Source organism: Ekhidna sp. (assembly GCF_039940915.1).
Lineage (GTDB): Bacteria > Bacteroidota > Bacteroidia > Cytophagales > Cyclobacteriaceae > Ekhidna.
Genome location: NZ_JBDVFO010000003.1, coordinates 227,164 through 342,506 on the forward strand (window position 1 = coordinate 227,164; position 115,343 = coordinate 342,506).

Consider the following 115,343-nt stretch of genomic DNA (forward strand, 5'->3'; position numbering starts at 1 on the left):
ACGTACTGGAGTTGTGCTTGAAAGCATGGATGAGCATAAAAAGAAGATGATTGCCACTATGCATAATAAAGTGAGCATATTATCAGAAATTTCTATCTATACGACAGATTCAGAAGGTGCCTTGCCATTGGAGGATGTGATGAGAAATATTCATGCGGAATTTGATGGAGATACTGATTTGGATAAGAACAGTAGCCCTGAAGAACTAAAATCTTTCTTGAAATTTATATTGCCAGATTACGACGAATCGCGCGTCTACGTGTCGGACATCAAGAAATTAGTGAGTTGGTACGATCAAATTGTAAAACAAGCGCCAGAGGTACTAGCAGAAAAAAAAGAAGAAAAGGAAAAGACCACCAAAAAACCTGCTGCAAAAAAAGAGGAAACGAAAGGTGAGTGAGATAAAATTCAAATTTCGTGTTCGATGGGCTGACTTAGATCCGAACGGGCATATGAGGCATACCGCCTACAACGACTATTGCGCTCAAGCACGTCTCATGTATTTCGAAGAGATAAGCATGCCTTTTCAAAAGCTTTTGGCAATGAATGTGGGCCCCATACTTTTTAGGGAGGACACCCGATTTTTCAAAGAGATTCGGATGAATGAAGAATTCGAAGTAGGATTTACAATCTCTAAACTGAGAAAGGATGGTTCAAAATGGTCGTTCAGACATAATATCTATACAAAAGATGGAGATTTATCCGCAAAAATAGATGTAGATGGCGCTTGGCTGGACACAGTTAAGCGCAGAACCACCATTCCCCCAAAGGAGCTAAGTGATATCCTTGTTGATTCGCTCAAATCGGAAGATTTTGAATGGATTCCAGATAAGGTTAAGGCTTGATATCATCTGGTATCACGCAATCAGACCTCCTTCGAGTATCTACTAAATGAAAGATTTTCCAGGCTCCTTCCTGCAGGATTAAGTGGAAGGCGTCGACTCCACAATGTGAAAATTGATCGTCCAGATAAAATGCGTAATCAACCCATACGGAAGCCAGGTTTCCATCGATGTTCACTTTCTCATTCCAGATGGGCTCATTCCATACGCGCTCTTTTGGTTGACCCACAGCATCAATGAAGCGTTGAAAATCATCAGTGGATAAAATGGATTTGCCCTCTTTATTTATATAAGCTGTAAATGTGTAAGGATTCTCTATGAAACATTGCTTAAGCAGGGTACTATCGTTTGTGCGCATTGCTTCAAATACTTGATTGACAACTTTCATTATTTCTTCTTTTTCATCTTGCGCATTCCCAGCAAACGAAATTCCTAGAAGGCAGACCAATAATATCTTTTTCATATTCCTATTTTTGATGATTAGCAGTGTTAAATCAGTAGTTGAGATGGATGAAGTTACATTAGTCAAACAGAGTTATCAACTGATTCGAAAGGATTTCGGACTAGAGGTGGAAATGGAATTTGGGGATGAAAAAAATGAATTTGATCGGTTAGAACAGTTCCTAATCAAACAAGTAAACTATCTGCTGGATCATGATTTAAATAGACTTTTAACGGCACTTTACCGAATTGATATCTCAGAAGAAAAGACCAAAGACTTGCTTCAAAGTTCTAAACAAGGAGAAATCGCTACAAATCTTGCACGCGCCATTATCGAACGCGAAAAGCAAAAAGTTATGACACGTCAGAAATATCAGCCTTGACGAAAGTCATCGCATAGTCGACCATCTTGGAAGATCCCAAATAAAGAGGTGAGCGTTGATGAAATGCGGTGGGCTGGATATCCATGATTCGCTCTTTGCCATTGGTAGCTACACCACCGGACTGCTCAGCGATGAATGCTAATGCATTGCATTCATAAAGCAACCTCAGTTTTCCATTCGGCGCTTTTTCAGTGTTTGGATATAGGTAAATTCCACCTTTCATCATATTTCTATGGAAATCCGCCACCAACGATCCAATGTACCTTGCTGTCATGCCTTTTTTCTTGCAATCATCGATGTACTCGCGCACCCATTCATCAAATGAAAAATAGTTGCCCTCATTGATTGAATAAATATTCCCATCAGTTGGGCAGGTCATGTGATCATGAGAAAGAACAAACTCTCCTATGCTGGGTTCAAGTGTAAAACCGTGAACTCCTCGTCCTGTGGTATAAACAAGCATGGTAGATGATCCATACAGGATGTATCCTGCCGCTACTTGCTCTGTTCCTTTTTGCAAAACATCTTCTTCCTGAACAGGGCCTCCTACCGGAGAAATTCGCTTGTAAATAGAAAAAATGGTTCCTATAGACACGTTTACATCTATGTTGGAGCTTCCATCAAGTGGGTCAATAGCCACCACATATCTGCAGTTTGGATTCAAATGAATAATTTCCTGTTCTTCTTCAGAAACAACAGCACAAGTCATACCTCCGTTTTTCAAGGCTCTGGTAAATCGAATATCAGCTACCACATCAAGCTTTTGTTGATCCTCGCCTTGCACATTTTTCTCCCCAAAACCACCAGTAATATCCAGAAGACCTGATTTATTAACCTCCTTATTAACAATCTTTCCTGCTAGAGCTATATCTCTCAAAAGCTGAGATAGCTCACCTGTTGCAGAAGAAAATTCATCCTCTTTCTGTTTAATAAAGCGGTCTAAGGTTGTTCCTATTGGCAGGCCAAGCTTACTTTTGTTCATGTGGAGGTTAGTTCAAAATTGAATGTTGGATTTACGAACCACGAAATTAATTCATTCACTAGTTATAACGTTTGCATAATGCAGATTTTCAAGTTTGGAGGTGCGTCGGTGAAAGATGCTGCCGGTGTTAAAAATTTAGCGGAAATCATATCCTCGTGTGATAATGAGCAGATGGTTGTTGTGGTTTCTGCAATGGGAAAGTCCACAAATAAACTTGAAGATTTAGTCAAGCAAGCTCTTGCAGGAGAGAATTATGAACAGACACTCAATGAATTGAAGTCATATCATCGCGAGGTAATTGATGAATTGTTGGGTAGTACACCAGATCGATACCTGCTTTTCGAAGAGTCTTTGGAAAATGAGTTGATGAATCTGAGTCAAGTGGACCCAATGCTTGCCTATGATAAAATAGTGCCTCATGGTGAATTGATGTCTACTTCAATCATTGAAGCATACCTCAGCCAGCAGGTGAAATGTGAATGGTTTGATGTTCGATCCGTTATTCGAACGGATCAATACTTTACCGAGGCTAATGTAGACTGGGTAGTCACTGAAAGGCAAATGCTTCAGGATCTCAAACCTGTGGTAGAAAGAGCGATTGTGATTACTCAAGGTTTCATAGGCTCAGATGTAGAAGGGAATTCTACGACTTTGGGTCGTGAAGGATCTGACTACACTGGAGCAATACTCGCCTGCTGTCTCAACGCTGATGGATTTACCGTATGGAAAGATGTGCCAGGTATTTTGAATGCTGATCCTCGCATTTTGGAAGACACCGAGCAATACGAAAAATTGAGCTACAGGGAGGTTACAGAAATGACTTATTATGGTGCGCAGGTTATTCATCCTAAAACGCTCAAGCCCATTGCTCAGAAAAGTATCCCGTTGATTGTTCGGTCATTCCTTGATAGGGATAAATCAGGAACAGTGATAGCGTCCGAGAATACAACCAAGACGATACCCTGCTTTGTATTTAAAGGCAATCAACTACTCGTAACTGCTCAAGTGAAAGATCACAGCTTCATGAATGAAAAAAAACTCGGAATGATTCTTCAGGTACTGGATTTATTGAATATTAAGATCAATCTGATGCAGAATTCAGCATTGACATTTTCATTTTGCATTGACAATAAAGAATTCAAATCAAGACGGATCAAAGAACTATTGAATCGAGATTTTATATTGACCTTCGACGGTGCGCTAAATCTAGCAACGATCAAAAACTATACGCCAGATTCCTTTAATAAGCTTCCATGGAACAGATCGATCATTATGGAACAAAAGACGACTAATAATTATCAGGTTTTATATCGTTAACTGAATCGTTTGAGCGTTTGTAAGACTCCTGATAAATAGGAGGCTCCGAATAAGTTTACATGAACAAGTAGCGGGTAGAGGTTGTGGATTTCAATACGCTCATCAAAGCCAGACTCCACAGGGAAAGATTCCTGATAGGCGTGATAGAATGAAGGAGAAAATCCTCCGAATAACTGTGTGAAAGCTAACTCTGTTTCCCTATGTCCATAGTAGACGGCAGGATCAAATATTGCTGCTTCACCTGATTGGTCAACAGTAAAGTTGCCACTCCATAAATCTCCATGCAACAATGAGGGTCGTTCTTTGGGTATTAAATGCTCCAGTTTTAAGAATAATAAATCGAATTGTGAACGAAGATCATTCGAGATGATATTTTTAGAGATTCCTAGATTTAGCTGCGGAATCAACCGTTCATAAATAAAGAAACTGTGCCAGTTTGTATGTGGTGAATTGGATTGTGGCAAGCTGCCAATGAAATTGGCATGGTCTAGTCCAAATTCGTTGTGAGTTTCTCGGTGCTGAATGGCTAGATTGCTTCCAAAACTTTCCCAAAATTTCCCTGATTGAGCACCCTTTTCAATCCATTCGGTAAGCAAATAGGATTTCTCGTTTGCAACACCTATTCCAAGTGGGCGAGGGGTTCTGATGGGAGAATGCTTGAAAAGCATAGCCAAGCAACGCTCTTCAGTGGAGAACATTTTAATAAGTGATGATTGGTTGCACTTTATGAAAAATGTACCCTGATCACTGAAAACCTTGAATGCGTTGTTAATACATCCTCCGGAAAGTGGCTGCACAGAGTCCAATTGAATGGAAGGGGAGAGGTGTTTTTTTAAAATTGAATCTATGAAAGCATTCATAGATCATGGGCTTTTTTTATAAACGTCAGAAATTCGTCCAACGATCGATCCAGAATTTGATAGACTTCTTCAAAACCATTCATTCCACCATACCATGGGTCAGGTACATCTTGGCCTTTTCCTTGAGGATCAAAGTCACGCATCAATAGCAACTTGTCTGAATCAGTCCCCATCTCGATCTCCATGTTCCTGTAGTTGGAGTGATCCATCGCTAATAAATAATCAAATTCGTTTAAATGATGCTTTTTAAACTGTTGACCTCTATGGTTTACGGGGATCCCATGCTTTGAGGCAATTTCGATCGTACGTGGATCAGGCGTTTCACCTACATGATAGTTTGCTGTTCCGGCGGAATCAGCAAAAATTTCATCATCTAAGCCATGAATTTCTAGCTTTTTCTTAAAAACAGCCTCGGCTAACGGGGATCTACAAATGTTACCTAAACAAACAAATAAAATTTTTATCATCTCAGGGGTTACTTTATTTGACTGACCTGTATATACCTAATGCATAACACAAATTATTCATACACCTGTTTGACAAGTAAAAAAGAAAGTCCCGTTTTTGACGGGACTTTTCTTTGTTTATACGCTTTTTGAATTCTTTTGAATTTTCTTATCGAATGCTGATGCCAACGCCTGCAGTGAAGGTGTTATACTTTTGTATCGCATACTCGGCATGGATTGTAAGAATCAACAGCTTAAGTCTTAAACCAGCGTTGATTCTCGGAGAGCTTCCACCAGAAAAACTCAGAGCTACAGGATCAGTCACTACGCCTTCTGCACCACTGTTTGTATCTCTGTAAGTGAAAGTTCCTTTTACATCGAGCGAACTACTTGCAATATTGTAGCCTATTCCAACGTATGGGGTTAATATGGCGATTTTCTTCGAGATAATACCTTGAATAGTTACAGAGGAAGCTTTTAGTTCAGCCACACCATCAGCCTGAAATTCAGGATCATTTACAAGGATGTCATAATCCGCACTAAGTCTGTTAAAGGAAGCAAATCCAGAAAAGTCAAACGGTACCAATTTTAAGCCAGGAATCCATTGTTTCAGGTCATGCTTAATACCTAGACCAAAAATATTGAAACTACCGTCATCGCCAGCCGCACCAAAGTCACTGGCATACCTGATAATTAATTCAGTGTTTTTAGGTAGTCCGATACCAAGCTGAATAGCAGGTACTGGAAAACCCACAACAGGTAAATCTTCAACGTCAAAACCCTCTGGAGCGTCAAAAACTACATCGTTCTCATAAAGAATTCCTGATCCGGGAATCGCTTCCGTGCCAGCAGGTATGAACAGTCTAGATTCAGTAGGGCCACCTACCGCAGTTGGCAATGTTGAAGATGATCCTGGTTGTAATTGCAGGTTTTGCCATGTACGACTATTAAAATCAAATTGTCTTTCATCGTTGGGTATATTGGCAATATTAACGGTTGCAGTGAGATCAAAGCCAAGAAGTTTGTGAGTGGCAGCCGTATTGTACCAACCGCTCCCCAGTCCATTGTTGAAAGAGAGCATCATGGATTTTGTATATGCTTCTAGGTACCTATTAGCATCTGCCGTACCTCCTTTGAAGATTTCGTCAAATTCTTGTGACTTAGCGGAGTGACTGATGGTAAATAGCCCCACTAACAATAGTGTTAAAATTTTAGTAGTAGTTTTTTTCATAATCATCGTGTTTGATTCTGATTGATTTAGTAGGTAATTGTCTGATTATACTGCAATTAACCAAGATTTTACCAGATTTCGACTTGACGCGTATGGTATTTTGATTCATTAGTCGAAAATTTTGGGTGTTTGGTTTGGGTGATTTAATTTCGCATTTGAGAATTATTCCTAAATGGAAATTATTAATCAAATAAAGCACCGACTTGACGAGGCGGGATTAAAGGCGACACATCCACGGATAGTTGTTTTAAAAGAACTAACGGCATCTAACGAGCATCCTTCAGCTGAAAGCATCTATGAAGGGTTAAAAGAAGATAATCCTTCCATCTCTTTGGGGAGTGTATATCGCGTATTAGATGTGCTCGTAGATGCAGGCTTGATTCAACGCGTTTTGGTTAGATCTGGCTCCAAACGTTACGATGCAAACATGAGTCCGCATGGTCATCTTTACTGCTTGAAGACCGATAAAATTCAAGATTTTTATGACGAAGAACTCTATGAACTAATCAATGAATTCTTCAAAAAGAAACGCATAAAGAATTTTAAAATTAGCGAAATCAAACTTCGGGTAAATGGTGAACTCATCGATCCTGAGGAAGGTATATCTTTTATTTAATTATTTACAAACACTTTAAAAACAAACAAATAGAAATGTCATTAGTAGGAAAAAAAGCACCAATCGTAAATGCACCAGCTGTAATCAACGGTGAGGAGATTGTAGAAAATTTTTCACTTGATCAATACATTGGAAACAAAGAAGTGATTTTCTTCTTTTATCCTAAAGATTTCACATTTGTCTGCCCAACAGAAATTCATGCGTTTCAAGAAAAACTTGAAGAGTTTGAAAAAAGAGGAGTAGCAGTAGTTGGAGTTTCGTGCGATACAGAAGAAACTCATCTAGCATGGTTGATGACAGATAAGAATAAGGGTGGAATCTCTGGAGTAACTTATCCACTAGTAGCTGATTCTTCAAAAACGATAGCTTCAAACTTCGGAGTATTGGCAGGAGATTGGTCATATGATGAAGAAGGAAATCTAGGCTTCGAAGGAGCTCCTGTTGCTTTCAGAGGTACTTTCTATATTGATAAAGACGGAATTGTAAGGCATGAAAGCATCAATGACCTTCCATTGGGGAGAAATATTGATGAGATGCTTCGAATTGTAGATGCATGGCAACACGTACAAGCGCATGGTGAAGTTTGTCCTGCAAACTGGGAAGAAGGTAAAACAGCTATGAACGCGACCAGAGACGGTGTAGCTGAATACTTGTCTAACAACTAGGATAACAAAGGCTAAATAAAAAGGCTGATCGCTTAGCGATCGGCCTTTTTTATTGATTTATGTGCATTTTAGTACTTGCAACAACAGAAGGATAATTAGTGAAAGCGCTTGTAATTAAGTCAACGGGATTATGGTATGAAGTAAAGGCTGGTGAAGAAAAACTAGTTGCAAGGTTGAGGGGGAAATTCAAACTCGAGGAAAAGAAGCTGACCAATCCTATAGCTGTAGGTGATTGGGTTGAAGTAAATCCCAATGAGCAGGTAGATGGAGAGTGGGTGATTACCAAAATCTACGATAGAGAAAACTACGTGATTCGCGAAAGCCCCAGAAAGAAAGGACATGATCATATTATTGCCAGCAACATCGACCAAGGCATTTTAATTGTTACTTTGAAAAGACCCAGGACTTCACTGGGATTTATCGATAGATTTTTAATCTCACTGGAGAGCTTTCGAATTCCAGGTGTCATTCTTTTCAATAAGAAGGACCTTTATTCGGAGAAGGATCTTTTGAAATATGAAGAGCTCAAGTCCATATATGAAAGCGTTGGTTATGCGGTGAAATTATGTCAGTTTGACAATGACGTTGAAGAGGAGGTAAAAGAGCTATTTCGAAATAAGACCAGCCTATTGGCCGGACACAGCGGGGCGGGTAAATCTACATTGATTAATCGACTAATCCCGAAAGCTCAGCAAGAGGTAAGTGAAATATCAAACTTCGCAAACAAAGGCGTTCACACCACTACGTTTGCGGAACTATTTTTTCTGGAAAGTGGATCTTCAGTCATTGATACTCCAGGAATAAAAGAACTTGGTCTCTCTGACATTGAAGATGAGGAATTATCTCATTATTTCCCCGAGATGAGAAAGTTTTTGGGTCAGTGCAAGTTTCACAATTGTCTACACGAAAATGAGCCAGGTTGTGAAGTAAAAAAAGCGGTAGGAGGTGCAGTTTCTGAACTCAGATACGAAAGCTACCTTGCTATTCTGAGGACTGAGGACAATCGAAAATAAAAAGGGCCGTCCAGTACGAACGGCCCCATCACACAACCAACCTAACTCACTATTGCGAGTGAGATTATATAACACATGCCCCCCACTAAGGGTTCGTTTTTCAATCTAATTATTAATATCAATACTACATTTAGGAGATTTATGAAACTTTTTGTTTTTATTTACGAATACTACATTTAGGAAATTGACCTTATGAAAAAATATCAACTTGGAGAATTCGAAGAAATAGTACTGCTCACAGTGGGGGTATTGTTTGATGAAGCTTATGGCGTAGCTATTAAGGAAGAGATCGAAAAAAGACTCACGCGAAAGGTAAGCGTAGGGGCTCTGCAGTCGGCACTAAGAAGAATGGAAAAGAAAGGATATCTGGATAGTCGTCAAGGAGAATCTAACCAAAAAAGGGGTGGCAAACCAAAGCGGTTTTTTAAAATTACTGCATACGGCAAAGAAGCTTTGAAATACTCACAGGATGTAAGAATCCAACTTTGGAATGCTATCCCGGATGTAGCATTAGATCTTAAAATTAGTTAAACAAAAAAGGACCAAAATGAAAAATATCTTAAAATCAACCGCAGTGTCAATTGTATTTATGCTGCTTTCTCAAGTAGCATTTTCTCAAAAAAATGATGTCCCAAACTTCAAGGATATTGACCTTAAAAAGATGAGGAAAACGATTATTGAAGAGTTGCTCAAAGATGATTTGATCAAAAATAAAAAGGAAGAAATCCAACTTGCTCTGCGGACAAGCGAAACACTCTTAAACGGAAAAGTACTCGATGATGAACTGCATGTGAGGTACGGAAACATTGTTGCTCAGTTTGAAGTAGGAAGAGGCTCTTATAGAATTATCATCATTAATCGCCAGTGTACCGCTGTTGGAGATTTCCACGAAGACTCTTTTAATGGAAAAGCACAAGGGAAGTTAAGCCTTAAAGATGTAGCACCTTCGGCTATATAAGATGCTTAAGAAATTAGCCGATACAATTTTTAAATGGTATTGTCATCCAGATTTCTATCCAGATATAAAGGGCGACCTGGAAGAGCTGTACAATGACCATGTTGAAGAGGGAAGTCACTTTACTCAACTGAGATATCTATTGGATATCATGCTGCTCTTTCGACTTTCCTTACTCAGACCAATATTCAAAAACTCAATTATAAAGGACACAGGCATGTTTAGAAATTATTTTAAAGTTAGCGTACGAAACCTTGCTCGACACAAGATGTTCACGGCGATCAATGTCATAGGACTGGCCATTGGACTAGCTAGTTTCTTATTGATGTACGAATACATCAAGTTTGAAAAAAGCTATGATGCTTTTCACCCAGATTCTGACAAAATATACAGGGTTTCCAATGTAAGAGTGCAGAATGGAATAGATACAGATAAGGATGCAATGGCCGCCTATCCAATCGGGAAAATATTGCAAGAGACTATGCCTGAAATTATTCAGCATACCGTATCCAAGAAATTTGATTTCCTGCTTGTCAGAAATGCTGACAAATCCTTCAAAGAAAGATTTGCTATTTCAGCTGATCCTAACTTTCTTAAAATGTTTAATTACCCTGTGCTTGAAGGTGATGTAGAAAGTATGCTTTCAGAACCATTATCAGTTGTTTTGACTGAAAGTAGAGCCCGAGCGTATTTTGGAGACACTGATGCAATGGGGAAAACGCTGGAAATTGTTTCGCCATACAAAGCTTCTTTAAAAGTAACGGGCATTCTGAGGGATATTCCAGACAATACGCACTATTCATTTAATATGCTGCTTTCCGACAAGACGCTGGCAGATGGACATGATTATAACAATTGGGATTGGAACAATTACTACGTCTACATCAAGTCCAACAAAGTAGTTGATTTACGTGTGCTAGAAGCCAAAGCTAATGACGTAGTAAATGAGCACATCAATGACCTGGATAGAGATCAGGATTGGAAAACCAATGGTACCCGAATAGATGTGCATCCAGTACAAGACATTCACTTAAAATCGGATTTCACGTACGAACCCCAAATTCATGGTAGCGAAAAGGCAGTAGATTTTTTAATAATTATTTCTGTATTTATACTGGTAATAGCATGGGTAAACTACATCAATTTATCTACCGCCAGAGCAGTGGAGCGTGCAAAAGAAGTAGGGTTGAGAAAAGTAATTGGAGCCATTAGGAAGCAACTCATTGTACAGTTTTTGTGTGAAGCATTTTTGGTGAATCTTATAAGTGCATTAATAGCCATAGGTTTGGCTGAGCTCACTTTGCCATACTTTAATCAGCTTGTAGGCAAAGAAGTACTTGATAGCATTTGGGATCAAACACCATTCTTGCTGGCCATTCTTGCTTTTGTTTTCATTGGCACTTTCGCTTCTGGATTTTATCCAGCCCTCGTATTGTCTGATTTTAAGCCTATAAGTGTGCTTAAAGGAAAGTTTCAAAATTCAAAAAAAGGCATTGTCCTAAGGAAAGGCCTGGTGATTGCGCAGTTTGCTGCTTCCTTGATTTTGATTGCGTCAACATTTACAATCTACCAGCAGGTAAATTATATGCAGGGAAAAGATATCGGGATTTCAGTAGATCAGGTAGTCAATGTTACAGTTCCCGAATTTGATGCAGAGACTGAAGATGAACAGCAAGCCGCTGATAGCAAGCTGAAAGCTTTTAAGAAAGTATTGGCCAACCATTCGGCCGTTGAGTCAGTAGGAGGTGCTTCTAACCTTCCCGGTGGAGATGTCGCTGATATTAACTCTACGACTACAGTTGTGCGAATAGTTGGAGATACAGAACCTACAGAAGGTACTACATACATTCAGTATAATGACGAAGGATTCTTGAATGCTGTGGACATGCAACTTGTAGCGGGAAGAAACTTTAGCGAGCAGATGAAGTCAGACTCGGTAGCTGTGATGGCAAATGAAGCTTTTTTAAGGAGACTAGACGTTCCGGATTTTAATGCAGTTATTGGAAAAAAACTTCAATTTGGTACCAAGGAGACAAATACTAAGTATACTTTGGTTGGTGTTGTCAAGGATTATAATCGGACCACATTGAAAGAGCAGGTAGAGCCTAGTTTGTACTTTCCATGGTTTAGTGCTGATGATCTGGTGATTGAACTTAAATCGGACAACTACAAGGCAGGTTTGGATCATATCAAATCCACATGGGAAGAATTTTATGGTGATTCTCCACTGAACTATTCATTCCTTGATGAGCGATTTGAAGCACTTTATGACCAAGACCGGAGTTTCGGTGATACATTTATGGTTTTTGCAATTCTGGCTGTTTTTATAGCAATTCTTGGACTTTACGGGTTGGCTTCATTCATGTCAATACAAAAATCGAAAGAAATAGGCGTTAGAAAGGTTCTCGGCGCCTCAGAAAGCCAAATCATCTTCCTTTTCTACAAAGATTTTTTCTCGCTTGTAGGACTTTCGTCGCTTGTAGGATTCCCATTGATTTATTTTCTAATGAATGGATGGTTAGACAACTACGCGTATCGAATCAGCTTTCCATGGGGTTTGCTTGGAATGTCACTGCTCATTGTTTTGGTATTTTCTCTGTTCACCGTGGGGTATCAGACCTTGAAAGTGGCAAAATTGGATCCAGCCAAAACACTTAAATATGAGTGATTGAAGTCTTTTTTGATGAGTGATTGAAGTCATTGATTCAAGGAAAGATGGTTCACTTTTATTGGTGACTGGGGAAGTTCTGCATAATTAATTGGACTTAGTTATCAAGCGAAAGAAGCCAAGAATCAATTTCCAATTTCCTTGCTTAAAGCACTGCTTGATTTCATACAAGCATCTCATGCGAAGAGCTGAATTTTCCTCATTGGATTCATTCAGCTCTTTTATTTTTTGACAGACCTTAAGCGTAGTTTGTTGATGCCGTGATTTGAATCTGAATTGCTGCTGAGATAAGGATCCGCTTACGCGTTTTTTTTGTACCAATACCTCATCGGTAAATGCATATGTCCATTCTCTCGATGACCGAATCCAAAAGTCGAAATCTTCATAACTAAGCGATTCATCATATCCATTTAGTTTTTCAAGAACTTCTCGTTTCATCATCATTCCTGGAGGAGAAATGAAGTAGCGTTTGATGAGATCTATGTAAACATCGCCTTCCGGTACAGCCTCCTGTAATTCACCTGCGTGAGAGCGTTTGAAATGTGTTCCTAATTCCACCCCGTTTTCATCCACATTCAGTACATCACAAAAGGTTACACCCGCATTGGAATTTAGGAATGTGTTTACACCCTTTAAAATTCGCTCAGGAAACAATAGGTCGTCAGCTGCGAGATCAATGATGTAATCACCTTTCGTTTTTTTGAATCCAAGATTAAAAGCAGCGCAATTACCGATGGGAGATGGGATGTCTATGTATTGGATGTTTTTGTTTTTGATGAAAGCCTTTATCATCTCCTTACTACCATCTGTACTTCCATCATCAACCACAATCAACTCAACTGTTGGATACGATTGGGTCAAAACGGACCGAATGGCCTCTCTTAAATAAGAAAGGTGATTGTGGCATAAACAAACGACAGAAACCAATGGTAATTGATTCATTTTCGTAATATCACATCCTAGAACTTTTTTACCAATTAAATTCGGGGGAATGAATCTTTTTATCGTTCCATCGTGGTATCCATCTAAATCAAACCCCTCCTACGGTATATTTATTAGGGAGCAAGTATCGATGATGGCAAGAGAAAAAAAGGAATGGACTATCGGTGTGAGCAGATGGGGTCAAGGAGCCGATGAAAAGCTTATTTGGGCAAAAGATCACATCAGAAATTTTAAAAAAATCAGTAGCCATGGATTGGATAAGGCTGATATGATATCTGAGGATGAATTTATCGAATATTATCAACCAGCGTTGAGCTGGACCAAAAAGTTTAGAAAAGGAAATCTAGAGGAGATTATCCGTGCCAATGAACTCAACTACCAGAGATATACACTTGAGAATGGAAAACCGGATGTGATCATGGTTCAGGCTTGCTATCCGGGAATTCTTATAGCTGATTATCTGTCCAGGAAGTATGATGTTCCAGTTCACCAGCACATACGGCTGGGTGGTTTTATGTTTGAGAAGATGCTGAATGATCTTGGGGCGATGAAAAGCAAACTTTTGGCTACCCTAGACCAGGCTAGTCTGGTTACGACCACAAGCGATTTTCAGAAAGGAGAACTACAGAAGTGGGTTCAAAACACCCGAACAATATATAATCCGGTAGACCTTGATTTTTTCCAAATCGATGGGAATAAAGCTGATGATTACGCACTATCAATTGGAAGACTTGAAGATGAAAAAGGATTCGATTTATTAATTGAAGCGATTTCACTAGTTCCCCATCTGAGAGTTAAGATTGTGGGTTCAGGTTCTGAAGAAATCAAACTGAAAAAGAGAATCAATGCACTTGAGTTGGGAGATAGAGTCAGCCTCATTGGAGAAATGAATAGAGAAGAGGTCAAGATGCTTATTCAAAAATGTCAGTTTTTAATTCTGCCGAGCAAGTATGAAACCTTCGGAAATGTCTTGTTGGAAGCCATGGCGTGCGGAAAGCCTGTGGTAGCAACAAAGTGTGGTGGGCCAGAAGAAATTGTTCTTCCAGAATCTGGCTATTTATCAGAAAGAAATGCGAAAGATTTGGCGGAAGGTATTCTTCAGATGACTCAAGAATATCCTGTTTTCGAGGCAAATAGTATTCGAAAGAGCATTCAGGATCGATTTTCTCCGCAACAGTGGATTGCAAATCTGGAGGGTTTACTTATGGAGAGCTTATAAAGGTTGGTTTATTCGTTTCTGCAGCACCCATTCTTTCTTTGAAAATCCTCAGCGTTTCTTGCGATTTTCCTTGAAAAGACGAGACGCCCAGGTCGAAATACTTGTAGCCTTTGCTTCGATAGTATTCAACCATTCCTGCGATCAGAAGTACCATTGGGCTCTTATCTCGAAACATGGGGCTTGTAGCTGGCAAATAGTAGTATGCGATATTTGATGTCACATTTACTGTGATGCAAAGCGCAGAAATTTTTTCTTCACGAAAGACGCCAAAACAGTCGTAAATTTCAGAGAGGGAATCAATAAGTTTCTTTAAATGTTCCCAACTGATATTAATCTGAAGACCCTGAGATTGTCTACATACGGATAAAAACTTATGAGCAATTTCGAATTCATTGATTTCCATTTTTCTAAATTCGAAACCTTCGCCACCCAATGATTCAAGCTTCCGCTTTTGCATATTGTGGATAGATTCTTCCCAGCCAGGAGTAAGTTCAATGTGTTGATTAATATCATTGAATGCCACTTTGAATGCTGATTTTTCAAGATCCAACTCAGAGATATGTGATTGGTAGATTTGAGATGGATGAGTAATTTCAATTGTTTTAGCACCTCTTTTATTTAAATCTGAAATGATGGCTTCAATGAAATCTTTTGGAGGATTGAAATGTTCATTTCGACGAATGACAGATCCAAAAGGACTCCTTGGTATACTAATTGCCTTTTCTGGAGTTATATCAAATGGAATGAAGAAATCTTCGTTGGCATAACTTATAAACTGGCTATATGACTGAGATTGGAAGTAACCCTTGCGAAAATAGGAAAGTGAAAGATCATCTGGGATCTCACCGATTGCATCGTAAATACGTAATGGCATATCATGCAAAATTAAAGCTTGACACTCTTTCCAATGCTCAAATCGAAGGCTATCTTGCATCTTGGATTTTTGCAATAAAATCTTAAATTATTCATCTTGAGAAAAACATTAACCCTAGCGCTTCTCTCGTCATGTCTATGTCTTTCTGCACAGGTTTTTGAGCCGGGGCACATTCAGGATTTGATAAAAAAGGGGACAGATCATATTTACAACGCTTCACCAGACTCGGCAGAGTACTACGTCGCACAAGCGGAAGTTTTCATTCCTCATCACCCCGTGATTCCACTCATGCGGGCGATGACCATTTTGTGGGCAAATATTCCTACAATCACAGAAGAGCTGTTCGCTAAAATGGAGGTACAGCTAGATTCGGCTATTTACCTGGCCAAAGAAAAGGACCCAAATTTGAAAGACCCAGAAATGATCTTTTTTGCTATGGCTTCCTATGGATTACTTGCGGAGTACTATGCGGATCGAGATCACACAATGAAGGCAGTAGGAGAGGCAAATAGAGCCTATGGCCTCATGAAGAAGGGATTCGAAATTGTGGATGAGCATCCTGAATTTCTATTGACTACAGGTCTGTACAATTATTTTAGAGAAAAATATCCTGAACAGCATCCAATCTATAAACCACTACTTTGGTTTTTTAGGAGCGGAGATAAAGAATTAGGATTGGAGCAATTGAAAGAGGCATGTACCGCATCATTTTTAACAAAGGTAGAAGCGCATGTTTACCTTAGCTATATCTACCTCAGATATGAGTTTGACCCTAACCAAGCACAAATATATCTTTCAGAGTTGTGCCGCATGTATCCCAAGAATTATTACGCAAAAGCCAAATATCTAGAGTCGCTGGCAAACCCTTTGGACTTCAAAAATGCCCCCATTGACATGATTTATTCTTTGATTGTTCATGAGAGTGCCTATTACAAGCTCGCAGGCTATGTCTTTTTAGGTTATTTCGAGGAAAAAATTGTGAAGAATCAGAAGAAAGCGGAATATGCATATCGGCTGGGTTTGGAATTTGGAGACACCATTCCAGATCACGGAGAATTCTTTAAAAGCTTTGGGTACCTGGGATTGGGAAGAGTATTGGTGGAAAAAAGTGAAAACGAAGAAGCGACAGATGCGCTAAATCTTTCACTTAAATACGCGGAAACACAGCAAGTAGAGGAGGAAGCAAAAAAACTACTTTCTAAACTTTGAGTACTTACTACACGATTAAATCTCAAGCTGAAGGCCTCTATAAAGAGAAGGGAAGCAAGTTTTTGGCCTTTGCTTTCCCGGTCTCGTCTGAGGATCAAATAAAGCAAATACAAGATGATTTGAGGAAAAGATATTATGACGCTAGGCATCATTGTTTTGCTTGGATGCTTGGAATGGATGAAAAAAGATGGAGAGCCAATGATGATGGGGAGCCGGCCCATTCCGCTGGAGATCCTATTCTGGGACAAATCAAGTCTTCCGAGTTGACGAATGTTTTGGTAGTCGTTATACGATATTTTGGAGGCATCAAGCTTGGTGTAGGTGGTCTCATTAATGCATATAAAATAGCTACGGAAGCTGCATTGTCGAAGGCAGAGAGACAAGCGATTTATGAAACCAAACAAGTCATTATGAAATTTGCCTATGAGGCTATGAGTTTGGTAGAACGGTTGATTACGGATTTCGAAATCGATGTTGTCAAACGAGATTTCCAATTATCATGCGAAATTCAGGGAGATATAAAAAAGGATTTGATCAAGACATTTGAAGAAAAAACCATCGACCTTTATACCATCGAATTTATAATTGAAGAATAATGCTAGCATCAGAACTTAAAGACTTGTTCAGTCGCGATTTGGATAGGCTCATGCACGAATTAGAATCCTATGAAAGTGAAGACGTTATTTGGGAAAAAGTAGGTAAGATAAGCAACTCTGCTGGTAACCTCTTCATGCATCTATGTGGAAATCTCCAGCATTTTATTGGAGCTGTCTTAGCAAAAACAGGTTATGAACGCAAACGCGATTTCGAATTCAATGGTAAGGTTTCAATGGAAGAACTAAAACTCGAAATTGAAAAGACAAAGCAAACGCTTCAGGCCTATTTTGAGACTGCTGAAGATTCCACTTTTAGTGAGGAGTATCCATTACAACCTTTTGGTCATGCTATGACAATCAGTTATTTCCTAATTCATTTGCAAGGACATTTGAATTATCATATGGGTCAAATAAACTATCACAGAAGAATACTATCTAAAACTTCAAAATAGGCATTGGAATCCTATTGTTCTAGGAATATTTCAATCCAAATTCCCTTAATCGGATGTAAAGTAGTGTTTATCTAATAATTCAAAGTGGTGAACGAATGAGGCTCATTTGTTACAAAAATCTTAGCTAACCTTGAGTCAATAAAGAAATTCAAAAACAATCCATAGCTGGTTGAATTAGAACGGAGTTGCTTTGGTGAGGGCGCTCCGTTTGCTTTTATCCCCTCAAAGTTTCAATACAAAAAAAGGCTAGAAAAGTTTCCAGCCTGCTTGCTTTCAAAGATCTCAACACTCTGAATGCTAGATTTTTCTCATCTTCTTCGAAATTTTAACTCCCACAATGGCGAGTATTAAAGAAGCAATAATCAGGGTAATTTTCTTTCTCATATCACTAAGTCATAACGTTTCCAATGCACCCCTAAAATCCAATGTTATTTTAAGGCACATTCATTGTTTGCACGCTGCTAGAAACAGTACCGAAGTATCCTAACACTATTTCATCACTGTCATCTAAATAGAAGAGATTGCCGTTAACTATCGCCGGAGTGGTTCCGGAGGAGGTGCCAAGCGTTGTGATTTGAGACTTTAGAAGGGATAAATAATCATGAGAATTTGATGAAATAGATTGAAGCTGTACGGTCATTTCATCTCCCGAATCATATCCAAATATTTGAAAATTATTGGGAATTAGATTACCGTTAAACAAGCGATCATTTTGTATGGTAATAGGTTCAGGTGTATTGAAAATTTGATCGTTTTTATAAAAGACCCAACGGTAATAATTCTCCCGATTTACCGGGTCCGAAGTTGTTATTTTAGGATAAAAAATAGTAATCTGCTGGTCAGTATTATCTGGATCATTCTCCTCAAAGGAATCAATTTGTAGATTTCCTATAGAAACAGCTTCAGGCATTTTGTCCCATTCAGATCTAATTTCAACTCCTTCTAATATTATCCTCAGACGATATTCAGTGCCCGGATCACCTTTATAAGGTGTGTCTGCATCATAATACCCATTGGATTGATAGGTATAGGTGAATACAGCTCCATTACGCGATTGTACAATGATCTGAGCATTCTCCAATACCGGGACTAGAGCATTGTCAGAGAACCCATTTGAACGTGTTAATCGAACGGGTTGATTACCTAAAGAATCCGTTAGCCAGCCTTGCACCACTACCAGGTTTTGCGAAGGAGGAAGCTCTACCAGAACAACCTGCTCGCAGCTGAAAAATAGAATGAGCAATATGTATATCAATCGATTCATTTAGAATTTAAAATTGTATGTGATTGCTGGAATAATTGTTCCAAAAATGGAATATTTAACAATTTGCGCTGTACCAGGATCTATTGGTGATTCGCGATAGAAATACGAATAGGCATTCTGTCTTGCATACACATTGTATATTGTAAGAATCCAGTAGTCGCGATTCTTTCTTCTTGTTCCGTCCTTCTTAAACTCCTTTCCCTTCCATCTAATCGAGAGGTCCAGGCGATGATAGCTGGGCAATCTTGCATTGTTCCTGAATTGGAAATGGGGGACAAGACGATCTTCAAAAACATACTTATCTGTAGGGAGTGTGACGGGTATACCAGTGTTGAAGACAAAATTGGATGAAGCACTCCAACGTGGGGAGAGTTCCATACTCCATGAGGTGGCAAAATCGTGAGTTTTATCGTGATTTTCGAGAATAAACCTTGTGCTATTGTTCTCTGGAATTCGGCTTTCTGCACGTGAAAGTGTATAGCTAATCCATCCTTTCAATCTTCCTGATTTTTTTCTAACGAATAATTCCAGGCCATACGCCCTTGCCTGGCTAAAAATAAGTTCCGTTTCAATGTTTTCATTGAAGACTAAATCTGCTCCATTTTTATATTGAATGTTATTGTTGATGTCTTTAAAATAGATTTCGGAAGACAATTCCCAGACGTTACTTTTAAGATTTTTGTAAAAGCCAATTGTATATTGATTGGTCGTACTCGGTGGGATATAGGTATCACTTAATTTCCAAATATCTGTAGGAGCAGGAGAAATCGTATTAGAGATTAAATGAAGATATTGGGCAGTTCTGGAAAAAGAGGTTTTGATGGATGATTTCTCATTAATTCTCCAGTTTATCGCAATTCTTGGCTCAAAGTTATAATCCTTATTTATGAGATCAAGACTTTCAAATTTCAGTGTATCAGTAATGGTGGAGTCCGCAAAGGGTGTATCATCTTTGTAATCGAATACTGTTCCAGGACCTAACGTGTGGAGGCTGCTAATTCTAAAGCCATAATTGAAAGTGAAGTTATTCTCTTGAATTTCCTGACTAATATGAAAAGCAGTCTCAAATCCCTGCTCGTTTTCTAATTCTACACGGTTTGTACGTGCACTTTGATCAAGTGGTTCGCGAGAACCAGGTAATAATCTATGATAGACGGCACTCCATCCAAATGAAAGTTCGTTCCTGGGACTAAGGACATAAGTCAAATCTCCTTTTATACTGTAATCAGCGATTTTGGATCTACCGATGAATGCTCCGGGTTCTTCTGTACTTTCAATTTTGTAATTGTACTCGGAAACAAAAGCCGAAATGTTTGAAAATAATCGAGGGGTGAACAGATAGTTCCATCTAAAATTGAGCATTCTATTTCCCCAGTTTCTCGTGGAATTTAAGCCGGCAATGTTGCGATCATTGCCAATATATCCGGAGAGGTAATACGTACTTGCTTGGCTGTATTTGAAGTTCAATTTCAAGTTTAAATCCTGAAAGCGAATCTTATTCCTTCGTACCGATGTACTTGCAAAATCATCAATGGAAAGATTGAGAAGACTTTGCCTTCCGGAGATCAAATACGAGCTTTTACCTTCATGAATGGGGCCTTCCAGTAGCGCTCTTGCCGATAGAATGCCAATGCCTCCAGAGAAACTAGTCTTGTTCGCATTGCCTTCTTTTTGTCTCACCTCTATCACAGATGAAGTTCTGCCACCGTACGAAGGAGGAATGTAGCCTTTCATAATTCTCACATTGTTGACAGCTTCTGGGTTGAAAACAGAAATAAGGCCATAAAAATGGTTGGGGTTATAGATTGTGGCCTCATCCAGAAGCGTGAGGTTTTGATCCACACCACCTCCGCGCACATGGATACCGCTGGCATCTTCACCAATGGCTCTAATTCCTGGTTTGAGTAGTGCGTTTTGAATTACATCTACTTCACCAAGAAAATAAGGTATCTGTCCATCTGCGCCAGCGATTGATATTCGATTGATCGAAGGGATTGTTTCCGAAAGGTTAACGTCATCCGAAATAGAAGAAACTTCTACCTCTTCCAGTTGAGTAATTTTAGGTGGAATCGAAACTTCTAAATAGGTGGTTCTAAATAAGGAAATTTCTGATTTTCTGGACTCGTATCCTATATGAGAAAATTGCAGATTGTAAGCGCCTTCTTTCAGGGTGATTGAATAATACCCGTATCCATTTGTGGTAGTTCCAAGGCTTGTATTCAGTACTTGTACAGTTGCTCCGATAATATGCTCGCCAGACTCGACATTTTTCAAAACACCATGTACGGTGTATGTTTTAGGGATATGTGGCGATAAGATGATTTGATTGCCAGAGTAGGTAATGTCAGCAATGAGGTCCTCTTTTAAGTGGCTAAGAAACTCTTTTACCGTTGTGCCCTTGTCGACTTCCAGTGTTTGATTTGTCAGCTTATCCGCACTATAGGCCACATTGAACTCTTGAGCTCTCAACGAGTCTAGCGCCTTGAATAGCGATATGTCTCCCCAGAAATTTAATTTTTGATCAAGCGGATTTTGTTGCGCACAGAGCATGACTGCTAAGCACAAAAATATGATGCTTAGTAAAGTACGTACAGAGGAAGAGCAGGTGACAAACACACCTGCAAAAGTAATGAAAGGTATATGCTAGGTTTAGCAGCCTTGACCAGAAATTTTCACAGTGTCATTCTTACGCGAAGTTTTCACGCCAAGAGCTGTGCTGATGGTCTGTAAGACTTTACTGAGAGGATCTTTATCGAATGTCACAGTCAATCTGCAATTCTGAAGTTTCTCATTCGAGAGTTCAAAATCTACATTGTAATATTCGCTGAGTTCATCCAAAGCCTGACTAAGGGGAGTTTTATCGAAGTTAAAAACACCATTTCTCCAACTCATGATGTTTTCGGATGGCATTTCTTTAATGCTGACTGAAGCCGTAGTTCGATCAAAAATTGCTTCATTCCCGGCAGGAACCTGTGTTTGTTTTCCTTCTTTTTCGAAAGCAACTAAACCCCTGTCCACATAGAGTTTCACCTCATTTTCAGTGGAAATCAGGTTAAAGGCAGTCCCAAGAACGGTTACATCCACTCCATTTACATCTATGATGAAAGGCTTGTTACTTTTTTGAATATCGAAATATGCTTCTCCTTCAAATGAGACATTTCGTTGATCTCCAAATTTTTCTGGATAAGTGAAAGCTGAGTTAGCATTTAAAATTCCGATAGACCCATCAGGAAAGGTGACACTCATTTTTTGAGTAGCAGATGCGACTCTAAGCTGAGTGGGAGTTGGATTGTACAAGTACACCGAAATTGAAAGTATTGCCAGAATAGTCACAGCAGCAGCTATTTTCATCCACATGAAACCCTTGTTAGGATTGTGGACTTTTTGACTCAACTTATCCCACGCTTTACTTTCATCTATTTCAGGAGCATCCATTTCTGTATGCTGAAATAAGAATTCAACAAACCCATCCTCCTTTTCAGAAGGCGGTTCTTGGTAGTTGAGGTGGTTATATACTTCCAGGTCTTTCGCCATACTTATTTATCAGTCAATCAACTGGGGGGCTACCCCTAATTTTTTCTCACATTTTTTAATACATATGCTCCTTATAGTGTTTGTACACGTGTTCAAGGGATTCTCTTAGCTTTTTGAGGGCTATTCCCATTTGATTTTCTACGGTCTTCTTCGATAAATCCAGTTCTTCAGCGATCTCCTCGTATGTCATTCCTGCATTTCTGCTAAGCATGAATATTTTGCGACATTTTTTTGGAAGTGCATCAACAGCGGATTGAATGTACTGCTTTAATTTTTCATTCTCACCTTCATCCTTTTTGGGTATGCTTACACTTAGCAATACTTCACTGACATCAGCCATGGACTGCTGCTTGGGTAGTTCCAGTTTGATATAGTTAAGACATTTATTTTTTACTGCCGAATAGAGGTAGGTCTTCAAGGTGGTCTGAATCTCAATATTCGCGCGCTTCTCCCAGATGTATAAAAAGACTTCCTGAGCCATTTCTTCAGCAATGGTTCCGTCTCGCACATAGGTGAATGCAAAGCGGTAAAGCTCCTTATAGTACCTTTTGAAGATGACTTCATAGGAAGAAAAGTCATTACTTTTCACTTGCTGGAAAAGCAAAAGGTCATTTTCTGAACTCATGGGAATTAGATGAACGTATGCGTAATTTCTGCGAACAAGTTTAATGATGGATTTACAAATCCAAAAAAGTAGTTCTCTGCGAAGATAGAAACAATCATGTTTTCTGACGGTATTATATAAATAGATTGACCTATTCCGCCAGATATGTAGAATATTTCATTGTGTGGAACGCCAAAACTTGCTAAAAAATCTATTCCGAAGAAGTTCCAAATGTAACCAGCAGTAAGCGTTCCTGAGACTTCTGATTGAACGGACGTTGCTTCCGCTATGAAGTTGGGGTCGATTATTTTGCGGCCCTGCCAGGTACCATCTTGTATGTACAGATAACCAAGTTTGGTTAAGTCAAGCAATGTGACGGCAATGCCATCAGCACTGTTGAAATTGCCTTGCGGATCCACACCAATTTCAAATGAGGAAATGGTTAATGGGTCTAGTAAGTTTTCACGTAAAAATGTTACATAATCCTGTCCAGAAGCATTTTCAATGATTTTAGAGAGAATTAGCCCGGCTCCTGCATTGAAGTTGTAACGTAGGCCGGCAGGAGCTTCCAATGGTTTTTCAAGGATGAAACGTATCCAATCATTCGCAAGCTTCATCTGATTGATGTCATTCTCTATGCTGAACGGCTGAAAGCTGCCATTCCATGAAAATCCACTTCTATGTGCTAGTAAATGAGCAATAGTAATGTCTTCTTTGTTGGGATCATCATTAAAAACGTCGGAATAGGCTGGGAGGTAAGTATGTATTGGGTCTTCCAGTGATAATATTCTTTTGTCATCGGCTATGGCAATGGCAGATAGCGCAAAGATGAGGCTGGCATTTCCAATATTGCTTGCTAACTCTCTATTTTTTAGTGTCGGCGGGCGAGTTATTGTCCCCAGATCATCGACTTTTCTATTGAAATAATTTTCAAAAATCAGTTGATCATTTTTTATGATGATGAGTCCGTTGATTTCAGAAAACTGATTGAATTGAATTCTTTCGTTGAGTCCCAGCAATGTTTGACTGGAAATACCTTGATCATCAGGAAATGAATAATCCCAAATCTGCTGATCAGGGGCGACATCTTCAGCAACGTAGCATGAAGAGCCAATGATTAAAGCCAGAAATAGTAGTTTTTGACGCATTATGTAAATAAAGTATAATTCCCGTGCTGGTCTGAAGCAGGAGCTGGTTTCATGAATGAAACATCATTGCCTTCAATATCCCTGATTTTAGGAGTAACTGTATGCGATAAAAATTCTTCATTGTGATCCTTGCTAAGGAGTTCTTGCAATTCATCATTGTTGTCCGATTCGAGCCAGCGTCTGGTCGATGCAGTATCTAAAATAGCAGGCATATATTCTTGAAAATCAGCTAGCTGATTGTTTGATGGGCGCGTTATCATGATGAATGACAGTGTTCCATTATCCCCTTCTTCCCATAATCCAGCCACTGAAAAGACTTTTTTATCAGGATAAAAAAAATAATGAGGCACTTGCTGCTTCTTGGCTACTTGTTTCCAGAGGTAAAATCCATCCATGGGAATGACACATCTATGGGTAGCTAATTTTTTCCTGTAGCTGGGTTTGTTCATCACAGAGTCCATGGGAAGGTTGAAAAATTTTGGACTCATGGCCTTATTATTGGCCCATAGCGCCATCAAACCCCAATTAAAGAAGGAAATTTTTTCAGGATTGACGCTAGTAATGACAGGTAATACCTTAGTGGGTGCCGCATTAAATTGAGGTTCGTACGTGTTAGGAACTTCAGCTCCCAAAACAAGCGCTAGCTCATCCGGTTTTGGTGTTATGGTATATCGATCCAGCATTTTTGGCAATTTAATACGAGATGGTGAGCCCTTGTCTCGAAAACTTATTAAATCATAACAAATTTGTTTTCGCGGTTGAGCAGTACGAGTTCTCTATTCACTAAGTATTCTTCTATCAAGGGAGAATATGTATAGCCTTGATATTTTTTATGGAGATCATTTGTCGAAAAAATGAGCATTTTCTTTTTTTTTAAGGTTTAACTCTTTCTTTTTGTCATAAGGTGAAATATTGGAATTGTGGCAATACTCCAATTTAGAAGCCTCCCCACCAATATTTTTCTTACGCAAGGGGACCACCAAAATTGTTACCGTTTTTGAGTTCATTCCAATGAATGTTCACTTAAAATATTGGTAATTTGGAGTTATTCAAATATGTTTTTTTCAGCAGATTAAAGGCCTTCTTTCTTTTTGACGTAAACTCAAGCAGACTTCTATGTTTCCTGCTTTTAGCTTTCTTTTTCCAGCTTTATCGAGCTCAGAGCCCCCCATCGGGCAATGGCGTGGCTAATAATAGGTGGCGTGCATCAGTTGATAATGATTGGTCAGTCGCAGGTAATTGGTCTGCAGGGGTCATACCTGGGGGTGGTACGAACTATGACGTGGTATTTGATGCTACCAGCGGGAGTAACGATTGTAACCTTACGCTGACTTCAAATATGTCTAACATTAATACCATTTATATTTTTTCCGGCTATACGGGTACAATTACAATATCAGGAGCGTTTACCATCTCAGTTGCGAGTAGCAGTGCCGTTGATACAGATGTCATAGTAATGCAAAATGGAAACCTCAACCTCGGTAGCGCAACAATAAATGCTTCTAAGCCAATAAATGTATCTGGCGGCAATATACAAATCCAATCAGGGGAGTTGAGTTCAAATTTTGGTGGTTTTACAATGAGCGGTGGTACGATCACAGATGGTACAGGCTACCCATCGGTCTCAGATGCACTTTCGGTTAGTGTAGCTATTGGCAATGGAAGTGCCTTCGATATCCAAAATGCAAAACTTGGAAATTTGACAATAGGTAGTGACTATAACTTCAGCAACGTCACCATTTTTGATGATGTTTTATGGACGTCCAGTGCTTCACCCAATGCATTGAAATTTGAAAGCGGAATTAATGGTGCTTTTCTGGATTTAAATGGAGGAACTCTTACCGTTCATGATTTTGAACTCTCGAGCTCTTCAAATGCCTCAAGCAATGCTGAAATTGGTGTGAGAGATGGGACGGTCAACGTAACTGGAGATTTGGTGCTTGAAAATCCCGTTTTTAATGGATTGGGAAATGAGACCATTATTGTAAATGGAACTGGGGCTCAAAATATCAAAGGAGCAACAGATGATGATGGACGAAGCTCTGTCTCCAACCTGATTATTGATAAAAGTGGAGGGACTATAACCTTTAATGCTTTTCGTGACATTGCTGTGTCCAGCTCTTTTGAGTTGCGTAGATACAATGGCAATGATCTTACGATTGGTCGTGATTTGGTTACCAGATCAACGACTGGCACTGTCACCGTCGATGGGATTGGGAATGGTGGTGAGAATCTTTCACTGAACGGGGCACTAGTGGTAGAAGGAGCAAGTACGACATGTCAATTATCCACAGACCTGAAGGTAGGCGGTTTGGAGTTGGCTAACAACACCTCTTTTGATATCAATTCAAAAACATTGACAATAGCGTCTGCAAATGGAGGTGGTATTTTCGATGGCAATACATCTGCCTCCGGCTTTGTCACTCCGGTTACTGGTACAATAAAATTTACCTCTTCTACCACTTCTTCAGCAATCATTGGAATAGGTACGACAATTCCTTTTAATAACTTAACTATAGAAAACGCCGCATCCAATGTAGGTGTATACTTGAGTGGCGCAAATATTTCAATAGCCAATACACTCACCCTCACGAGAGGATCTCTCTTTAACCTTACCTCCGGTTCACGTCAAATCATAACGTTGGCTCCTTCAGCTACCATTAGTGGTGGGAGCACCTCGGACAGTTTCATTATGACAGATGTGAATGCTTTTAGCAGCAACTTTTATACAGAGGTGAGGAAAGCATATGGTACGCCCGGTTCTTTCAATTTTCCTGTGGGTAGTGGTGCGTATGGTGGCCTAACGACTTCAGCCGCCGCCTTTCGACCCGCTACCGTTGATGTAACTGATGTTGGAAGTGGTGCTCCTACACAAGTGGAGGTAACCTACGTCTCCGCAAATCCTCAAACTGTGCTACACAATACACTCAACACCTCCACACTTTCATCGATAAGTGATAATGAATACTGGAAAATTGAGGATGTAAACAGCGATGGTATTACCGCCAATATTACCCTTTCATCAGATGAAGGATCGTCGAGCGGATTTACGGCATGCAACCAGTTTAGCCCTGGTATTGCTTACAATGATACGGACGATACAGATACATGGGAACTATATTCCGATGCGACATATGTTTGTAATTATGATGGCGGGACTGATGATTTGGATGTGAGCAACAATGCCATCACATCTTTTGGTGACTTTACCTATTGCACGACACATACAACCCCTCTTCCGGTCGAGCTACTATTTTTTAAGGCTATTGAGGAAGAAAATCACGTTAGTATTGAATGGGCTACCACGTCGGAGCAGAATAATGATTTTTTTGAAATACAGCGTGCGGACAATACGTTGGAGTGGGAAGTGATAGGTAAAGTATTCGGTGCGGGAAGTTCTTCAGCTTTGATTGAGTATCGTTTCCAAGATACTCAGCCGATCCTTTCGGTGGCATACTATCGGCTAAGGCAAGTGGATTTTGATGGGACGGTTTCATATTCAGCTATGGAAAGGGTGGCCATGACCTGCGAAAATTTCCATGCACTTATTTTTCCAAATCCAGTAAGAAGAACATTATATGCCAGCAACTGTTTTGACAGTCGTTACATTAATTTGTATAACACTCAAGGACAGCTTGTTTCTGATGAAATCAAAATTATTGCGAACACCACAGCTGGCGTTATGTTGGAAGTAGATGGGCTTGCACCTGGTAAGTATGTAATTAGCGATGGAAATATATCCAAGTCGTTTATCAAAAAGTAGTTAGACAATGTTTGAGCTTGTTTTTGAAACGAAGAGCCTTGTGGTTTTAGGTGTATTCTAACAACTTCTTGCACGGATGATTTGCGGTTATTCCTCCCGAAACAATTGACTGACACCGTGTCACAAAAAAATGGCTGAAAGTTTGAACTTTTGCTCATAAATCAACTTTACCTTATTTACACATTTTTATTTTGATGGATGGGTTAATTTTGACTAAGAATTAAAGACGATCTAAATGGCGGAAGTAATAAGAATGCCCAAGATGAGCGATACCATGGAAGAAGGCGTAATTGCCTCGTGGTTGAAAAAAGAGGGGGATGAGGTGAGCTCAGGCGATGTGTTAGCTGAAGTTGAAACCGATAAAGCGACAATGGAATTGGAGTCCTATCAGGATGGTATATTGCTACACATAGGTGTTCAAGAAAAGGAGTCGGTTCCTGTTGATGGTATTTTGGCTGTGATTGGAGAAAAAGGAGAAGACTTCAAACATCTTTTACAGGATGCAAGCAATGAGCAAGCCAATGGATCGAGCAATGAGGTGCCAAAGGAGGATAAACCCGCGGCAAATGCAAGTGAACATATTGACACCAGCAATATCAAAGCATCGATCATTCGCATGCCTAAAATGAGTGATACCATGGAGGAAGGAGTAATAGCCTCCTGGATAAAAAATAAAGGTGATAAAGTAGAATCGGGTGATATTCTAGCGGAAGTTGAGACAGATAAAGCTACGATGGAGTTGGAAGCCTATGAAGATGGTACACTGCTATATACAGCAGTAGAAGCAGGGAATGGAGTGGCTGTTGATGGTGTGATTGCCATTATAGGTGAGGAAGGAGCTGACTATGAGACATTATTGAAAGCTGAAGAACAAGGTGTAACTGAATCAAAAGAACAAGTAGAACCTGAAGCACTTGCACCTGTGAACGTACAGTCTTCAGCGCCAGCAGCGGCTCCTCAACCAAGTGTGTCAGCGGCTTCAAGTAATGGGAGAGTTAAGGCTTCTCCGCTTGCAAAAAAGATTGCTTCCGAGAAAGGCATAGATCTTACTCAAGTGAATGGCTCTGGTACGGATGGAAGAATCGTGAAAAAGGATGTGGAAGAATTCACTCCTTCAGCTCAACCCCAACAAGCTGCCTCAGGCTCGACAGATAGACCTGCTATCAATATTCCACAAGTAGTGGGTGAAGAGCACTCAGAAAAAGTAGAGCTTTCGCAAATGCGTAAAGTGATAGCTAAGCGCTTAAGCGATAGCAAGTTTGCTGCGCCGCACTTCTACCTTACAATGGAAGTAAACATGGATAAAGCCATTGAAGCTCGTAAATCCATGAATGAAGTAGCCCCTGTGAAGATAAGCTTCAATGACATGGTGGTAAAAGCAACTGCAGCTGCATTGCGTCAACATCCCGATGTTAATGTAAGTTGGATGGGAGATCATATGGTGAAACATTCACACATTCACATGGGCATTGCAGTAGCCATTCCAGATGGACTTATCGTTCCTGTGGTGAGATTTGCTGATAGTAAATCTCTGTCGCACATCTCAGCAGAGGTGAGGGAGTTGGCGCAGAAGGCCAAGGATAAGAAATTACAACCGGAGGAATTTTCAGGAAACACATTCACTATTTCGAACTTGGGAATGTTTGGGATAGATGAATTTACAGCAATCATTAATCCGCCCGATGCATGTATCATGGCTGTAGGTGGGATAAAAGAAACAGTAGTTGTAAAGAATGGTGAAATGAAACCCGGAAATGTGATGAAGGTCACGCTTTCCTGTGATCATAGAGCTGTTGATGGAGCTGTTGGTTCAGCATTCCTGAAAACATTCAAAGAGCTACTTGAAGATCCTGTTAGAATTCTTATTTAAGAATTCTAACATTTTAACCTATCATGCGGAACGAAGTGAAGCATCTTTTCCTTTAAGTTAAGAGAAAAAAATTCTATGGAAAAAATAAGATCAACAACTGTACTCGCTATCAAACACAATGGCATGGTGGCCATAGGAGCTGATGGACAGGCAACCCTGGGAAATACCGTTGCAAAGTCGAATGTCAAGAAAATTAGGAAGCTGGGTGATGGTAAGGTGGTGACAGGTTTTGCAGGTTCTACAGCTGATGCTTTTACACTGCTGGATCGTTTTGATGAAAAGCTGAGCAATTACTCTGGCAACTTGAAAAGAGCTGCCGTGGAGCTCGCGAAAGATTGGAGGACGGATCGATACTTGAGAAAGCTTGAAGCAATGATGATTGTGGCTGATAAGAGCGAAGTATTGGTGGTTTCTGGTACTGGTGATGTGCTTGAGCCGGACAATGACATAGCATCCATAGGCTCAGGTAGCATGTATGCGCGATCTGCTGCATTAGCCCTAAAAAAACATGCTTCAGACCTTTCTGCGGAAGAAATGGTGCGGGAAGGATTGACAATTGCAGCTGATATATGCATCTATACCAATCATAATCTTGTGGTAGAAGTGGTTGAGTAAACCTAATTTCTCAAAGAGATATCCAGAGCCTCATTAAACCTTTTGAGGTCTGTTGACTGTCGATCAGGAGTAAAAAATACCATGTCGAATAAAAACCTGCAGCATTGCTATTTTAATAGCCTTAAAGCATTCCTGTTTTTTTACTAGTAATTATTCCATGAAAGCAGGAAATCTTTTTTTATTACTCGAATCTGTCAATTGCCTGATATTACCATTTTCAATATTCATTAAAAAAACATTGACTTCTCCATCATTGGTTTTTTGAGTAAAGACGATCTGACCATTCATATTACAGCGTGCATATGTAACATCACCATCAGTTGGAATTGTTCTTATAGTACTTCCTTTTTTTATTTCTAAAATCTGCATTTGTCTTTTTTCAGCCACATCAGTAATGATAAGTACTGCTGTTTTTGAGATCCAGTCTTGAATGAAATTGTATGATTCATTTGATGTTATTTGTTTCAATTCTTTTGTTTCTTGATTTAAAGTGAAGACGTTTGGATACCCATTTCTATTACTATTGAAAGCGAGTAACTGGCCATTTGGAGACCATTTAGGAATACCGTCAAATGCTTCATTGAAAGTGAGCTGTTTTACATTCTCACCATTTGAATCCATTACAAAGACTTCTGGATTTCCTGTTCTGGAAGATTGAAATGCGATTTTATTACCATCGGGGGACCAAACGGGATGACCATCGCGTGTCTTTAAATGAGTTAATTGATTCAGTTCTCCTTTAGAGTTGTAAGTAAAAATATTCCTGGAATTCTCATCTCTGTAGGAGTCGAAAACAATGGAGCCATTTCTGATTGAATAGTCTGATTGAAAATCCTTTAGGGAGTCATTGGTTATTTTTTTTATAATTCCATCTTCTGTTGAAATTGCATAAATATCCCAATTGGTGTCGGTCAATTCGGAGTACATGACTTTTTGAGAGAATAAGTCATTTGTTAATAGAGTTATAATAATTGATATCAGGTATTTCATTATTTGCTTTCTTTCGTGAGATTCAGTACGCTACAGGCATAGCATCAAAATCGTTGTTTTTGGTAAGCTGTGTTTCTTCTCTGGTTTTAAGATCAATGGTAAATAACTCTTGATTACCATTGACCATGCCGACAAAAAGTAGTTTGGATTCATTTGAATACCAGTCTGGCGCAGAATATGAGATGACATTTTTAGCAATGACGGTCTCTTCGCCATTTTCTATAATAACCAGGTGATAGCTTTCATCAATTTTTCGATTTACAGCAATTCGCCCATCCTTTGCATAAATAGGGTGTGTATAGCTGCCATTGGAGGAAAGCTGCGTAGACTTTCCATCTTCAAAATTGTAGGAATAGAGCACCTTTTCACGGATGTATGAATAGATGATCGATTTCCCATTGGGATGATAGCTGCAAGTGGCACCCCATTTGGGTTTGGTACCAGCTTGGTAATTTTTGGTAAGGAGCTGCTCAGTTCCTCCTGATGCTGGTATCGTCAATATTTCCCAAATTCCATTTCTTCTACCGCTAAAAATGATTGTTTTCCCATCCGGACTCCAGTTTGGATACATCCCTTCTCGCTGAGTAATCTTTTTAAGACTTGAGCCATCTGTTTTCATCGTCCAGATGGTGTATCTGTCGTGCCCGTCCGGGTCACTTTGAAAGACAAGGGTAGTTCCGTCTGGTGATAATTTTGGACTATTGAAATGAGGGTAATGACCACTGCCAAGCTGGTAGGTGAGTTTGTCATGACTATTTTTCTTTGACGTCATAGCATAAAGATCTCTGCCCCTGGAGTTGGATGATGAGGAGAAATAAATGACGTCCTGAGCCAACATGGAAAAAGGAAGTAAGAAAAGGAAGCATATTAATGATCGCATTTTGAGTCTATTTTGATGAAAGAAATGAGGGAGAGTAATTGTAATACTTGTTTGTAAGCTGCTTGACGTTATTGCCTGCAGCATCCATCAGATAGATGTGATGATTGTTGCCCTTATTGCCTCTCTCGAACACAATTTCCGTATTGTCAGGAGACCATCGGGGACGTATATCCATGAGGGGATGATTGGTCAGTCTCAGGACTTCATTCGATTTGAGCGCTAAAATGTAGATTTCCATATTGCCATCTCTATCTCCATAATAGAGGATACGCGAGCCATCAGTGGAAAGCTGAGGCATCAATTTGTTATCCTGGGAACCAGTCAGAATTTCCTTCTTACTTCCGTCCGGTTTGATCCTCGCAATTTGATAGATGCCATCTATGCTGGTGCTGTAATAGATGTACCCATCGTGTGCCCAGAAAGGCATCAAGTCTGCCGAAGGGGATTTTGTGATATTGATTTTATCATCACCGTTCTTATTCATCGAATAGATTTCCTGATTACCATCTCTGGAAGAAGTGAAAACAATCCTGGAACCATTAGGCGACCATGTAGGACTGTAATCTGCACTCGACTTATGAGTCAACTGTTTAAATTCATTGGTTGCTAAATTCATGGTCCATATTTTCCACCAGCCGACCCTCTCGGAAGTGAAAACAAGCGTTTCCCCATCTGGTGAAATCATGGGACTACTGTCTTTTCGTAAGTGATTTGCAATGACTTTGGAGTTACCTTCGGCATCCATTATCACCAAATCGTCATTGTTATTTATTTGGCGAGTATAGATGATGGATTGCGCTGTGAGTCGATGTGCGAAAGCCATTAAAATCCATAAGACGACTAGTTGCTTCATGGGTATAATTTATGGTGAAGGAAAAGAGTGGGCCACCAAGAAGATGGCCCTTCAAAACCACACATTGAACTAAATCTTTGTTTTCGTGCGTACCAGAATCTTTCTGGTCGTGGTAAAAGTGCATTGTTTGTCATCTTAGTTCATCCATTCGGGTCAGTACGCCTTTACCAATTAATGCGGTCAATACGTGCTTTCCGTTTTTGATGATCTCGATTTGACTGTCGACACCGACCTCTAATAGCTTCGCATTTCGATCTTTTGCTGCGTTCATCCAATAGGTGTCTTTGTCACCCACCACGAATCTGACTTTTACATCTTTGAGCTTTGCCAGCTCATCGCCCTTTCGTGTTCCAGGATTTCCAGCCATTCCGGTAATTGAGTGAAAATACTCGGGCATCTTCATCACTAAATTGAAAATACCGGAGCTATTGGCACTGAAACAAATGGTGTGGAATTTGTCTCCCTCTACGTTGTACGTACTATTTATATGTTTCAAAAAAGCAGTCACGATGGATACCTTGCCCTCATATGTTGGGAAATCAATCAAAATCCATCCGTAGGTGTCTTTCACCCCTCGCCAGTAGTATGACTGATCATCGGCTGAAGTGACTTCAGAGGGACCAATGGCAACTGGATATGTTTTGTTTGCATCAAAATCTTGTGGCAGTTGTATCGCGTATTGAATTTTTTTCCCCTGATAGTCAAAGGACTTAAAGGTTCGTTTTGAAGTTTGAGCTGCACAGCTGCAGCTCAAACCAATCAATAGAATTGTCAAAAATCGATTCATATTATTTTCCTTCAATACCTTCTATCACGCCATCCAAATAAGCATACTGATTCTCAGGTGCTAATTTTCTTGCTTCTTTGTAATACTTCAAAGCCATTTTCTTATTCCCGTCTTTCAAGTAAGCTTCGCCAAGACTATCTGTAAAACCCCATATAAACTGGTGAGTGGAGTTGTTTTTAACATTTAGGGAGAATACCTCAATGGCTTTTTTGGTGTCACCGCTGGTGAGTAACAAATAGCCATATTGGTTGAGTTGAAAGGCATTTGCAGTAGGTATGGCTTGATCCATGACCTTTTTAGCCTCTTCCGTTTCCCCTTTCTTAGCCAACAATCCTGCTTTTACCTGAAGGTTAGAAAACCCACTAGCCATGGAGATGGACTGGTCAATCCAGGTCATTGCTTCTTCCAGGTTGGTATCGTTTTGCAAGCAATAGTTTGCAGCTTGCATGTATCCCCTCCATGAGAATCCTGCAGGACCTTTGAGTTCAGCCCGTGCATTGTCAATGACAATGGCATCCACATCATATGAAATGGTGAAAGGAATCTCTAGGTCAGCCCATCTAAGGACTGCCGTTACATCATCTCCCGACCGATCTTTAAAATCGTAACTCAACCAGTCTTGCATCGGTATTTCATTTGTTTTGACGTCTGCCATCAATACTGCATCCTCTTCAGCGGGATAATTTGTACCCCATGATTTGGCATATTTTGATAGTATGATGCGGATGTTTTCTCTGTCTTTTACAAACATGAAAAGACCGTAGGTGCCTGCGGCGATCGGTTGGTCTTCTAATTCAGCATCATGTGAAAATGTAATGGTTGTGTTTTCATTGGCACCTGCGCGCCACATCGCGCCATACGGAACCAGACCGCCCCAGATTTGGCGATCGTTCGCACCAGGACTGTGATATTTAATGGTCACCTCTGATAGACCAACACGTTGTTTTATTTCAGCGTATTGGCTGGGTCGAGGAAGTGTTAGGTTTTGTGCAAATACGACTGTGGACATCAACATTAATGTCAAAAGAGTAATTGCCTTGTTTGATTTGTAGTTCATGACTTTCATTGTTTTAATCTTTGATGATAAGATTACGGAATGATGCACCCCGTCAATGAATGTTTATGATCAAGTGTGAATGTTGTGATGAACTGTTACCTTAGGTATTGCATGATATCTTGCCGATAAGATCTTCCTGATTGCAACGTCTTACCATCTTTCATGACAAACGCGTACTCATTGTTACTGATGTAGGTACACTTGCTGATGTACCTTCTATTTAATATTATGGATCGATGGATTCTAAGGAAATCATCTGGGTTTAGTTGTTCGGATAGTGTGTTCATGGTTGACCGATACAAGTGTGATTTATCCATCGTTTGGAGATTTACATAATTACCATTGGCTTCAATGTAAAGCACATCATCTAACTCCACGTCATGTTCCCACCCTCGGTCTGCTATGGTGATTTGACTGATAAATGTGTTTTGAGGTCGCTCAAAATCCTTCACCATTCTCATCAGCTTTTCATTAAATGCGGATGTCTTTAGCACTTCGAAGTACTTCCGTAGTTTTTGGATTGACTCATTGAAGCGATCCTCATCGATGGGCTTGAGTAAGTAGTCCAATGCGTGTATGTTAAAGGCCTGGATTGCATAGCTATCAAATGCCGTGGTGAAAACGATGTAGGGGAGCTGCGAAGGTTTGATTTTCTTCACAACTTCAAACCCGTCAAAGTCTGGCATCTGGACATCTAGAAACACTAAATCTGGTTCCTTGAGATTAATTGCTTTTACTGCTAGTGTTCCATTTTTTGCTTCATCCACCACCTTGATTTCAGGATGGGCTTCTAATAACTTTAAAATACGCTGACGAGCGAGGTACTCGTCATCTACAATTACTGCTCTAATCATGATTCTTGAAAAGGAAAAGTGATTTCGGTAATGTACTTAGTGCCATCTTTTCGCTGATTAAACGTTTGGTTTTCGCCATACATTTGCTGCAATCGACTTGACACATTGGAAGTGCCTATTCCATAGCCTTCCTCTTTTATATTGCCGTTGAACTCTTGGATATCATTCGCCACTTCAATTGTCACTCTGGCCCCATTAGATCTTGATGCATGTACCGATATGGTGCCACCTTGTGGCCTTTTAGATATACCATGTTTGATGGCATTTTCAATGATTGGTTGAAGTAAGAGCGCAGGTACTTGTGCTTTTGTGACAGCTTCATCTATTGAAAAGTCGAGATTAAGCCGGTCTTGGAAGCGGATATGTTCGATTTCTAAGTATGCTTTGATGTAGTCCATTTCACTCGCCAATGGAATGCGCTGCTTTTTGTCCTGTTCTAAGATTTCCCGCATTAGGAAGCCAAGTTGCGTAAGCATCTTTTGTGCTTTCTTTGGATCAATGTCGATGAGGGAGGTGATTGAGTTGAGCGTATTGAATAAAAAGTGGGGATGCAGCTGCATTTGCAAAGCGTTAAGCTTGGCTTCATTAAGTTCTTTTTGTTGTTTGGAATAGCTGACATAGTAGGATATTCCCATAATCAGCCCCATGATAATCCAATATTCAAGAAAACTGGAAAATAGCCCGGCACCAATCGCTACTTTATTTCCCGGTGTAAAAAGGTCTCTCAAGAATCCTGCATAAGCATAGTAGGCGAGATCATAGATGCGAACCGCCAGAATTCTATGCACTCCTGCAATCAGGATGCTCAGGACGAGGTGAATAAGGATCGTTCTTACATTGGTCTGTCGATGTTGAAAGTATGCCGCAATCTTTAGCATGATCAGAAACAAAGCACCCCACATGAAATAGTTGATTCCAATGCGAGCTGAAACTGCAAACCAGCTAAAATCGTATCCATAATCATTGATGAGGTAGTCAATGTATTGACGCAGAATGAGGAGGCAGCTTACCAAAATGGCCAGCACAAACGCATGTTTGATCTTAAAGCTGCTGAAATTCATTGGAATGTTTTACGGATTGTTCCATGTTAAAATTACGTGTTTGACGTATTTATACTGTAAATATGTGATCAATGGATAATTTAGTGACAGTTCTCATCACATGCTTTAACTAACAAATAACTATCAAAATGAAAAAAGCAACACAGTTCCTCCATGCACTTCTGATCGGAATCATCTTGACATCTTGCAGTCAAACAGCCAAAACAGGTGAAGCAGATCAATCGGAAGAACGGGAAACATCCACAGCTGAAGATGTAGACCAGCTTACGTGGAGTGATGTAGTAGCTATGGTGTTTGATGATGAAGGAGAAGGCATTGAATGGCATGGCGAAGAAATGGCTAATGAGCTAACAGAATTTCTAGTGATCAATAGTGGTGAACCTTGCGGAGAAGATGATTGTGGTCAGCGATTGGCACTTACTAACATTTCAGATCGTTCCATCACTACCATTATCCGAGGAGACTATGACATAGAAGGGGACCAGTCGTATATTCCAAGAAAGTACATCATTGCCCCCAGCGACACACTCATGATTGGTTGCTCACACCTATGCTATGGAGGAAAAGGGTATGAATTTCCTCGCACCATAGTGGCGAGTGCCTATACAGAGACTGACTAGTTATTTTAGGTTTTCTATTTTCTAAGAACTTCTATCTCCTCAATGATGGCAGTAAGGGTAGCTGTGTTTCTCTTCATGGATATGTTAAAAACGAACTCCGCTACTATAAAAGCAACTAGCATCATTATAGGTAGGATCATAAAAATCCAGCCTATCGGTAGATCTATACCCTCTACTCCAAAGAGATCCCCAATACTCCTTCCTTTTTGATTGTAGTAGGTATAGACCAGCATGGGAAAGAGCAATATCGGAACGCTTGATATTGAAAGACGTTTGTTGAATTTGGCTATGGAGTTTATTCGATCCCTAACCGATATAAGATATTCATAGCAATTACTTTTATAGTCTATGTTGATGAGAGATTTAATTTGTCTTTTCCCTAAGTAGAAGAAAAGTAGAAGTGGCATTGCACCTATGAACCCCCATAAAATGGCATAGTCATTATCGAGTATTATGTTGATGGCAATTACAGCTATGGCCAGAGGGATCAAGGATATAATTTCTTTTTTGAACCGACCAATTAGTAATTCAACTACATTGATTGACTTTTGACTGTATAATTGATTTATTCTTGGAGCTACCAATTTTTCATCGGCAAAACCCTTTTTCCATATGTGATTTATTGATTGCTTCATAAGCTTTGGTTTTCAGTAATAATCTTTTTTAGTCTTTCTTTGATTCGTAGCACTTTCACTCCAATGTTGTTTGCATTAGTTCCGATTATTTGCGCTATTTCACCATTCTTTTTCCCTTCCAGGTAAAGTATTATAATGGCTCTATCGGTCTCTGAAAGTTTTTTTATTCCGTTATACAATTGATTTAAATCATCATTCGAAAATGCCTCAGTATCTTCTTGAACTAACGCTGATGCATGATCCGAATGAACCAATTTTTCAGATCTATTCTTATGTTTTTTATAAAGCGTGAGACACACATTTAAGGATAATCTATATATCCAGGTTGACCATTTAGACTGCCCCCTGAACTTTTCGTGAGAGCGCCATATTTGAAGACATACTTCCTGGTAATAGTCTTCAAAATCATCGTTTGAAGAAGTGTAGGCTCTGCATATCTTAATGATTATCCCTGAATGTGGTAATATGTAATTTGTATAGAAGTCTGAGCTCACACTGAAGTTTTGATTGATTAGTGGCTTGGGGTATGAATCATTACACCTGATTGCTTGAATTTGCGAAATTCAATACCTATTCGATGTGAATGCTATGCTTTAGAGACAGGTTTAATAATAGCTCATAAAATAATTTCCAAGTAGGATTCTCGTTACTTATTTAAGAGATGAGCGAAACTTAAAGCCTATTTTTTAGAATCTTTTGGTCTCTTTTGTGGAAAAGAATTTACTTCGCGTCTCAATTAGTATGAATCGTTGATTTAAGAAGCTTAACCGAAAATGAAATCCCTAAAATTTAGTTTGATTCTGGCGTTTGTTTGTACAATTTCAATCCGATCGATCGGACAGGAGACTTTGCAAGAGAAGTATAATGACATACTGGAAAATACAGAAACATACGAGCAGTACAAGGTAATTCCGCGGACAACTTTGAATGGTTTCTGGTCTGAAGTGTCGGATTCACTGACACAGAACACACGTACGATTAGCGGGTTAAGATCAGAGCGCATTGATCAACAAGCAATGATTGTGAAATTAAATGCTGATGTTGCAAGCCTTCAATCTGAATTGGACGAAAGCCTTAACCAAAACGACTCCATCAGCTTTATGGGCATTTCATTTTCCAAGGTGGGCTATCACTTGATGGTTTGGTTGATCATTATAGTTTTAGCCGTACTGGGAGTGATCGCTTACCTGATGTACATGCGAAGTAACCATGTGACTACCCGTGTGAAAAAAGAACACGACATACTCAACTCCGAGTTTGAGGAGCACAAGGTAAAATCCCGAGAAGCTCAGGTGAAGCTTAAGCGAGAGTTGCAGACGGCAATCAACGATTTGAACGAGCGGAGGTAATTCCGCACTGACCTTAATCAGATTTCTTCAGTTGGGTTAATGTTAGGTTAATGAACCTAACAAGTGAAACTTACATTGGATTCTTTGCTAGGTTTAACCTTAGAGATGAAGCGCAAGATTACACTTCTCATAATTGCCTCAATTGTAGGGCTAATTGCCCTGTCCGCCGTACAGCTGTATTTGGTGAACAACACCTACCAACTCAAAAAGGATTCTTTTATCAAGCAGACCAGAGATGAGGTTTCGCTGATTGACGATCATCTCACCAAAATCGATTCAATGCGATCCGAATGGCGGGACTATATGATTGAAACTGCCGCCGAGTACAAGCAGGGACTAATCCAGCGAGGGCAGGTTTTAGACAGATTTGGACAGAAAACTGCAGAGATGAATCCAGAGTTTCTTTCAGTTTTAAGAGAAGTCCTAAAAGAAAACGCAGGCTCTTCCAGAGTTCAATTCCACAAAAAAGTACGATCCATTATCATTCTAGATTCTTTGCAAAATGACACGCTGTATTCCAAAGAGACGGATTCGAAATCCTACATTCTTGGAGATGATTTTGGGGGTGAGGAATATGAATTGGGGCAATCTACTTCCTACTCAGAATATACATACACTACCCTTCGAGATGGAAGGGAGGTTTCTGAAATGCTGCGACTCAATTTTGAGACTGAAACCTTGATGAATATTGAAGGACGGGAGAATGGGGTGTTGCTTCAGATGAAAGGGTTTTTGCTCATTTCCACCACAATATTCCTATTCGTTTTCGGGGTGCTTTTCTATTCCATCAAAAACTTGATTACGCAAAAGAAGATTGCAGAGGTGAAGACAGATTTCATTAATAACATCTCTCATGAATTCAAGACACCACTTACTACACTTGCACTAGCTACAGAAATGCTCAGAAACGAAGGCAAGCAGCACTTGGACACGATTGATATCATCGAAAGGCAGAATCAGAAACTTCAGAAACTACTCGATCAGGTATTGGATAATTCCCTCAACTACAGTGAAATACACTTGAATAAGGAGTTTATTAATGCGCAGGATTTTCTAACGGCGCTTCTGGACGATTTTGAACTTGCGATGCAGGAGGTGAATATGGATCTGGTACGGGAGTTTAACCTGAAAGAAGAACAGATACTCATCGACCCTTTTTATTTATCTACCGCCATATCAAACATGTTGGAAAATGCGGTGAAGTACAATGAACGAGTACCGAAGCTTCTATTCCGTGCAACCATGGATGCTACAATGAGCATTGTAATTGAGGACAATGGAATAGGCGTTTTAGCGAAGGATCAAAATAACCTGTTTGAGAAATTTTATCGAGCTGGTAATAAAGAGACGCATGACGTGAAAGGGTTGGGATTAGGCCTTTATTATGCAAATCAGGTGGTAATCGCGCATGGAGGGAGCATAGTTGTTAAAAGCAGCTCGGGAGATGGGAGTGTATTCACCATAGAGTTACCGTTAACTTAAATTTCATGAGATGAATAGACATGTTTTGCTAGCGGAAGATGACGAAGATCTAAGGAATGTGCTCGCCCAATACCTCAAAGTATTTGACTTTGACGTCACTAGCGCAAAAGATGGAGAGGAGGCCCTCAGATTTTTTGAAAACAATGCCTTTGACATCTGTGTGCTTGATGTGATGATGCCGAAAATGGATGGGTTTACGCTAGCGGAGAAACTCATCGATATTCATCCGGAAATGCCTTTCATATTCTTGACGGCCAGAACACTCAAAGAAGATAAAATCAGAGGGCTGAAGTTGGGTGCGGACGACTACATTGAAAAGCCATTTGAAGCCGATGAGCTTGTTTTACGTTTAAACAACATCATGAAGAGACATGTTCGAAGTAGCTCTTCGGACCGTCATGAAGTCTTGGGTATCGGTTCGTATGCTTTACATCCTGCTCGTCTCACGCTGACCAGGGCTGATGAGATCCAAAATCTGACGAAGAAAGAAGTAGCGTTGATTCAGTTTTTAGTAGCCAACAAAAACAGGGTCGTCAAGCGGGAAGATATCTTGAGTGCCGTTTGGAAAAGTAGTGACTTCTTCTCGGGGAGAAGCATGGATGTATTCATCAGCAGGCTACGAAAATACTTCAAAGACGACTCCAATATTTCCATCGAAAGTATCCGTGGCGTGGGCCTGGAATTTCGCGTATGTTAATGAAAAAAGCCGCTGAGTTAAAGTCAGGTTAACGTTACTTAAATCTACAGTTATCTTCATTTCGGGTACTACATTTGGCTCAAGAAAAAACTGAAATGGACATGAAAAAATTAACAATGACACTCGCTTTGATTGCTGCCATTGGCGCATTCGCACAATCTACAAGCAGCAGTAAATCAACTTCAAGAACCACTACTTCTGGTAGTACAATTAGTTCAGAATCGAGCATTACCCGCTCCAGCGATTCGTACCAATTTGAAGCCCGCTTTGATGAAGATAAGCACAGTGAAGTACGGCGAATTTTGCAAGAGCGACTAAGCCCCAGCTACCTGACCGATGTAGGAAGCGCATATGAGTGGGAACGAGAAGTTGGTGGCAGAACCTACTTCAATTGCAGACTCACCGAGAACAAATTGCGACTTAGCCTTAACCTTGAGTTAAGTTCGGACGATTTCTATGACCTGATAGATGAGTTGGGTGATGATCTCCGGGATATCATTCAGAAGCACGAGACCCAAACATGGACGCCAATGATTCCTTCATCGCCAAGTCCTCCAGCCAACCCAAACTCCACGGATCCGCAGCTTTTGGATCAAGAGCTGCGTGAAGCAGAGCGCGAGTTGGCTCGAGCTCAACGAAACGTGGAACGTCTGCGAAAGAAAAAAGGGAATTAAGTAGGTGAAAAGGATATATGAAAACCCTCCATGCTTAGAATGTGGAGGGTTTTTCCGGTTTATCATTCGAGTGATGGATGACTTTTGGCTGGTCCTGTTAGTGGAAGAAACTTGATGTTTGAATAGTACGCATCTATCCCTGAAACATCCGCTCCTTTCAAAAATTGAGGTATTGCTCCACTCCAAATATCACTATCCCACATGGCTTGCTCATGGCCTGCATTTCTCACTACCAGATGCGTGACATTGCTGAAACCCTTGGCAAGTTCATTCACCTGTTGTACGGGTGTTCGGCAATCCAGATCACCGGTGATGAATAGCGTTCTCACGGCGGTAGTTAAAGGGGTCGAGGTATCGAAGGACAAGGTTGTTTGTGGCCAGACACTCACGGCTGCACCAAATGGAAAATTCACCACATTGCCGAAAGGGCTTGTCTCAGCTTCGTCTTGAATGCGCTTCAGTCGCTCAGGAGAAACACCGGATGCAATTCCTTGATTGATGCCATTGCCTGGCAATCCGAGGGCATACCTTATTCTTTTTTGTACAAACCACTGCAATAGGGAGTAATCTCCCTGATCAATGCCATAGAGGAGTCGAGGAATCACGGGGATATCATTGACGTCATCTATATCAAGCCTGAGGATCAGGCCTAAACCATAAGCACCCACTTTTACATCTAATGACTTTTTATTGAGTGGATGTTTCACAGAAACCACGGTAGGCTTGTTTTCCAGTTTTTCCATCACCTGCTTCAAGAGCACATTCAGATCGGGAATGACCTGACTGATTTCCTCATTTTGGCTAACCATTTCTGCAATTTTCTTGAAATGACTGTCCAAATAGGAAGGATAGTTGAATGATTGATGAGGTCCATCCGCGCTAACCAGCACCGCATTGGTTATTTTATCCTCATGCAATTTCATTAACGCCATGCCGATGCTTGTACCAAAGCTGAACCCAAAGATTGAGTAGGCATCAATTTCCAATGCTTCTACAAGCGCATTAACATCTTCGGCGTGCGCTTCTATGGTGTATCCTTGAACATCAAGCCCTTTTTTCTCAAATGCTTCAAGAGCCTCTTCGGAGAAACTTTGATAATAGGTGGTGGCTGCATGCTCTGAAACAAAAAAGTTTTCAGGGTAGCCATTTTTTTGGATATGAATGAGCTTTCGGTCTGCGGTGCCCCGCTGATCTATGAAGATCAAATCCGATATTTCAAGTATGTCTATCCAGTCATTCAGGTATTTCGGATTCTCAGCTTGCCACGTACAAGCACTGCCACCTCCTTCTAAATAAATGACAGGTTCTTTAGGGTTTTCAGATAGACTTTTAAGACGGATGTATTTAATCTTGATGGTTCGTGAGTCAGGGTTTGTTCTGTTTTCTGGTACACTGAGATATCCCACCTCACCTGATATCACGATTTCTTCTGAAGTTTTATACTTCTTCTGTTTCAGACTCAGGCTTGGGTTTTGAGCAATGGCATTGGTCATGGTCACTATGAGCATCACAATGCAGATAAAATAATTAGTCATTCTTGTTTTTTGATCAAAGCTGAAGCTGGCTGTGGGATCAAAAAAATCAAAGGAGTCTCATATGGGAATTTGAAACCTTTTAGGTGCTTGATTTGAGGAATTCACTGGGCGTAATGCCCATTTCCTTCTTAAAAGCACGGTAAAACGAAGCTTTGGAGCCAAAGCCTACCTCTTGGGCAATGCCAAGGATGGAGTATTTTTCAACCTCAGATTGACCAGCTAAATCTTTGAATGCGCGCACCCTGTATTCATTGATGAGGTCGTTGAAATTGGTGGCTAAAGATTCATTGATGATCAGCGATACATCATTGATGGGCCACTGCAAGTGCTCCGCGAGTTTGTTTACACTCAGCTTCTGATCACGAAATAATTCATCGTTTTCAATGGCGGCCAATAGTGCAAGTTTGTGCTCTTCTACCTGCTGATCTGTAAACTTAATTTTTGCAGATTTGCCGATGTATTTATTGATCGGATTGATGTATTTGAGAAGGTATAAATACCCAAGTCCATAGATGTATAGGCCCATGATGATACCCAATGGACGATAGATGAGGTAGGAGTTATCATCCAACTGCTCAATATTGAGGAGTGCGACCGGAACTGCGACTGCTAAAAAACCGATGACCACCAGCCAGGTGATGGTGATGATTTTGAACCACTTTCGAATTGCAGGAAATTCCTTTGGCAATAATCGAATGGATTTTGACGCTCGATAGATCAGGTAGGTGTAGATTCCGAGCTGCAGCAGTCCCAAAGCGATCATGATGAGCGCAAAAGATTGGATAGCCTCAAGATTGGCATAGGCCCAATCCTCATTGGATCGGATGAATAGAAAAGTACCGGTGAAAAGGAAGCCATCTAAAAGCAAGCTGGGGAGGAAGTGCAAATACGTGCGAAAGGTCGTCTTACTCTTGACCTCTTTTAAAGAAAGCACATGCAGGTAGGCGAGGGGACCGTATGCCAGGCTGAAGTCCATTGGTATGGGAAACTTCGCGTTGAACCCGCTGATCGACGACTCCAAAATCAAGTGGAGTAGCGAAAGCGAAAACAAAAAAATCAGTATACCCAGGTAGGTATTGGGTTTGTTTCTGGGCCTCTTAAGTAGAATTACACCTGCCAGTATGAATCCCTGAATGACGGCCAGGAAAAAATAGAAGTTGAACGAATCGAGGGAGGTATCAATCATGCCTTGCAAAGATGCCTCGATTCGGTTGAGGAATCAAACAACTGAACTTGAATGATGCCGTAATCGCGAACCTTAGTGGAACGATCTCCTCCTTAAGATCAGCTTATCCCAGTTTCTCAGATTCGCAATGACGGAATGATTACTGAAAAATGCTACTCCTTCTCGAGCACTTTCACTTTTTCCTTTAATTCAGTGTTTTCGGACTTCAGCAGTTGAACTTGTTCGTTCATGTCTATCATGTACAAGGTGAGTTCCTCAACTTTCTTCAGCAGCTTCATGTTCATGTCGCCCAGGTCAATCCCGTTTTCACCGATCTCAGCCGCAGACGGTATTTCCGGAAGGTGCTTGTTTTCAGCGATGTATTTCTTGGTTTCTTCAAGTGTTCGAAGCTTATAGTCTGGCTCAAATACATAATCCGGAACGCTGATATCCGCCAATACTTTCACTTCAGTCGCTCGGATTTGGCCTTCCACTGCGAGCTTGGATTGGGGAGTTGTGGTTCCGATTCCAACATTGCCAGTATTTGATATTGCCATAGAGGCTCCTGCATCAGTTTTGAATACGTGCTTCCCAATACCAAAGACTGCATAATTAATGTTTCTATTTGATGATGTATGACCGATAAACCCAGATAATGGTTCATCATTGTTTGGGTCAACACCCAGAATTATTCCAGCTCCATTCTGTTCAGAAAAACGTGCTGTATAACCATAAGAATTCCCAAGTCTTATATCTAATTTATTTAATGGAGTTGTGGTTCCAATGCCAATATTTCCACTACCATCTATAGTCATTCTATCGGTAGCATTTGTTTGAAATCTGAGATGCCGATCAGTAGCATTTGAGCTATTTACATTGTAAATAGTTGCGTAATCTCCTCCGAATGCATCTCCATTTTGTCCATCTAGCACAAGTTTAGCATGACCACTACTCGTGTTGCCTATGGTGAAATAGGAATCTGTGATATGGCTCCCTCTAAATTGGCCTATGGCTCTATTGACAGACAAAAGATCGATAAGTTGGGTAGGACTAGTAGTTCCGATACCTACTTTTCCTCCGGTATCTTGTAATACTAAATCAATACCTGTAGATATCCCGTAATCATGAGCAACTATCCTTGTATAAGTCCCAGTTCCTTGCAAAAGAATCCCTCTTCTAGAAGCTCCTCCACCATCACCCACGAAGAATCGACCTTGTGCGGCCACTTCTAATTGCTCGTTAGGACTAGTTGTTCCAATACCTACAAAACCAGTTGTAGGAAATGTATTGGTTTGGGTATAAGATGTGAAACAGATTGCGAGGAATAGGACGGTGATTTTGATTTTTTTCATTTTAGTAAGCGTTTTTTTTAAGTAGCGATTAAGCACCATGAATGATGGTGTGCACTCAAATCTACTCAAGCTTGGAAGAAAATGATAGAGCGCTTTATAACATTTCGTAAAACGCATGTGATCATTTGCAATGCAAATTCATTTTTTTGAGAATGAAGCGCCTGAACTTGCATGTTACCGTCATCGCGAACTTAGATGAAGCGATCTGATGCTTGTTCTACACTTACTCGTCTTCGAGACTGCTTCGGTCATTCCTCCCTCGCAGTGACGTTATCTTTTATGGTAATCGTCATCGCGAACCTTGGTGAAGCGATCTTCTCCCAGCGGTTGCTTGGCTCTTGTCTATTGGATATGCAACAAGGATGCAGTAGATATTTAACTGTTGAAGAGCTTGTTCTTTTTGATGGGTATGCCTCGGTTTATTTTGGAAACTGCAAAAATGGAAGGAACATCAGTGGTCCATTTTTTCAATGCAAGAATGATCAGGTTGATCTCAATCCGTGATACAATTCCTAATGCAATGCACAGGATGAAAGGCAACTGACTAACCGGGTTCAGTGTCAGGTCAATCAAAAACCAAAGTAGCGTAAGCGTCCAGAGCTTCGCGAGTATGGAATGCGTAGCGATTGGTTTTTTGAACTTCAGGTAGCTTATGAGGTAAGACGACAACTCCAGAGATACGACAAGAGCGATCCAGGTGATGTTTTCTTTCACAAACGTGAAGTTGAGATAGAAAATGGAGCTGATGGTCAGCAGCCAAAAAAATTGATCTGCATTGGAGTCCCATATTCGAAGTTTTTCTGTGGATACATTGAGTTTGCGCGCGATGATTCCATCAAAAACATCCGTAAGCAATCCAAAAACCATCAGGCCGACAATCCATATTGCATGGCCTTCGGGCTGATAAATGGCCAATATGCCTATCACCAGTCCAATCAATATTCTACTATAGATAAGCGCAAAGGGTATTTTTTGCATAGCCGTACTGCTTTTAACTTAAATCAGAGACCGTAAGGTTAGCTCATTTATTCTCTAAGATATACCGACGGATTGCATTGGCACTTTCTTTTAAAGCATGGATGTCGCCCTCTTTTGCAAGGATTTCTTTGCCCAGGTGTTTTTGAAAATTCAATTCTTCATTGATGAAGTAGTATCGACTTTCCCATCCAGAAATCCCTTTAAAATTTTTCCATTTACTGCGACTTGGTGCTTCCGCAAAAAATTCAAAGGTCTGATACACATAGATCAGCTGTTGATCGTCAAAATAGAATTCGGAAGACAATTGCCCATTTGACGTCAAGCTGATTGTGATTGCCCGATTGATGAATCCATCTCTTAGGTGAGCGGTTAGTGAAGTGCCATGTGTATTAGCGGCTTCCAGCTGGGTATTGGTAAGAAAGAAAAACGTTTCGTCCTTGTTTTCATAAATGAAAGAGGTAGTCTTCTTTATCCGATCAACTACCGTAGCATCTCCGCTTGTTAATTCCTGCCCCTGGAGGCAAAGCGCAGGCATTAGCATTAACCCAAAAATTAGTCTTTTCATGATGGCAATCTTTTTATCGGTTTTTCGGAGGATCACAGTCTTCATTCAGTTTTGGTTTTATAGAACAACAATAATGCCGCTAGACTACCTTAATGGAAAGGTGCGATCAAAACTGAAATTAACCGAAAATATGAAATGATGATTTGCGTGCGAAAATTACTTGCCGTTTTTAATCAATGCTAAAACATATTCCAATTCAGCGTCTATCCCATCCGAGTATTCCTCGAAAGTAGGGCCAACCTGATGGCCCGGTATTACCCCTCTCCCTAGTGGAATGTCATCACTCTTAAAGGTTGTTGAAAACTTGAGTAGTGGTATTCTTATTTCCATTTGTGTGTTTGGTAGAAGTAGAAAAATATAAGAACCGCTGGTTTGCCCATAAAACCCTCCACCGGTTTCTTCACCAATGAATGTTGCCCTATTTTGCGATTTGGCAATTGAGGCAAATTCTGAACCACCCGAATATGTTTTTCCCGAAATCAGAATGTATACATTCCCTTTGAAGGGCTTTTTTTGTGGCAATTCAGTTGGCAATACCTCTGTTTTCCTTAAAAACAATCCATCATTGGTCAGGTAGTGTTCATCCCAAAGCCATCCATATAGGTCTTCTTCGCGGTCTTTGTAATTTGTGAAATCGATGAAGGAATAGGTCAAAGCACTTGATACGACGTAGTTGTATTTTTTGTATGGCTCACGGGTAAGGTAGGAGTATAGATAGTCCTCAGCACCTTCCGATCCGCCACTGTTGTTCCGAATATCTATGATGAGATTTTTAACTTTTTCCTTCGTGATTATGTCAAAAAGACTATCAACTGCATGCTCGAAATTGAGTCCTTCCCGTTCATAACTTCCATAGCTAAAACTGTTAAAGTTGAGCAAGGCTGTTTTTGTGTTTGATCTTATTTCGAAGGAATAAAGTCCATTATTTCGTTCATTTTTTTTCCTTGGGTTTTCCTTTGAAATAGAGATGAGGCTATCCCTATCTACCATTGAAATCGATAGCTCTGTTTCTGTATTTGTTTTGGGATCGATGAGACCAAGAGAAACATCCGTTTTCTTAAAATCATGGATGAAATCCAGGTAACTTCCTGAAAATCCAAAGCGATCTAAGTTCTTATATTTCCCCGTAGTGGTGAACCCATCAGATAGTCTTGATGTGTGATTGAATATGGTTTGCAGGATCGTATCTATGGAAACTCCATCAAGGCTTTTAATGACCTTGCCTTTTGTTTCATAAGTGCCTAAATCGTTGATCAAATACAGCTCCTTATTGATTGTTTTTATTCCAAATGGCAGATAGTGTTTTGCACCTGATCGTGTATAATTTCCTATATCCTTTGAGGATGAAACACTTGAGTGACCTTCTTTATCCGCAGATACAATGAATGATAACACTCTGTAAAACTCATATGAGCTCATCCCATCATGAATCTTATCCCTGTTTTGCTTGAAAATTGCTTCATATGCTGCGAAACTGGTATACCAATAAAGTCCTGGGTGAGCTTCTTTCAAGGATGAAACGACTAGATCGTAATCTTCTAAGAGCTGTTCTTTGTTAAACACGTCGAGCGTAGATTCGTCTTGAGCGAATGTAAAACTGGACGTTAGTGTAATAATGATGGAGAGATAAAACTTCATGTTCTTTTTATTTTGAACCAAAGATGAAGTTTTGATGAGCTAGTCTATTGTAAAATATTTCACTACTCTATGAAAAGCGCATTTTGAAAATCCAATGGGTTTACTCCAGTAAACCGCCTGAAATTTTTGTAGAAATGCGAAGTATCGTAAAAACCACAATCAATCGCTACACTGAAAATTGATTTGCCATTTTTGAGCATTTTTTTACTTTGTTCTATTTTCTTTAAAAGGACGTAGTTGTTTGGTGTTAACCCTGTCTCTTGCTTGAACAAGCGAATGAACTTGTATTTGTTTATCCCGAATTGTGAAGCAGTTTTTTCCAATGAAAAGGAGTCAAACTTGGTCTCGTTAAGAAAACTTTGAAAAAGTCTAGTGGTTGCGAGGCTGGTAGGCTTGACAGTCGCATAATTAGTCACCAATGATTTCAATGCCTTCACCAATCGACTTTCGAAAGGAAAATGGTTGTTGCTATAATTCTTGGATAAGAAGTACAATTCACGGAAGAGGTCAGCATCATAAATGATCTTGTCTTCGAAGAACACATCGTCTCCATTGTTAAAATCTTTGATTGCTTCCGGCGAGACGTAAAAGGTAAAAAAGGAATTGCCCAAATCCTGATCACACGGTGTGGCATGTACTTCATTGGGATTTGTTATGGATAGGGTTCCTGACGGGGCTTTTAAGAATTTATCAGAAAGCTTAGTGTTGAATGTAGTGTCTAAAATCAGAGCGATATTAAACGTGTCATGGGTGTGAAAAGGAAAATCCAATGTGTGAGATTTCGCATGCAAGAGTTCTAGACCATCGAGCATCGGTAGTTGATGGTATTGACTTACGTTTCTTGTGTTGATCAAAGGTTGAGCTCTTGGTTTTCGAAAGTAACGATAAGAAGACTTGTTGAAATATACAGCATTCGAATCAACGTTAATTACAAATTACCAGCTGGTTGGTATATAGTCTTTCAGGAATTTGCCACACCAATGCTTTCCAGTGTTGATGCCATCGAACAGTGGATCCATTACACGTGCTGCTCCGTCTACAATGTCCAATGGTGGCTGGAAATCATGAATTTCTTCTTTCTTTTTAGCCAGTTCAATGGGATCTTCATCTGTGACCCATCCGGTATCTACGGCATTGGTATATATTCCATCTTTCGCAAATTCTGCTGCGGAAGTAAGGGTCATCATGTTGAGTGCAGCCTTTGCCATATTCGTATGAGGATGGCGAGATTCTTTGTGAAACTTATGGAACTTGCCCTCCATGGCGGAAACATTGATGATGTGTTTCATACCGGTGTTTTCCTTTTTCATAAGGTGGACCAAACGATTGCACAAAACAAACGGAGCTACAGAGTTAACAAGCTGCACTTCCAGCATTTCGTGTGTATGTATTTCTCCCAATTTCAATCGCCAGCTATTGGTCTTTCTCAAATCCACCTGTTGCAGGTCCGCGTCCATTTTCCCAGAAGGAAAAACCTCTTCCGTTGAGAGTGAGTGATCAATGTTATAGGCGATCTGCGATAACTTTGCAGAAGCGCTCAGGCCAATGCCTACTTGTTTTGCATTCCAAGAGACGGGTAGATTCTTATCCTGTCCTTCAACCATCGAGCTGATTGCTCCCAATTCGCGTAAGCAAGCTTCATGATCCGATAGGATGTTTTTTACAGCGGGAGGTAATTCAGCAAGGGGACGTTCTTCATTGGGTAGCAAATGTTGATAGAAGCCTGCAGGACGCCTCACAGTCTGTGCGGCATTATTGATGAGCACGTCCAGTCGGTCGTATTGCTGTTCGATGTAATTGCAAAAGATTTCTACGCTGGGAATATGCCGTAGATCCAATCCATGGATTTTAAGTCGATGGCCCCAGGTTGCAAAATCCTCTTCTTTGGCATAGCGCAAAGCAGAATCCACGGGAAACCTGGTGGTCGCAATCACGGTGGCTCCAGCTCGCAACATCATCAGCGTGATGTGATAACCTATTTTGAGTCGGGAACCTGTAACCAAGGCAACCTGACCAGTAAGATCAGCTGTTTGAAAGCGCTTGGCGTAATTAAAGTCACCGCAAGATTCACACATGGTGTCGTAAAAGTGATGCAGCTCGGTAAATATTTCCTTGCACACGTAGCAATTGCGCGGAGCCACTGATTTACCAATGGGCTTTGCTTTCTCTTCAGCTTGACCTATCATTTTAGGTGCTACAAAAACAGCCGCTTCTCTTGCACTTCGTATGCCCGTCTTGTTTCGAGCGTGCTTGTCCTTTTCAGCCGCTTTGCGTTTAGCTATTTTTTTGGCGTCCTTTTTTCGCCTTTTGAACTCGTCTCTTTGAGGCCTTGATAGCCGACCGGCTTGCTTAATAAGCTCAATTCTTTGATCCTTTGGAATCTCAAATATTTGACGAGTGTCTCCATTCAATGTTGCTAAAATGGAAATGCACTGATCAATTTGTTCTTTGCTCAATTGATCTTCCCCTTCGTTGATTTCCATGTGTAATTACTGTTCTAAGTATGGGTGCTAGTGTTTCAGCTATTGCCCCGTCTGTTTTAAAAATGCGATGGATGAAATCCAAAGTTGCAAAACTACACCCATTGTCAACATCCGTGGCGATGAATAAAATGGATAAGTGAAATAGTATTTGCCGTGTAGGTGGATGGCGAGAGGTGCCTTGATCGAGAAGCTACTTTTGATAGCGATAATGTCCGATTATCCGAAAATCAAAAAGCATGTCTTCAATTACCTGTCCACTGCCTATGTTGTGCACGACTTTGAATCTTGTCCCATCATTGGATCGTTCATCGGTCACTATCCCTATATGCGTGATTGCCCCACCTAGGTTCCAGCAGACAATGTCGCCGGGCTTGTATTCTTGTGGGTTGGTGGATGTGCTGAGTGTGGTTCCGTGTCGTTCAAAGAATTTCATCAAGTTTGGAACCCTCCTGTGATCAATGTTTTTGTCGGTATTGGTTAGTCCCCAAATGTCCGGATACTGTTGAAAATTACCTTTCATGTCTTCATGCACTTCTTTTTGTAGGTCAATTCCCATTTTACGATAAGCTCTGACGACAACATCGGTGCAAACACCTTTACCAGCAGGCACATCTCCGTTTGGATAGGCCATTGAAAAATAGCTGGGATCATAAATTACGCGATCCAACGAGAGGGTTTCTGCTGAGTCTGCAAGTTGTTGGTGAAAGTTAGCCTGTGATAGAGCTAAGGCTGGAATCAGGTAAAGTAAGATGCAATGTATTCTCATGTTGTGGTGGAATGCTAGTGACTTTATAACGATCGTTGTGTCGTATATCTTTTGTTAGACCTATGGGTCTTTTTTTGGCGCAAGGACTAGACACTTACATGATGCTGAATTTCATCATTTTATACGATTCTAATTTTTTCAAGTCGATGACCTCCTGTGTATTGGTGTCAAAATTGTCCAGCTGGGTGTTGATTATAAAATATAAGTGCCCATCTAAAATGTCAAAAGTGGTGGGAGTTCTAAAGTCTTCCGTGAACTCGATGATTTTTTCACTTCCCAAAACCTCTGTGCCCGCATTGTTAAGCTCAAATTTGAATAAGCCATTTCGGGAATTGTCACGCCAACCGTTTACGATTCCATACAAATCATTTTGATAGAATTTCAAGCCATCGATACCCAAGTAAGCTTCCTTGGGTTGGTTTATTAGCTTTTTTGATATTCTGTCAATGACACAGATTCCATTGATGGATGCTAGGTAGAGGTAGTCATTTGTGTCAGAAATGGTGATTCCGTTCGAGTTTGAAACCTCTTCAGAGTCGATGTAGACTTCAATGGTTTTATTTGGCCTTTGAATTTTGTAGATTTTATTGCTTTCAGAATCGGTTATGAAAATCTCATTATTGGAGCTAACTGCTAAATCGTTTAAGTATTGAAAATTCGAATCGGCGATTGAATATGAGTCAATCATGTCTCCCGTAGAAAGTTGCAAAAGCAAAAGAATGGATGCGTTTTGATCTGTTGTAAGGCTATTGCCAAGCGCATATAAAGTGTCTCCTTTGATCGTCATTCCGAAACCAGCCAAATAGTTGTATTTACCAGTTTCCAGGAAATTTTGAGGGCTTTTGCCGTTGATTGCACTATTTACTATTTCCTTGTTTTTCAAACTGTTCAGGTAGACTTTTTTAGTCCTGCTGTCTATGGCAATGCCTTCAGGAAATAAATCTTTCGCAAAAGGTAGCTCTATCAACTCCGCTTTTTGATCCGAACAGGAGAATAGAACGAATACCAGGATTGAGAAAACAGGTATGCTAATGACGGGTGTGCTTTTCATTTTGGGAGGCGGTTCTATGGAATGCGTTGACGTTAGGATAATGCGTTGATTGAGCTGAATTGATTGCTATGAAATTAGCGAAATCTAAAGATTTACATGGGAGTGGTAGGTGAATTTTGGATATGTGCGCTTATCAGTGACTCTAAGTGGGGGGCTGTCCCTTTGCTCATATTCTATCCGGATATACATCGATGATAACCAAATCTACATTGGAGCTCCTATGGTAGGCCATGTTCGAGCAGCTTCGAGAAAAAATTAACTTTATGGAAACAATAACTAGAACACTCGAAACATTAACGGCATTCGTTAAACAAGTGAAAGATTTAATGCATGATATGATTAGGAAGTTGGTTTCGTGGGAATGCCTCAAGAAGAGCATCCTACCCGTAAGCCTCTTCTTACTCCTCAGCTCACAATTGTCTGCGCAGCATTTCATTGAAAAAGGCTCCATGCGGATAGGTGTTGAAGTGGTACTGAAGGGAATCAACCTACCCATCGACAGTTTGTGCGAGGGATTTGATCCTGTGACGAACCATCCGATCAACCTCATCATTCCTGAAAATAGCTCCATCTTGATTACCAGAGATTCGACCATCAGCAGTGGCAATTACCTGGTCAACTCACGAAATCCGAGATACATCAATGAGCCAATGAGAAAATCTGGCTTTAATCTAAGCTCCTCACCTGGAAGCGCACATACGTATACGTTCATCAACGATATTACCTCGGACTCGCTGAGTGTTAGCTGGAAAGTGGATTACGCAAACATTGAATTAGTTGACCTTTTTCCTTCCAGTTATTTTTCGGATTACTTGTCCTTTCAATTTCAGATCCTGTTTGAAGAATACCCGGACACTTCGCAATACGATTGGGCACAAGAGGAATATATCACAGAACTTGATGCGAGAGGCTTGCCGATTTGGCCCAAATTTCCACATGCAGACAACGGGCTTTTATTTGTTCCGGGAGAAGTAACGGAGGATGCTTTCATTTACCTCAAAGGCTATCACGAACAGCCGCAACCTTACAACGAGGATGATCCTTTTGGGCTGTTCATCTACGAGGATTTGCCGGTTGGGCATTACGAATTCATTGTCAGGCCCTACAAGGACGCACCGGATTCAAAAAGCTTGATTTATCCGTTTACCATTCTGAAGCCCTGGTGGTTGAAGACACCTGCGTTGATCGGGTTTACCTTTCTTTTGACGCTTACATTGGGAGGTTTATTTTTCCTCATCTATCGCAGGCGCCAGCGCAAACGTGAGACAGAATTGCGATGGAAACAGCAATTATCTGAAGCGGAACTTAAGGCTATCAGAGCGCAGCTTAACCCGCATTTTTTATTCAATGCCTTGAGCTCCATCCAGAACCTGGTTACCCAGCAAAAGAATGAAGTGGCCAATACGTATTTGACCAAGCTTTCGCGGCTCTTGCGAAATGTGCTGTCAGCATCAGAGCACACGTTTCATGAATTGCGCAGTGAGCTGGCGTTAGTCGAGTTGTATCTGGAACTTGAAAAACTGAGATTCCCCTTTGAATATGAAATCAAGATAAATGAGAAGGTTAATCAAGATTCGCTCACTCCTGTCATGTTGCTTCAGCCTTTTGTTGAAAATGCGATCAAACATGGCATTGCCGGACGAGAAGATGGGAAAGTTGTCGTGAATATCCACACAATCAATGGAAGTTTGGTTATAGAGATACTTGACAATGGACCGGGATTATCAAAGCCTAAGGCAAACTCTACTGGTTTGCAGCTGAGCAAAGATCGCATCGGTCCATTGAATGACTTATATGGAAAAGAAACCACCATCGAGATTGCGAACAGGACAGATCAAAATGGGGTTTGTGTGCGCATAACCCTACCAATAGAATAAGAATGAAAGAATACAGTGCACTTATTGTGGATGATGAGTCTGGAAATCGCGAATTGCTTACTTCGCTGATTTCTGACCATTGTCCTCAGATCAAGCGCGTGCTGACGTCAGCGTCTGTGGAGGGGGCCGTTCGCGTGCTGAATGACCAAACCATCGATGTGGTTTTCCTGGATATTGAAATGCCAGACGGGTCAGGTTTTGACTTGCTGAACCGACTTAGTAGTATCAATTTTAAGATCATTTTTGTGACTGCATACGATGCCTATGCGCTGAAAGCTATCAAATACAGCGCATTGGATTACTTGCTCAAGCCGGTAGATCCCTCCGAACTAATAGCTGCGGTAAAGAAGTTGGAGGCAATAGACGCTCAGCGTGAAAAACTGGATTTACTTTCTCATAACCTGAACCATGTTCAGGACAAGAGGATTGCTCTATCCACACAAGATGAGGTCATTTTTGTGCATGTCAGCAGCATCATCCGTCTGGAAGCAGAAGCGAACTACACGCGGGTATACAGGCTTGATGAGCCTCCATTGCTGCTTTCGGGAAACATTGGCCACTTCGAGAAATTGTTGCAGGATCAGGAGTTTTACCGTCCGCATCAATCGCACCTCATTCATATCCGTCATGTGAAGAAATATGTGAAATCTGAAGGTGGTTATTTCCAGATGGTTGACGATGGTCAGGTTCCCATCGCGCGATTGAAAAGAGAAGAGGTGAAAAGACTGTTTCTAAGCCAGTGATTGGATATGTTCTCTCACGTAATGTATGCTAGGGGATCTTATTTTCTTTGAGAACTCGCTTCAGTCCAAGTAGGGTTTTAAATGGGAGTTCAGCAATGGAATTGTTTGCCAACCAGCCTGGGACATTGTCACCAGGTTCGGAGTGAAACACGTAGATCACGTCAGTATGGGTGCCTAGGGACTGTAGCAGAATGTATCCTTCTGCTTTTTTCATCCGCACCACTCCTTTTTTTGCTGGAATATAATCCGGTAGTCCATTGAGGGATATTTTTACCACTCCAGAGTCAAGCGCTTTGATTGACATTTTGTACACCATATCCCTATTTCTATAGGGCCAAGGGAATATGGTTTCTACATAATTGTACTGGATGTCCTTCTCATGCCTCAGAAGTTTTGACGTTTTTGTATAGCCGTACCACCTGGCATAATCATCGGCGTTTTTCAATACTTCCATTATTTCATCTGCTGACGCCTTAAGGCTAGTAACGGCTTTGAAAGCTTTGAAAACTGAACCTTTTTTAGCTTTTGTGTAAACGACTATTCCACTTTCTTTTTTGTCAATTTCCCATGCATTCTGTCCCGCACTTTTATGCGTCATCAGAAAGGATGCGCCAAGGAGCAGCACCAAATTCCAGTTGACCTCCATTTTCATGATCAAATGATCTTATGGTTTGTCTTGTACAGGCGGAAGAAGTAATAAACGAAAAGCAGTGAAAAGATGAAGTCACCTACGATAACGATGTACACTATGGAGTTAGCAAGCCCGGACAAATGAAATTTCAACAAAGAGATGGCAAAACCCACTTTCCCAATGCCACCTACGATGACAATTCCTGCATGTTTTAGCGGATTGTAAGCAACAATTGAGTAGCCGATAAAATAGACCAGCGTTGTACCCCAGGCTCCTTGATAAATGGCATGGATAAGGGGGTCTGTCAGTTCTCTGTCAAAAAACCCGTTGAAGGTATAGGCCGTGTTGAAATAACCAAAAATAGAGCCGATCAAATTCCACACGGCTGAAATGATAAATATGACTCTGAATAACTTAATTTCTTCTTTTTCCATCGCAATAAAGTTTAGTAGGGTTAGCGTATTTAAATTCTATTGCAAAGAAGTCGCATTAAAAAAGCGCATGCATTTACATATGTAAAGAAATGAGAGGCTATCGAGCTATTTTGTTCCTTATTCTACTCAATTGTGTTGGACTGATGCCGAGGTAAGAGGCGATGTGATACTGCGGGATTTTCAATTCAATGCCAGGGTATTCTTTTTGCAATATTGAATAGCGCTCGTCCGCATCCAGCATTGCCATTTCAATTTCCTTTTTTTCATTACTCAAAAAGTAATTCTCGGCAATAATTCTTCTGAGCCTTTCGATTTCATAATTACCTTCTGATAGCTCTTCAATTTTGTAAAAAGGGGCTTTCCAAATTTGGCAATTGGTGAGTGCTTGCTGGGCGACGGTGTTTTTTTGTTTACTGATGAGAGAGGCATACGAGCCTATTATTGAAGGCGCTGAAAAAAATGTTTTGTTGTACTCTTTCCCATCACTATTGACATAAAAGGCTCTCACAATACCCGTTTCTAAAAACGCAATTTCTTTTGCAAACTGTCCCTTTCTAATAAAGTATTCCCCCTTTTTCAGTTCATCAAAAACAAAAACCTCACTCATCAAGCTTAATACCTTTTCGGAAAGCGGAATGGTATTGTTAAAGAAAGCTATTAGGTTATTCATCATTTGATTGTCTGGATTCTGTTCTAGTAGTGCAGATGATATTATTCAAACAAACATCCCCACTAAAAGTACTGAAATCTGCGAATTACAGACGACTCAGCACAGACTTAGCCCCACTTCCCGGATCACTTTCACCAGGTAATCTACTGTTCCTTCGTGCATCCGATGGTTGATCAGGCATGCACGAATGACAAACTGGTTGTTGATCGTGGTACCCGTAATGAATACACGTCCATCCCGTTCCAGTGCAGGAATCAGTTTACGATTTAGCTCTTCTATCGCTGTTTCATCCGTGAGTCGATTGGTGAAACGGAAACAAGCAACGGCTAGATAGGATGTGCTCTTCAGGTCAAAGTCATCGGCTTTGTCCACTTTGTCGGCGAGGTAGTGTGTCAGATCAATGTCCTTCTGGATCATGGTCCGCAGCTTTTGCATGCCATACGTTTTCAGGCTCATCCAGACCTTTACTGCTTTTGCGTTTCGGGTAAGCTGAAAGTAGTACTCATTGAAGTTGGTACGCCCTTGATCTTCCAGTTTCGTGTCCAGGTATGAAGCGCGCTTATAATACGTACGTTGCAAAATGCTGAAGTCGTTTACCAATAAGCATCCAGCTTCGAAAGTCTGATACATCCACTTATGAAAGTCGAGCGCCAAGGAGTCAGCCAGCTCTATGCCTTTGTATTCTTTTTGGATGGAATCCAGACAAGCAGGGAGTCCACCGTAAGCACCGTCGATATGAAACCACAGTTCATGCTCTTTGGCAATTTCCGCTAGTGCTGTTAGGTCATCAATAGCACCTGTGTTCACCGTACCTGCCGTACCCACTACGCAAAAGGGAGTGAAGCCATCCGCTTTGTCCTTTTCAATGGCTTCTTTCAAAGCATCCAGATCAATGGTGAAGTCATCGTTCACCGCTACTTTTCTTAGCTGATCAGTGCCAATCCCCAGCTCCTCCATGCTTTTGTCAATACAGCCATGTACTTCAGTGGACGCATACACCGTGAATGCTTTGATGCCAAACAATCCTTTCTCCCGGATTTTAAGTTTCTCAAAGAAGATATTCCGCGCCACCGTAAGTCCGGCCAGGTTCGCAGCAGATCCACCACTGACCATGACGCCACCACTGTTTTTCCCAAAGGTGGTGAGTTCACCTGCCCACTGCACCACACGCTTTTCGATTTCGCTTACTGCAGGACCCAGATGCCATTTTCCTACGTTCTGATTGATGGTGGCAGTCAATTTTTCGGCCAACAGTGACATCTGCGAGCCACCAGCCATTACATAAGCATACATGTAAGGCCCCAGGTTGTTGGTAGCTGTATCCATCACCTTTTCTTTGAAAAGATCGAGCACGCGCTCAGGAGCTAAGCTTTCTTCTGGCAACCCTTCATCAAACCAACTTTCTACCTCGGCCTGAGCAAAATAGTGGTACGCCTTCTTTTCTTCCATGTTGTCATGCTGATGAAGGACCAGTTCAGAGGTTTTATTAAGGAGTTTTTCAAAGTGTTCAGGAGTAAAGTCGAGTGAGTTATTCATTGCCTAGTTCGTTTAATGTACGTGTTTTAAAATCTTGCTGACTGTATTGGATTTCCAAGGCTTCCAATTGATCCATGAAGTTGCTTCCCTCGGGAAAGAGCTTTTTGGTACCTTCTATTCCAGCAGCCCATATCTGCTCAAATTCAGGCAAGTTGTCCTCAGCTTTTTGAGAAAGCGTGAAGTTCTTTTTTCTGGAATCTGTTTTGTCCACTGTGGAGGTCAGGTACCCAGCTAGCTCCATCTTGCTCACAATGGTGATCACCGATGGGTGTGAGAAGTGCAGTTTAGTGGCCATTTCGGTCACAGAGAGTTGATCATATTTCTGTAAAAGCTTAAAAACCAAAAACCAATTAGGCTCTATGTCTTTGCCTAGTGCTTTATACATCTGGCGTCCACTGTGAACCATCGCCTCACTCAAACGCTTTAATCGCACGGCTAAGCCCAAATACCCTGTCTCATTTACGAAATCGTACTTCATATTTATGTAGTTGACTACACTAATGTAATGAAAATAAATGTAGTTGTCTACATTGTTTATGGATTGTCTGCCGATTTCCTTAATTTCCATCACGTATGGAAAATCAAAAGTTCTTCAAAAAGATAATGGTGGCCAATCGAGGGGAGATTGGTATTCGGGTATTACGTGCAATCTCAGAGTTACATATTAGATCGGTCGCGGTTTACACATTTGAGGATCGCTATTCATTGCACAGATACAAAGCAGATGAAGCTTACCAGATCGGGCCAGACGAAGAACCGCTGAAGCCATACCTTGACATTGAAGAAATTATTTCGGTGGCGAAAGAAAATGAGGTGGATGCCATCCATCCAGGCTATGGTTTCCTATCCGAGAATGTCACATTTGCTACGCGCTGTAGGGAAGAAGGGATTACATTCATCGGGCCAGAGCCAGAAGTAATGTCGCAATTAGGAGATAAAGTAATGGCCAAGAAAGTGGCACGGGCTGCAGAAGTGCCTGTGATTGAAGATAACCGGGAGATCTTATCCGGAGAAGATGTTGCTAAAAAGGAGGCGAAAAGAATTGGCTATCCGGTAATCTTGAAAGCGTCAGCTGGAGGAGGTGGTAGAGGAATGCGAGTGGTTCGAGATGAACAGTCGCTTGTTAAATCTTTCAATGAAGCTAGGTCAGAAGCGAGCAAAGCCTTTGGTGACGATACGATTTTCCTGGAAAAATATGTTGAGAATCCGAAGCACATTGAAGTACAGATTCTGGCAGATAATGCAGGAAACATTGTTCATCTCTATGAGCGCGACTGCTCCGTACAGCGTCGTTTTCAGAAGGTCGTGGAGGTAGCTCCGAGTGTCGGCCTCAAGGACGCTACACGTGAGAAACTGTATGAATACGCACTGAAGATAGCCCGGCAAGTCAACTACAACAATGCAGGAACGGTAGAGTTTTTGGTGGATCCTGACGAACACATTTATTTCATAGAAGTGAATCCAAGGGTGCAGGTAGAGCATACCATAACGGAGGAAGTCACTGGGATAGACATTGTACGGTCACAAATTTTGATAGCTTCCGGGTGTAAGCTCTCACATCCACAGATTTTCATCCACTCACAAGAAGATATTCAAACACGTGGTTTTGCGGTACAATGTCGCGTCACTACTGAAGACCCCTCCAATGGTTTCAAGCCGGACTATGGCACCATCATCGCTTACCGAAGTGCGGGTGGATTTGGCATCCGACTCGATGCAGGGAATGTTTACAATGGGGTAAAGATTTCACCTTTCTTCGATTCCCTCCTGGTAAAAGTGACAGCCAAAGGAAGAACCCTCAAGGGGAGCGCACAGCGGTTGCATCGTGCTTTACGGGAGTTTAGGGTAAGAGGGGTAAAAACAAACATAGGATTCCTTGAAAACGTGATATACACCGAGGATTTCTTCACAGGAAATGCCACCGTCAATTTCATTGACAATCATCAGGAGCTTTTCCAGATCAAAAAGAGTTTCGATAGAGGCACCAAAACATTGAACTACATCGGGGAGATTTCTGTAAACGGCAGCCCGGATGTAAAGAGTTTTGATCCAAACCGTACATTCAGAACACCCAAAATACCTGCAGTGCAAAAAGGAATGCCAGTAGCAGAAGGTACACGTGATCTGTTAAAGAAGCTTGGGCGTGAGAAATTTGTTCAGTCGATCAAAGACGACCCCAAGGTACATTTCACAGACACAACATGGCGGGATGCGCATCAGTCCTTGCTGGCGACCAGGTTTCGTACAGAAGATATGCTAAAGGTTGCGGCGAGCTACGCACAGCAAAATCCAGAAATTTTTTCCATGGAGATGTGGGGAGGAGCCACCTTTGATGTGTCCATGCGGTTCTTGAAGGAGAGCCCATGGAAACGATTGCAACTTATGCGAGCGGCTGTTCCGAATATTTTATTCCAAATGCTGCTAAGAGGATCCAATGGTGTAGGATATACCGCCTACCCGGATAACCTGATCGAAAAATTCATTGAAAGAACCGCTGAAAATGGGATGGATATCTTCCGGATTTTCGATTCACTGAACTGGATTGAGAATATGAAGGTCAGTATCAAAGCAGTTCGGGAACGAACAGAGTCACTCGCTGAGGCATGCATCTGCTATACTGGAGAAATTCAGGATAATGGTCAGAAAAAATTTACGATGCAGTACTACCTCGATATGGCGAGGGAGTTGGAAGATGCAGGAGCACATATGTTGGCCATTAAAGACATGGCTGGATTATTGAAACCATACAGCGCCCAGTTGCTGGTTTCTGAGCTAAAGAAAGCGGTAGATCTGCCGATTCACCTCCATACACACGACACCTCTTCCATGCAGGCAGCAATGTATCTGAAGGCAATCGAGGCAGGCGTGGACATTGTGGATGTTTCTCTTGCCTCCATGTCTGGGCTGACCTCTCAGCCAAACTTTAACTCATTGGTAGCCACACTTCAATACCATGAGAGAGGAAGGGAAATGAATTTACCATCGCTTAATGAGCACTCAACCTATTTTGAGGATGTGCGCGAGTTTTATTATCCGTTTGAATCGGGTTTAAAAGCAGGAACAGCTGAAGTCTATGATCATGAAATTCCCGGAGGACAGTATTCTAATTTGAGACCCCAAGCTATCGCTCTTGGCTTGGAACACAAGTTTGAAACGATTAAGAAAAACTATGCGATTGTTAATGGCCTGTTTGGTGACATTGTAAAAGTCACGCCATCCTCCAAAGTGGTCGGTGACATGGCCATGTTCATGACTGCCAACGACCTAACTGCTGAAGAAATCTTTGAAAAAGGAGATACGCTTTCGTTTCCAGAATCTGTTGTCGGCTTCTTCAAAGGAGACTTGGGACAGCCACATGGTGGATTTCCGGCGGAGATCAGCAAGCTGATTTTGAAGAATCAAAAACCCTTGCAAGGTCGTGCCAACGATAGCTTGGAACCAGTAGACTTTGACAAAGAGTTCAACGTGTTTCAGCAGGAGTTTCCGTTGACTGATTTTGACGATTTTCTATCGTACAAGCTTTATCCGAAGGTGTTTACGGAGTATTATCAACACATCCAGGATTATGATGAGGTTACTCATTTACCTACTCCCGTATTCTTCTACGGGATGAAGCGAGGCGAGGAAGCGATTGTGGAGATAGCAAAAGGGAAGAATATCATCATCGAGATGGGGTATATCACCGAACCAGATGATGAGGGCATGCGTGCGGTTTCATTTAAACTGAACGGCCAGACACGAAAAATCACCATCAAAGACAAGAATGTGACTGTTCTAAAAGTATCCAACAGGAAGGCCGAGTCTGACAATGAAGTAGGCTCTCCTCTCCAGGGAAAAATTGCTGAGATAAAGGTGAAAGAAGGAGATAAGGTGAAAAAGGACGATGCACTTTTTGTGATTGAAGCCATGAAAATGGAAACCACGGTTTCGTCTGCGCTCACCGGAACGGTGAAAAAGATTCACCTCCAATCGGGTGGACTGGTAGAGCAGGATGATTTGGTTGTAGAGTTTCAGTGAAGGTGAAAGTTACCAACTTTTAGTCCTCGTTTTCGGCGTTGAAATAGTTGATCACTTGCTCTCTATACCTTCTTCCGATAGGGATTTTCTCACCATTGATTTCCAATAAGTTATGCCTCACAGTGCTCACACATGCAGTGTTGATCAGGAATGATTTATGGATGCGCAGAAATCCTTCATTGGCCAATTGCTTTTCCAGATTTATAAGTGAATGCAAGGTGATGAGCTTTTGCTTCTTGGTATGCCAGTTTACGTATTCTTTAAGCCCTTCTACATACAAAATGTCTTGTTTATGAATGCGATGAATGGTCTTTCCATCCTTGATGGTAAGCATACCATTGGATGGCTGATTGCCATTAGATCTTTCCGTCATTGTCTGTGCGGATGCTGCATCTGGATTTCTTTTGGAAACGATCAGAAAAAAGATCGTGCTTGAAAGCAAACTCAAAGAGTAAGGGGCCGATCCCGAAAGAATTCTCCAAAAATCGGTGGGCCACCAGTTTACAGGATCACTTACATGCACACGAAACAATTCTGGAAAAAAGATGGAGGTGATCACGCCGATAAAGTCAAATGAAATGGCATAAGCTAAATAGATAAGTACAACTGAGATCAGGCTGTAAAACATGAACTTTTTCTGTTCCAGCAATGAAATAAGGAAAAACAGATTGATATATACCAGTGTAGACTGAAGTGAAACTATGGCAATATTTTTTGCTAGATAAAAATCAAGATACTCGCCTCCACTAAACAATAGCGATTGAAGAAACCAAACGATCACCCAGAATATCAGGTGTTTGATAAACTGTTTTTTTCTGCCTTTCATGTAAGCTAAAGTTACAAGTCAAAATCCATTTGGATCCTAGCCTTTTAGTGGTCGTTGGTTGAATTATACGGTTGTTGGTTGAATTATTTTTTTATTCAGTCGCGATGAAATCAGCTTGAGCAGAAAATAAGCACAAGATGAAAAGCAGACTAGCAATTACTTCAATGATCTTACTTATGTCCCAACTAAGTTTTGGACAAGCAGATCAAAACCCAGTCAATCAGTATCAAATTATCTATGAAGCAGACCGAGATGGGAATCGCATAAGTGGAAGCTTGGAGAAGCTGATTGAGTTGGTGGACAGTGGCAATCCGGTCAGGGTCGGATGGGAACTGGTAAGTAGGTGGCCAGATACAGTTACGGTCATGAGACATTGGACAGATGGAGGATTTGTCACAACATTGAGAGGGCATGTTTTTGCGCAGATACCAGCAATTTTTGGTCAGGGATTTTCTCATATCGACTCACCTCCGGGTATATTTTTGAGCACTGATATTCCAGACTCATGGGTTGCTGTAGTGGGAACAAACGGAACCCTGGTGTCAAAATTTCAAAAACAGGAATGGATGAAGGAGGTCCCTGAAGAAGAGCTGAAAAAAGATGGAACAAATGAAAGTAAAAACTCTTTGGGCTGTCATGGTGAGGTAGCCCAAAGAGTTGCTGGATCATGATGAATGAAAAATTTGATTGGAGACCTATTCATTTGAGTACTCAAGTAGATCCCCCGGCTGGCAATCAAGCGCCTCACAGAGCGATTCCAGCGTGGTGAAGCGCATGGCTTTGGCCTTACCAGTCTTTAAGATGGAAAGATTGGCTTCCGTTATTCCAAGTTGGCTTGCCAGGTCCTTTGATCGGATTTTGCGCTTAGCCATCATTACGTCTAGATTCACGATTATTGGCATAGCTCAAATGGTTAGTTTATTGTCTTCCATTAGCTTATTCCCCTCACCAAATATTTCAGCCAGCACGAAGCAAAGCAAGGCCCAAACTGCATAGTTGAAATAGAGACCCATGGTAATCGATGATACACCATTGATGTTTGTGATTGTCGGGATTGCCAATGCAAACCATAGCAAAAAGAGGTTACCCATTCTACGGAAAGATTTTACATTCTCTGACCTGAAAGTTTCCAGATTTTCGATCGAGGTAATGATGCGAAGTGCAGTTAGAAGGATCAGATACAATACGCCCGTAATAAGCAATGCTCTGAATACAAGGAAATAGAAATAGGGACTTCCGTATCTGCTGAGTGGCATTCCCTCCAATTCTGGGTTATTTGAAAACTTGAAAATACTTCCGTCATTGACGATTCGGATGTCTGAGAAGTAGCTCGTGTCCACCTGCCATACGATCATGAGGACGATGAGGATGAATGCCAGCAAGATATCACCAATGAGTAATACCTTCGTGGTAAGCTTAGCTAAATGCAATATTTTGTTATTCATAAGTAATTAATTTATGCAATTATATAATAAATTATCGAAAAACGATAATAAATTAAAAATTACTTATGAACATCAATAAAAAAGCCTCACAATTTGCGAGGCTTTGAATTTTTAGTTTTTCTTATTGTTTTTAAACGACTTGTCGGGGTATGCCGGTGGCTGAGGAACAGGTCGTGGATCTTCTTTGATCTGCTGGAGTAAATGCTCAATCGCCTTGTCCAGTTGTGCATCACTGCCGTTGAACGTAGCATGAGGAAGGTTATCGATTTCGATATCTGGCTCAAAGCCTCGTCCTTCAATGCGCCACTCTCCATCTGCATAGACCCCAAACATCGGAGCTCTTGCAAGTCCACCATCACTCAGCCTGTTGGCACTATTTAGCCAAATTTCACCTCCCCAGGTTCGGGTGCCAATGGTAGTGCCAAGACCTAGCTCTCTAAAACCATCGGCAAATGCTTCGCCATCAGAGTAGGTATTTTCGTTTACAAGTACAGCCATGTGTCCTCTAAAAGCATATGGCATGTTCCAGTAAGGCTCGCCTGAGCGACCTTTCCAATACATCCATGCTTTGCGCAACAGCTTTTCCAATATGAAGCTATCAATGTTTCCTCCAAAGTTGTATCTGACATCTACGATCAACCCCTGACGGTTAAATACCGGGTAAAATTCTCGGTAAAATTGGTTGATGTCATTGCTTCCCATCGCGCGCAAGTGCAAGTAGCCAATGGTATTGTTGGATTGCTGATCCACATACTTTCGGTTACCATACTCCCAATCACGATAGCGTAGGTTGTAAGTGCTTCCAATCGGAGAGACGATGATGTCTTTTACACTTGACCCACGTTTGATGGCAAGTCGTACCTGCTTACCTTCCTGATTACGAACCAGCTCACCAATGTCGTTAGCGGAAAGAGCTCCTCGACCGTTTACACTAGTGATAATGTCCCCTTCTTTTACATCCAGGTAAGGATCATCCAGGGGAGATTTTTCGTCAGGATAGTCTGGGTCTACTTTGTATATGTAGTCAATTCTGTAGCCACCGGCAGCTTGATCACGCGTAAAAACACCTCCAAGATTTGCCACAGAAATATTTTTATCGTCCCCACGCGTATCGCCACCTCTTACGCTGGTATGGAGTGCGGAGAGTTCACCCACAAATCTTCCAATTAAATCTGATAATTCATTTCGCGTTGTGACACGATCTACTAGTGGCAAATACTTTGCATGCATGGCATCCCAATCCACGCCGTGCATATTTTGGTCGTAGAAGTAATCGCGCTCCATGCGCCAGGCATCCGTGAATATTTGTTTCCAATCTTCCCTTGGGTTAATCGGAAACTTCCAACCACTCAGGTTTATTTTGCTGTCACTCAAATCACTGATTTTGCCTGTGCTAGCATTGACCATATAGAAGTTCCTGCTTTTTGCAATCATTAACTTTTTTCCATCCTGAGTCATACTGTAGCCATTGACGCCACTTACCATTGTTTTGGTACTCACATCTTCGTTTGTGATTTTAGCTACGATCAAATCACTACTTGCATTTACTCCTGTGCTTCTGGAAATCATGTAAAGTGCTTTATCATTAATAGCCAGAGAACTATAATTACCAGGCTTGATAGGCACTTCCATCAATCGCTGCTGAATACCGGCTTGATCTATACTGACTATTAATTCGTCCGATGAGGTCTCTTCACTTTTCCCCTTCTTTCCTTTTTTGTCAGAAGCTTCCTTCTTAGGCTTTTTCTCTTCACCAGTGTCCAATTCATCTTTAGGACGGAACGGTGAGCGTGTTCCTTTCTGAAGTGCAATGTGATAAACCTTTTCGCTTACATCAAAGTATGGTTCCGGTTGTCTGGTACCCCATGGGCTTCCCACGAGTGTTGTAAAGTTTCGATCAGATATGAAATAGATGAATTTTCCATCAGGGCTCCATCGAGGGTTGTAGCTATTGGCCCGGTCGGTTGTCAAATCAAAACTTGCATTCGTTTTTACATTGTGAATTTTGATTTGAACCATACTGTTAGCTGAAGCTTGTACAAAGGCAAGCCACTGGCTATCAGGAGACCATGAGAAGTCCCAAATGCCTTCTTGGTTGGTGGAAATTTTGGTGCTAATACCCGATGCAATGTTTAGGATAAACATGTTGCTTTCTAAATCATCATAGGCGATCCATTTCCCATCCGGAGATGGCATGCCTGCATATCTGAGCAAATTGCCATCTTTCGTTATTGCTTTCTCAGTTCCAAGGCCATCGGCGGGCATTTGTACAAATTCGAATTCGTCACTTTCGTCTGACAAAGCAATGACGGATTTCCCATCTGATGAGAAAGTAGCATCTCTATACCTTACACTTTTCTTGTCTACAAATGACACCATTCGGCCACCTTTTACTGGCACCACGAAAACTCGACCTCTCGCAGTGATCGCTATTTTGCTTCCATCCTTATCCGGATTAACCGAAGTAATGTATTGAGATGGATTTTCTTCCCATTTTTCACGCAGTTGGTCCAAATCTGTCGCTAACGTGATGTTGATTTTTTCGGAATTATTGGAAGAAATCGAGTATTTCCACAGATCTGCACCCATTTGATAAACGATGTTTCCATTGGAGACATTCGCGTACCTCACGTCAAATTCTCCATGAGTTGTATGCTGTTTTTTATCTCCACCGTTTTCATCCATTGACCAGATGTTCATGGTGCCGTCTCGATCTGTAATGAAATAAACTCTTCCATTGTGCCACATCGGGTGATGACTTTCACCCGCATGATCAGTGGTGAGCTTGACGGCCTCTCCAGAACCGGCGGTGAATTTCCATACTTGTCGCGCCGTGCCACCTTGATATCTCTTGGTTACATTTCTATGGTAGCCAGGACGCACAAAAAACATGGTAGATCCATCGGCATTGTAGCTTGCTTCGCTGGCCTGATCAAGTGGAATTTGGGATTTAACCTTTGACTCAGCATCAATCTTCACCAGACGAAGGTCAGGTTTTTTATTGTAGGCTCTCGTTGCATAGATGATGTCTCCCTGAGGAGTCCAGGTAGTTGCAACTGACCCATCCCTCTCATAGGTCCAGCGGGTTGTAAACCCACCATTTACTGGCATGGAATAAACCTCCAGAGGACCTTCATAACTCGCGGAAAACAAAATCTTGGAACCATCAGGTGAGAATGATGGAAACGACTCTTCCTCTGGATGTGTGGTTAGTCGCTGAGCCAAGCCGCCATCAATAGAAACTGACCAGAGATCTCCTTCTGCTGAAAATACGACCTTATCGTTGTGAACATCGGGAAACCTATAGTATCCTTCAAAACCTTGACCTGAAACCGAGAACAGGGCTGGTATTAGTAAAAAAACTAGAAGCGTTCGAAGTTGCTTAAATGCATGAGTGAATAACATAAATAAGTGGTTTAGATTATGATTTAAAACTAATCCTCTTTTCCTGGTTATTGCTACCGCTAATCAAAATGTGTGGAGAAGATCACTGCATTAATAGACCCTTTTTCAAGGAATCGCTAAAATCACATGATTTTCATACCTACTTATATCCGGGTTCGCTAAAGTCTGATTTCCACTTGGTTCTTTTTAGATATTGTCAGCTTAACTTCGTTTTGTGAATCCTGCTGAGATACTAAAACAATACTGGGGCTATGATTCTTTTCGCTCGATGCAGGAAGAGATCATTCAATCTGTGCTAGATGGAAAAGACACACTAGCCCTATTGCCAACAGGAGGTGGTAAATCCATCTGTTTTCAAGTACCTGCCATGGCCAGTGAGGGGATTTGCATTGTGATTTCCCCATTAATTTCCCTCATGAAGGATCAGGTGGAACAGTTGCAACGGAGAGGAATAAAAGCAGCTGCTATTTATTCTGGAATGAGTAAAAGAGAAATTGATATCACATTGGATAACTGTATTTATGGAGGGTTTAAATTTCTCTATGTTTCTCCCGAACGCCTAAAGACAGAAATATTTCTAGAGCGGGCACGGCAGATGAAAATATCTCTATTGGCCATTGATGAAGCCCACTGTATTTCACAATGGGGCTATGATTTTCGACCACCATACTTGGAGATAGCGACGTTTAAAAATGATTTACAAATCAGTCGATTAATCGCGCTCACAGCTACTGCCACAAAAGAAGTGAAGGAGGATATTGCACAGAAGCTTGAGATGGATGACGTTCAAATTTTCCAAAAGAGTTTTGCAAGGGCGAATCTTTCTTATTCAGTTTTTCGGCTGGAAAATAAAGAGGGCAAGCTCATAGAGATTTTGGGAAACGTGCCGGGAACCTCAGTGATATATGTCCGGAGCAGGAAAAGGACGAAGGAGATAGGCGAACTACTCAGAAGAAATAATATTTCGGCGGATTATTATCATGCTGGCCTTTCTGGGCAAGATCGATCTGAAAAGCAAAGTGCGTGGATTCAAGGAAAGGTGCGGGTGATGGTTGCGACAAATGCATTTGGTATGGGCATAGACAAGCCTGATGTGCGTACCGTCATTCACATGGACTTGCCTGATTCGCTAGAGGCCTACTATCAGGAAGCAGGAAGAGCAGGAAGAGATGAGAAAAAGGCGTATGCTGTGGCTCTATATCATCCATCCGATACCGAAGAGCTGAAGGAGCGAACCAATCGATCCATTGTCTCTTTAGACATGATTAAACGAACCTATCAAGCGTTGGCCAATTACTACAAAATGGCGATAGGGAGTCATGAATTTTCAAGTTTCCCATTTAATTACGAGCAATTCACGAATACCTACAATCTTCCAATGGTAGAGACGTATTCTGCGCTGAAGAAATTGAGTGATGAAGGCCTGATCCAGATGACTGATGGATTTTATGAACACTCCAAAATCACTTTTTTGCTGGACAAAAGTGAGACGTACAAATTTCAAGTTGCCAATCCTAAGCTCGATGCGATCATTAAAACGTTGTTGCGACTTTATGGAGGAGAGGTGTTTTCTTCCTATGCGAAAATCAAGGAAAAAGACATTGGTTCCTTGTTGAAAACAGATAAAGTACAGGTGAGGCAATGGTTGAAGTTTTTAAACGACAGTCAAGTCATTGATTATCAGGCGGCACTTGATTCTGCGACGATAACTTTTCTAACGCCCCGCTTAGATGCTGATAAATTGCCGATTGATAGCAAGCAGATCGAATGGCGAAGAGAGCTTGCGCTTAAAAAGGCGAATGCTGTGATTGATTATATGCTATCAGATGAGTGCAGGACACAATCTTTTCAGCATTATTTCGATGAGAAAACATCATTGACCTGTGGAGTTTGTGACAATGATTTGGAAAGGAAGAAAAAGCTGAAATCAAGCGATATCCCAGTCGAAAAGGTGATGGAAGCATTGGAAGCTCCGAGAAACATTACAGAGCTAAAGGCGCTGATGTCCAGCTACACCCAAGATCAAATTATGGAAGCATTGAGGATTTTGATTGATGATAAGAGGGTAGAGGAGGTCAACCTGAAGTTCAGCATTTTGAACTGATGGTATCGAAGCAGGTCTTTATTCAAGAAAGCCTAAAGAAACAGCCTTGGATACATGATCGGCTTTGAAAGATTTGGATAGATCGACACGTATCGCCATACCTGTTAAAATCTTTGACGTGTACTGCTCTTCACTTTCTTCAACAAATGCGGTTCCGGATTCACGTGTGGCATTGGATTGAGATACATTAATGATGGCATTGGCGCAGTTTTCCCAGGCGGTGCGTTTCAGTTCATTCATTACTTCATTCAAAGAGGAGAATTGCCCTCCTTGTATTTCCATCAGACCTATTCTTTCGTATTCAAAGTCCACTTTCTCATTTTCCATGAATAGGTAGAGTTCATCTGATTTTTCATCACAGATGACTTCTTTAAATGGAGAAAAATCAGACCGTGTATTTCCTCCATAGGAAAGACAGCCTGTAGCGAAAAGAATTATTGCAATTGAAGATAGTAGTTTCGTTTTCATGATTTGTGTTTTGCAAAATGCATACCGAAATCAGAACACCGCTGATTCTTTTTTACAACTCGAGTGCGGCAACTCCAGGTAAGACTTTGCCTTCCATATACTCAAGGAGCGCTCCACCTCCGGTAGAGACGTAAGAAACTTTGTCCCCATAGCCGAGATTATTAACTGCAGCAGCAGAATCTCCACCACCAATCAGAGAGAATCCACCATGTTCAGTGGCTTTCACGACAGCTTGGGCGATGGTGTTTGTGCCTTCTGCAAAGTTGCTCATTTCAAAAACTCCCATGGGGCCATTCCAAAGCACCGTCTTAGACTTTTCTATGATATCAGAGAATACAGCTCGAGACTCAGGACCTACGTCAAGTCCCATCCATCCATCCGGGATGGCGTAGTTATCAGCCGTCTGAGTATTCGCATTATTGTTGAAATCATCAGCAATGATTGAGTCTTTTGGAAGCTGCAGGTCAACACCCTTTTCTTTTGCTTTCGAGATCAGCTCCTTTGCCAAGGCTAGTTTATCTTCTTCGACCAAAGAATTACCAATCTGGCCACCCATTGCTTTGAAAAAAGTATAGCTCATGCCCCCACCAATGATCAGATGATCTACTTTATCGAGAAGTTGTTCGATGATCATGATTTTATCAGAGATTTTCGCTCCACCCATGATCGCCGTAAATGGTCTTTCCGCTTCTTCCAAGATTTTTTGTGCATTCTCCAACTCAGCTTGCATTACGTTACCACTGCATTTTTCGCTAAAGGACTTAGCAACCACTGTGGTAGAAGCGTGAGCTCTATGCGCGGTGCCAAACGCATCGTTTACATAGATATCACCGAGTTGAGCCAGCTGCTCAGCAAAAGCTTCATCACCGGCTGTTTCCTCTTTGTAGAAGCGAACATTCTCAAGTAATAATACTTCTCCCGCTTTCAGAGCCGATGCTCCATCTTTTGCAGACTGACCTACGCAATCATCAGCAAACTTGACGGTGACTCCAAGCTTCGCGCTTAGGTTTGGGATGATGTGTCTCAATGAGAATTTATCCTCAGGTCCATTTTTTGGACGTCCTAAATGGGACATGAGAATGCATGAACCTCCATCAGTAAGAATTTTTTTCAAAGTTGGAATTGCTGCATTAATTCTGGTTTCATCAGTGACTTTCATTTCCTCATTGAGAGGCACATTAAAGTCCACTCGTATCAATGCTTTTTTTCCCTCGAAATTGTAATCCTCAATAGTTCTCATGCTCATTTAAGTTTTAAGAAACGCAAACATAAGAAGGCTGATTCAAATGAACCATTCGAACAATCGCCTGGACTAGCAGTTCATACCTAAATTTGTTTCATGAATAGAGCCATTCCGGTCTTATCTCTCGCCGTAGTTCTGATTGTAAATTTCTTAGCGAATTTTCTGCCCATTGGAGGAAGAACCACTGGTGAGATTTCTGCGTCCTACCCATCTCTATTTACACCTGCTGGATTTACCTTTTCCATTTGGGGATTGATCTATTCGCTTTTGATCAGCTATGCCATCTATCAGCTGATGCCGCGAAATAAGTATCGACCCATCTTCGATCGAATCAATAGGCATTTTGTCATCAATTGTGTGGCCAACACACTATGGATTATTTGTTGGCATTACGAACTCATTACGCTTTCGCTTATTCTGATGGCAGTAATCCTGACTTCTCTGATTGGTATTTACAGACACATTTTGCCAAACAAAATTGAAGGCTTTAGAGATCGATTGTTTATCAGAATTCCTTTCAGCCTTTATTTAGGATGGATTACAGTTGCCACATTGGCCAATATCAGTGTAGAGCAAACGGTAATTGGGATGGACAACTGGATGATGACAAAGACAGTATGGGTTTTTGTGGAGCTTGCATTAGCCGGAGCGGTGGGCACAGTAATGATCATCCGATATCGTGACCCAATATTTGGTGGTGTTGTGGCCTGGGCTGCTTATGGAATCACAGAAAAGCAAGTAGATACCCCTGAAGTGGCAGGCGCAGCAGCAGTCGTTATGATTCTGGTATTGGTGATATTGATTATCGAAGGAATCAGACGCTTGTTTTTTAAATAGCTATTTTGTCCGTTCAATAGTAAACTGAACCAAATCTTCCAGCGAATTCCGAAATGGAGAATCTGGCAGTGTTTGTAAGATTTCTTTTGCTGTTTTATGATAGCCCTCCATCACGGATATGGCGTAATCGATGCCTCCGGATTTTTTCACAAACTCAATAACCTCATGCACGAGCTTAGGTTTCTTCTCGGCACGTTTCACCAACCTTTTTATGCGTTTTATTTCAAGTTTTGATGACTGATTGAGCGCATAAATGAGTGGGAGGGTCATTTTTTTCTCTTTGATATCAATGCCTCTGGGTTTGCCAATCTCAAAAGTGCCGTAATCAAAAAGGTCGTCTTTGATTTGAAATGCCATTCCTACGGCAAGTCCAAATTCACCCATTTTTGCTATTGTTTCCTCGTCAGCACCACCTGAGGCAGCTCCTACCTTACAGCAAGAGGTGATAAGGCTGGCCGTTTTTTGCCTGATTACCTCGTAATAAATTTCTTCGCTTATATCGAGTTTGCGCGCCTTTTCCATTTGCAAAAGCTCACCTTCACTCATCTCCTTTACAGCTTCGGTGGTAATCTTAAGCAAGTTGATGTCGTCATTTTCCATGGAAAGAATCAAGCCCCTGGAGAGGAGAAAATCTCCAACGAGGACCGCAATCTTATTTTTCCATAAGGCATTGATGGAAAAGAAGCCGCGACGCGTGTTGGAATCATCGACCACATCGTCATGTACCAGCGTAGCAGTGTGGAGTAGCTCTATCAGCGAGGCACCTCTATACGTTGCCTCTGTGATTTGTCCTGTTGCCCCGGCACTTAGAAATACAAAAAGAGGCCGCATCTGTTTACCCTTTCTGCGGACAATGTATCCGGTGATTTTGTCCAGTAGCATTACCTTGCTTTTCATGGATTGTCGAAATTTCTTTTCGAATTCCTCCATTTCGGTGGCGACTGGAGCTTGGATGTCTTTTAATTTAAGTGTCATTCCGGGTGCAATTATACAGATGTTAACTCTTAGAATTATCTTTCCGCCAATTTCTAAAACAGGTAAATGCGCAGAAAGAAAGTCAGGTATTCAGAAATTATCCCTAACAAGAGTGAATGGCCGATTGTTAAGTTGTCCAAATTCCGAAGGGAGTTCATTGATGAAGTAACCCGTGAGACGTACGATCACCTCGTAGATTCTAAGAATGGTTCTTTGAGAGAAGAGATTGAAATGACCATTCATAGAGAGAAACTCAGGATGAAAGCAAATCCCTGGCGAGTAGATCCTCCGGACGAAAAGGTGTATTGGAAAAATATTCAAGCACGGTTACTGGATATCAACCCTGACGAAAAAGAAAAAGCAGCTACTTTAGAAAAGGAATTGCTTCTGGAAATCATCAACCGCTATACACAGGAAATTGCAGGAAATTTTAAAAAATCTGCCTATCGCTTTGCTCAAAGTTTCATCACCTTCGGTTTTGCACGTCTCTTAAATGCCGCAAGAGTAAAAGGCCTCCTGTCCCTATTTAGCCGTCAGTTAGATCTGGATGATAAATTGCATGTGATCGGAGAAACGGAGCACATCCGCACGTTGGCAAAGAAAGGTACGGTAGTGATGGTTCCTACCCATTTCAGTAACCTTGATTCAATACTTATTGGGTGGGCAATTCAGCACCTTGGGTTGCCACCATTTATCTATGGAGCTGGCCTGAATCTATTCAATATTAAGATGCTAGCGTATTTCATGAATAGCCTGGGAGCCTATAAAGTAGACAGAAGGAAAAAGAATCCGATTTACCTGGAAACCCTTAAAACTTACTCCCGTAACGCCATCAAAAAAGGATGTCATTCCCTATTCTTTCCAGGAGGGACGCGTTCCAGGTCTGGAGAATTGGAAACAAACCTGAGAATGGGGCTTTTAGGGACCGCAATAGAAGCTCAACGAGAGCTATACCTGAACTCGCCAGAAGAGGAAGAAGTAAAGAAGGTTTTTGTTGTTCCTGTGGTCATCAATTATCATTTCACCCTTGAGGCCCCCTCGTTAATCAGAGATTACCTGAAGCGAACGGGCAGGGAGAGATACTACGTGGAAGCGGATGAGTTTTCAACATCGTATAAGTTGGGTACATTCATGTTCAAGTTTTTCACCAAAGGCTCTGATATATCAGTAAACATTGGACGAGGTACGGATATACTGGGCAATTATGTGGATAATGATGGAAATAGTTCGGATAAGAACGGTAACCCAATAAATGTCAGAGATTACTTTCTGCGAGATAAAAAAATCACTTTCGATGCTCAGCGGGAAAAAGAGTATGTTCGCGTACTTTCAAAACGAATTGTGGAGGAGTATCACAAGTACAATCGTGTATTTGCCAGTCATCTGGTGGCATTTACCGCCTTCAAGATGTTGGAACAAAAAAATCCCAAACTTGATCTGTATAATGTGCTTAGACTTCCAGATGAAGACCTGATTCTTGACTATGAGGAGTTCAAGGAGAACTTTAAAAAACTAAGAGACAGACTGGATAAAATCCATAAAAAAGGAGAGGTGGACATGGCTGATCATATGAAGGAGCGAGCTACCAATGCCATTGAGCATGGGTTACAAAACGTTGGTTTATACCATGATCAGCGTCCGCTGATCAAGAAAGGAGATAAAATCATTGTTCAGGACACCAATACACTATTTTATTATCACAACCGAATGAATGGCTATGGACTCGAAAAGTACATCTGATGAGGTTGTAGGTGTGATTGGTGCCGGAAGTTTCGGCACGGCAATCGCCAATATCCTGGCGGAGAATAATGCGAAGGTCATCTTGTATATTCGTGATCCTGCAAAAACTAAGAAGATTGCTAAAGAACGCATTAGCTCTGGCCAAAAACTTCATGAAAACATAGAGGTTACGAATGTTTTAGAGGAAGTGCCTCAACAATGCGAAGTGATCTTTCCGATGGTTCCTTCCGCCAATTTTCGTGACATGATCATCAAGCTTGCATCACATTTGCGACCCTATCACGTACTCATCCATGGGACAAAGGGATTCGATCTTTTTGTGCCGAAAAAACAAAAAATCAATGCTAACAATCCGCTCACACGTGAGCACGTAAAGACCATTTCAGAAGTAATAAAAGAAGAGACGTCTGTCCTGAGGGTCGGCTGCCTGGCGGGACCAAATTTAGCTCGGGAGCTTGATCAACGAAAGCCTGCAGCAACGGTAGTGGCTTCTCATTTTGATGAGGTTGTGAAAATTGGACAAAAGTTATTGAAGAATGACCGATTCATGATTTACGGAAGCCGCGACCTGATTGGTATTGAACTTTGCGGGGTTTTGAAAAACATCATAGCCGTAGGAGCAGGAACGATCGCCGGAATGGATCTCGGCGAAAATGCTAAATCACTTTTTATCAGCCGAGGGTTGGTGGAAATGGTCTACATCGGTAAAGCGCTCGGAGGAAATGCACAAGCTTTCCTGGGGTTGGCCGGAGTAGGAGATTTGATAGCTACATGTACGTCTAATCTCAGTCGAAACTTTACGGTGGGATTCCGATTAGCTAAAGGAGAGACACTTGATGAAATCATTGATTCGATGGATGAGGTGGCAGAAGGAGTGAAGACCATTAATATCGTGAAGCAACTAGCGGACTCGTATAAGGTAAGATGCCCGATTACAGAAACACTTCACCGCATCATTCATAACAAAATGACCATCCAGGAAGCACATGGTTACTTAATGAACTTTCCTTTCAGAGCAGAGATTGACTTTATTGATACAGTAGAAGAAGATTAAGCCTCTAAAGCATTCACACGCTCCTTCAGCGGCGGATGCGAATAGTGAACAAACACATAAGCCGGATGGGGAGTGAGGTTAGATAGATGATCAGAACTCATCTTTTTTAGCCCAGTAATCAAAGGTGTAGCATCATATGTTTCCTTTGCGTACGCGTCCGCTTCATATTCATTCTTTCTGGAAATTACATTGCCGATAATTCCTAAAATGGTTGAGATGGGTGAATAAAGAATACCAAAAGCCAATAAGTTTAAGTGAAGTGCAGAGGTCTGACCGCCCATCGCCCAACTCACCTCAGCATTGTAGGCCATTCTTGAAAAAAGAAACAACATGAACCCCATCAATCCGATGCTAAACAGGGTTGAAAATAAAATATGTTTCTTTTTGTAATGACCAACCTCATGGGCAAAAACAGCTGTCAGTTCTTGTGTGGAGTGTTTTTCCACCAACGTATCAAAAAGTACTACTTTTTTCTTTTTGCCAAGCCCACTGAAAAAAGCGTTGCCCTTGCTACTCCGCTTGGACCCGTCCATGATGAAGATGTTTTTAAGGGGGAAACTCACCTTGTCACAATACGCCTGAATGGAAGATTTTAACTCCCCTTCTTCCATGGGTTTAAGCTTGTTGAATAGTGGAAGGATTAGTGACGTGTAAAAAAGATTGGCGAAGAGCACAAATGCAGCCATCACAGCCCAGAAATAATACCAGAAATCACTTCCAATAACGTTCACTAAGTAGATTAAGACGGCAAGCAATAACCCACCAAAGATTATCGTAAGAAGGTATCCTTTGATTTTATCCAGGATAAATGTTTTAGCTATCATCTTATTAAATCCATATTTTGCCTCTATGACGAAATTGCGATAGATAGAAAAAGGAATATTGATGATGTCCGAAACCACATATAAAATTCCGAAGAAAATAAGTGGTGAAATCAGACTTGCTGGAGAAAATGTTCTAATCCATTGATCCAGCATGCCGAACCAACCATTGTAGATAGCTAGAATAAGCAAGACAAAGCTGAACGTAGCAGAGAAGGTGGCAAACCTGGATACCTCTTCGTTGTAGGCTTGTGACTGGCCATATTTTTTCTGATCGTAAATTCCATCCAGTTCCTTTGGAATGGGCTCTTTAGCGCTTCTTCTGTTGAGAAAGCTGAGTATTCTTTCGAGCGTAAAGTCGAATGTGATGATCACCAGAAGGATGGTGAATATGATTTCTTCAGTCATCTGACAAAAGTATCCCTAATTGAACTTATCTGAGTAACCACTTGCTTCAAAAACTTCTCGATAGCTGGTAGTTAACATTGCCTGAATGGCTTCCTCTTGTGTCTGATAATTGGCGCTAAAGGATTCATAGATTTTGTATCCCATATAATATCCCATATCTGCCGGATGACCATTTGCGGTAGTCTTGGCAGTATAAAGCCATTCGGTTTGTGACGTACTAAGGTCCATTTCATTTTCAAATTCCATCCACAATTCTTCCTCTTTTGGATCACCGTAAGTGTGCAAGTGTTCGTTCATGAATGGTTCACCTTTCAATAAATAATGCGAAAGGAAATCGGCCATCCCTTCAGCGAGAGATGCCTCCAAAACGGTACCATCATGACGCAGATTGAATTGCTGGATATGAATGAATTCATGAACAACGATTGATGGTAGATACTGTTTGTTTCGGATGACACTTTGATGCCACTCACTGAGATTTGAAATATCGATAGTCTCATCTCTTGAAAACATCTCCACAGCGATAAGCAGTCCATTTTGAGAAATTCTCCCCCCTGCAGTGGCTGCTCCCATGATGAAATAGGTGTTCAAAATCAGAACATCGTCATGGATTTCTTTCAGCTGATCAAATGCCACTTCCGATTTAGTAATAGCATCACTTAAATCAAGCGTACTACTTCGTATTGCATCATAGTAATCAATGTAATGTTGACTTGAAAGTGTACTGTTTAATGCTGGAGCAAGATTTTTTTGAGTCGCATAGTCCTTGAGCCCGATGGTCCCTTTGCTCACGTATTCGTTTTGGAAATTACTACTTGAGAAGTTTTGTGTGTCATACACTTCCCAAAACAGGTCAATGTCAGAAAAAATAAATGAAGGCTCGCTTGGCGGTGGTACAGTCGAATTATCACTACTGCAACTTGAAAACAAGGTGATAACGCCCATCAGAAGAAGTGATGGCTTGCTTATGCGATGGACTATCTTCATTTTAGAAAATAAATGGAATAGGACATTTTAAACGTCTAACATCAGCAGCAGGTTTTAGTGGGTCACCCAGGCTAAATGAGTAAGCGATGCTGATCTCATGTGCGCCGCCAGTACCAATGCCAAGGTCTGAGAGCGTGTAGTCAAAACTATATCCGAAAGTTGTTCTGTTAGATTGAAGCCCAAGCATGAAGATAATGGACTCATTGTTCACAATCCCATCGGTATTCTTGATGGGCAAACCTCGATACCATAACCCAACAAGTATTGGGTCAAGAGTGAAATAAGCTCCTAAGTCAAGTTGATCGAAATCTCCTTGTGTACGATAATTGAAGCTTGGTGTAATACTTCTTTCACCTAAATCAGTTCGGGTGGTACCTGGATTCAATGGTATACGATAGCCCCCGTGGATGGAGAATCTGCGTGGGAGGGGCGCATCTCCACCAGCGATGCTTTGATTGGGTTCCAGTACATGATGCAACGCTGCCCCTATCCAGATAGAAGGGTTGTACAATACACCGCCAAAGGCGAGATCAAAAAACCGCGTATTCAACCCTGTATTAAATACTTCATTGGTTGGATTACCAGTATTACCCGTACTGCTGAGCTGATCTCCAAAGATTAGCTTGTCGAAGTTCAAATCTTGAAATGTATACGCTGCTTCCACACCCGGTCTAAATGTCCAATTGTAATTCAATTGCAACTGGTAGGCATACTGTAGTCCGATGGTGCTGGATTTTAAACCTGCTACACCAGCCTTATCCGTTGTAAATATGATGCCCGCGCTACTGTAATAATCTTCAAAATGATAATCTACGTATCCGGAGAAAGTTTCGAAGTTGGCATCCAAATTAGGCCACTGTGTTCGATAATTAATACCCATTCTCCCTTTCTGGTTTATGCCTACCAATCCCGGGTTTAGGTACAATGGTGCAGCATAGTATTGCGAAAACTGAGGGTCTTGCGCTTGCAAAGTGTTTTCCTGACTAAGGACACCAATGAAAACAATGAAGAATAAAGCCTTCCTGATCATGCAAATGTTTTATTCGAAATCGATGAGCAAATTATACAATTAATACAAATGAATTTAAGTTTTGTTGACTTACACAAGTAATGTAACGACGATAATAACGTTGAAATTTTAAGATCATTTAATAAGAGTTCAAAATATGACGCATCTGGATGCAAGACTTGAGACATTGTTAATGATTAAGCTTCGAATTATGTGGGTTAACCGTATTTTTACAAAGTGTTGTGTATGAACAAGGACATTTCTATGAATCGTATCCCTTATGAGTCTGCCATTCGCAGATTATTTTTTTCTGTCCTGTTTTTTTTGATTGCCACTTCTCTTTGGTCTCAAAATGTAACGGAGACACGGTGGTATTTTGGCAATTCTGCTGAAAACCTTGTATTTGATAGAAACGGGCGTGACGTGTACCTGCAGACAGATCAGGCAACACCCTTCGGATCAGCAGGTGCGGTGACCATAACCGACCAGTTCACAGGGAATCTGCTATTCTATACAGATGGAATTGATGTCTATGATGTTTCACACACCATCTTGCCAGGTGGCGCCGGATTATCCGGTGGAGTAAATGTCAATGTCCCGGTAGTGACTTGTCCTGTTACCGATAATCCTGGGCAGTATTACTTATTTACAAACCCGGGCTCTGGTGGCCCCAATGAAATTCAATACACGGTTGTAGATGCTTCCATTGAAGGTAATGGCACGACCCAATTTCCATATGGAGGTGTTTTTGGTGCTCTCAATAATGGAACAGGACTAACAAACCCTGCGGAAGGCATGTTGATCGTTCCATCCGGAGATGGTGAATTGTTTTGGCTGATCACTCAAAACAGAGTGAACTTCGAAATACAAGTCACTCAGATAGATGGAGGCGGAATAGGTGCCACCGTAAACTATGATTTTACCGATGGGTCTACACCAGGCTACGAAGCTGCACATTTTGCGTTCAATGCGGACTCAGCTCAACTTGCCATGGCTCCTCAGAGAAATAATCGAAACGTTTGGCTGATGAACTTTGATCAAGCCACAGGGGTATTGGCACTAGATACAACATTGACCGGATCTGGGTTTAGCGACGACCAAGGGGAGTCTATTTATGATTTGGAGTGGTCCGGTGATGGATCTAAACTTTACCTTTCAAGATTTGGTAGTAGTGGCACAACCGGACAATTGTATCAGATAGATTTTAACGACAGCACAAGAGCTGTAAATCCAATCTTACCCGCGCCGATCTTCCGAAGCTTCGGATTGAAAAGAGCTCCAGATGATAGGATTTATCATTTGTATCAATCCACCAATGGTTCAACCTTTAATCTCGGAAGAATCAATAGACCGGACAGTGTGGTTGATTCTGTTCAATATCAGTCTATCGTATTTCCAGATGATTTCAATGCTCGACAATTTCCTGAATTTACTCCTGGATACAACTTTACTTTCGATACGCTGAATTTTTATTGGATAGATAGCTGTGCTACTAATGTGACCAAATTTTTTCCTGTTGTAGAACCTGTTCCAAATAATTTGATTTGGGATTTTGGTGACGGTTCAGGGTCTAGTGCATGGATCCCAAATTACATGTATCAGGCGGATGGAGGCTACACCGTTAGTTTGACTGCTGAGGTAAATGGCATTCGGCAAACAATCAGCCAGCCAGTAGAAATACTGGTCAATGATCTCATGGTCGATTTAGGCAACGATACAACCATCTGTGTGGACGAGATTTTAACGCTGGACGCAGGCACAGGAGATGCCTTTGTTTGGAATACTGGACAACTCACACAAACCATAGATGTGGATACGGCAGGAACCTATTGGGTAGAAGTCACGAATTCGACGGGATGTACCGATTTTGATGATATAGAAGTCACAGAATACGGGGTAGTAAATCAATTGTCTAACCAATGGTATTTTGGAGAACAAGCTGGGATAGAGTTCACCAATGGACCAGTAGCCATATTGGACGAAAACAATCAAGATGCTCAGGAAGGATGCGCGACCATTTCAGATGTAAATGGTGAGCTACTTTTCTATACCAATGGATTCACGGTTTGGAATAAGGAGCACGATGTGATGATGAATGGCGATATCGTAGGAGGTGAAGTGCAATCAGCGCAAAATTCCTTAATCATGCCATTTGGAGATGATCAGACCATGTTTTATCTCTTCACAACAGAGCAAGTTTATGGTGATGATGAATATGCTCTGAGGTATTCAATCATAGATATGAAAGAAGATGAGGCCAAAGGAGCTGTGATAGTGAAGAACATTAAAATCATGGACAGTAGCACGGAAAGAATTACCGGCTCTGGCTTCACAGGAAATGATATAATCGTGGGTCATGAGTTTGGCAATAACACCTTCAGAGCATACCGTACAAGCCCCAATGGGTTAAGCGGAGCGATTTTCTCTCCTGCTGGCGAAGTGCACGATTTTATGCAAGAGCTAAGTGCGACAGGGTACATGAAGATATCACCTACCCTCAATCAGATTGCTGTAAACATTCCAGGGACAAATCAGGTAGAAATATTGGACTTTGATCAAGGCCGTGTAAGCAATCCTAGACTCATTGATACAGGAGAAAGTGATCTTTACGGAATGGAGTTTTCTGCTGGTGGATTACGGTTGTATTTAACCACTTCTTCAGGAGCCTCCAAGCTGATACAGTATGACTTAGATAGCCTTAATTCTGCGGATCCGGTTGCGGATATAACTGCGACTAAATTTGATGGATACCCTCAGGGAGCAAATTATGGGGCCTTACAAATGGGGCCAAATGGGACAATCTACATGGCGATAGATAACTCATCGACTATCGGTACCATTAGCGCACCTGACGGTAACGATGCAGGTGCAAGCTTTGATGCGGGAGGTTTTGACTTGAGTGGAAGAACAAGTAGGCTCGGCCTTCCAAATTTTGCTCAGAACCAAACTCCACCCAGTCAGGTGCCAAGTATGAACATCACCCTTGCGTGTGCTGGTCAAGCGACTACATTTTCAGCGGTGGGACGAGATCCAAACAACCAAATTGAAAATTACCTGTGGATTTTCGGAGACGGAACGTCAGCAGTGGTTCAGGACACGACACATGTTTATGACAATCCTGGTATTTATAACGTGCAATTGGTATTGAGCAATCGATGTGACGTGGATACCACATTCACACAGACAATAACAATTAACAATATACCAGAAAGCCCAACAGTGCCAACAGACACGGCGTTGTGTGATCAAGCAATTGTATTGACGGCCTGGCCTGTCGACAATCCTGATTTTTCCTATTACTGGAGTACGGGAGAAACTACTCGTGAGATCACTGTCAATCAGCCAGCAATTATAGAAGTAGCGATCATTAACAATATTACTGGATGTAACTCTGATACACTCCAAGTCCTTCTCGCGGATGCCAGACCTGCAGTGGATTTGGGACCCGATAGGACCCTTTGCCAAAATGACCCCACCATAACACTGGATGCGCAAGTGGCTAGAGGAACTTACGTGTGGGCAATAGACGGGGTTGTTTCGGGGTCCAATCGAACGTTTGATATTGATACAACAACCGCAGGTGTCTTTGAGTATACAGTTGCCGTTACAAACTCTTTTGGCTGCATTGGAAGAGACACGGTCCAGGTGACTATTCTGCAAGAACCTGACATCACAGTCACGCCCAATCCTACCTCTGGATGTGGGAATAACGATGGATCGATAGGTATTACTTTTAACACCACAGGAAGCTATTCTTATCAGATATCTGGACCCAGTTCAGCCGGACCATTCAATTTTGATGGACCAGGAGCTGTCACCATTCCAGCAGGGGTACCTCCTGCAATAGGTGATTTACCCCCAGGTAACTACAGCCTATCTGTAACAAACCTTGTAACCGGATGTACCTATTTGGAAGTGGTACCGGTAGAAGACCCAGGAACATTTAATTTAAACGTGACAAATACTGGAGGGAATTGCGATGGTACAGTAGAACTAACCATTACAGGAACAACTCCTAATCTACCAGCTAATTATGCTTATCAAGTACAGGATGAAAACGGAGTTGTTGTCTCAAGCAGCTTAAACGAAACGGTTGATCCTTTGGTGATTTCCAACTTGGATCCGGGAACATTTACCGTGCAAGTGACTGATAACAATGCTCCTGGGTGTGTTGAGACCGAACAGATCATTGTAGCCGCAGATCCCGAGCCTAACTTCACTTTTGATGCGATACAAGAAATATGCGGAACTCAAGGAACGGTATTAGTTACTGACGGAACAGCTGGTGCAGCTCTATATACCTGGACAGGGCCAGGTATTGTTGGAAGTAATTTAGGAGCATCCATAACTGTAGATCAAGCAGGAACATACACTGTCACTGCCAATCAAGGTGTTGGTTTCTGCCCGCGTTCTGAAGATATTCAAGTGAATTTCAATGTTAATCCAACCGTAGATGTAGTGGTAAATGGAGATCCATGTGAAGGAATGGTTACACTGGTGGCGAATGTCACAGGGGGCAGTGGTACCTACATTTTCAATTGGAACGATGGAGGAGGCGCGATGCAACGAACCGTCTCTACGACAGGTACATACAATGTGACGGTGACCGATCAATTGACAGGATGTGAGGTCACTTCAGGAGATACAAACGTAGAAATCCAGCCAGAATTTACTGTGGCGATGACATTAGAGCCGGATTGTGATAGAGGAAGAGTATTGGCCATTGCCACTCCAAATTATTTCAATCCATCGGTGACCTATCAATGGACTGATAATAATGGTACTGTTTTGCCCACTACAGATTCGATATTGGCGGTAACCGCCTCAGGAAGGTACACAGTGGTTGCAACAAATGAGTCAGGTTTATGTATGGCCACAGATGCATTGGATATTGCCGTGGTTCCAATCAACCCGGAAGATTTACTCTTACCAGTTAGGGCCGCTTTTTGTTCAGGTGATCCTGTAGACCCTACGGTAGATCTCGATCCAGGTATCTTTAATACCTACGAATGGCGACTGCTGCCAGATGACGCGATTATATCAACGAACCAAGTGTTGAATGTATCCACCGCAGGCACATATGAAGTTACCCTCTATAATGGGTTTACCTGTACCAGAGATCGTGTGGAGGTGGTAGAAGACTGCAGGCCTACAATTGTTGCCCCCAATGCGTTCTCTCCCAATGGAAATGGCGTTAACGATCAATTTTTTGTCTATCCAAATGACTTCATCGATTCATTCGAAATTCTGATTTATACTCGTTGGGGAGAGCTGGTTTTCACTTCAGACAATCAGGACTTCCAATGGGACGGTATATACAGAGGTCGTTTGCTTCCGCCTGGTACGTATGCCTATATCATGAAATTCTCAAGTTCTTTGGCACCTGATCTGGGAACTATTGAACAATATGGAGCTGTTACGCTTATACGATAGATGAGCTATTTTGATTACATATACAGCAAACTCTTTGGCAAACCGGGGACTACTTCAACCAAGGTGCTAGTCAACGAAATTATCAAGAGAAGTCAGTCTTTTCTCGATCGGTTTCAAGCCTGGAAAAAATCTGACCTTTGTTCGGATTTTCTCAATGACCTATGGCAATCTTACTTTTGGAGGAAAAGGGGAGTGGATAAGGATCCTCAGATCTCATTGCTGGAGTCAACTTATAGCAATGGCTTTGCAATAAGCTATGAAACAAAGTATGGAAAAATGAATTTCCGATACCTATTTGACCTTTTGGCAGATCAGGTGAAGTTATTGGACTATCGATTGGTTATGAGTAGACATACCATGCAAGAAAAAGGGGATGTAGTAGAGGTAAAAGAGATGCACTATCTGAAACCCAAGCGTGGAATTGTAGAGCCCATTGATCAAAAGTACGGTAATGTTCAAATTGAATACATTGAAGAGAATGACCAACCAACACGCATCAAACTAATTGCAAATTCGTATCCTGATAGGAAGTACAAGCAGGCAGAAGATTTTGAAAATTTAGCAGAATATATTTTTTCACTTAAGGAATAAACATAATGAGAGTAGTAGCATTATTAGCAGCAATTCTATTTACAGCATCCATAAATACGGCAGAAGCACAATTGCTGCCAACCAAACTTCGAATCACAGTCATAGATGATCTAGGCAATTTCGTAGAGGGGGCCACGGTATCTATTTATGAATCAGAAAAAGATTACCTAGCAAGTGAAAATGCCGTTTCTACCTTGACCAGTGATAAAAAAGGACGTGTAACTTTCAAGGAAGTAAAGCCAATGGCTTATTATGTAGAAGCCAAATTTGAGGACAAAAACAACAATGCGGCAGGCGTGAAAACGGGCGAATTGTCAGAAGGAAAGTTGAATAAAGTAAATACGGTCATCGAATAGGTTGAAAAAGCTTCTTTTCGCACTTTTTATCTCCATATTGGTGGGCGGATTGCTCACTGATTACGCTCCAGCATACAATTTTGCTATCAAAAATGCGCCATCGGAAATTGTGGGCAGAGAAGATTTGATGGGAAGGAATGAGTATTTGCAGCTGCTTACCCAGGATCCAGCTACAGGACAAGTACCACCGAATATCAAAAGAGCAGAACTTCAATTCGATCGACGACTAAGCTTGGAAACCCTGAAGTTTAGAGCGCAACAAACCCTTGAAGCTGAATCTGCTGGACCTGCGAATGTGGGTGGAAGGACTCGCGCAGTGGCTTTTGATGTGCGCGATGAAAATATAATGATAGCAGGAGGTGTTTCAGGCGGAGTTTGGAAAAGTATAGATGGAGGGAACACATGGACTCGAAAGTCAAATCCTGAAAATAGAAATGGCGTAACCTGCATTGTACAGGATACGCGTCCTGGAAGAGAAGATACATGGTATCACGGTACGGGAGAAATTGTTGGAAACAGCGCCAGAGGTGGGGGTGCTCCTTTTCGGGGTAACGGAATTTATAAATCTACAGATAATGGTGAGACTTGGAACCCATTACCGTCAACACAGGATGCTGATCCACAGGTGTTCAATAGTCAGTTTCAATACGTGTGGGATATCGAGGTTAACCCCGGCAATCTTGTTGAGGACGAAGTGCTGGCTGCTACATATGGCGGGATATTGCGCTCGGCTGATGGTGGAACCACATGGGAAGTTGAAGTTGGGCAGATGCTGTTCAATCTAGATGAATCAGTCAACCTAAATCAATCCGGTGCTTCTTTTTATACAGCTCTCGAGCGGTCGAAGGATAATGTTTTCTATGCTACGCTTTCTACCGAAACTGGTTCGAGCGCAGTTTCTCCGCATGCAGGAATATACTATTCTTTGGATGGAAAAGAGTGGGTAAACATTACGCCAAGTGGTCCCGAATGGCTGACCATTACGGGGTTACCAGCATTTCCCAGGTATAGAAGAACGGTAATTGGCGTTAGCCCATCGAATCCCGATCTAGCCTATTTCATGGTCGATTCCAATCCCATTTTTATTTTGGAGCATAGACTATCTCAAGAGAATAGCCCAGATAGAATCAATGGATTTGAGCCCTCATCACGGATTATTCCACAATTTGGTGGAGCGCTTGGCAATTTAGATACACAAGGATCATACAACATGATGATTCGTGTACACCCAGAGGATGAAAATACGGTTTTTGTAGGTGGGACGAATATATACCGGTCAACAGACGGATTCAGGACTGCAGAAAATATTGATTGGGTTGGTGGGTACAACCCTGAAGGTGGCGTTGGAGTCTATCCCAATCATCATCCCGACCAGCATGAACTGCTTTTTCTTCCAAGCAATCCTGATGTAGCCATATCCGCAAGTGATGGAGGGCTGATCAGAAGCGATGATATAAGAGCAGATTCAGTGATATGGAGTGGATTGAATGACGGTTTTATTACCTCCCAGTTTTTTACGATAGCACAATCAAAGACTCCAGGAGATGAAACGATTATTGGAGGTATGCAGGACAATGGAACTGATATGTCTATCGAAGGAAATACCTCCTGGAGTGCAGTGATAGGAGGAGATGGCGCATACGCGGCTACCACGCAAAACAATACGCTGTGGTATGCTTCTTTTCAAAATGGCCAGACTTTGAGGCTAACACTGAATGATGATTACAACATCACTTCATTTGCTCGGGTAGACCCCGGAGGACTGGTGTCTGAATCAGCATCACGCTATCTTTTTGTCAATCCTTTTGTGTTGGATCCCAAAAATGAAAATCGGATGTTTTGCGCAGGAGGAAATCACCTCTACTATCACCCCAATGTGTCGCAAATCCCAGGTGGCTCTCAAACCCCCACAACCATCGGTTGGATAAGGGTAAATGAAGATCCAATAGAAGGAGGATTAGTTAGTGCTATCGAGGCATCTTTTGAGGGAGAAAAAATTTATTATGGAACGAGTGGCGGTCAAGTGTTTAGGCTTGATAATGCCACTAGTCAACCGATGTTTTCTTTAACCGAAATTACGTCAGAGCTATTCCCTGAAAAGGGATACGTCACTAGCATATCTGTGAATCCGGACAATGATCAACACGTAATTGTAGCGTTTTCGAATTACAGTGTCCCATCACTTTTCGAAAGTATGAACGGTGGAAGCTCTTTTATTGACATCTCAGGCAATCTTGAAGAGAACCCCGATGGCACAGGTAATGGTCCGAGTGTTCGTTGGGTTGAGATCATCCCCAAATTATCAGGAAATCTCCTATTGGTAGGCACAAGTGTTGGGCTCTATTCAACAGAGGATGCCTCGGCAACTACCACATGGGTGAAAGAATCACCCACAACCATTGGAAGCTCCGTTATCACAATGATGGATTATCGACCCAATGATGGACGACTTGCAATCGCAACTCATGGCAATGGTGTATATACCACGAACATATCTGGTTTTAAGCCAATGTCCCTTGAGAAAACAGTGGAAGAATTATTTTCAGTCAATGCAACTTATCCGAATCCATTTTTTGATAACACGTATTTAGAGTACTCCATTCCGGTAGATGGAGAGGTTAGGATAGATATCCTGTATCCCAATGGCGTCCTAATCAATACGATATTATGGGGTCCGCAATTTGCTGGCACCAACACAGTCGCCTGGGATGGAAAAAATACGTCAGGAACTTCTTTGGCAAATGGAATGTATTTCTACCGTATTCAATACGGCGGACAAAAAATAGCTGGCCGAATAGTCCTTCGGCGATAGGCTAACTGCGAATACTCAATACCAACAAGAAGTAGGCAATCACCATCACCCAAAAGTGATAGTTTACAATGTTTGGAATAATACCCAAGTCCATCAGAATGACCAAGATTGCCAAAACTATTGACGCTATTCGGAGGGTGTTTCGTGTACTTTTTGTCATAAAAAAGGTTTTAGACGAAAATAAGTATTTAACGGTCACATGACAAATTCAAAAGGTTCTTCATCTTTGCAATTCAATTGATTGTAAGTGTCAGAGATTGGAACGGATATAACCAAAGCAGGAAAACTCCTACAGCATGGAGAGTTGGTAGCTATACCAACAGAAACCGTCTATGGATTGGCAGGAAATGCCATGAATGAGTCCGCTATTTTGAAAATCTATACTGCTAAAAATCGACCTAAATTCGATCCTCTCATCGCGCATGTAGATTCGTTTGATAAAGTAAAAAAACTGGTGGAAACTATTCCCAGGCAAGCACTTCTATTAGCTGAAAAATTATGGCCTGGCCCTTTGACAATTTTACTTGAAAAGAAGAAATCCGTTCCAGACCTTTTGACTTCAGGATTAAAAAGAATGGCCGTTAGGATACCAAATCATCCACTAACGTTGGAACTGTTGTCTCAACTTGATTTTCCTCTGGCAGCTCCAAGCGCCAATCCTTTTGGATATGTTTCTCCTACTTCTGCGCAACACGTTCAAAATCAACTGGGTGAAAGAGTGCCCTACATCCTCGATGGAGGCGCATGTAGTGTTGGATTAGAATCTACCATCATTGGGTTCGAAGAGGATGAAGTGGTTGTGTATAGACTGGGTGGAACAAGGGTGGAAGCTATTGAAGAAGTCGTGGGTAAGGTGCGCCTTAAAGTCAATGTGAGTTCGAATCCTGCTGCTCCCGGAATGTTAAAATCCCACTACTCACCAGGTAGAAAGGTGCTTTTGGGAGATATTGACGAAAACCTGAAGAGATTTGACCCACAAACCACGGGCATTATATCCTTCAGCAAGCCATACGATGTGCCTGCGCAAAATATGGCGATGCTTTCAGCTAGCGAAGACTTGAATGAAGCAGGAAGGAATATATTTTCAGCACTCCGAAAAATGGATCAGTCTCAGATTAAGGTAATTCTTGCGGAGTACCTTCCCAATGAAGGTCTGGGACGCGCAATCAACGACCGGCTTAGAAGAGCAGCTGTTTAATCGTTTCTTTTATAAACTTTTTCGTAGGGAGTTAATTCACCGCTACTATTAATGAACAAGGTGTAATCAAAGTCCTTACTTGACTTCAAAGCCGTATTCTCAATGCCATGCTTGATCAAGGTGGCTGGGTTAACCTTCAATTGATCTGGATAGTTGAAGTTGAGTTTTCTTAAATCACTCGAAACAATCACTTTATTTAAAAGAGCAGATATTTTGATAATTAATACTTGATCTTGAAGCGGTGAAAGTGGTAGCTTATCTAGCTTATAAATAGATGATCCTTTCGTGGCATGTCTCATGCCAATGATGCACAGAATACCTGCCGTTGGATACTCTTCTGCAAGAGATGTGAACTTATCATAAATCAGCCGATCTCTGAATTTATAGTTGTTGTTTGGGTTGGTATAGTCGAACGTGAGACCGTCATCCATTTCAAGTATCATTGTAGCAAATCGTACAAAATCATCTCCAAAAAAGTCCGTATACTCATCACTTTTTAGCTCCATTTCGTCAATGGTTTTAAGCACAAGATTCTCCACTACTTCACGATCATAGTAATACATGACAGACAATCCTTGATGAGATTCCCGGTGCGCTCTGGTGTCTTCAAATAACTGCTTAAAAGCACCAACAGTGCTTTCCAGTGAAGCGGGAATTTCTTTCTGCTTGATCAGTTCATTGATAACATAGATGGCAGATTCCATTTTGTATTCAATGTCGATACTCCTGACGAAGACACGCTCTTCTTCGGGGAGCGTTTGATTGAAAGCTCTCAAGTCTTCGAAAAACGCCCAGTTTTCTTGTCCCCAAAACATTGTGTTGCGTACAATATGCCTAAGAGATATTGTATCGCCTGATTGAAGAAATTTGTTGATCATATAGGCGGCACTTGCACCCTGTTCAATTGCTAAAATTCGAACGTTCCCTTCTTTATGGAGATGCTCAAGCACTTTCATACTTGCTCTAGGAACCGTGCGTATGTTATGCCAATGTTCGGCCAGTACAAAAACCCGATTGTTCGCAATGTCGATTAGGTCATACCCTTTGAAATCATTGTCCTTACCAATGCTAATGGGAGTAATGTCCGGAGAGGTTTGAGCGAGGGACCAACTCCAGGTGAATGAAATCAAAAAAAGGTAAAATATTTTTATCTTCATTTACTTCGACGAACGCATTTCAGTAGTTCAAATTGTACGAATCAATATTTAGCAGGTTTATTGCCAGGGAGAGTTTTTTTAATAAAATCTCTCAAATGATCATTGCTGCTAATCAAATCTTCGTTTCTGAGATACATCATATGTCCACTGCGATAGCCTTTAAAGGATAAACGTTCTTTCATCTTTCCACTGGGATCGATTTGCCAGAGCGTGTACTTTGCATCAAAATACTTGGTGGCTCCATCGTAGTAGCCACTTTGGATCATAGTATGGAGGTACGGGTTTTGTGCCATGGCTTGACGCAAGTTCTCTCCGGTGTTGTTATTCCCCCTGTTCCATGGATGTACCGGGCCAAACATGTTGTACTTCAAATCGGTCTCATACTTAAGCACATTTTTGTAGTAATAATTGATGGCTGGTGTAAAAGCGTGAAGCCAGCTTGTAAGCTCAGAATTAAAATCAGGACTGTCTCCTCCGTTCGTTCGATCTATGCCTTTGTAACGAGAATCTAACCTACCCACTGTGAATCCTTCTTCGCGAAGCAGTTCTTTCCAGAAAAATGAAGTGGGGACATCTAGATTGTACTGAAGAACCGATTTAGTTGAAATGCCTGAATATCTTGATATCATTTGAGCTGCCTTATTTCTTTCATCTTCGTCAACAAAGCCTCCCTTTACGAGTGTTGGCATTAGTTGCTGAATAGCATATTTTTCGACCTCATCCAAGACTTCTAGCAGATCCTTGCTTTGCAGATCAGAAGGTAGCTTTTCGTGATACCATGCAGCTGCAGTGAAGTAAGGAACTCTCAGAGCTGCTCCGAGCGGACCATCTCTGCGGCCTTGCCCACTGTGTATGCCAAGTTCTGTTGGAGAAACCAATATCACACCATTCAGGTACATCCATTGTCTATTCTGCAACTCCAACGCCAACCCGGAAACACGTGTTGTACCATAGCTTTCGCCGATCAGGTATTTCGGAGATTCCCAGCGATTCATGCGTGTGACAAAGGTGTTGATCCATTCAGCTAAATATGAGATGTCTTCATTCACGCCGAAAAAGAAGTCACGGTCTGTGTTTTCTGTATCGAGAATGCGCGAATAACCTGTATTGACCGGATTCACAAAGACTATGTCTGCTACATCAAGAATTGAATTCGGATTGTCTTTTACGCCGTACGGCTGAATAGGAAAGCCTTCATCATCTACTTTCAATATTTTTGGTCCTGTGTAAGCCAGGTGCATCCAAACGGAAGCAGAACCAGGTCCACCATTGAAAGAAATTACCAAGGGCCGGGCGGCTTTATTTTTGATATCAGATCGCTGGTAGTAGGTGAAATGAACAGCAGCAATTGCTTTTCCTTCATCGTTCCAAACTGGTTGAGTCCCGGTAATGGCAGTATATGGAACAGTTTTTCCTTTGATTGCAATTTGATGATTGCTTGAAACCGTTTCATTTGCGGAAATCGAGCGATCCTGACCAAAAGTTGAAATGAAAATACAAAAAACGAAAAAGGTGAGTGTACTTCTCATGGGTGTTGATTTGAAATTTGATGGAAGCAAAGTACCAAGAAATACCATGAGTATGGACAAAAAAAGACATGCTCGGTAAATGAGCATGTCTTTCGGCACCATTCCAATGGTACACTTGTATTATTTGTGGATTAGTCCATTTTTAGTCTGAGGTTTCCGTAGTTCGAGTCTACTCTAATCCTCTTATTTGGATCACCCTTGCCAATTTTACCCCGATAGGTGCTTTTGTTGGATTCCTTTACCCGATAATTGAATGTAGCGTCTACGTCTGAAGAATATTTAAGGTTGGCAAAGGAAAATTCTGCATCGATATCGGCATTTAAGCCTTCTTCCAGCCCAATCTCATACGAGCCAAACCTTCCATCAATATCCACTAACGTGAAGGATTTAGCCAACTTTTCAATTCTAAAATTTCCTAAATAGCTACAATCAAGTTCTATGCTGCCAGTTAACTCTTCGATATCCAAGCCGGAAAAATGTACATCAGCATCTATTTTATCTACCTTCTCGATTTCAATCTTTCCGTATTTGCTTTCAAGTTCCAAGTCCGCGACTTCACCAATCTCAATGTCGGAAAAACCTTGCGTTAAATCCAATTTTCCGGCCATGTCAATTTCGAAATTGCTGTATTTGATCGTGGCTTCACCATCCTTCATACTTTCAACACCGCCACTTCCAAAGGAAAGTTTGATTCGAGCGTCTCCTGAAATATCTCCAACACGCATAGAACCATAAGAAACATGGATGTCCAGGTTGTTTTTGCGGTCACCCATTGTGACGTCACCGAAACTATTTCGAATGTTCAGCGGATTGGTCTCTGGCATATAAACCGTGTAGTTGATTTCAAAACCTTCCTCGTTTTTATTCTTCAACTTTTCTATTTCAGTTTCAAATGAGATTTCAGCACTGCTTTCTGTAATGTCGATTTCAATTGCATCAAGAATTCTCTGAGCTCTTTCATCGTTTCGGCCTTTACCGATAATCTCCACTTTGATATCAAACTCATTTTTCTCCCACGTGTTGATTAGTATTTCACCGAAACTATTTTCGATTTTAAGTTTTGTGGTAGTACTTACTTTGTAGTTCTTCTCCACATACTTCTTTTTTTCATCCTGATCCTTCGCTACCGCAACGGATGTTAGGAGAAGAATGAGCGCTAGTAATTTATATTTCAATAGATGTGTCGTTTTCATTGTTTTGGTTTTTGATGTTTTGCAAAATGTCCAGTTGTTTGTTGAGGATATTGAGTCTCAGCTGCAGGTTGCTGATCATCGCATCCATTACTCGGTCATTGGAAGCATTGGTCTGGTAGGTTTTCTTAAGATCTAAATACATCGAATCGAGTTGATCGATTTCTACTAAAAATTGTTCATGCTTTTCAGGAGTTAACTGGTCTACAATCGCCTGCTTACGCTGAGCAATTAAGGAAACATAGTATTCTTCCGCTTGCGTGAATTCATCACTCAAAAAGGCTTCATCTTGCGATCCAGATTGGCTTTTGTCTATTATCAAATAGATGGTTGAAACCATGAATAGCACAGCTGCCGCTTTCCAGATCATGTGCCAGTTTGATTGCTTTTTACTAAGCTTCCGATCGATGCCTTCCCAAGCTTTCTCGGTAGGCACGGCATCATCAAAAGATGCCCTATTCTCCATGATGAATTTCTCCAAATGATCACCCATAATTTACCTCCTGTGTTACAATCAATTTTAATTTGTCTTTTGCACGCTTGTATTGAGATTTGGAAGTTGATTCCGTGATACCCAATATTTCACTAATTTCTTTGTGGTCATATCCCTCAAATAAGTAGAGCGATAGTACCGTTCTGAATCCGGAAGGCAGGTCGTTCATTGCCTTCTTTATTTGATCAATGGTGTATGCCGACTCTGTGCTTTCCGGTTCTAATTCACTGACATCTTCCTTCACGTCTTCAGCCAGCATCAGATCTTTCTTATTTCGCTGCACCTGATTCAGCGCTTTATTGATCACGATTCGCTTCAACCATGCCCCAAATGAGGCGTCTTCCCTATAGCTTTTCAGGTTTTGAAAGGCGCTTACAAATGCATCCTGCAATACATCTTCTGCGTCATTTTCATCACCAGTAATTCTTCGGGCAGTATTGAACATCGCCTTGCTGTACAGCTTGTATATTTCAAACTGTGCTGCTCGATCTTCTTTCCTGCACCTGCCAATTAGGTCGGCATGAATATTTACCGTGTTTGCTTCCAATTTCTAAGGTTAGTTCGAGGTAAAGACTTTTAAAGGGGACAAGGGTTGCACGTTGTTGTTAATTTTAACCCACAAATAAAAGAATCTAAACTTAGGCCTGTTTATAAAGTTATAATGATGCTTTTTCAAATTGAAAAAAGCAATAGCTAATTGAAATTGAGAATTGTATTTCTAATGAAAAAATTTTTCTGGATATTGATGCTTACTCCTGGAATTGCTCTGACGCAAGAATTGGATACTGCAGTTTTGGATACAACAGGTATAATTGCTATTGATACTGCTGAGGTTGAGCCGCCTGCATACTATTTAGGTGTTTATCTAGAGGGTGGCGTAAGCTATGAGGCTAGCATACCGGGAAATAATTTTTTAAGCTTTGTTGGCGTTGGAGTTCAATATGAAAAGTGGCTGATTAGCTTTAATCGGTATGATTTTCAAGGCGAGGTGCAATCATTGATTGTTTTTCCAAACGACTTTAAGTTAAATTATCGATACGGAGGCATAAATATTGGTCGTCAATTGTATCAGTCTTCGATGGTTGACCTAATGCTGAATGCCGGCTATTTTAAGGGCGATATGACCTGGCGAAACCTGGAGGATGGGCAAGATTTTCTTAGAGATGAATTTGATTTGGTCAAAATCAATCTAAAAGTAGAAATGGGAAGGTTCAGATATGCAAAGCCACATATAGTAATAGGATATCAACAGATGAGGAATTTAAACCTGGCGAAAGTAGCAGGGGATAATTTTTCAGGACTTTTTTTTGCAGCTGGCATTCGTATTGGTTATTTTAATCAATAACTTATTTACTAATAGGGATTTAGGGTTATTTAATTAAACTTGTACAGGAATTAGATTTGGGATATATGATAAGAGTGGTTCGCGTGTTTTATGCCATCCTGTTCTTAATGTTTTGCACAGGAATTCAAGCGCAACGAACGTTTAAATTGTACAATGCTGCCGAGGAAATCTTTTACGATGAAAGGTTTGCGGAGGCGCTGGAACAATACAAAGCTATAGAAGAGATAGACTCAGCATACGAGGATATCCAGTACAAAATCGAAATTTGTAAACTTCTTTCCATTACTCAGTACGAGGATATGGAGCCTTTTTATGGATATGAAGAGGTGATGGCTACTCGCGATAAATTCTATTATTACTGGCAAGGAAGGATTCTCTTGAAAGAATATGAATTTGAGGAGGCAATTCAATCCTTGAGGAAATTTTTAGAGTTACCAGCTCGTAAAAGTGAAGAAATAATGGAAGAGGCTCGTAGATGGGCCAGTTGGGCAGCTACCGCTAAGAAGTTCATGGACAACCCGATGTTCTACGAAATTCACTTATTGGAAGAAGGGCTCAATACGAAATATGCTGAGATGAGTCCGGTTTATTTTGCTGATAACGAGGAGTTGATGTTTTTATCCAACCGTGATGAGTCAAAGCCCGATCAATTTCAAATCTATCATACCGTTCATGAAGGAAGTCGAAGCTGGTCAGAACCCACAGTATTATACAATGTTGGTACGTTTACGCGTGAAAATTCTAATATTGAGGTAGTGGCCGAAGATGGACGCTTGTTTCAATTCCGCACAGATAAAGGTGGCGATCTGTTCTTTAGCGAACCTACGGACAGCAAAACTGGCTGGTCCGCTCCGAGGGAATTTGATAGTAAAATTTCGTCTACGCACCTCAGTTCTCATTTTTTCATCAATGAGCATGAAGATCGAATCATTTTTGCCAAAGACGTTGGAACCAAAAAAGAACCAAACCTGGACTTGTTTCAATCATATAGGAATCATGAAACAGGGGAATGGAGCAAACCTGCATTGTTTGCTACAACGATAAATAGCGAATACAACGAAGATAGTCCTTACCTAAGTCCGGATGAGAAGACACTCTATTTTGCTTCAGATGGCCATGAGACGATGGGTGGGTATGATATATTCAAGTCAGAGTTTGATTCAGCTACACTCACTTGGTCTGAACCTGTGAATATGGGTTTCCCAGTAAACTCTCCTGATGATGAAATTCATTTTAAATTGAATAATGACCAAATGTCGGGGTATTTCACCTCCAATCGGCTTCACACAATCGGAGATTATGATATTTTCTTTTTCTGGGAAATACATACCGTAAAGATAAAAGGAAGATTAATCGATGGACCTACGGGAAAACCTGTGACTGATGCAAGAATTTTCTTTCGACCGGTGGAGTATACAGACATGTATTTTTTCTCTCCGGTTGACGAACAAGGAAGGTATGAAATGGTGATCAATGCAGACGATATATATGAAGTTGAAGTGAGAATGAATGAAAACGAATTGGTGACATTGGACGATTTTGAAATTCACTCGACAGGAGGAACAAACACCACCTACCTGAAAGATTTCTATCTCGGAGAGGTGCCAGCACAGGCAACACAAACTTCTGCAGTCCGGAATAAACCTGCTACTTCTAGCCCAGGTCAGCGTAATAATGCAGCTCCATCAAAAACGCCTGTGAAGACCACACCTGAAGCATCTCAAAGAAGAGGATCCAGCATTCAAGATTTGGGACGTATGAGCAGTACCAGTGATCGTGCAGTCGTAAGAAACATATACTTTGATTTTGGAGACACGAAGGTTTCCAACGAAAGTGAACCTGTTTTACGAGCCATTCTATCGAAGATGAGTGAATATCCACAAATGAAGATTGAAATTGCTGGGCACACCGATAGCATAGGCGATGAGGCAACCAATCAATGGATCTCTCAGAAACGAGCTGATGCGGTTAGAAATTGGTTGATAAAGAATGGAGTTTCAAAAGCTCGAGTAATTGCAAAAGGTTATGGGGAAGCCCAACCATTGGCTACCAATGATAATGAACGAGAAGGAAGAGAACTCAATCGAAGAATAGAGATCATCGTCCGATAATAACTTCTCTTTCCTGTATATTTAGATACACCAAAATAAACAGCATGTACACCTCAATTATTGCAGGTCTAGGACATTATGTACCTGATAATGTCATGACCAACGAAGATTTGTCCAAGATCATGGACACCAGCGATGAATGGATTACCGAACGGACAGGTATCAAGGAGCGTAGATGGATTGACCCTAAAACAGATGATAGCCCTTCCACGATGGGAACCAAAGCGGCAAAAATGGCGATTGCGAATGCGGGACTTGTAGCAGATGATATTGACTTTATCATCTTTGCCACACTAAGCCCGGATTATTACTTCCCAGGCCCGGGTGTGATGGTTCAGGATCAATTGGGAATAAAAGAGATTGGAGCATTAGATGTTCGCAACCAATGTTCTGGTTTTGTATACAGTTTATCCATTGCTGATCAATTTATAAAAACGGGAATGTACAAAAACATCCTTGTGATAGGTGCCGAAAATCATTCCGGTGGTCTTGAAAAATCGGATAGAGGTAGAGGTGTAACAGTAATCTTTGGAGATGGCGCAGGTGCTGCAGTGGTGCAGCGATGTGAAGATGCAGATCGTGGAATTCTGTCGACGCATTTGCATTCAGAAGGAAAGCACGCTGAGGAGCTGGCACTTATCGGGCCGAATACGGGCAGGTGGGTTCCTGAAATCATAGAAGAGAACGATGCTGAGGATTCTAGCTATTATCCGCACATGAACGGAAATTTTGTATTTAAACATGCTGTTACACGATTCATGGAAGTAATCGGCGAGGCGTTGATGGCTAATAATAAGAAATCAGAGGATATCGATCTTTTGGTTCCACATCAAGCCAATCTTCGCATTAGCCAGTTTGTTCAGGCTAAAATGAAGCTGTCTGACAATCAGGTTTACAATAACATCATGCGATATGGTAACACAACAGCAGCATCCATCCCAATAGCCATGAGTGAGGCGTTTCAAGAGGGTAAGATTAAGCAGGGAGATTTGATCTGCCTTGCAGCATTCGGGAGCGGTTTTACATGGGCTTCTGCACTCATTAAGTGGTAGACTCCACAGCATTTAGCTAAATCTGAATTGGACAAAACGCACGTTTTTATCGACTAATGGACTCGTGGTAATTTCACAATTGCACTTTATAAAGAACTTATTTAATTATTTTAATTAATGACTTAGAATAGTTAAATTTGTTCTCATCAAAGTATAAATCGACCATAATCATAAAAGCGAAATGAAATTTGTTAAAACTCTACTAGGAAAATCGACAGACGAAAACCAGCTTAAACTTAAAAAAGAGTCTACTGGGGAATGGGTAGTAAGAAAAGGATCTACCGTCCTGTATATAGGCTCTAAAGATAAATGCGAGACGTATATGAGTCACGCATTATAAAATCCAGCAATAGGATCTCACTAAAAGGCAATGCATTCACCACGCATTGCCTTTTCTTTTACCTTTTTTGATTATAAATAGAAGTATTTAAATAAAAAATATAACTATTTATGAAACATTATTATTATATTTATGTTTAATATATAAATGATACAATTTTTAACTTAAAATAAGCTCACTATGAATCTTTTTAGGTTATTTGCAAAAAGGGGAGATAAGGATCGTATAAAACTAACGAAATCACGAACAGGTGATTGGATGGTAAAGAAAGGCTTTAGCATCCTATATATAGGCAGCAGGGAGAAATGCGAGACATTTATGAAACAGACGCTCAGCGTCTAGCTATGGATAATAACTCGGGCCATTTGCTACGGTGCGAATGGCCTTTATTATTTCTTCGGGATGAGACCATGGAATGAAGTGGTTTACATCTTCGAGCAGGTGTACTTCCAGCAGTGAATCTGGAAGCATTTGTTGCGCAAAAGCTGCATTTTCTTTAGGTACCAACGAGTCTTCAGTACCCTGAATGACAATCGTTGGTATTTTTATTTGCTCCCACAGCGGCAGCATATCGTGAAGCTCTTTTTTTAAAGGTAAAATTTCATCGTTGCTTACTTCAAATTCTTTTGGAGTGAAGAAAGCCCCGACCTGCGTGTCTATGACCCCTCTATACCACTCATCTTTTTCCATTTCAGGATCGATGGATGGCGCAACCAAAATCATCCCTAAGTATTCGTTGGGATAATCCATTGCCATTCGTGCGACTACCGGCCCACCCAATGAATGCCCGATAAGAATTTTTCGTTTCCGGGGGAATTGATTCAGTACCTCGTTTATCTGGTAGGCTTGCATTTCCATTGAAGCTTCCGCTTCACCAAATCCGGATTCACCAAATCCGGGACGATCCACAGATATCATATCAAATCGGTCTAGCAGGGAATCTGCTTTGAAGAAATCAATGAATGCACTCCAGGAACCAGGTGAACCATGAATGAAGACAATGAGTGTGTCCCTTTCAAGATTCGTATATGCGTAATGCATATTTCTTTGACCAACCGTTAAATCTCCAAACTGGATATCAATGGTTTCCAGTGTTTCTTTCGCTTCAGAATCATCTATGCGAAATTCACAGGCTACAGCTAGTGCGATTAAAAAGACAATTTTTTTCATTGCTTGAGTATTCATGCAATCGTATACATCAGGCTATATTTGCCGTCTATGTCCAAAGGCATCATTTCTACCAATTTTCAATTTAAAGGACAAACCGGAAAATACACCGGAAAGGTTCGCGAAGTATACGAGTTTGGGGACAAACTTGCCATGATTGCTACCGATCGCATTTCTGCTTTTGATGTGGTACTTCCTAAGCCGATACCCTATAAGGGGCAGGTACTCAACCAGCTCGCCGATAAATTCCTGGAAGCCACAAAAGACATTGTTCCAAACTGGGTGGAGAAAACTCCTCATCCCAATGTCACTTTTGGCAAAAGATGTGAGCCATTTAAAGTAGAAATGGTCATTCGCGGTTACTTAACAGGACATGCATGGAGAGAATATCGGGATGGCAAGCGAATGTTGTGCGGAGTACCCATGCCAGATGGCATGAAGGAGAATGAGAAATTCACCGAGCCAATCATTACGCCAACAACAAAAGCGGATGAAGGACATGACGAAGATATTTCCAGAGAAGAAATTTTAGCACAAGGGATCGTTTCAGAAACTGACTATGTAAGACTCGAGGAGTATACGAGAAAGCTTTTTGAGCGAGGAACGGAAATAGCGGCTGAACGAGAGTTGATATTGGTTGATACCAAGTATGAATTTGGGAAGTACATGGGGGAAATCACCTTGATTGATGAGGTACACACGCCAGACTCATCCAGGTACTTCTATGCACGACCATATCAGGAGTTGTTAGATAATGACCAGCCTCAAAAGCAGCTGTCAAAGGAATTTGTAAGGCAATGGTTGATATCAGAGGGCTTTCAAGGAAAAGAAGGACAGCAAATTCCAGAAATGCCTGAAGACAGATTAACATTGATTTCAGACAGATATATCGAACTTTATGAGAACATCTCTGGGGAAAAGTTTGTTAAGGACGAATACTCAGATAAATTAGCCCGTATTAAAGAGGAAATAGCCCAAATAGTAGAATAAAGAATTATGGAATTTACAGTAGACAAATACGAAAACTATTCAATCGCCAAGCTCAATCAGGAAAAAGTAGATTCTACTGTTTCTCCTGAGCTTAAGTCCGAATTTATGAATCTCGCTCAAGATGGAGTGAAGAGTTTGATTGTGGATATGGCAAACGTTAAATACGTAGATTCCAGTGGTCTTAGTGCGCTTTTAGTTGGTAATCGTTCGTTTGGAGAAACGGGCGTATTCGTACTTTACAATGTGACCGATCACGTAATGAAATTGATTTCTATTAGTCAGCTTGACAAAGTAATGACGATAGTCGCTGGGCAAGAAGAAGCAGCAGATGCAGTATTGATGGCAGAAATTAACAAGGGTCAGGGCGCAGCGGAATAGACTTGAGCCTTGAATTACTGATACTTGGATCCAATTCAGCGGCGTTTGCACATCGCAGGCACCATACTGCTCAGGTTTTCAAGCTTCAGGATCAACATTTCTTAATTGATTGTGGGGAGGGGACGCAGCTATTGATGAAGCGGCACAAAGTAAAACTCTCTCGCATAGATCATATATTCATCTCGCATTTACACGGTGATCATTACTTTGGGTTAATCGGACTTTTGTCTACGATGCACTTGTTTGGTAGACAAAAGGAACTTCTGCTGGTAGGTCCCCCAGGACTAAAGGAAATCCTCCAGCTACAGCTCAGGCACTCTGAGACATCTCTCAATTTTCACATACGCTTTGTGGAATTTAAACCCGGTCAATCAGAGGTAGTGATGGATCATCCCAAGTTTACGGTGACTTCACTACCCATGGATCATCGGGTGCCATGTTCCGGGTACTTATTTAAAGAAAAGCCGAAGAAGCGAAGAATCAATCGAAAGGTGCTGCCGGATGTACAGCTTTCAAACCTCGACATCATTCGGTTGAAAGAGGGGGGGGATGTCTTGAACGAAGACGGGTCTGTGAAATACGAAAATAAGCTGATCACACTGGATCCAAATCCAAGTTTTAGTTATGCTTTCTTTTCAGATACGAGGGTAAGACCCGAACTTTTAGAAACTGTCCGAGGAGTAGACATGCTGTATCATGAAGCCACTTTCGCAGACGATATGAAGGATCGGGCGATCCAAACGTATCACACCACTGCCAAGCAAGCTGCTCAGTTTGCGAAAGATGCCAACGTTGGGAAACTTGTGTTGGGGCATTTCTCTGCACGTTACAAAGAGCTAGATCCAATCATTGATGAAGCAAAAACTGTTTTTGAGCGATCCGAGCTTGCGATCGAAGGAACCAAATTTGTGGTAGATGGGAAATAAGAAGCAAAGCCTTTTCATCATTCTCGCAGCAATCTTTTTGACGAATGCCATCTTAGCGGAGCTGATAGGGGTGAAGATTTTCTCCCTTGAACAGACCCTTGGTTGGCAGCCAGCCAACCTGAACATCTTTGGTTATACGCTCGACTTTAACCTCACTGCAGGGGTCATGATTTGGCCTGTTGTGTTTATAACCACGGATATTATCAATGAGTACTTTGGGAAAGCTGGTGTGCGCAAGATCAGCTTCATTGCTGTTGGTTGCATCATGTATGCCTTCCTCATGATCTGGTTAGTAACCAAACTAAGCCCAGCCGCTTTTTGGTTGGAGGTTAACAACAGTGATGAGGAAGGAAATCCCTTCAATATGAACTTTGCATTCAACAAAATCTATACACAGGGATTGGGTATCATCATCGGTTCCATTATCGCTTTCTTGATTGGTCAGGTATTGGATGTGATCATCTTTCAACGATTGCGAAAGATCACGGGAGAGAAGATGATCTGGCTGAGAGCTACAGGATCTACGCTCATCTCGCAACTCATTGACAGCTTTGTGGTACTGGCTATAGCTTTTTACATACTTGCACCTGCAGAGAGTCGATGGGATTTCTCACAAGTGATGTCCGTGGGTTCGCTCAATTATATCTACAAATTCATCATTGCAATCGCCTTGACTCCCTTAATCTATTTGGGGCATTACCTAATCGATCGATACTTGGGCAAAGAGGAGGCGGAGAAAATCAAGGAAGAAGCGAGTCAAAGTGGGTTTTAATCCATCATTTTTTTGATTTTAGCCAGGTAAACTTCTGGGAATTCGAGCTTCTGAGCTAATGCTAAAAGTGATTGGGCATACGATGGGTTTGTTCCAGTGAGTAATTCCTCCGGAAGATTGTAGCAGGTTGCCTCGATGGATTCATTTGCATCAGTAATAACAATCACCTCTTCTGGCACATAATCAGCTACACTCGGTTCGGCATACAACGCTTGAATCTGATGAGAATCAACTGTCATCACAATGCCGTGAGATCGTTCATTTTTATTAGGAATCAAGGAAGCCCGATTTCCGATTTTCAACGCATAGCCATTCAGGTAGCCTTTTCTTGGATTGGAAGGTTTGATGCCATTTTTAGCTAAAATGGTTTCATCCATAAATAAACCGTAGAAGAATACTTGCATAGGTTTTTTATTAGTGTTGGATATCAGATGAAGAGCGTGTTTTGAAATGGGTTCTCTGGCTTTATTTGGCTAAATAAATTAATGCAACAGTCGGTGCAAAATAACGTGCCCAACTCCCGGATAAATTAGTTTTATTAAAACAAGTGCTAAAATAATCGCTATAGCTGCGGGAGTGTATCTTTTCATTGGAAGCATTGGTCTTCTATGGTTTACTGTTTGAAGCTTTAATCGATATCCTTTCTTAGGAATGGTTTCAATTGGATTGGATAATTCATTCTCTTCAAAGACTTTCCTTATTTTGTATATGTTCTTTGTAAGCGACTTATTGCCTACAGCAGAATTGCCATCCCAAATTTTATTGATTAATTCTTCTCTGGAAACAAAACTCTGTGTACCAGAAATTTCCATCATTATGGAGGACATAATAGGCTCGATTTTTATCCTTTTGACACCGTTTTTATATTGAAATAATATTTCGTTGGTCTCATCAATGATTTTGAATTCTGTTTGTTTCTTAAAACTTCGCATGCTATTTCAGCTATAAAAAGGATATTAAAAGGACATGGTTTTCTCAACTTTCGATTACTGGCTCAGTTTAATTTGACTCTGAAAAGACGTTCGTAACAAGCTAAGAGTTGCAAATCAAATAGTCAAATTAAGATCCACATTATGAAATTTTTTTATTCAATCGTTCTAAGTGCCTCATTTTTTTTGGCATTCACCCAAGTAAAAGACCTATCGGCTGATCAATGGCGTGAAGACCTCAGGTTTCTACAGAAAAAAATCACAACTGAATATCCTCATCTTTTTTATCGGATAACACAAGAGGAATTTGACGAGAAAGTGGAGGAGTTATTTGCTGAAATTCCTGATTTAAAAGATCATGAAATTATTGTTCGAATGGCTTCAATAGTGGCGAGTTTTAAAATAGGTCATACGGGAATTTCTTTAACAGAGTCTTATCACGGCTCAGTATTAAGAACAGGGTTTCATCAATTCCCTCTTAACTTCTATTTGTTCAAGGACGGTCTTTTCGTTCAGGGTGTACACGAAAAATATGCGCATTTGGTGGGAGCCGAAGTTTTAAGGATCGGAAAATACGAGACAAAAGAAGCCCTAATTAAGATTCGTCCTGTTGTGAGCATTGAGAACGAGCAATTCTTCAAGGCATATGGTATTAACCTGCTAAGGTGCCCTGAAATACTTAATGCAATGGGCATAAGTGCTGAAGTTTCAAGAGTTTCAATGACCTTCAAAAAGCATGGGGAGATCATTGAAGAATCATTTGATATTACCGATGCAGCTCATGTTCCTTCAACCTATGGATTTGTAGTAAATGAAGCTGATTGGATTAATTTTAGAAATGCTGATGAGACACCCTATTGGCTAATGAACCTGAATGAAAAATATAGGTTTGACTATCTCGAAGATGCACGTGCTATTTATGTTCGGCAAAGCGAAATCAAGGATGATTCAAAAGAATCAATCAGTCAGTTTTACAGAAAAGTCTTTCAGTTTGTAGAGCAGAATGAGGTTGAGAAATTCATTTTAGATGTTCGCTTAAATGGAGGAGGGAGTGGGCATCTGAATTTGCCTGTTGTTTTGGGTCTTATAAAATCTAGGTTAAATCAGAAAGGTAAATTGTTCGTCATAATAGGTCGCAATACTTTTTCAGCAGCGCAAAATCTGGTTAACCAACTGGAGACATACACTGACGCCATTTTTGTGGGGGAACCCACTTCGTCCAACGTAAATTCATGGGGTGACCCAAAGGTGGAGACATTACCAAATAGTCAGTTAGATGTTCGTTTGTCATTTCTTTGGCATCAAGAAAAACACCCGTTGGACTTGCGAATATGGACTAAACCGGATGTGTCGATTGAAATGAGTTCGATGGATTATGCTATGAATAGAGATGTGGCACTAAATGCAATATTGAATTTTGAAGAAAGCTTGTACCATGCAACGATTGACATAGAGAGGCTTTACGAAGAGAAAGATTATGAGAGAGCATCTGCCCGAGGAAAAGGACTCGGTGCTCGGTTCCCTCACGATGAAGCTAAAATACGGTCACATCTGAATACAATTGGCTATTCACTGATGCGTAAGGACATGATGAAAGCTGCGTTAGAAGTCCTTATTTTGAATACTCAGCTTTATCCACATTCACCGAATACATGGGATAGTCTTGCTGAGTGCTATTTGAAACTGAATGATGTTCAAAACGCAATTAAATATTACAAGAAGGTAATAGAGATGGATGCAGAAGGAAGGGCGGGGGATAATGCTCGAGTGATGCTGAAAACCATAGAAAGACACATGGGTAACTAGTGATGCTTTTGCTATCAAACACTGTTTTATTTTTCTTCTTGGCTTTTCGCATTTATCATTGTTTTGATTTTTATAGCCAACATCTCACCTCATCCTTTCGTATCTTTCCAGCATGCGACTATCCATCGTTTTGCTTTTCCTGGCTTTTGGCGTGGCAGCCATGGTTATCCTTCCTTCGGGTAAGGATGAGCTCATCAATGGGGTCAGTCTGGTGAACCCTCCACGTGAGATCACCCCTGATCAGATGGGCGAAGTGAAGCGCCTCAATGCAGGTTGGGTTGCTGTGATACCCTATGCTTTTTCGCGATCAGGAGAGCCAGGTGTTTCTTTTGACCACCAGCAGCAATGGTGGGGCGAACGCACGAAGGGCTCATGCAGGCTCATCGAATATGCAAAGTCCAACAACCTGAAAGTTATGCTTAAACCCCACGTGTGGGTGCGAGGAGAAGGATGGACCGGAGACTTCAATCTTGCAACCGAAGAAGAGTGGAAAAAGTGGGAAAGTGATTTCTCCGCTTACATTCTGAATTATGCCAGCGTCGCGGATTCACTGAATGTCGAAATGCTTTGCATAGGTACGGAATATCGTACGCCTGCAAAGGAGCGACCAGAATTTTGGCGTGGTATGATCAAGGACATCCGAAAGGTCTATTCGGGAAAAATCACGTATGCTTCCAATTGGGACAACTATGAAAATATTACCTGGTGGGACGCGGTTGATTATATCGGTGTTGATGCCTATTTCCCTTTGGCTGACGGAGCACACCCAACAATAGCAGAAATTGAACAAGGGTGGCAGGTCATTAAAACGAATTTGTCCACTTTTTCAGCAAGCTGGGATAAGCCCATACTGTTTACCGAGTATGGCTTTCAAAGTGCCAATGGTGCTGCAGGACGACACTGGGAGCTAGACAAGTCGAGTGAAAACGTCAATGAGCAGTTGCAGGCAGACGCCTACGAAGCAACGTACCGAGCCTTAATGAAAGAATCGTGGTTTGCTGGAGGTTTTCTCTGGAAATGGCATTTCAATACATTGTCCGGAGGAAGGTGGCGAGGTACCGAATGGACACCGCAGAACAAGCCAGCCGAAGAGGTAATTGCTCGCTGGTATGGAAAAAACCATTAATTTTCTGAACTCAACCAATGCCTATGAGTGAAAAGAGAAAAGTAGAGGATATCCTAACAGAGCTAGGAAAAAAGATCGATCACCTGGTAGCTGAGACCAAAAAGGCGGGTACCAAAGTGAGTGATGACATGGAAAAGCAAATCCAGAAACTCAAATCCCAAAAGGATAAGCTGGAAGAAGATTTGAAAAATCAAGCCTCGCATGGTGGTGAGAAATGGGGTCAGGCTCGCGATCACATGAATGATGCGGCTGCCGCAATCAATAAAGCGCTTGGCGTTTTCTTCAAATCCTAAGTTTTACTCGCTTCTCAGGCTTTTTACCGGATTGAGAATGGCGATCTTTATCGAATAGTAACTGATGGTAATCCATGCTAAAATCAGCGTGAGCAGGCCTGCTCCGATCAGTGTGCCCACATCTATTTGCGTATGGTAAGCGAAACTTTCTAGCCACTTGCTCATTCCAAAGTAAACAAGCGGAATAGCCAGTCCAAAGGAGATCAGAATGAGTTTGGTAAAGTTCATGGATAGCAATATCACAATGTTGCTAACAGAAGCACCCAATACTTTCCTAACACCGATTTCTTTCGTTCGCTGCTGCGTTACATATGTGGCTAACCCGAACAGTCCCACGCACGCCATAATTATGGTGATAATCGTGAATAAGTAGAATACAGATCCTGTTTTGGAATCAGCTTTGTAAAGTTCCAAGAGGTTTTCGCTTAAAAATGAATAGGTAATGGACCGCTCGTTTTCAAACTCATTCCATTTGTCTTCAATGTTTTTAAGTAGTACGAGCATATCCTCTGTCTCTACTTTGATTGCTACTTTGGACATAACAGCTTCATCACTGACGTTGAATAATACCATGGGGGGTATCTCTGTATGAAGTGATTGATGGTGATAATCTCTGACTACACCCACAATGGTGAATTCTCCTGGCTGGTTTTCTCTGGGGTTAGGATTGATGACTTTTCTTCCAATGGGATCTTCATATCCAAGTAAAAATGCTGCAGTCTCATTGATAATCACATTCGTAGAATCGTTGTAGTCAGGATTGAAACCGCGCCCGGAGAGAATTTCCATTTCCAATGTTTCAATGTATGCGTCATCTACCGACACTGTGAAGGTTCTGACCTGCGGACGATTGGGTATTTCTGAGGTGGTAATCAAATTACCGATAAATTCTCCTGGCATAGCAAACGCATACGTCACATTTTTCACTCCATCAATTTTCAGTAACTCATTTCTGAAGGCTCTTTGATCAGTTCTAAGCTCTTGTGCTTGATCCAAAATGATCACGTTTTCCTTATTGAATCCGAGTTGCTTATTTTTCATGAACATCATTTGTTTGTTGAGCAGGAGCATGCCAGAAATCATGGTTATTGAAATAAAGAACTGAAAGATGATGAGCGCATTTCTCAGCCAAACGCCCTTGGAACCAGAGGTGTATTTTCCTTTTAGCACTACTGCGGAGTTAATGGATGAAATAACCAGAGCAGGATAGAGGCCTGCCAATGTTCCGATGGTAAGAATAAATACGATGATGCCGACGATTACCAAGGGAGTTGTCAGAATTTCCAAATTCAGGTTCTTTTCTACTAATCCGTTGAAACTTGGAAGTAATAGCCAGGATACTCCCAGCGCCAATGCAAGAGCTGAGATGGACACCAGGTTTGATTCTGTGAGAAACTGCCTTACCAGCAGGGCTTTGCGACTGCCCAATACCTTACGGACGCCTACTTCCTTAGCTCGTTCAGCAGATCTTGCCGTAGCTAGGTTGATGAAATTGATGCAGGTAATAATCAAAATGAATCCTACCGTGGCAATCAATAAATAAACGTACGTGATATTGCTATTGGCTTTTAGTTCAACATCCAAGTTTGATTTTAAATGGATGTCTTCGATGGGCTGTAAGAAGTAATTAAACTCATTACCAGAGTTGGGATATTCATCTGCGGATATGGACAGCTGACTTAAAATACTTGCCATGCCATATGTCTGAACCATCTCGGGGAACTTCTCTTCAAAGACATCAGCATTCACACCCTCTTTGAGTTTGATATAGGTAAATAGCCAGGGATTGATCCAGCTATTTGTGGAAGCTGCCTGCTCTATAAATGGAAGCAAATGGATGGATCCCAGAATATCAAATTTCATATGAGAATTTGATGGAATATCCTCAATTACACCTGATACGACATAGCTCGTTGTGTCCAAGTAGTAAACTTTATCCAATGCAGGTCCGTCTCCGAAAAACCGTTTAGCAGTAGATTCTGTAAGGACTACTTTGTTGATTCCATCCAGAGCGGTTTCGGAATTTCCTTCGATAAATTCGAAAGAAAAAACATCAAAGAAGTTGTTGTCAGCAAAGAGGTAGTTATGCTCTATGAATTCTTTTTCTCCTACTGAGACGGTTATCTCGTTTTGGAAAAAGAGCTTGTGTAGACGACCTGCTGATTCTACTTCCGGATAATTTTCCAGTAATGTTGGAGCCAGATTCACTGGTGACGAGCCAAAATACCTGGTGTTTGTTGGATACACTCTTTCCAAGGCTACTCTGTAAATTCGATCACTGCTATTGAAGAATTTGTCGTAAGACATTTCATCTATGACATAGAGAGATATGAGGAAGCAGCAGGTGATTCCAACGGCCAACCCTGTCACATTAATGAATGTGTATGCCTTGTTCTTTAACAAGCTTCTGTAGGATGATTTGATATGACTTCTAAGCATAAGTGGAGAGGATTTTTTTTCTTTTAAAATATGTGGCTTAATGAGGAATAAAATCTGGAAGTAATACTTCAGTGTTGCTCTCTTTTTACCCATTTGGTGGAAGTTGTCTTTATACTGTTCTTCCAGGTCACCAAGCAACTCGTCCGTCCACCGATCTTTGCAAAACCAAGACAGCAGCCGTTCACCTAATCGTGGTGGCTTCACTGTTCCCATACTACACCGATTGGATTTTTGCCCACATGGCTTGCCTGACATCTTGCATTTCTTCTACCGCTTTTTTCCCGTTTTGAGTCAACGAAAACAAGCGTTTACTTCTGCCACCTCTCTTTTCACTTTTTCCCCCGAGCTCAGAATTGAGCAGTCCAGAATTTTCAAGGCGATATAAAACTGTATGAACTGAAGCGAGTGAAAGGGATTTCCCCGTTTGATCTTTAATCTCCGTTGCAATGCCATATGCATATGCGTTTGGATACAGGATGGCTGTAGATAGCAGTACGAGCTCTTCAAGCTCTGTGATAAATGTGTGACCCATTTGTTTTTTAATTACAAAACAAATAAAGAGACGGAGATTTAACAGGAATGGTTACAATTCCAATTAGATTCTATCCAGAACTTTTTTAATGAGGCTGTCGATGACTTTGTTTGGATCCTTGGCGAATTGCCCTTTGACCCGATTGGCCATGATGGCATTTAAACTTAACATCTCATGCCCGAGCAGCTTGCCAAATGCATAATATCCCGCAGTTTCCATTTCCAGATTTGTCAACCAGACATCTTCTTCATGAAAGTACTGCATTTTCTCAATGATTTTTTTGTACCGAATGGGTATTCTTAATTCCCTTCCTTGAGGGGCATAAAAACCTGGACACGTCACCGTATTGCCCGCAAGTGTACAATCTTTAAATTTTTCAAACAGTGCCGCGGAACCTTTGAAGCAATAGGGTGTATAGTGCAGATCAAGCTCTTCTCTAAGCTTTTTAATGATCCGTTTTTCAATGCCACGATGCTTGTACTCGTAGAACTGGATGATCGTGTCAAGTCCAATGGCATACTCAGTAGCCAGATGACTCCCGACTTTTATATCATCACGTATGGTTCCAGAAGTACCAATGCGAATGATTTGTAATTTCTTTCTCCGAGCTTTTGGTTCACGATGCACAAGATCAATATTGAATAGCGCATCAAGCTCTGTCATAAGGATTTCAACATTGTCTGTTCCCATGCCGGAACTAATGACGGTCAATCGCTTCCCTTTGTATTTACCCGTGTGCGTAATGAATTCACGCTTGTTCATTTCAAAATCTACCGAGTCAAAATGCCGGGATACACGATGCACCCTTCCGGGATCGCCCACTACAATAATTTTATCTGAGATATCCTTGGGCCTTAGACTCAAATGATAGACGCTTCCGTCAGGATTAAGAATAAGGTCAGTCTCAGAGTACGTGTGAGGCATTGATGGTTTTTAATCTAAAGCTTCTTAAAGGTAATTAGGAAACTTGATCTTTCTACCTTTTCAGCCCCTTGTATGGATTATAACCGTTCATTTTTTTCTGATAAAATCCAGTGCCATCGTAAGGTCGGGTGTCAGGATTGTGCATGCATTCCTCCGAGCAGCAGCCCTTATAAATCGCTGCACCCTTATCGCTCATTGGAATATGTTTGTTACAATGTGGGTTTGCACAATTAACCATTCGATCACAAGGCTCATCCGTTACGTAACATCTCGAAAGTACGCTGGGGTTTACGGTGTTGACTTCCTTGACTATTCGGTTGTCAAACACATAGCATTTACCTTCAAAATCTTCACCTTCTGCTTCCAGTCCGTATTTGATGATTCCGCCATGTAGCTGATGTACATTTTCAAATCCTTGCTCAAGCAGATAGGCGCTGGCTTTTTCACATTTGATCCCCCCTGTGCAGTAGGTGACAATTTTTTTGTCTTTGTACTTTTTTAGCTCTTCAATTTTCTCGGGAAAATCTCGAAAATTGTCGATATCCAGTGTGATGGCATTTTTGAACTTGCCGATCATGTGCTCGTAATTGGAGCGAACATCTAATATGATGGTGTCTTCAGGTTCTTCTCTCAGAATTTCTCTAAACGCTGCGGGCTCCACATAGCCACCTGTTTTTTGCGTCGGATCTACATGATCGAGTGAGCTGTGCACTATCTCGGGTTTTACCCGTACATGTAGTTTTTCGAAGGCAGGCTGGTCGTTTGTATCAACTTTGAATTCAGTATGCGAAAACCGTGGGTCGGCAGTCACGGCAGACATGTATTTTTCGCATGACTCCTGAGTGCCTGATACTGTTCCGTTTAGCCCTTCATTAGCAACGATGATACGACCTCTCAGATTTAAGTCTAAGCAAAGTTTGTGGTGTTGTTCCCTGAACTCTTCAGGGTTTTCAATTTTACTATAGCAGTAATAAAGTAATACGTAGTGTTTTTCCATAATAACTGAGCCCTGTTTCAGCAGGGTGTTAATGTGGTGCAAAAATAAATTTTAATAAATAAAAGTCTGAGGATTGTACTAAATCTTACTTCACCGTGACAAGGATTTTATTCACTTTTTCTTGTGAGATCAGCCCTGTTTCAGCTCCATCAGCCGCATTGTTCATCGCGTCTTTTCGTACATCCAGAAAATAGGATTTGCTTTCAAGTCCTTTGAATTGAAATCTTCCTTTCTTATCGGATTTTCCGACGATCAACTCATTTATACTGTTTTGGTAGTCTTCTTCTGATGAATAGATGGTAATGGTGGCCCCTTCCACATTTTTACCAGCAGCGTCAATCACGGTGACCAGTAATTTCACCTTTGATGTTTGATTTGGTTGAAAAAGGGAGCCAATAGAAAGAAGCACCAATATCGTTGAAGCTGCTAGTATCGCATTTTGATTCATTTAGGTAAAGTTGAAGTGAATGGATTTCTATCTTAAAGGTACCAATTATTTCACCTCAACTGCGGGATTGCCAAATACAGTCTGTCCTTTCTTTACATCGCCTACAACCACAGATCCAGCACCTATTCTCGCACCCTTTCCCAATGTGACGCCTGCAACTATGGTCACACCTGATCCAATAAAGACTTCATCTGCTATTTTGACTTTTGTATTGACAATGGTGCCAGCACCTATTTGTACAAAATCACCAATCTCTACTTCTTGTTCTATGATGGCTTTGGAGTTGATTACGTTGTGATTCCCGATCTTGGAGTCATTGGATAGAACAGCTCCTGCATTCACAAAATTGCCGTGACCAATACCAAAGGATTCTGAAATAGCAGCTGTTTGATGAACAGCATTCATGGGCATCACTTTTCTCGTTTCTATGAGGTACTCTACATATTCTTTGCGCAAAGAATTGTCGTCTGTAGCTACGAATGCTTCACATTTCTGACCAATCAGCTTTGTGAATCCGTGATCGTCTGTGGCTCCAAGCACTGTTACGGTATTGATTTCGGTGTTATGCGTTTTTTCATCATCATCCAAAAATCCATACACCACGATATTGTTGGAGTTGAATATTTCAAGAGCTGCTTTTGCGATCCCTGTTGAGCCAAAAATGATTACCGGTTTTTCCATGTCCTTCTTTAGTTGAAGGCGCAAAATTAGCGATTATTCACCCGATCTTGAAGTGAAATGAAGATAGGGAAGAATACTGCTGATTAAGAAGAGAAAGGGCATGTAGGCGTTTTTATA

The 115,343-nt window shown here is 41.2% G+C and carries 108 protein-coding genes (2 of these 108 only partly in view); 45 read left to right on the forward strand and 63 right to left on the reverse strand.

Features of this window, described 5'->3' with window-relative positions; genetic code table 11:
* Window positions 1-400 carry the 3' portion of a DUF5606 family protein gene (locus tag ABJF57_RS15945; protein ID WP_462232325.1) on the forward strand. Its footprint begins 65 nt before the window's first position, so the window shows 400 of its 465 coding nt (coding positions 66-465); its start codon lies off the left edge, out of view; its stop codon occupies window positions 398-400.
* Complete coding sequence (locus tag ABJF57_RS15950) at window positions 393-845, forward strand: acyl-CoA thioesterase (protein WP_462232326.1); 453 nt, start codon at window positions 393-395, stop codon at window positions 843-845. The genes ABJF57_RS15945 and ABJF57_RS15950 overlap by 8 nt, the downstream gene beginning before the upstream one ends.
* Here the strand turns inward: ABJF57_RS15950 and ABJF57_RS15955 are convergent.
* Window positions 835-1,305: a nuclear transport factor 2 family protein gene (locus ABJF57_RS15955; protein WP_462232327.1), complete on the reverse strand. Its 471-nt coding sequence runs from the start codon at window positions 1,303-1,305 to the stop codon at window positions 835-837. The two genes, ABJF57_RS15950 and ABJF57_RS15955, sit on opposite strands and share 11 nt — an antisense overlap.
* 43 nt (window positions 1,306-1,348) lie before the next feature.
* On the opposite strand from ABJF57_RS15955, the gene ABJF57_RS15960 reads away from it, so the two are divergent.
* A complete protein-coding gene (locus ABJF57_RS15960; protein WP_462232328.1) occupies window positions 1,349-1,666 on the forward strand; it encodes a hypothetical protein in 318 nt (105 codons plus the stop codon).
* On the opposite strand, the gene fbp is transcribed toward ABJF57_RS15960, so the two are convergent.
* A complete protein-coding gene (fbp, locus tag ABJF57_RS15965; protein WP_462232329.1) occupies window positions 1,638-2,648 on the reverse strand; it encodes a class 1 fructose-bisphosphatase in 1,011 nt (336 codons plus the stop codon). The genes ABJF57_RS15960 and fbp overlap by 29 nt on opposite strands.
* Before the next feature lie 78 nt (window positions 2,649-2,726).
* Here fbp and ABJF57_RS15970 point away from each other — a divergent pair, with 78 nt between their 5' ends.
* The gene (locus ABJF57_RS15970) at window positions 2,727-3,965 is read left to right on the forward strand and encodes an aspartate kinase (RefSeq protein WP_462232330.1); all 1,239 of its coding nucleotides are present in this window, start codon (window positions 2,727-2,729) and stop codon (window positions 3,963-3,965) included.
* Here ABJF57_RS15970 and ABJF57_RS15975 read toward each other — a convergent pair.
* The 3 genes from ABJF57_RS15975 to ABJF57_RS15985 all read right to left on the reverse strand — a co-directional run bounded on the left by ABJF57_RS15975 (window position 3,962) and on the right by ABJF57_RS15985 (window position 6,502).
* Window positions 3,962-4,825, reverse strand: a complete 864-nt coding sequence (locus tag ABJF57_RS15975; RefSeq protein WP_462232331.1) for a fructosamine kinase family protein — start codon at window positions 4,823-4,825, stop codon at window positions 3,962-3,964. The genes ABJF57_RS15970 and ABJF57_RS15975 overlap by 4 nt on opposite strands.
* Window positions 4,822-5,292, reverse strand: coding sequence for a low molecular weight protein-tyrosine-phosphatase (locus tag ABJF57_RS15980; RefSeq protein ID WP_462232332.1), 471 nt, complete (start codon window positions 5,290-5,292; stop codon window positions 4,822-4,824). Before ABJF57_RS15980 ends, ABJF57_RS15975 begins: the two co-directional genes overlap by 4 nt.
* Window positions 5,293-5,440: 148 nt before the next feature.
* The gene (locus ABJF57_RS15985; RefSeq protein WP_462232333.1) at window positions 5,441-6,502 is read right to left on the reverse strand and encodes a DUF6588 family protein; all 1,062 of its coding nucleotides are present in this window, start codon (window positions 6,500-6,502) and stop codon (window positions 5,441-5,443) included.
* Window positions 6,503-6,674: 172 nt separating this feature from the next.
* On the opposite strand from ABJF57_RS15985, the gene ABJF57_RS15990 reads away from it, so the two are divergent.
* The 6 genes from ABJF57_RS15990 to ABJF57_RS16015 all read left to right on the forward strand — a co-directional run bounded on the left by ABJF57_RS15990 (window position 6,675) and on the right by ABJF57_RS16015 (window position 12,419).
* Complete coding sequence (locus tag ABJF57_RS15990; RefSeq protein ID WP_462232334.1) at window positions 6,675-7,118, forward strand: Fur family transcriptional regulator; 444 nt, start codon at window positions 6,675-6,677, stop codon at window positions 7,116-7,118.
* Window positions 7,119-7,153: 35 nt separating this feature from the next.
* Window positions 7,154-7,783, forward strand: a complete 630-nt coding sequence (locus ABJF57_RS15995) for a peroxiredoxin (RefSeq protein ID WP_462232335.1) — start codon at window positions 7,154-7,156, stop codon at window positions 7,781-7,783.
* Between the two features lie 98 nt (window positions 7,784-7,881).
* Window positions 7,882-8,796 (forward strand): ribosome small subunit-dependent GTPase A, encoded by a 915-nt coding sequence (gene rsgA, locus ABJF57_RS16000; RefSeq protein ID WP_462232336.1) that lies wholly within the window; start codon window positions 7,882-7,884, stop codon window positions 8,794-8,796.
* A gap of 192 nt (window positions 8,797-8,988) precedes the next feature.
* On the forward strand, window positions 8,989-9,327 hold the full coding sequence (locus ABJF57_RS16005) for a PadR family transcriptional regulator (protein ID WP_462232337.1): 339 nt from the start codon (window positions 8,989-8,991) through the stop codon (window positions 9,325-9,327).
* Between the two features lie 16 nt (window positions 9,328-9,343).
* Window positions 9,344-9,754 (forward strand): hypothetical protein, encoded by a 411-nt coding sequence (locus tag ABJF57_RS16010; RefSeq protein WP_462232338.1) that lies wholly within the window; start codon window positions 9,344-9,346, stop codon window positions 9,752-9,754.
* A 1-nt stretch (window position 9,755) separates the two neighbouring features.
* Window positions 9,756-12,419 carry an ABC transporter permease gene (locus tag ABJF57_RS16015; RefSeq protein WP_462232339.1) on the forward strand — a complete coding sequence of 888 codons (2,664 nt, stop codon included), beginning with the start codon at window positions 9,756-9,758 and terminating at the stop codon, window positions 12,417-12,419.
* Window positions 12,420-12,506: 87 nt separating this feature from the next.
* Here the strand turns inward: ABJF57_RS16015 and ABJF57_RS16020 are convergent, their stop codons facing one another.
* Complete coding sequence (locus tag ABJF57_RS16020) at window positions 12,507-13,361, reverse strand: glycosyltransferase family 2 protein (RefSeq protein WP_462232340.1); 855 nt, start codon at window positions 13,359-13,361, stop codon at window positions 12,507-12,509.
* Between the two features lie 49 nt (window positions 13,362-13,410).
* Between ABJF57_RS16020 and ABJF57_RS16025 the strand changes: the two genes are divergently transcribed.
* Window positions 13,411-14,580: a glycosyltransferase gene (locus ABJF57_RS16025; protein WP_462232341.1), complete on the forward strand. Its 1,170-nt coding sequence runs from the start codon at window positions 13,411-13,413 to the stop codon at window positions 14,578-14,580.
* Here ABJF57_RS16025 and ABJF57_RS16030 read toward each other — a convergent pair.
* Window positions 14,564-15,454, reverse strand: a complete 891-nt coding sequence (locus tag ABJF57_RS16030) for a GNAT family N-acetyltransferase (protein WP_462232342.1) — start codon at window positions 15,452-15,454, stop codon at window positions 14,564-14,566. The two genes, ABJF57_RS16025 and ABJF57_RS16030, sit on opposite strands and share 17 nt — an antisense overlap.
* 96 nt (window positions 15,455-15,550) lie before the next feature.
* Here ABJF57_RS16030 and ABJF57_RS16035 point away from each other — a divergent pair, with 96 nt between their 5' ends.
* From ABJF57_RS16035 to ABJF57_RS16045, 3 genes are read left to right on the forward strand one after another with little or no spacing between them, the layout of a single operon-like run.
* Window positions 15,551-16,663 (forward strand): hypothetical protein, encoded by a 1,113-nt coding sequence (locus ABJF57_RS16035; protein ID WP_462232343.1) that lies wholly within the window; start codon window positions 15,551-15,553, stop codon window positions 16,661-16,663.
* Window positions 16,660-17,259, forward strand: coding sequence for an IMPACT family protein (locus ABJF57_RS16040; RefSeq protein WP_462232344.1), 600 nt, complete (start codon window positions 16,660-16,662; stop codon window positions 17,257-17,259). The genes ABJF57_RS16035 and ABJF57_RS16040 overlap by 4 nt, the downstream gene beginning before the upstream one ends.
* Window positions 17,259-17,711, forward strand: a complete 453-nt coding sequence (locus ABJF57_RS16045) for a DinB family protein (protein ID WP_462232345.1) — start codon at window positions 17,259-17,261, stop codon at window positions 17,709-17,711. The genes ABJF57_RS16040 and ABJF57_RS16045 overlap by 1 nt, the downstream gene beginning before the upstream one ends.
* 433 nt (window positions 17,712-18,144) lie before the next feature.
* Here ABJF57_RS16045 and ABJF57_RS16050 read toward each other — a convergent pair whose 3' ends face one another.
* From ABJF57_RS16050 to ABJF57_RS16075, 6 genes are all read right to left on the reverse strand, one after another.
* A complete protein-coding gene (locus ABJF57_RS16050) occupies window positions 18,145-18,975 on the reverse strand; it encodes a DUF4249 domain-containing protein (protein WP_462232346.1) in 831 nt (276 codons plus the stop codon).
* A complete protein-coding gene (locus tag ABJF57_RS16055) occupies window positions 18,976-21,525 on the reverse strand; it encodes a TonB-dependent receptor (protein WP_462232347.1) in 2,550 nt (849 codons plus the stop codon).
* Between the two features lie 99 nt (window positions 21,526-21,624).
* Window positions 21,625-22,509 (reverse strand): FecR family protein, encoded by an 885-nt coding sequence (locus ABJF57_RS16060; RefSeq protein WP_462232348.1) that lies wholly within the window; start codon window positions 22,507-22,509, stop codon window positions 21,625-21,627.
* A gap of 55 nt (window positions 22,510-22,564) precedes the next feature.
* Window positions 22,565-23,134 carry an RNA polymerase sigma-70 factor gene (locus tag ABJF57_RS16065; RefSeq protein WP_462232349.1) on the reverse strand — a complete coding sequence of 190 codons (570 nt, stop codon included), beginning with the start codon at window positions 23,132-23,134 and terminating at the stop codon, window positions 22,565-22,567.
* 5 nt (window positions 23,135-23,139) lie between these two features.
* Window positions 23,140-24,261 (reverse strand): serine hydrolase domain-containing protein, encoded by a 1,122-nt coding sequence (locus ABJF57_RS16070; protein WP_462232350.1) that lies wholly within the window; start codon window positions 24,259-24,261, stop codon window positions 23,140-23,142.
* Window positions 24,261-24,944: an SOS response-associated peptidase gene (locus ABJF57_RS16075; protein WP_462232351.1), complete on the reverse strand. Its 684-nt coding sequence runs from the start codon at window positions 24,942-24,944 to the stop codon at window positions 24,261-24,263. Before ABJF57_RS16075 ends, ABJF57_RS16070 begins: the two co-directional genes overlap by 1 nt.
* A gap of 356 nt (window positions 24,945-25,300) precedes the next feature.
* On the opposite strand from ABJF57_RS16075, the gene ABJF57_RS16080 reads away from it, so the two are divergent.
* The 3 genes from ABJF57_RS16080 (at window position 25,301) to hslV (ending at window position 30,509) form a co-directional block, all read left to right on the forward strand.
* Window positions 25,301-28,024, forward strand: coding sequence for a beta strand repeat-containing protein (locus tag ABJF57_RS16080; RefSeq protein ID WP_462259584.1), 2,724 nt, complete (start codon window positions 25,301-25,303; stop codon window positions 28,022-28,024).
* Window positions 28,025-28,259: 235 nt separating this feature from the next.
* On the forward strand, window positions 28,260-29,894 hold the full coding sequence (locus ABJF57_RS16085) for a pyruvate dehydrogenase complex dihydrolipoamide acetyltransferase (protein WP_462232353.1): 1,635 nt from the start codon (window positions 28,260-28,262) through the stop codon (window positions 29,892-29,894).
* 75 nt (window positions 29,895-29,969) lie between these two features.
* Window positions 29,970-30,509 carry an ATP-dependent protease subunit HslV gene (gene hslV, locus ABJF57_RS16090; protein ID WP_462232354.1) on the forward strand — a complete coding sequence of 180 codons (540 nt, stop codon included), beginning with the start codon at window positions 29,970-29,972 and terminating at the stop codon, window positions 30,507-30,509.
* Window positions 30,510-30,659: 150 nt separating this feature from the next.
* On the opposite strand, the gene ABJF57_RS16095 is transcribed toward hslV, so the two are convergent.
* From ABJF57_RS16095 to ABJF57_RS16125, 7 genes are all read right to left on the reverse strand, one after another.
* On the reverse strand, window positions 30,660-31,499 hold the full coding sequence (locus ABJF57_RS16095; protein ID WP_462232355.1) for a TolB family protein: 840 nt from the start codon (window positions 31,497-31,499) through the stop codon (window positions 30,660-30,662).
* Window positions 31,500-31,521: 22 nt separating this feature from the next.
* Window positions 31,522-32,379: a TolB family protein gene (locus tag ABJF57_RS16100; RefSeq protein WP_462232356.1), complete on the reverse strand. Its 858-nt coding sequence runs from the start codon at window positions 32,377-32,379 to the stop codon at window positions 31,522-31,524.
* Window positions 32,380-32,386: 7 nt separating this feature from the next.
* Window positions 32,387-33,232, reverse strand: a complete 846-nt coding sequence (locus ABJF57_RS16105; protein ID WP_462232357.1) for a TolB family protein — start codon at window positions 33,230-33,232, stop codon at window positions 32,387-32,389.
* Between the two features lie 130 nt (window positions 33,233-33,362).
* Complete coding sequence (locus ABJF57_RS16110; RefSeq protein ID WP_462232358.1) at window positions 33,363-34,019, reverse strand: hypothetical protein; 657 nt, start codon at window positions 34,017-34,019, stop codon at window positions 33,363-33,365.
* A gap of 1 nt (window position 34,020) precedes the next feature.
* A complete protein-coding gene (locus ABJF57_RS16115; RefSeq protein WP_462232359.1) occupies window positions 34,021-35,076 on the reverse strand; it encodes a DUF2911 domain-containing protein in 1,056 nt (351 codons plus the stop codon).
* A 95-nt stretch (window positions 35,077-35,171) separates the two neighbouring features.
* Entirely contained in the window at window positions 35,172-35,930 is a 759-nt protein-coding gene (locus ABJF57_RS16120; RefSeq protein WP_462232360.1) for a LytR/AlgR family response regulator transcription factor, read from the reverse strand.
* Entirely contained in the window at window positions 35,927-36,991 is a 1,065-nt protein-coding gene (locus ABJF57_RS16125) for a sensor histidine kinase (RefSeq protein WP_462232361.1), read from the reverse strand. Before ABJF57_RS16125 ends, ABJF57_RS16120 begins: the two co-directional genes overlap by 4 nt.
* Window positions 36,992-37,119: 128 nt before the next feature.
* Here ABJF57_RS16125 and ABJF57_RS16130 point away from each other — a divergent pair, with 128 nt between their 5' ends.
* Window positions 37,120-37,611, forward strand: coding sequence for a hypothetical protein (locus ABJF57_RS16130; protein WP_462232362.1), 492 nt, complete (start codon window positions 37,120-37,122; stop codon window positions 37,609-37,611).
* 14 nt (window positions 37,612-37,625) lie between these two features.
* On the opposite strand, the gene ABJF57_RS16135 is transcribed toward ABJF57_RS16130, so the two are convergent.
* The gene (locus tag ABJF57_RS16135; protein WP_462232363.1) at window positions 37,626-38,246 is read right to left on the reverse strand and encodes a hypothetical protein; all 621 of its coding nucleotides are present in this window, start codon (window positions 38,244-38,246) and stop codon (window positions 37,626-37,628) included.
* Window positions 38,243-38,740 (reverse strand): RNA polymerase sigma factor, encoded by a 498-nt coding sequence (locus ABJF57_RS16140; RefSeq protein ID WP_462232364.1) that lies wholly within the window; start codon window positions 38,738-38,740, stop codon window positions 38,243-38,245. Before ABJF57_RS16140 ends, ABJF57_RS16135 begins: the two co-directional genes overlap by 4 nt.
* Window positions 38,741-39,019: 279 nt before the next feature.
* Between ABJF57_RS16140 and ABJF57_RS16145 the strand changes: the two genes are divergently transcribed.
* The 4 genes from ABJF57_RS16145 to ABJF57_RS16160 all read left to right on the forward strand — a co-directional run bounded on the left by ABJF57_RS16145 (window position 39,020) and on the right by ABJF57_RS16160 (window position 42,448).
* Complete coding sequence (locus tag ABJF57_RS16145) at window positions 39,020-39,595, forward strand: hypothetical protein (RefSeq protein ID WP_462232365.1); 576 nt, start codon at window positions 39,020-39,022, stop codon at window positions 39,593-39,595.
* Window positions 39,596-39,700: 105 nt separating this feature from the next.
* Window positions 39,701-41,077, forward strand: coding sequence for a sensor histidine kinase (locus ABJF57_RS16150; protein ID WP_462232366.1), 1,377 nt, complete (start codon window positions 39,701-39,703; stop codon window positions 41,075-41,077).
* Between the two features lie 10 nt (window positions 41,078-41,087).
* Window positions 41,088-41,774: a response regulator transcription factor gene (locus ABJF57_RS16155; protein ID WP_462232367.1), complete on the forward strand. Its 687-nt coding sequence runs from the start codon at window positions 41,088-41,090 to the stop codon at window positions 41,772-41,774.
* 101 nt (window positions 41,775-41,875) lie between these two features.
* Window positions 41,876-42,448: a hypothetical protein gene (locus ABJF57_RS16160; protein ID WP_462232368.1), complete on the forward strand. Its 573-nt coding sequence runs from the start codon at window positions 41,876-41,878 to the stop codon at window positions 42,446-42,448.
* 62 nt (window positions 42,449-42,510) lie between these two features.
* Here ABJF57_RS16160 and ABJF57_RS16165 read toward each other — a convergent pair whose 3' ends face one another.
* The 10 genes from ABJF57_RS16165 to ABJF57_RS16210 form a co-directional block, all read right to left on the reverse strand.
* Window positions 42,511-43,983, reverse strand: a complete 1,473-nt coding sequence (locus tag ABJF57_RS16165; protein WP_462232369.1) for an alpha/beta fold hydrolase — start codon at window positions 43,981-43,983, stop codon at window positions 42,511-42,513.
* A 79-nt stretch (window positions 43,984-44,062) separates the two neighbouring features.
* The gene (locus ABJF57_RS16170; RefSeq protein ID WP_462232370.1) at window positions 44,063-45,169 is read right to left on the reverse strand and encodes a helix-turn-helix domain-containing protein; all 1,107 of its coding nucleotides are present in this window, start codon (window positions 45,167-45,169) and stop codon (window positions 44,063-44,065) included.
* 152 nt (window positions 45,170-45,321) lie between these two features.
* Window positions 45,322-46,500 (reverse strand): hypothetical protein, encoded by a 1,179-nt coding sequence (locus ABJF57_RS16175; RefSeq protein ID WP_462232371.1) that lies wholly within the window; start codon window positions 46,498-46,500, stop codon window positions 45,322-45,324.
* A 375-nt stretch (window positions 46,501-46,875) separates the two neighbouring features.
* Window positions 46,876-47,478, reverse strand: a complete 603-nt coding sequence (locus ABJF57_RS16180; protein WP_462232372.1) for a CDP-alcohol phosphatidyltransferase family protein — start codon at window positions 47,476-47,478, stop codon at window positions 46,876-46,878.
* Between the two features lie 43 nt (window positions 47,479-47,521).
* Entirely contained in the window at window positions 47,522-48,043 is a 522-nt protein-coding gene (locus ABJF57_RS16185) for a hypothetical protein (RefSeq protein ID WP_462232373.1), read from the reverse strand.
* Between the two features lie 156 nt (window positions 48,044-48,199).
* The gene (locus tag ABJF57_RS16190) at window positions 48,200-49,681 is read right to left on the reverse strand and encodes a S41 family peptidase (protein WP_462232374.1); all 1,482 of its coding nucleotides are present in this window, start codon (window positions 49,679-49,681) and stop codon (window positions 48,200-48,202) included.
* A 62-nt stretch (window positions 49,682-49,743) separates the two neighbouring features.
* Window positions 49,744-50,535, reverse strand: a complete 792-nt coding sequence (locus ABJF57_RS16195; protein ID WP_462232375.1) for an AraC family transcriptional regulator — start codon at window positions 50,533-50,535, stop codon at window positions 49,744-49,746.
* 81 nt (window positions 50,536-50,616) lie between these two features.
* A complete protein-coding gene (locus ABJF57_RS16200) occupies window positions 50,617-52,164 on the reverse strand; it encodes an SDR family NAD(P)-dependent oxidoreductase (protein WP_462232376.1) in 1,548 nt (515 codons plus the stop codon).
* A gap of 190 nt (window positions 52,165-52,354) precedes the next feature.
* Window positions 52,355-52,930 (reverse strand): DUF1287 domain-containing protein, encoded by a 576-nt coding sequence (locus tag ABJF57_RS16205; RefSeq protein ID WP_462232377.1) that lies wholly within the window; start codon window positions 52,928-52,930, stop codon window positions 52,355-52,357.
* Window positions 52,931-53,024: 94 nt separating this feature from the next.
* On the reverse strand, window positions 53,025-53,981 hold the full coding sequence (locus ABJF57_RS16210) for a hypothetical protein (protein ID WP_462232378.1): 957 nt from the start codon (window positions 53,979-53,981) through the stop codon (window positions 53,025-53,027).
* Window positions 53,982-54,244: 263 nt separating this feature from the next.
* Here ABJF57_RS16210 and ABJF57_RS16215 point away from each other — a divergent pair, with 263 nt between their 5' ends.
* Entirely contained in the window at window positions 54,245-55,858 is a 1,614-nt protein-coding gene (locus tag ABJF57_RS16215; protein ID WP_462232379.1) for a sensor histidine kinase, read from the forward strand.
* A 2-nt stretch (window positions 55,859-55,860) separates the two neighbouring features.
* A complete protein-coding gene (locus ABJF57_RS16220; protein ID WP_462232380.1) occupies window positions 55,861-56,601 on the forward strand; it encodes a LytR/AlgR family response regulator transcription factor in 741 nt (246 codons plus the stop codon).
* A 28-nt stretch (window positions 56,602-56,629) separates the two neighbouring features.
* Here the strand turns inward: ABJF57_RS16220 and ABJF57_RS16225 are convergent, their stop codons facing one another.
* The 5 genes from ABJF57_RS16225 to ABJF57_RS16245 form a co-directional block, all read right to left on the reverse strand.
* On the reverse strand, window positions 56,630-57,253 hold the full coding sequence (locus tag ABJF57_RS16225) for an START domain-containing protein (protein ID WP_462232381.1): 624 nt from the start codon (window positions 57,251-57,253) through the stop codon (window positions 56,630-56,632).
* A 2-nt stretch (window positions 57,254-57,255) separates the two neighbouring features.
* The gene (locus tag ABJF57_RS16230) at window positions 57,256-57,666 is read right to left on the reverse strand and encodes a hypothetical protein (RefSeq protein WP_462232382.1); all 411 of its coding nucleotides are present in this window, start codon (window positions 57,664-57,666) and stop codon (window positions 57,256-57,258) included.
* 97 nt (window positions 57,667-57,763) lie between these two features.
* Window positions 57,764-58,339 carry a Crp/Fnr family transcriptional regulator gene (locus ABJF57_RS16235; protein ID WP_462232383.1) on the reverse strand — a complete coding sequence of 192 codons (576 nt, stop codon included), beginning with the start codon at window positions 58,337-58,339 and terminating at the stop codon, window positions 57,764-57,766.
* Window positions 58,340-58,432: 93 nt separating this feature from the next.
* Window positions 58,433-59,872, reverse strand: coding sequence for a pyridoxal phosphate-dependent decarboxylase family protein (locus ABJF57_RS16240; RefSeq protein ID WP_462232384.1), 1,440 nt, complete (start codon window positions 59,870-59,872; stop codon window positions 58,433-58,435).
* A complete protein-coding gene (locus ABJF57_RS16245; RefSeq protein WP_462232385.1) occupies window positions 59,865-60,440 on the reverse strand; it encodes a MarR family winged helix-turn-helix transcriptional regulator in 576 nt (191 codons plus the stop codon). Before ABJF57_RS16245 ends, ABJF57_RS16240 begins: the two co-directional genes overlap by 8 nt.
* A gap of 5 nt (window positions 60,441-60,445) precedes the next feature.
* On the opposite strand from ABJF57_RS16245, the gene ABJF57_RS16250 reads away from it, so the two are divergent.
* On the forward strand, window positions 60,446-63,889 hold the full coding sequence (locus ABJF57_RS16250; RefSeq protein WP_462232386.1) for a pyruvate carboxylase: 3,444 nt from the start codon (window positions 60,446-60,448) through the stop codon (window positions 63,887-63,889).
* 19 nt (window positions 63,890-63,908) lie between these two features.
* Here the strand turns inward: ABJF57_RS16250 and ABJF57_RS16255 are convergent, their stop codons facing one another.
* On the reverse strand, window positions 63,909-64,715 hold the full coding sequence (locus ABJF57_RS16255; protein WP_462232387.1) for a LytR/AlgR family response regulator transcription factor: 807 nt from the start codon (window positions 64,713-64,715) through the stop codon (window positions 63,909-63,911).
* Between the two features lie 137 nt (window positions 64,716-64,852).
* Here ABJF57_RS16255 and ABJF57_RS16260 point away from each other — a divergent pair, with 137 nt between their 5' ends.
* Window positions 64,853-65,386, forward strand: coding sequence for a hypothetical protein (locus tag ABJF57_RS16260; protein ID WP_462232388.1), 534 nt, complete (start codon window positions 64,853-64,855; stop codon window positions 65,384-65,386).
* A gap of 24 nt (window positions 65,387-65,410) precedes the next feature.
* Here the strand turns inward: ABJF57_RS16260 and ABJF57_RS16265 are convergent, their stop codons facing one another.
* The 3 genes from ABJF57_RS16265 to ABJF57_RS16275 form a co-directional block, all read right to left on the reverse strand.
* Window positions 65,411-65,617, reverse strand: a complete 207-nt coding sequence (locus ABJF57_RS16265) for a helix-turn-helix domain-containing protein (protein WP_462232389.1) — start codon at window positions 65,615-65,617, stop codon at window positions 65,411-65,413.
* Between the two features lie 3 nt (window positions 65,618-65,620).
* Window positions 65,621-66,160 (reverse strand): DUF2975 domain-containing protein, encoded by a 540-nt coding sequence (locus ABJF57_RS16270; RefSeq protein WP_462232390.1) that lies wholly within the window; start codon window positions 66,158-66,160, stop codon window positions 65,621-65,623.
* Between the two features lie 111 nt (window positions 66,161-66,271).
* Window positions 66,272-69,565: a S41 family peptidase gene (locus tag ABJF57_RS16275; RefSeq protein WP_462232391.1), complete on the reverse strand. Its 3,294-nt coding sequence runs from the start codon at window positions 69,563-69,565 to the stop codon at window positions 66,272-66,274.
* 214 nt (window positions 69,566-69,779) lie between these two features.
* On the opposite strand from ABJF57_RS16275, the gene ABJF57_RS16280 reads away from it, so the two are divergent.
* Window positions 69,780-71,669: a RecQ family ATP-dependent DNA helicase gene (locus ABJF57_RS16280; RefSeq protein ID WP_462232392.1), complete on the forward strand. Its 1,890-nt coding sequence runs from the start codon at window positions 69,780-69,782 to the stop codon at window positions 71,667-71,669.
* Window positions 71,670-71,687: 18 nt separating this feature from the next.
* Here ABJF57_RS16280 and ABJF57_RS16285 read toward each other — a convergent pair whose 3' ends face one another.
* Window positions 71,688-72,137, reverse strand: coding sequence for a hypothetical protein (locus ABJF57_RS16285; RefSeq protein WP_462232393.1), 450 nt, complete (start codon window positions 72,135-72,137; stop codon window positions 71,688-71,690).
* A 52-nt stretch (window positions 72,138-72,189) separates the two neighbouring features.
* Complete coding sequence (locus ABJF57_RS16290; protein ID WP_462232394.1) at window positions 72,190-73,377, reverse strand: phosphoglycerate kinase; 1,188 nt, start codon at window positions 73,375-73,377, stop codon at window positions 72,190-72,192.
* A gap of 99 nt (window positions 73,378-73,476) precedes the next feature.
* On the opposite strand from ABJF57_RS16290, the gene ABJF57_RS16295 reads away from it, so the two are divergent.
* The gene (locus ABJF57_RS16295) at window positions 73,477-74,217 is read left to right on the forward strand and encodes a TspO/MBR family protein (RefSeq protein ID WP_462232395.1); all 741 of its coding nucleotides are present in this window, start codon (window positions 73,477-73,479) and stop codon (window positions 74,215-74,217) included.
* Here the strand turns inward: ABJF57_RS16295 and ABJF57_RS16300 are convergent, their stop codons facing one another.
* Entirely contained in the window at window positions 74,218-75,192 is a 975-nt protein-coding gene (locus ABJF57_RS16300; RefSeq protein ID WP_462232396.1) for a polyprenyl synthetase family protein, read from the reverse strand.
* Window positions 75,193-75,258: 66 nt separating this feature from the next.
* On the opposite strand from ABJF57_RS16300, the gene ABJF57_RS16305 reads away from it, so the two are divergent.
* Both ABJF57_RS16305 and ABJF57_RS16310 read left to right on the forward strand, forming a co-directional pair.
* Window positions 75,259-76,932: a 1-acyl-sn-glycerol-3-phosphate acyltransferase gene (locus ABJF57_RS16305; protein WP_462232397.1), complete on the forward strand. Its 1,674-nt coding sequence runs from the start codon at window positions 75,259-75,261 to the stop codon at window positions 76,930-76,932.
* On the forward strand, window positions 76,910-77,986 hold the full coding sequence (locus ABJF57_RS16310) for an NAD(P)H-dependent glycerol-3-phosphate dehydrogenase (RefSeq protein ID WP_462232398.1): 1,077 nt from the start codon (window positions 76,910-76,912) through the stop codon (window positions 77,984-77,986). The genes ABJF57_RS16305 and ABJF57_RS16310 overlap by 23 nt, the downstream gene beginning before the upstream one ends.
* Here the strand turns inward: ABJF57_RS16310 and ABJF57_RS16315 are convergent.
* From ABJF57_RS16315 to ABJF57_RS16325, 3 genes are read right to left on the reverse strand one after another with little or no spacing between them, the layout of a single operon-like run.
* On the reverse strand, window positions 77,983-79,215 hold the full coding sequence (locus ABJF57_RS16315; RefSeq protein WP_462232399.1) for a M48 family metallopeptidase: 1,233 nt from the start codon (window positions 79,213-79,215) through the stop codon (window positions 77,983-77,985). The two genes, ABJF57_RS16310 and ABJF57_RS16315, sit on opposite strands and share 4 nt — an antisense overlap.
* Before the next feature lie 15 nt (window positions 79,216-79,230).
* The gene (locus ABJF57_RS16320) at window positions 79,231-80,202 is read right to left on the reverse strand and encodes a gliding motility protein GldB-related protein (protein WP_462232400.1); all 972 of its coding nucleotides are present in this window, start codon (window positions 80,200-80,202) and stop codon (window positions 79,231-79,233) included.
* A gap of 1 nt (window position 80,203) precedes the next feature.
* Window positions 80,204-81,232 (reverse strand): PorP/SprF family type IX secretion system membrane protein, encoded by a 1,029-nt coding sequence (locus ABJF57_RS16325; RefSeq protein ID WP_462232401.1) that lies wholly within the window; start codon window positions 81,230-81,232, stop codon window positions 80,204-80,206.
* Between the two features lie 225 nt (window positions 81,233-81,457).
* On the opposite strand from ABJF57_RS16325, the gene ABJF57_RS16330 reads away from it, so the two are divergent.
* From ABJF57_RS16330 to ABJF57_RS16345, 4 genes are read left to right on the forward strand one after another with little or no spacing between them, the layout of a single operon-like run.
* Entirely contained in the window at window positions 81,458-86,644 is a 5,187-nt protein-coding gene (locus ABJF57_RS16330) for a PKD domain-containing protein (RefSeq protein WP_462232402.1), read from the forward strand.
* Window positions 86,645-87,235, forward strand: a complete 591-nt coding sequence (locus tag ABJF57_RS16335; RefSeq protein ID WP_462232403.1) for a hypothetical protein — start codon at window positions 86,645-86,647, stop codon at window positions 87,233-87,235.
* A gap of 5 nt (window positions 87,236-87,240) precedes the next feature.
* Complete coding sequence (locus tag ABJF57_RS16340) at window positions 87,241-87,591, forward strand: SpaA isopeptide-forming pilin-related protein (RefSeq protein ID WP_462232404.1); 351 nt, start codon at window positions 87,241-87,243, stop codon at window positions 87,589-87,591.
* 1 nt (window position 87,592) lies between these two features.
* Complete coding sequence (locus tag ABJF57_RS16345; RefSeq protein ID WP_462232405.1) at window positions 87,593-90,403, forward strand: FlgD immunoglobulin-like domain containing protein; 2,811 nt, start codon at window positions 87,593-87,595, stop codon at window positions 90,401-90,403.
* 1 nt (window position 90,404) lies between these two features.
* Here the strand turns inward: ABJF57_RS16345 and ABJF57_RS16350 are convergent, their stop codons facing one another.
* A complete protein-coding gene (locus tag ABJF57_RS16350) occupies window positions 90,405-90,563 on the reverse strand; it encodes a hypothetical protein (protein WP_462232406.1) in 159 nt (52 codons plus the stop codon).
* Window positions 90,564-90,650: 87 nt separating this feature from the next.
* Here ABJF57_RS16350 and ABJF57_RS16355 point away from each other — a divergent pair, with 87 nt between their 5' ends.
* Entirely contained in the window at window positions 90,651-91,601 is a 951-nt protein-coding gene (locus tag ABJF57_RS16355) for an L-threonylcarbamoyladenylate synthase (RefSeq protein ID WP_462232407.1), read from the forward strand.
* On the opposite strand, the gene ABJF57_RS16360 is transcribed toward ABJF57_RS16355, so the two are convergent.
* From ABJF57_RS16360 to ABJF57_RS16380, 5 genes are all read right to left on the reverse strand, one after another.
* Window positions 91,598-92,758 carry an erythromycin esterase family protein gene (locus tag ABJF57_RS16360; protein WP_462232408.1) on the reverse strand — a complete coding sequence of 387 codons (1,161 nt, stop codon included), beginning with the start codon at window positions 92,756-92,758 and terminating at the stop codon, window positions 91,598-91,600. The two genes, ABJF57_RS16355 and ABJF57_RS16360, sit on opposite strands and share 4 nt — an antisense overlap.
* 41 nt (window positions 92,759-92,799) lie before the next feature.
* A complete protein-coding gene (locus ABJF57_RS16365) occupies window positions 92,800-94,287 on the reverse strand; it encodes a S10 family peptidase (protein WP_462232409.1) in 1,488 nt (495 codons plus the stop codon).
* Window positions 94,288-94,418: 131 nt separating this feature from the next.
* On the reverse strand, window positions 94,419-95,480 hold the full coding sequence (locus ABJF57_RS16370; RefSeq protein ID WP_462232410.1) for a DUF4097 family beta strand repeat-containing protein: 1,062 nt from the start codon (window positions 95,478-95,480) through the stop codon (window positions 94,419-94,421).
* Window positions 95,452-95,970 (reverse strand): hypothetical protein, encoded by a 519-nt coding sequence (locus tag ABJF57_RS16375; RefSeq protein WP_462232411.1) that lies wholly within the window; start codon window positions 95,968-95,970, stop codon window positions 95,452-95,454. The genes ABJF57_RS16370 and ABJF57_RS16375 overlap by 29 nt, the downstream gene beginning before the upstream one ends.
* Window positions 95,963-96,517, reverse strand: a complete 555-nt coding sequence (locus ABJF57_RS16380; protein WP_462232412.1) for an RNA polymerase sigma factor — start codon at window positions 96,515-96,517, stop codon at window positions 95,963-95,965. The genes ABJF57_RS16375 and ABJF57_RS16380 overlap by 8 nt, the downstream gene beginning before the upstream one ends.
* Before the next feature lie 174 nt (window positions 96,518-96,691).
* On the opposite strand from ABJF57_RS16380, the gene ABJF57_RS16385 reads away from it, so the two are divergent.
* From ABJF57_RS16385 to ABJF57_RS16395, 3 genes are all read left to right on the forward strand, one after another.
* Window positions 96,692-97,315 (forward strand): hypothetical protein, encoded by a 624-nt coding sequence (locus tag ABJF57_RS16385; RefSeq protein WP_462232413.1) that lies wholly within the window; start codon window positions 96,692-96,694, stop codon window positions 97,313-97,315.
* Window positions 97,316-97,380: 65 nt separating this feature from the next.
* Window positions 97,381-99,426, forward strand: a complete 2,046-nt coding sequence (locus ABJF57_RS16390; protein ID WP_462232414.1) for an OmpA family protein — start codon at window positions 97,381-97,383, stop codon at window positions 99,424-99,426.
* Between the two features lie 44 nt (window positions 99,427-99,470).
* Window positions 99,471-100,478 carry a 3-oxoacyl-ACP synthase III family protein gene (locus tag ABJF57_RS16395; protein WP_462232415.1) on the forward strand — a complete coding sequence of 336 codons (1,008 nt, stop codon included), beginning with the start codon at window positions 99,471-99,473 and terminating at the stop codon, window positions 100,476-100,478.
* 682 nt (window positions 100,479-101,160) lie between these two features.
* Here the strand turns inward: ABJF57_RS16395 and ABJF57_RS16400 are convergent.
* On the reverse strand, window positions 101,161-101,988 hold the full coding sequence (locus tag ABJF57_RS16400) for an alpha/beta fold hydrolase (RefSeq protein WP_462232416.1): 828 nt from the start codon (window positions 101,986-101,988) through the stop codon (window positions 101,161-101,163).
* A 48-nt stretch (window positions 101,989-102,036) separates the two neighbouring features.
* Here ABJF57_RS16400 and ABJF57_RS16405 point away from each other — a divergent pair, with 48 nt between their 5' ends.
* The 4 genes from ABJF57_RS16405 to ABJF57_RS16420 are packed head-to-tail and all read left to right on the forward strand — an operon-like array spanning window position 102,037 to window position 105,051.
* Window positions 102,037-102,975: a phosphoribosylaminoimidazolesuccinocarboxamide synthase gene (locus ABJF57_RS16405; protein WP_462232417.1), complete on the forward strand. Its 939-nt coding sequence runs from the start codon at window positions 102,037-102,039 to the stop codon at window positions 102,973-102,975.
* A gap of 6 nt (window positions 102,976-102,981) precedes the next feature.
* Window positions 102,982-103,353, forward strand: a complete 372-nt coding sequence (locus tag ABJF57_RS16410) for an STAS domain-containing protein (RefSeq protein ID WP_462232418.1) — start codon at window positions 102,982-102,984, stop codon at window positions 103,351-103,353.
* A 2-nt stretch (window positions 103,354-103,355) separates the two neighbouring features.
* Window positions 103,356-104,279: a ribonuclease Z gene (locus ABJF57_RS16415; RefSeq protein WP_462232419.1), complete on the forward strand. Its 924-nt coding sequence runs from the start codon at window positions 103,356-103,358 to the stop codon at window positions 104,277-104,279.
* On the forward strand, window positions 104,269-105,051 hold the full coding sequence (locus ABJF57_RS16420) for a queuosine precursor transporter (protein ID WP_462232420.1): 783 nt from the start codon (window positions 104,269-104,271) through the stop codon (window positions 105,049-105,051). Before ABJF57_RS16415 ends, ABJF57_RS16420 begins: the two co-directional genes overlap by 11 nt.
* Here ABJF57_RS16420 and ABJF57_RS16425 read toward each other — a convergent pair.
* The gene (locus ABJF57_RS16425; RefSeq protein ID WP_462232421.1) at window positions 105,048-105,455 is read right to left on the reverse strand and encodes a gamma-glutamylcyclotransferase family protein; all 408 of its coding nucleotides are present in this window, start codon (window positions 105,453-105,455) and stop codon (window positions 105,048-105,050) included. The genes ABJF57_RS16420 and ABJF57_RS16425 overlap by 4 nt on opposite strands.
* A 78-nt stretch (window positions 105,456-105,533) precedes the next feature.
* Window positions 105,534-105,983 (reverse strand): winged helix-turn-helix domain-containing protein, encoded by a 450-nt coding sequence (locus ABJF57_RS16430; RefSeq protein ID WP_462232422.1) that lies wholly within the window; start codon window positions 105,981-105,983, stop codon window positions 105,534-105,536.
* Between the two features lie 141 nt (window positions 105,984-106,124).
* Here ABJF57_RS16430 and ABJF57_RS16435 point away from each other — a divergent pair, with 141 nt between their 5' ends.
* The 3 genes from ABJF57_RS16435 to ABJF57_RS16445 all read left to right on the forward strand — a co-directional run bounded on the left by ABJF57_RS16435 (window position 106,125) and on the right by ABJF57_RS16445 (window position 109,205).
* A complete protein-coding gene (locus tag ABJF57_RS16435; protein ID WP_462232423.1) occupies window positions 106,125-107,786 on the forward strand; it encodes a hypothetical protein in 1,662 nt (553 codons plus the stop codon).
* A 112-nt stretch (window positions 107,787-107,898) separates the two neighbouring features.
* Window positions 107,899-108,912, forward strand: a complete 1,014-nt coding sequence (locus ABJF57_RS16440; protein ID WP_462232424.1) for a glycoside hydrolase family 113 — start codon at window positions 107,899-107,901, stop codon at window positions 108,910-108,912.
* A gap of 23 nt (window positions 108,913-108,935) precedes the next feature.
* Window positions 108,936-109,205 carry a sll1863 family stress response protein gene (locus ABJF57_RS16445; RefSeq protein WP_462232425.1) on the forward strand — a complete coding sequence of 90 codons (270 nt, stop codon included), beginning with the start codon at window positions 108,936-108,938 and terminating at the stop codon, window positions 109,203-109,205.
* A gap of 3 nt (window positions 109,206-109,208) precedes the next feature.
* Here ABJF57_RS16445 and ABJF57_RS16450 read toward each other — a convergent pair whose 3' ends face one another.
* The 7 genes from ABJF57_RS16450 to ABJF57_RS16480 all read right to left on the reverse strand — a co-directional run.
* Entirely contained in the window at window positions 109,209-111,857 is a 2,649-nt protein-coding gene (locus tag ABJF57_RS16450; RefSeq protein WP_462232426.1) for an ABC transporter permease, read from the reverse strand.
* 1 nt (window position 111,858) lies between these two features.
* Entirely contained in the window at window positions 111,859-112,176 is a 318-nt protein-coding gene (locus tag ABJF57_RS16455) for a PadR family transcriptional regulator (RefSeq protein WP_462232427.1), read from the reverse strand.
* 63 nt (window positions 112,177-112,239) lie between these two features.
* The gene (locus ABJF57_RS16460) at window positions 112,240-113,100 is read right to left on the reverse strand and encodes a nucleoside phosphorylase (protein WP_462232428.1); all 861 of its coding nucleotides are present in this window, start codon (window positions 113,098-113,100) and stop codon (window positions 112,240-112,242) included.
* Between the two features lie 52 nt (window positions 113,101-113,152).
* Window positions 113,153-114,097, reverse strand: a complete 945-nt coding sequence (gene trhO / locus ABJF57_RS16465; protein WP_462232429.1) for an oxygen-dependent tRNA uridine(34) hydroxylase TrhO — start codon at window positions 114,095-114,097, stop codon at window positions 113,153-113,155.
* 85 nt (window positions 114,098-114,182) lie between these two features.
* Complete coding sequence (locus ABJF57_RS16470; RefSeq protein WP_462232430.1) at window positions 114,183-114,545, reverse strand: carboxypeptidase-like regulatory domain-containing protein; 363 nt, start codon at window positions 114,543-114,545, stop codon at window positions 114,183-114,185.
* Window positions 114,546-114,590: 45 nt separating this feature from the next.
* Window positions 114,591-115,226 (reverse strand): NeuD/PglB/VioB family sugar acetyltransferase, encoded by a 636-nt coding sequence (locus ABJF57_RS16475; protein ID WP_462232431.1) that lies wholly within the window; start codon window positions 115,224-115,226, stop codon window positions 114,591-114,593.
* Window positions 115,227-115,259: 33 nt separating this feature from the next.
* Window positions 115,260-115,343, reverse strand: the final stretch of a protein-coding gene (locus ABJF57_RS16480; protein WP_462232432.1) for a hypothetical protein. It continues 1,089 nt past the right edge of the window; the window shows 84 of its 1,173 coding nt (coding positions 1,090-1,173); the start codon falls outside the window, past its right edge; it ends in the stop codon at window positions 115,260-115,262.

Coding starts and splice junctions, on each gene's coding strand:
- ABJF57_RS15955 (WP_462232327.1), bottom strand. CDS start 1,305: ATGAAAAAGATATTATTGGTCTGCCTTCTAGGAATTTCGTTTGCTGGG.
- ABJF57_RS15960 (WP_462232328.1), top strand. CDS start 1,349: ATGGATGAAGTTACATTAGTCAAACAGAGTTATCAACTGATTCGAAAG.
- fbp (WP_462232329.1), bottom strand. CDS start 2,648: ATGAACAAAAGTAAGCTTGGCCTGCCAATAGGAACAACCTTAGACCGC.
- ABJF57_RS15970 (WP_462232330.1), top strand. CDS start 2,727: ATGCAGATTTTCAAGTTTGGAGGTGCGTCGGTGAAAGATGCTGCCGGT.
- ABJF57_RS15975 (WP_462232331.1), bottom strand. CDS start 4,825: ATGAATGCTTTCATAGATTCAATTTTAAAAAAACACCTCTCCCCTTCC.
- ABJF57_RS15980 (WP_462232332.1), bottom strand. CDS start 5,292: ATGATAAAAATTTTATTTGTTTGTTTAGGTAACATTTGTAGATCCCCG.
- ABJF57_RS15985 (WP_462232333.1), bottom strand. CDS start 6,502: ATGAAAAAAACTACTACTAAAATTTTAACACTATTGTTAGTGGGGCTA.
- ABJF57_RS15990 (WP_462232334.1), top strand. CDS start 6,675: ATGGAAATTATTAATCAAATAAAGCACCGACTTGACGAGGCGGGATTA.
- ABJF57_RS15995 (WP_462232335.1), top strand. CDS start 7,154: ATGTCATTAGTAGGAAAAAAAGCACCAATCGTAAATGCACCAGCTGTA.
- ABJF57_RS16005 (WP_462232337.1), top strand. CDS start 8,989: ATGAAAAAATATCAACTTGGAGAATTCGAAGAAATAGTACTGCTCACA.
- ABJF57_RS16010 (WP_462232338.1), top strand. CDS start 9,344: ATGAAAAATATCTTAAAATCAACCGCAGTGTCAATTGTATTTATGCTG.
- ABJF57_RS16015 (WP_462232339.1), top strand. CDS start 9,756: ATGCTTAAGAAATTAGCCGATACAATTTTTAAATGGTATTGTCATCCA.
- ABJF57_RS16020 (WP_462232340.1), bottom strand. CDS start 13,361: ATGAATCAATTACCATTGGTTTCTGTCGTTTGTTTATGCCACAATCAC.
- ABJF57_RS16025 (WP_462232341.1), top strand. CDS start 13,411: ATGAATCTTTTTATCGTTCCATCGTGGTATCCATCTAAATCAAACCCC.
- ABJF57_RS16030 (WP_462232342.1), bottom strand. CDS start 15,454: ATGCCATTACGTATTTACGATGCAATCGGTGAGATCCCAGATGATCTT.
- ABJF57_RS16045 (WP_462232345.1), top strand. CDS start 17,259: ATGCTAGCATCAGAACTTAAAGACTTGTTCAGTCGCGATTTGGATAGG.
- ABJF57_RS16050 (WP_462232346.1), bottom strand. CDS start 18,975: ATGAATCGATTGATATACATATTGCTCATTCTATTTTTCAGCTGCGAG.
- ABJF57_RS16055 (WP_462232347.1), bottom strand. CDS start 21,525: ATGCTCTGTGCGCAACAAAATCCGCTTGATCAAAAATTAAATTTCTGG.
- ABJF57_RS16060 (WP_462232348.1), bottom strand. CDS start 22,509: ATGGCGAAAGACCTGGAAGTATATAACCACCTCAACTACCAAGAACCG.
- ABJF57_RS16065 (WP_462232349.1), bottom strand. CDS start 23,134: ATGAGTTCAGAAAATGACCTTTTGCTTTTCCAGCAAGTGAAAAGTAAT.
- ABJF57_RS16070 (WP_462232350.1), bottom strand. CDS start 24,261: ATGCGTCAAAAACTACTATTTCTGGCTTTAATCATTGGCTCTTCATGC.
- ABJF57_RS16075 (WP_462232351.1), bottom strand. CDS start 24,944: ATGCTGGATCGATATACCATAACACCAAAACCGGATGAGCTAGCGCTT.
- ABJF57_RS16085 (WP_462232353.1), top strand. CDS start 28,260: ATGGCGGAAGTAATAAGAATGCCCAAGATGAGCGATACCATGGAAGAA.
- hslV (WP_462232354.1), top strand. CDS start 29,970: ATGGAAAAAATAAGATCAACAACTGTACTCGCTATCAAACACAATGGC.
- ABJF57_RS16095 (WP_462232355.1), bottom strand. CDS start 31,499: ATGAAATACCTGATATCAATTATTATAACTCTATTAACAAATGACTTA.
- ABJF57_RS16100 (WP_462232356.1), bottom strand. CDS start 32,379: ATGCGATCATTAATATGCTTCCTTTTCTTACTTCCTTTTTCCATGTTG.
- ABJF57_RS16105 (WP_462232357.1), bottom strand. CDS start 33,232: ATGAAGCAACTAGTCGTCTTATGGATTTTAATGGCTTTCGCACATCGA.
- ABJF57_RS16110 (WP_462232358.1), bottom strand. CDS start 34,019: ATGAATCGATTTTTGACAATTCTATTGATTGGTTTGAGCTGCAGCTGT.
- ABJF57_RS16115 (WP_462232359.1), bottom strand. CDS start 35,076: ATGAACTACAAATCAAACAAGGCAATTACTCTTTTGACATTAATGTTG.
- ABJF57_RS16120 (WP_462232360.1), bottom strand. CDS start 35,930: ATGATTAGAGCAGTAATTGTAGATGACGAGTACCTCGCTCGTCAGCGT.
- ABJF57_RS16125 (WP_462232361.1), bottom strand. CDS start 36,991: ATGAATTTCAGCAGCTTTAAGATCAAACATGCGTTTGTGCTGGCCATT.
- ABJF57_RS16130 (WP_462232362.1), top strand. CDS start 37,120: ATGAAAAAAGCAACACAGTTCCTCCATGCACTTCTGATCGGAATCATC.
- ABJF57_RS16135 (WP_462232363.1), bottom strand. CDS start 38,246: ATGAAGCAATCAATAAATCACATATGGAAAAAGGGTTTTGCCGATGAA.
- ABJF57_RS16145 (WP_462232365.1), top strand. CDS start 39,020: ATGAAATCCCTAAAATTTAGTTTGATTCTGGCGTTTGTTTGTACAATT.
- ABJF57_RS16150 (WP_462232366.1), top strand. CDS start 39,701: ATGAAGCGCAAGATTACACTTCTCATAATTGCCTCAATTGTAGGGCTA.
- ABJF57_RS16155 (WP_462232367.1), top strand. CDS start 41,088: ATGAATAGACATGTTTTGCTAGCGGAAGATGACGAAGATCTAAGGAAT.
- ABJF57_RS16160 (WP_462232368.1), top strand. CDS start 41,876: ATGAAAAAATTAACAATGACACTCGCTTTGATTGCTGCCATTGGCGCA.
- ABJF57_RS16165 (WP_462232369.1), bottom strand. CDS start 43,983: ATGACTAATTATTTTATCTGCATTGTGATGCTCATAGTGACCATGACC.
- ABJF57_RS16170 (WP_462232370.1), bottom strand. CDS start 45,169: ATGATTGATACCTCCCTCGATTCGTTCAACTTCTATTTTTTCCTGGCC.
- ABJF57_RS16175 (WP_462232371.1), bottom strand. CDS start 46,500: ATGAAAAAAATCAAAATCACCGTCCTATTCCTCGCAATCTGTTTCACA.
- ABJF57_RS16180 (WP_462232372.1), bottom strand. CDS start 47,478: ATGCAAAAAATACCCTTTGCGCTTATCTATAGTAGAATATTGATTGGA.
- ABJF57_RS16185 (WP_462232373.1), bottom strand. CDS start 48,043: ATGAAAAGACTAATTTTTGGGTTAATGCTAATGCCTGCGCTTTGCCTC.
- ABJF57_RS16190 (WP_462232374.1), bottom strand. CDS start 49,681: ATGAAGTTTTATCTCTCCATCATTATTACACTAACGTCCAGTTTTACA.
- ABJF57_RS16200 (WP_462232376.1), bottom strand. CDS start 52,164: ATGGAAATCAACGAAGGGGAAGATCAATTGAGCAAAGAACAAATTGAT.
- ABJF57_RS16205 (WP_462232377.1), bottom strand. CDS start 52,930: ATGAGAATACATTGCATCTTACTTTACCTGATTCCAGCCTTAGCTCTA.
- ABJF57_RS16210 (WP_462232378.1), bottom strand. CDS start 53,981: ATGAAAAGCACACCCGTCATTAGCATACCTGTTTTCTCAATCCTGGTA.
- ABJF57_RS16215 (WP_462232379.1), top strand. CDS start 54,245: ATGGAAACAATAACTAGAACACTCGAAACATTAACGGCATTCGTTAAA.
- ABJF57_RS16220 (WP_462232380.1), top strand. CDS start 55,861: ATGAAAGAATACAGTGCACTTATTGTGGATGATGAGTCTGGAAATCGC.
- ABJF57_RS16225 (WP_462232381.1), bottom strand. CDS start 57,253: ATGAAAATGGAGGTCAACTGGAATTTGGTGCTGCTCCTTGGCGCATCC.
- ABJF57_RS16230 (WP_462232382.1), bottom strand. CDS start 57,666: ATGGAAAAAGAAGAAATTAAGTTATTCAGAGTCATATTTATCATTTCA.
- ABJF57_RS16235 (WP_462232383.1), bottom strand. CDS start 58,339: ATGATGAATAACCTAATAGCTTTCTTTAACAATACCATTCCGCTTTCC.
- ABJF57_RS16240 (WP_462232384.1), bottom strand. CDS start 59,872: ATGAATAACTCACTCGACTTTACTCCTGAACACTTTGAAAAACTCCTT.
- ABJF57_RS16245 (WP_462232385.1), bottom strand. CDS start 60,440: ATGGAAATTAAGGAAATCGGCAGACAATCCATAAACAATGTAGACAAC.
- ABJF57_RS16250 (WP_462232386.1), top strand. CDS start 60,446: ATGGAAAATCAAAAGTTCTTCAAAAAGATAATGGTGGCCAATCGAGGG.
- ABJF57_RS16255 (WP_462232387.1), bottom strand. CDS start 64,715: ATGAAAGGCAGAAAAAAACAGTTTATCAAACACCTGATATTCTGGGTG.
- ABJF57_RS16260 (WP_462232388.1), top strand. CDS start 64,853: ATGAAAAGCAGACTAGCAATTACTTCAATGATCTTACTTATGTCCCAA.
- ABJF57_RS16265 (WP_462232389.1), bottom strand. CDS start 65,617: ATGCCAATAATCGTGAATCTAGACGTAATGATGGCTAAGCGCAAAATC.
- ABJF57_RS16270 (WP_462232390.1), bottom strand. CDS start 66,160: ATGAATAACAAAATATTGCATTTAGCTAAGCTTACCACGAAGGTATTA.
- ABJF57_RS16275 (WP_462232391.1), bottom strand. CDS start 69,565: ATGTTATTCACTCATGCATTTAAGCAACTTCGAACGCTTCTAGTTTTT.
- ABJF57_RS16285 (WP_462232393.1), bottom strand. CDS start 72,137: ATGAAAACGAAACTACTATCTTCAATTGCAATAATTCTTTTCGCTACA.
- ABJF57_RS16290 (WP_462232394.1), bottom strand. CDS start 73,377: ATGAGAACTATTGAGGATTACAATTTCGAGGGAAAAAAAGCATTGATA.
- ABJF57_RS16295 (WP_462232395.1), top strand. CDS start 73,477: ATGAATAGAGCCATTCCGGTCTTATCTCTCGCCGTAGTTCTGATTGTA.
- ABJF57_RS16300 (WP_462232396.1), bottom strand. CDS start 75,192: ATGACACTTAAATTAAAAGACATCCAAGCTCCAGTCGCCACCGAAATG.
- ABJF57_RS16305 (WP_462232397.1), top strand. CDS start 75,259: ATGCGCAGAAAGAAAGTCAGGTATTCAGAAATTATCCCTAACAAGAGT.
- ABJF57_RS16310 (WP_462232398.1), top strand. CDS start 76,910: ATGGACTCGAAAAGTACATCTGATGAGGTTGTAGGTGTGATTGGTGCC.
- ABJF57_RS16315 (WP_462232399.1), bottom strand. CDS start 79,215: ATGACTGAAGAAATCATATTCACCATCCTTCTGGTGATCATCACATTC.
- ABJF57_RS16320 (WP_462232400.1), bottom strand. CDS start 80,202: ATGAAGATAGTCCATCGCATAAGCAAGCCATCACTTCTTCTGATGGGC.
- ABJF57_RS16325 (WP_462232401.1), bottom strand. CDS start 81,232: ATGATCAGGAAGGCTTTATTCTTCATTGTTTTCATTGGTGTCCTTAGT.
- ABJF57_RS16330 (WP_462232402.1), top strand. CDS start 81,458: ATGAACAAGGACATTTCTATGAATCGTATCCCTTATGAGTCTGCCATT.
- ABJF57_RS16335 (WP_462232403.1), top strand. CDS start 86,645: ATGAGCTATTTTGATTACATATACAGCAAACTCTTTGGCAAACCGGGG.
- ABJF57_RS16340 (WP_462232404.1), top strand. CDS start 87,241: ATGAGAGTAGTAGCATTATTAGCAGCAATTCTATTTACAGCATCCATA.
- ABJF57_RS16350 (WP_462232406.1), bottom strand. CDS start 90,563: ATGACAAAAAGTACACGAAACACCCTCCGAATAGCGTCAATAGTTTTG.
- ABJF57_RS16360 (WP_462232408.1), bottom strand. CDS start 92,758: ATGAAGATAAAAATATTTTACCTTTTTTTGATTTCATTCACCTGGAGT.
- ABJF57_RS16365 (WP_462232409.1), bottom strand. CDS start 94,287: ATGAGAAGTACACTCACCTTTTTCGTTTTTTGTATTTTCATTTCAACT.
- ABJF57_RS16370 (WP_462232410.1), bottom strand. CDS start 95,480: ATGAAAACGACACATCTATTGAAATATAAATTACTAGCGCTCATTCTT.
- ABJF57_RS16375 (WP_462232411.1), bottom strand. CDS start 95,970: ATGGGTGATCATTTGGAGAAATTCATCATGGAGAATAGGGCATCTTTT.
- ABJF57_RS16385 (WP_462232413.1), top strand. CDS start 96,692: ATGAAAAAATTTTTCTGGATATTGATGCTTACTCCTGGAATTGCTCTG.
- ABJF57_RS16390 (WP_462232414.1), top strand. CDS start 97,381: ATGATAAGAGTGGTTCGCGTGTTTTATGCCATCCTGTTCTTAATGTTT.
- ABJF57_RS16395 (WP_462232415.1), top strand. CDS start 99,471: ATGTACACCTCAATTATTGCAGGTCTAGGACATTATGTACCTGATAAT.
- ABJF57_RS16400 (WP_462232416.1), bottom strand. CDS start 101,988: ATGAAAAAAATTGTCTTTTTAATCGCACTAGCTGTAGCCTGTGAATTT.
- ABJF57_RS16405 (WP_462232417.1), top strand. CDS start 102,037: ATGTCCAAAGGCATCATTTCTACCAATTTTCAATTTAAAGGACAAACC.
- ABJF57_RS16410 (WP_462232418.1), top strand. CDS start 102,982: ATGGAATTTACAGTAGACAAATACGAAAACTATTCAATCGCCAAGCTC.
- ABJF57_RS16420 (WP_462232420.1), top strand. CDS start 104,269: ATGGGAAATAAGAAGCAAAGCCTTTTCATCATTCTCGCAGCAATCTTT.
- ABJF57_RS16425 (WP_462232421.1), bottom strand. CDS start 105,455: ATGCAAGTATTCTTCTACGGTTTATTTATGGATGAAACCATTTTAGCT.
- ABJF57_RS16430 (WP_462232422.1), bottom strand. CDS start 105,983: ATGCGAAGTTTTAAGAAACAAACAGAATTCAAAATCATTGATGAGACC.
- ABJF57_RS16435 (WP_462232423.1), top strand. CDS start 106,125: ATGAAATTTTTTTATTCAATCGTTCTAAGTGCCTCATTTTTTTTGGCA.
- ABJF57_RS16440 (WP_462232424.1), top strand. CDS start 107,899: ATGCGACTATCCATCGTTTTGCTTTTCCTGGCTTTTGGCGTGGCAGCC.
- ABJF57_RS16445 (WP_462232425.1), top strand. CDS start 108,936: ATGAGTGAAAAGAGAAAAGTAGAGGATATCCTAACAGAGCTAGGAAAA.
- ABJF57_RS16450 (WP_462232426.1), bottom strand. CDS start 111,857: ATGGGAACAGTGAAGCCACCACGATTAGGTGAACGGCTGCTGTCTTGG.
- ABJF57_RS16455 (WP_462232427.1), bottom strand. CDS start 112,176: ATGGGTCACACATTTATCACAGAGCTTGAAGAGCTCGTACTGCTATCT.
- ABJF57_RS16460 (WP_462232428.1), bottom strand. CDS start 113,100: ATGCCTCACACGTACTCTGAGACTGACCTTATTCTTAATCCTGACGGA.
- trhO (WP_462232429.1), bottom strand. CDS start 114,097: ATGGAAAAACACTACGTATTACTTTATTACTGCTATAGTAAAATTGAA.
- ABJF57_RS16470 (WP_462232430.1), bottom strand. CDS start 114,545: ATGAATCAAAATGCGATACTAGCAGCTTCAACGATATTGGTGCTTCTT.
- ABJF57_RS16475 (WP_462232431.1), bottom strand. CDS start 115,226: ATGGAAAAACCGGTAATCATTTTTGGCTCAACAGGGATCGCAAAAGCA.